This is a genomic window from Bradyrhizobium sp. AZCC 1693 (genome assembly GCF_036924745.1).
Classification (GTDB): Bacteria; Pseudomonadota; Alphaproteobacteria; order Rhizobiales; family Xanthobacteraceae; genus Bradyrhizobium.
Window position 1 is genome coordinate 3,807,683 of the sequence record NZ_JAZHSD010000001.1, and the last position, 111,926, is coordinate 3,919,608.

At 63.4% G+C, this 111,926-nt stretch carries 115 protein-coding genes, 3 pseudogenes and 2 riboswitches (1 of these 120 cut by a window edge); of the genes and pseudogenes, 40 read left to right on the plus strand and 78 right to left on the minus strand.

All coding sequences use genetic code 11. From position 1 onward, the window contains the following. The first annotated feature begins 157 nt into the window (after positions 1-157). Together V1293_RS18120 and V1293_RS18125 are read left to right on the plus strand one after the other, a co-directional pair. Positions 158-1,030 carry a carbohydrate ABC transporter permease gene (locus tag V1293_RS18120; RefSeq protein WP_334511230.1) on the plus strand — a complete coding sequence of 291 codons (873 nt, stop codon included), beginning with the start codon at positions 158-160 and terminating at the stop codon, positions 1,028-1,030. Then, positions 1,027-1,878: a carbohydrate ABC transporter permease gene (locus tag V1293_RS18125; RefSeq protein ID WP_334511231.1), complete on the plus strand. Its 852-nt coding sequence runs from the start codon at positions 1,027-1,029 to the stop codon at positions 1,876-1,878. The genes V1293_RS18120 and V1293_RS18125 overlap by 4 nt, the downstream gene beginning before the upstream one ends. Positions 1,879-1,884: 6 nt before the next feature. Here V1293_RS18125 and V1293_RS18130 read toward each other — a convergent pair whose 3' ends face one another. From V1293_RS18130 to V1293_RS18150, 5 genes are all read right to left on the minus strand, one after another. Next, a complete protein-coding gene (locus tag V1293_RS18130; RefSeq protein WP_334511232.1) occupies positions 1,885-2,313 on the minus strand; it encodes a protease inhibitor I42 family protein in 429 nt (142 codons plus the stop codon). Positions 2,314-2,334: 21 nt separating this feature from the next. Further along, a complete protein-coding gene (locus V1293_RS18135) occupies positions 2,335-3,165 on the minus strand; it encodes a C1 family peptidase (RefSeq protein ID WP_334511233.1) in 831 nt (276 codons plus the stop codon). A 215-nt stretch (positions 3,166-3,380) separates the two neighbouring features. Next, a complete protein-coding gene (locus tag V1293_RS18140; protein ID WP_334511234.1) occupies positions 3,381-4,196 on the minus strand; it encodes an ABC transporter permease in 816 nt (271 codons plus the stop codon). After that, positions 4,196-5,110: an ABC transporter permease gene (locus V1293_RS18145; protein WP_334511235.1), complete on the minus strand. Its 915-nt coding sequence runs from the start codon at positions 5,108-5,110 to the stop codon at positions 4,196-4,198. The genes V1293_RS18140 and V1293_RS18145 overlap by 1 nt, the downstream gene beginning before the upstream one ends. Beyond that, complete coding sequence (locus V1293_RS18150) at positions 5,107-6,300, minus strand: ABC transporter ATP-binding protein (RefSeq protein WP_334511236.1); 1,194 nt, start codon at positions 6,298-6,300, stop codon at positions 5,107-5,109. The genes V1293_RS18145 and V1293_RS18150 overlap by 4 nt, the downstream gene beginning before the upstream one ends. A gap of 175 nt (positions 6,301-6,475) precedes the next feature. Here V1293_RS18150 and V1293_RS18155 point away from each other — a divergent pair, with 175 nt between their 5' ends. Together V1293_RS18155 and V1293_RS18160 are read left to right on the plus strand one after the other, a co-directional pair. Continuing rightward, entirely contained in the window at positions 6,476-6,976 is a 501-nt protein-coding gene (locus V1293_RS18155; protein WP_334511237.1) for a GlcG/HbpS family heme-binding protein, read from the plus strand. A 31-nt stretch (positions 6,977-7,007) separates the two neighbouring features. Continuing rightward, positions 7,008-8,318, plus strand: a complete 1,311-nt coding sequence (locus V1293_RS18160; RefSeq protein WP_334511238.1) for a tetratricopeptide repeat protein — start codon at positions 7,008-7,010, stop codon at positions 8,316-8,318. Between the two features lie 14 nt (positions 8,319-8,332). Here the strand turns inward: V1293_RS18160 and V1293_RS18165 are convergent, their stop codons facing one another. From V1293_RS18165 to V1293_RS18175, 3 genes are all read right to left on the minus strand, one after another. Next, positions 8,333-9,349, minus strand: a complete 1,017-nt coding sequence (locus tag V1293_RS18165) for an adenylate/guanylate cyclase domain-containing protein (RefSeq protein WP_334511239.1) — start codon at positions 9,347-9,349, stop codon at positions 8,333-8,335. A gap of 11 nt (positions 9,350-9,360) precedes the next feature. Beyond that, positions 9,361-10,830 (minus strand): glycerol-3-phosphate dehydrogenase, encoded by a 1,470-nt coding sequence (locus V1293_RS18170; RefSeq protein WP_334511240.1) that lies wholly within the window; start codon positions 10,828-10,830, stop codon positions 9,361-9,363. Between the two features lie 77 nt (positions 10,831-10,907). Continuing rightward, positions 10,908-13,613: a sensor domain-containing protein gene (locus V1293_RS18175; RefSeq protein WP_334511241.1), complete on the minus strand. Its 2,706-nt coding sequence runs from the start codon at positions 13,611-13,613 to the stop codon at positions 10,908-10,910. 258 nt (positions 13,614-13,871) lie between these two features. On the opposite strand from V1293_RS18175, the gene V1293_RS18180 reads away from it, so the two are divergent. Beyond that, entirely contained in the window at positions 13,872-14,975 is a 1,104-nt protein-coding gene (locus V1293_RS18180; protein ID WP_334511242.1) for an NAD(P)/FAD-dependent oxidoreductase, read from the plus strand. A 77-nt stretch (positions 14,976-15,052) separates the two neighbouring features. Here V1293_RS18180 and V1293_RS18185 read toward each other — a convergent pair whose 3' ends face one another. After that, positions 15,053-15,238 (minus strand): YdcH family protein, encoded by a 186-nt coding sequence (locus V1293_RS18185; protein WP_334511243.1) that lies wholly within the window; start codon positions 15,236-15,238, stop codon positions 15,053-15,055. Between the two features lie 345 nt (positions 15,239-15,583). On the opposite strand from V1293_RS18185, the gene V1293_RS18190 reads away from it, so the two are divergent. The 3 genes from V1293_RS18190 to V1293_RS18200 all read left to right on the plus strand — a co-directional run bounded on the left by V1293_RS18190 (position 15,584) and on the right by V1293_RS18200 (position 16,486). Further along, positions 15,584-15,790, plus strand: a complete 207-nt coding sequence (locus V1293_RS18190; RefSeq protein WP_057851906.1) for a YdcH family protein — start codon at positions 15,584-15,586, stop codon at positions 15,788-15,790. A 208-nt stretch (positions 15,791-15,998) separates the two neighbouring features. After that, on the plus strand, positions 15,999-16,211 hold the full coding sequence (locus tag V1293_RS18195) for a hypothetical protein (RefSeq protein ID WP_334511244.1): 213 nt from the start codon (positions 15,999-16,001) through the stop codon (positions 16,209-16,211). A gap of 23 nt (positions 16,212-16,234) precedes the next feature. Further along, entirely contained in the window at positions 16,235-16,486 is a 252-nt protein-coding gene (locus V1293_RS18200) for a hypothetical protein (protein WP_334511245.1), read from the plus strand. A gap of 112 nt (positions 16,487-16,598) precedes the next feature. Here V1293_RS18200 and V1293_RS18205 read toward each other — a convergent pair whose 3' ends face one another. Further along, positions 16,599-17,282, minus strand: a complete 684-nt coding sequence (locus V1293_RS18205) for a GGDEF domain-containing protein (protein ID WP_334511246.1) — start codon at positions 17,280-17,282, stop codon at positions 16,599-16,601. Positions 17,283-17,433: 151 nt separating this feature from the next. Here V1293_RS18205 and purE point away from each other — a divergent pair, with 151 nt between their 5' ends. Together purE and V1293_RS18215 are read left to right on the plus strand one after the other, a co-directional pair. Then, positions 17,434-17,922: a 5-(carboxyamino)imidazole ribonucleotide mutase gene (gene purE, locus V1293_RS18210; RefSeq protein ID WP_334511247.1), complete on the plus strand. Its 489-nt coding sequence runs from the start codon at positions 17,434-17,436 to the stop codon at positions 17,920-17,922. Next, positions 17,919-19,022 (plus strand): 5-(carboxyamino)imidazole ribonucleotide synthase, encoded by a 1,104-nt coding sequence (locus tag V1293_RS18215; RefSeq protein ID WP_334511248.1) that lies wholly within the window; start codon positions 17,919-17,921, stop codon positions 19,020-19,022. Before purE ends, V1293_RS18215 begins: the two co-directional genes overlap by 4 nt. Positions 19,023-19,047: 25 nt before the next feature. On the opposite strand, the gene aqpZ is transcribed toward V1293_RS18215, so the two are convergent. Further along, a complete protein-coding gene (gene aqpZ / locus V1293_RS18220; RefSeq protein WP_334511249.1) occupies positions 19,048-19,770 on the minus strand; it encodes an aquaporin Z in 723 nt (240 codons plus the stop codon). Positions 19,771-20,021: 251 nt separating this feature from the next. Here aqpZ and rpsU point away from each other — a divergent pair, with 251 nt between their 5' ends. Both rpsU and V1293_RS18230 read left to right on the plus strand, forming a co-directional pair. Then, positions 20,022-20,327 carry a 30S ribosomal protein S21 gene (gene rpsU, locus V1293_RS18225; RefSeq protein ID WP_057838472.1) on the plus strand — a complete coding sequence of 102 codons (306 nt, stop codon included), beginning with the start codon at positions 20,022-20,024 and terminating at the stop codon, positions 20,325-20,327. A 222-nt stretch (positions 20,328-20,549) separates the two neighbouring features. Beyond that, positions 20,550-21,188, plus strand: coding sequence for a tetratricopeptide repeat protein (locus V1293_RS18230; RefSeq protein WP_334511250.1), 639 nt, complete (start codon positions 20,550-20,552; stop codon positions 21,186-21,188). A 117-nt stretch (positions 21,189-21,305) separates the two neighbouring features. Here the strand turns inward: V1293_RS18230 and V1293_RS18235 are convergent, their stop codons facing one another. From V1293_RS18235 to V1293_RS18285, 11 genes are all read right to left on the minus strand, one after another. Beyond that, on the minus strand, positions 21,306-22,568 hold the full coding sequence (locus tag V1293_RS18235) for a hypothetical protein (protein ID WP_334511251.1): 1,263 nt from the start codon (positions 22,566-22,568) through the stop codon (positions 21,306-21,308). 185 nt (positions 22,569-22,753) lie between these two features. Continuing rightward, complete coding sequence (locus tag V1293_RS18240) at positions 22,754-23,059, minus strand: cupin domain-containing protein (protein ID WP_334511252.1); 306 nt, start codon at positions 23,057-23,059, stop codon at positions 22,754-22,756. 14 nt (positions 23,060-23,073) lie between these two features. After that, complete coding sequence (locus V1293_RS18245) at positions 23,074-24,171, minus strand: calcium:proton antiporter (protein WP_334511253.1); 1,098 nt, start codon at positions 24,169-24,171, stop codon at positions 23,074-23,076. Positions 24,172-24,226: 55 nt separating this feature from the next. Next, a complete protein-coding gene (locus V1293_RS18250; RefSeq protein ID WP_334511254.1) occupies positions 24,227-25,033 on the minus strand; it encodes an alpha/beta hydrolase in 807 nt (268 codons plus the stop codon). A gap of 18 nt (positions 25,034-25,051) precedes the next feature. Next, positions 25,052-26,449: an NAD(P)(+) transhydrogenase (Re/Si-specific) subunit beta gene (locus V1293_RS18255; RefSeq protein ID WP_334511255.1), complete on the minus strand. Its 1,398-nt coding sequence runs from the start codon at positions 26,447-26,449 to the stop codon at positions 25,052-25,054. Positions 26,450-26,491: 42 nt separating this feature from the next. Continuing rightward, the gene (locus V1293_RS18260; RefSeq protein WP_212419221.1) at positions 26,492-26,809 is read right to left on the minus strand and encodes a proton-translocating transhydrogenase family protein; all 318 of its coding nucleotides are present in this window, start codon (positions 26,807-26,809) and stop codon (positions 26,492-26,494) included. 11 nt (positions 26,810-26,820) lie between these two features. Continuing rightward, complete coding sequence (locus V1293_RS18265; protein WP_334511256.1) at positions 26,821-27,948, minus strand: Re/Si-specific NAD(P)(+) transhydrogenase subunit alpha; 1,128 nt, start codon at positions 27,946-27,948, stop codon at positions 26,821-26,823. Positions 27,949-28,080: 132 nt separating this feature from the next. After that, positions 28,081-28,233, minus strand: coding sequence for an aa3-type cytochrome c oxidase subunit IV (locus V1293_RS18270; protein ID WP_057858656.1), 153 nt, complete (start codon positions 28,231-28,233; stop codon positions 28,081-28,083). Positions 28,234-28,316: 83 nt separating this feature from the next. Further along, positions 28,317-28,703 carry a type II toxin-antitoxin system death-on-curing family toxin gene (locus V1293_RS18275; RefSeq protein WP_334511257.1) on the minus strand — a complete coding sequence of 129 codons (387 nt, stop codon included), beginning with the start codon at positions 28,701-28,703 and terminating at the stop codon, positions 28,317-28,319. After that, positions 28,700-28,960 (minus strand): AbrB/MazE/SpoVT family DNA-binding domain-containing protein, encoded by a 261-nt coding sequence (locus tag V1293_RS18280; protein ID WP_057838483.1) that lies wholly within the window; start codon positions 28,958-28,960, stop codon positions 28,700-28,702. The genes V1293_RS18275 and V1293_RS18280 overlap by 4 nt, the downstream gene beginning before the upstream one ends. Before the next feature lie 101 nt (positions 28,961-29,061). Continuing rightward, positions 29,062-29,787, minus strand: a complete 726-nt coding sequence (locus V1293_RS18285; protein WP_334511258.1) for a TetR/AcrR family transcriptional regulator — start codon at positions 29,785-29,787, stop codon at positions 29,062-29,064. Between the two features lie 85 nt (positions 29,788-29,872). On the opposite strand from V1293_RS18285, the gene V1293_RS18290 reads away from it, so the two are divergent. Beyond that, the gene (locus V1293_RS18290; protein WP_334511259.1) at positions 29,873-30,655 is read left to right on the plus strand and encodes a sterol desaturase family protein; all 783 of its coding nucleotides are present in this window, start codon (positions 29,873-29,875) and stop codon (positions 30,653-30,655) included. 4 nt (positions 30,656-30,659) lie between these two features. Here the strand turns inward: V1293_RS18290 and V1293_RS18295 are convergent, their stop codons facing one another. From V1293_RS18295 to V1293_RS18315, 5 genes are all read right to left on the minus strand, one after another. Beyond that, a complete protein-coding gene (locus V1293_RS18295; RefSeq protein WP_334511260.1) occupies positions 30,660-30,821 on the minus strand; it encodes a hypothetical protein in 162 nt (53 codons plus the stop codon). Next, complete coding sequence (locus V1293_RS18300; protein WP_334511261.1) at positions 30,802-31,248, minus strand: dioxygenase family protein; 447 nt, start codon at positions 31,246-31,248, stop codon at positions 30,802-30,804. The genes V1293_RS18295 and V1293_RS18300 overlap by 20 nt, the downstream gene beginning before the upstream one ends. 108 nt (positions 31,249-31,356) lie before the next feature. Then, positions 31,357-33,219, minus strand: a complete 1,863-nt coding sequence (locus V1293_RS18305; RefSeq protein ID WP_334511262.1) for a M3 family oligoendopeptidase — start codon at positions 33,217-33,219, stop codon at positions 31,357-31,359. Between the two features lie 43 nt (positions 33,220-33,262). Further along, a complete protein-coding gene (locus V1293_RS18310) occupies positions 33,263-33,706 on the minus strand; it encodes a hypothetical protein (protein WP_334511263.1) in 444 nt (147 codons plus the stop codon). After that, positions 33,703-34,035 carry a helix-turn-helix domain-containing protein gene (locus tag V1293_RS18315; RefSeq protein WP_334511264.1) on the minus strand — a complete coding sequence of 111 codons (333 nt, stop codon included), beginning with the start codon at positions 34,033-34,035 and terminating at the stop codon, positions 33,703-33,705. The genes V1293_RS18310 and V1293_RS18315 overlap by 4 nt, the downstream gene beginning before the upstream one ends. A 79-nt stretch (positions 34,036-34,114) precedes the next feature. Here V1293_RS18315 and V1293_RS18320 point away from each other — a divergent pair, with 79 nt between their 5' ends. The 5 genes from V1293_RS18320 to V1293_RS18340 all read left to right on the plus strand — a co-directional run bounded on the left by V1293_RS18320 (position 34,115) and on the right by V1293_RS18340 (position 41,216). Beyond that, positions 34,115-34,456, plus strand: coding sequence for a hypothetical protein (locus V1293_RS18320; RefSeq protein WP_334511265.1), 342 nt, complete (start codon positions 34,115-34,117; stop codon positions 34,454-34,456). Positions 34,457-34,573: 117 nt separating this feature from the next. Further along, on the plus strand, positions 34,574-35,236 hold the full coding sequence (locus tag V1293_RS18325) for a TerC family protein (RefSeq protein WP_334511266.1): 663 nt from the start codon (positions 34,574-34,576) through the stop codon (positions 35,234-35,236). 87 nt (positions 35,237-35,323) lie between these two features. After that, the gene (locus V1293_RS18330; protein ID WP_334511267.1) at positions 35,324-36,814 is read left to right on the plus strand and encodes a sigma-54-dependent transcriptional regulator; all 1,491 of its coding nucleotides are present in this window, start codon (positions 35,324-35,326) and stop codon (positions 36,812-36,814) included. Between the two features lie 364 nt (positions 36,815-37,178). Continuing rightward, positions 37,179-39,323, plus strand: a complete 2,145-nt coding sequence (locus V1293_RS18335) for a L,D-transpeptidase family protein (RefSeq protein WP_334511268.1) — start codon at positions 37,179-37,181, stop codon at positions 39,321-39,323. Between the two features lie 267 nt (positions 39,324-39,590). Further along, positions 39,591-41,216: a DUF882 domain-containing protein gene (locus V1293_RS18340; RefSeq protein WP_334511269.1), complete on the plus strand. Its 1,626-nt coding sequence runs from the start codon at positions 39,591-39,593 to the stop codon at positions 41,214-41,216. Positions 41,217-41,356: 140 nt separating this feature from the next. Here the strand turns inward: V1293_RS18340 and V1293_RS18345 are convergent, their stop codons facing one another. Both V1293_RS18345 and V1293_RS18350 read right to left on the minus strand, forming a co-directional pair. After that, positions 41,357-41,629: a DUF2312 domain-containing protein gene (locus V1293_RS18345; protein ID WP_247518467.1), complete on the minus strand. Its 273-nt coding sequence runs from the start codon at positions 41,627-41,629 to the stop codon at positions 41,357-41,359. Between the two features lie 274 nt (positions 41,630-41,903). Further along, the gene (locus V1293_RS18350) at positions 41,904-42,206 is read right to left on the minus strand and encodes a DUF1244 domain-containing protein (protein WP_334511270.1); all 303 of its coding nucleotides are present in this window, start codon (positions 42,204-42,206) and stop codon (positions 41,904-41,906) included. A gap of 196 nt (positions 42,207-42,402) precedes the next feature. On the opposite strand from V1293_RS18350, the gene V1293_RS18355 reads away from it, so the two are divergent. Beyond that, positions 42,403-42,987, plus strand: a complete 585-nt coding sequence (locus tag V1293_RS18355) for a DUF1036 domain-containing protein (protein WP_442894252.1) — start codon at positions 42,403-42,405, stop codon at positions 42,985-42,987. Then, positions 42,984-44,420, plus strand: coding sequence for a pyruvate kinase (pyk, locus tag V1293_RS18360; RefSeq protein WP_334511271.1), 1,437 nt, complete (start codon positions 42,984-42,986; stop codon positions 44,418-44,420). The genes V1293_RS18355 and pyk overlap by 4 nt, the downstream gene beginning before the upstream one ends. Before the next feature lie 54 nt (positions 44,421-44,474). Here the strand turns inward: pyk and V1293_RS18365 are convergent, their stop codons facing one another. Beyond that, positions 44,475-44,900, minus strand: a complete 426-nt coding sequence (locus V1293_RS18365; RefSeq protein ID WP_334511272.1) for an OsmC family protein — start codon at positions 44,898-44,900, stop codon at positions 44,475-44,477. A 91-nt stretch (positions 44,901-44,991) separates the two neighbouring features. Further along, positions 44,992-45,666: a TetR/AcrR family transcriptional regulator gene (locus tag V1293_RS18370; protein WP_108514149.1), complete on the minus strand. Its 675-nt coding sequence runs from the start codon at positions 45,664-45,666 to the stop codon at positions 44,992-44,994. A gap of 290 nt (positions 45,667-45,956) precedes the next feature. On the opposite strand from V1293_RS18370, the gene V1293_RS18375 reads away from it, so the two are divergent. After that, entirely contained in the window at positions 45,957-46,766 is an 810-nt protein-coding gene (locus tag V1293_RS18375; RefSeq protein WP_334511273.1) for a sialate O-acetylesterase, read from the plus strand. 49 nt (positions 46,767-46,815) lie between these two features. Here the strand turns inward: V1293_RS18375 and V1293_RS18380 are convergent, their stop codons facing one another. From V1293_RS18380 to V1293_RS18395, 4 genes are all read right to left on the minus strand, one after another. Next, the gene (locus V1293_RS18380; RefSeq protein WP_334511274.1) at positions 46,816-48,039 is read right to left on the minus strand and encodes a glycosyltransferase family 87 protein; all 1,224 of its coding nucleotides are present in this window, start codon (positions 48,037-48,039) and stop codon (positions 46,816-46,818) included. Between the two features lie 248 nt (positions 48,040-48,287). Continuing rightward, the gene (locus tag V1293_RS18385; protein WP_334511275.1) at positions 48,288-49,418 is read right to left on the minus strand and encodes a ribonucleotide-diphosphate reductase subunit beta; all 1,131 of its coding nucleotides are present in this window, start codon (positions 49,416-49,418) and stop codon (positions 48,288-48,290) included. Between the two features lie 27 nt (positions 49,419-49,445). Continuing rightward, the gene (locus V1293_RS18390) at positions 49,446-52,364 is read right to left on the minus strand and encodes a ribonucleoside-diphosphate reductase subunit alpha (RefSeq protein WP_334511276.1); all 2,919 of its coding nucleotides are present in this window, start codon (positions 52,362-52,364) and stop codon (positions 49,446-49,448) included. Between the two features lie 116 nt (positions 52,365-52,480). Then, a riboswitch (cobalamin riboswitch) is annotated at positions 52,481-52,697 on the minus strand. A 146-nt stretch (positions 52,698-52,843) separates the two neighbouring features. Continuing rightward, complete coding sequence (locus V1293_RS18395) at positions 52,844-54,265, minus strand: short-chain fatty acyl-CoA regulator family protein (protein WP_334511277.1); 1,422 nt, start codon at positions 54,263-54,265, stop codon at positions 52,844-52,846. 134 nt (positions 54,266-54,399) lie between these two features. Here V1293_RS18395 and V1293_RS18400 point away from each other — a divergent pair, with 134 nt between their 5' ends. The 6 genes from V1293_RS18400 to V1293_RS18425 all read left to right on the plus strand — a co-directional run bounded on the left by V1293_RS18400 (position 54,400) and on the right by V1293_RS18425 (position 61,627). After that, positions 54,400-54,831, plus strand: a complete 432-nt coding sequence (locus tag V1293_RS18400) for an acyl-CoA thioesterase (RefSeq protein ID WP_334511278.1) — start codon at positions 54,400-54,402, stop codon at positions 54,829-54,831. Then, on the plus strand, positions 54,828-56,354 hold the full coding sequence (locus V1293_RS18405) for an MmgE/PrpD family protein (RefSeq protein WP_334511279.1): 1,527 nt from the start codon (positions 54,828-54,830) through the stop codon (positions 56,352-56,354). The genes V1293_RS18400 and V1293_RS18405 overlap by 4 nt, the downstream gene beginning before the upstream one ends. An 11-nt stretch (positions 56,355-56,365) precedes the next feature. Continuing rightward, positions 56,366-57,538: a bifunctional 2-methylcitrate synthase/citrate synthase gene (gene prpC / locus V1293_RS18410; protein ID WP_334511280.1), complete on the plus strand. Its 1,173-nt coding sequence runs from the start codon at positions 56,366-56,368 to the stop codon at positions 57,536-57,538. Between the two features lie 10 nt (positions 57,539-57,548). After that, positions 57,549-58,469 (plus strand): methylisocitrate lyase, encoded by a 921-nt coding sequence (gene prpB / locus V1293_RS18415; RefSeq protein WP_334511281.1) that lies wholly within the window; start codon positions 57,549-57,551, stop codon positions 58,467-58,469. 95 nt (positions 58,470-58,564) lie between these two features. Next, positions 58,565-58,778, plus strand: a riboswitch (cobalamin riboswitch). A 108-nt stretch (positions 58,779-58,886) separates the two neighbouring features. Continuing rightward, complete coding sequence (gene metE / locus V1293_RS18420) at positions 58,887-61,256, plus strand: 5-methyltetrahydropteroyltriglutamate--homocysteine S-methyltransferase (RefSeq protein ID WP_334511282.1); 2,370 nt, start codon at positions 58,887-58,889, stop codon at positions 61,254-61,256. Positions 61,257-61,429: 173 nt separating this feature from the next. After that, positions 61,430-61,627, plus strand: a complete 198-nt coding sequence (locus V1293_RS18425) for a hypothetical protein (RefSeq protein WP_334511283.1) — start codon at positions 61,430-61,432, stop codon at positions 61,625-61,627. A 195-nt stretch (positions 61,628-61,822) separates the two neighbouring features. Here the strand turns inward: V1293_RS18425 and ftsH are convergent, their stop codons facing one another. From ftsH to ybgF, 3 genes are all read right to left on the minus strand, one after another. After that, positions 61,823-63,745 (minus strand): ATP-dependent zinc metalloprotease FtsH, encoded by a 1,923-nt coding sequence (gene ftsH / locus V1293_RS18430; protein ID WP_334511284.1) that lies wholly within the window; start codon positions 63,743-63,745, stop codon positions 61,823-61,825. 267 nt (positions 63,746-64,012) lie between these two features. Further along, positions 64,013-65,059: a tRNA lysidine(34) synthetase TilS gene (tilS, locus tag V1293_RS18435; RefSeq protein WP_334511285.1), complete on the minus strand. Its 1,047-nt coding sequence runs from the start codon at positions 65,057-65,059 to the stop codon at positions 64,013-64,015. A gap of 50 nt (positions 65,060-65,109) precedes the next feature. Then, positions 65,110-66,219 carry a tol-pal system protein YbgF gene (ybgF, locus tag V1293_RS18440; protein WP_334511286.1) on the minus strand — a complete coding sequence of 370 codons (1,110 nt, stop codon included), beginning with the start codon at positions 66,217-66,219 and terminating at the stop codon, positions 65,110-65,112. Between the two features lie 203 nt (positions 66,220-66,422). On the opposite strand from ybgF, the gene V1293_RS18445 reads away from it, so the two are divergent. Then, on the plus strand, positions 66,423-67,274 hold the full coding sequence (locus V1293_RS18445) for an alpha/beta fold hydrolase (protein ID WP_334511287.1): 852 nt from the start codon (positions 66,423-66,425) through the stop codon (positions 67,272-67,274). A 49-nt stretch (positions 67,275-67,323) separates the two neighbouring features. On the opposite strand, the gene pal is transcribed toward V1293_RS18445, so the two are convergent. The 7 genes and pseudogenes from pal to tolQ all read right to left on the minus strand — a co-directional run bounded on the left by pal (position 67,324) and on the right by tolQ (position 75,162). Further along, positions 67,324-67,815 (minus strand): peptidoglycan-associated lipoprotein Pal, encoded by a 492-nt coding sequence (gene pal / locus V1293_RS18450; RefSeq protein WP_334511288.1) that lies wholly within the window; start codon positions 67,813-67,815, stop codon positions 67,324-67,326. A 331-nt stretch (positions 67,816-68,146) separates the two neighbouring features. Then, positions 68,147-68,887, minus strand: coding sequence for an N-acyl amino acid synthase FeeM domain-containing protein (locus V1293_RS18455; RefSeq protein ID WP_334511289.1), 741 nt, complete (start codon positions 68,885-68,887; stop codon positions 68,147-68,149). A 133-nt stretch (positions 68,888-69,020) separates the two neighbouring features. Continuing rightward, positions 69,021-71,357 (minus strand): putative bifunctional diguanylate cyclase/phosphodiesterase, encoded by a 2,337-nt coding sequence (locus tag V1293_RS18460; protein WP_334511290.1) that lies wholly within the window; start codon positions 71,355-71,357, stop codon positions 69,021-69,023. Positions 71,358-71,538: 181 nt separating this feature from the next. After that, positions 71,539-72,876, minus strand: coding sequence for a Tol-Pal system beta propeller repeat protein TolB (gene tolB, locus V1293_RS18465; protein WP_334516785.1), 1,338 nt, complete (start codon positions 72,874-72,876; stop codon positions 71,539-71,541). A gap of 71 nt (positions 72,877-72,947) precedes the next feature. Next, positions 72,948-73,889, minus strand: a complete 942-nt coding sequence (locus V1293_RS18470) for a protein TolA (RefSeq protein ID WP_334511291.1) — start codon at positions 73,887-73,889, stop codon at positions 72,948-72,950. Between the two features lie 44 nt (positions 73,890-73,933). Further along, complete coding sequence (locus V1293_RS18475) at positions 73,934-74,410, minus strand: biopolymer transporter ExbD (RefSeq protein ID WP_334511292.1); 477 nt, start codon at positions 74,408-74,410, stop codon at positions 73,934-73,936. A gap of 37 nt (positions 74,411-74,447) precedes the next feature. Next, positions 74,448-75,162 (minus strand): annotated as a pseudogene (tolQ, locus tag V1293_RS18480) (protein TolQ). A 560-nt stretch (positions 75,163-75,722) separates the two neighbouring features. On the opposite strand from tolQ, the gene V1293_RS18485 reads away from it, so the two are divergent. Together V1293_RS18485 and V1293_RS18490 are read left to right on the plus strand one after the other, a co-directional pair. Continuing rightward, complete coding sequence (locus V1293_RS18485) at positions 75,723-76,829, plus strand: IS110 family transposase (RefSeq protein ID WP_334506549.1); 1,107 nt, start codon at positions 75,723-75,725, stop codon at positions 76,827-76,829. A gap of 1,216 nt (positions 76,830-78,045) precedes the next feature. Continuing rightward, positions 78,046-79,311 carry a serine hydrolase domain-containing protein gene (locus V1293_RS18490; RefSeq protein ID WP_334511293.1) on the plus strand — a complete coding sequence of 422 codons (1,266 nt, stop codon included), beginning with the start codon at positions 78,046-78,048 and terminating at the stop codon, positions 79,309-79,311. Between the two features lie 60 nt (positions 79,312-79,371). On the opposite strand, the gene V1293_RS18495 is transcribed toward V1293_RS18490, so the two are convergent. The 12 genes from V1293_RS18495 to V1293_RS18550 form a co-directional block, all read right to left on the minus strand. Further along, positions 79,372-80,133 carry a serine O-acetyltransferase gene (locus tag V1293_RS18495; RefSeq protein ID WP_334511294.1) on the minus strand — a complete coding sequence of 254 codons (762 nt, stop codon included), beginning with the start codon at positions 80,131-80,133 and terminating at the stop codon, positions 79,372-79,374. 144 nt (positions 80,134-80,277) lie between these two features. Beyond that, positions 80,278-80,739 (minus strand): DUF302 domain-containing protein, encoded by a 462-nt coding sequence (locus tag V1293_RS18500; RefSeq protein ID WP_334511295.1) that lies wholly within the window; start codon positions 80,737-80,739, stop codon positions 80,278-80,280. 65 nt (positions 80,740-80,804) lie between these two features. Continuing rightward, complete coding sequence (locus V1293_RS18505) at positions 80,805-81,527, minus strand: cytochrome c biogenesis CcdA family protein (protein WP_334511296.1); 723 nt, start codon at positions 81,525-81,527, stop codon at positions 80,805-80,807. 168 nt (positions 81,528-81,695) lie between these two features. Further along, positions 81,696-82,088, minus strand: a complete 393-nt coding sequence (locus tag V1293_RS18510) for a thioredoxin family protein (RefSeq protein ID WP_334511297.1) — start codon at positions 82,086-82,088, stop codon at positions 81,696-81,698. Between the two features lie 656 nt (positions 82,089-82,744). After that, entirely contained in the window at positions 82,745-83,230 is a 486-nt protein-coding gene (locus V1293_RS18515; RefSeq protein ID WP_334496300.1) for a DUF2852 domain-containing protein, read from the minus strand. 106 nt (positions 83,231-83,336) lie between these two features. Beyond that, positions 83,337-84,062: a TetR/AcrR family transcriptional regulator gene (locus V1293_RS18520; RefSeq protein ID WP_334511298.1), complete on the minus strand. Its 726-nt coding sequence runs from the start codon at positions 84,060-84,062 to the stop codon at positions 83,337-83,339. A 119-nt stretch (positions 84,063-84,181) separates the two neighbouring features. Next, the gene (locus V1293_RS18525; RefSeq protein WP_334511299.1) at positions 84,182-84,547 is read right to left on the minus strand and encodes a hypothetical protein; all 366 of its coding nucleotides are present in this window, start codon (positions 84,545-84,547) and stop codon (positions 84,182-84,184) included. Between the two features lie 78 nt (positions 84,548-84,625). Beyond that, positions 84,626-85,051, minus strand: a complete 426-nt coding sequence (locus tag V1293_RS18530; protein ID WP_334511300.1) for a YciI family protein — start codon at positions 85,049-85,051, stop codon at positions 84,626-84,628. Positions 85,052-85,178: 127 nt separating this feature from the next. Then, on the minus strand, positions 85,179-85,595 hold the full coding sequence (locus V1293_RS18535) for a YciI family protein (protein WP_334511301.1): 417 nt from the start codon (positions 85,593-85,595) through the stop codon (positions 85,179-85,181). Between the two features lie 312 nt (positions 85,596-85,907). After that, positions 85,908-86,276 (minus strand): nuclear transport factor 2 family protein, encoded by a 369-nt coding sequence (locus V1293_RS18540; protein ID WP_334511302.1) that lies wholly within the window; start codon positions 86,274-86,276, stop codon positions 85,908-85,910. A 17-nt stretch (positions 86,277-86,293) separates the two neighbouring features. Continuing rightward, entirely contained in the window at positions 86,294-86,947 is a 654-nt protein-coding gene (locus tag V1293_RS18545) for a glutathione S-transferase family protein (protein WP_334511303.1), read from the minus strand. Between the two features lie 61 nt (positions 86,948-87,008). Then, positions 87,009-87,560 carry a dihydrofolate reductase family protein gene (locus V1293_RS18550; RefSeq protein ID WP_334511304.1) on the minus strand — a complete coding sequence of 184 codons (552 nt, stop codon included), beginning with the start codon at positions 87,558-87,560 and terminating at the stop codon, positions 87,009-87,011. Positions 87,561-87,672: 112 nt separating this feature from the next. On the opposite strand from V1293_RS18550, the gene V1293_RS18555 reads away from it, so the two are divergent. The 5 genes and pseudogenes from V1293_RS18555 (at position 87,673) to V1293_RS18575 (ending at position 91,405) form a co-directional block, all read left to right on the plus strand. Beyond that, on the plus strand, positions 87,673-88,170 hold the full coding sequence (locus V1293_RS18555; protein WP_334511305.1) for a winged helix-turn-helix transcriptional regulator: 498 nt from the start codon (positions 87,673-87,675) through the stop codon (positions 88,168-88,170). Between the two features lie 104 nt (positions 88,171-88,274). Continuing rightward, positions 88,275-89,744, plus strand: a pseudogene (locus V1293_RS18560) (methyl-accepting chemotaxis protein); the annotation flags it as partial. A 161-nt stretch (positions 89,745-89,905) separates the two neighbouring features. After that, positions 89,906-90,694, plus strand: a complete 789-nt coding sequence (locus V1293_RS18565) for an SDR family NAD(P)-dependent oxidoreductase (protein WP_334511306.1) — start codon at positions 89,906-89,908, stop codon at positions 90,692-90,694. A 60-nt stretch (positions 90,695-90,754) separates the two neighbouring features. After that, a pseudogene (locus V1293_RS18570) lies at positions 90,755-90,901 on the plus strand (nicotinate-nucleotide--dimethylbenzimidazole phosphoribosyltransferase); the annotation flags it as partial. A gap of 66 nt (positions 90,902-90,967) precedes the next feature. Further along, on the plus strand, positions 90,968-91,405 hold the full coding sequence (locus V1293_RS18575) for a hypothetical protein (protein WP_334511307.1): 438 nt from the start codon (positions 90,968-90,970) through the stop codon (positions 91,403-91,405). Between the two features lie 95 nt (positions 91,406-91,500). Here V1293_RS18575 and V1293_RS18580 read toward each other — a convergent pair whose 3' ends face one another. From V1293_RS18580 to V1293_RS18605, 6 genes are all read right to left on the minus strand, one after another. After that, positions 91,501-91,914: a VOC family protein gene (locus V1293_RS18580; protein WP_214489127.1), complete on the minus strand. Its 414-nt coding sequence runs from the start codon at positions 91,912-91,914 to the stop codon at positions 91,501-91,503. Positions 91,915-92,075: 161 nt separating this feature from the next. Beyond that, complete coding sequence (locus tag V1293_RS18585) at positions 92,076-92,612, minus strand: SRPBCC family protein (RefSeq protein WP_334511308.1); 537 nt, start codon at positions 92,610-92,612, stop codon at positions 92,076-92,078. 28 nt (positions 92,613-92,640) lie between these two features. Next, positions 92,641-93,054, minus strand: coding sequence for a DoxX family protein (locus V1293_RS18590; protein ID WP_334511309.1), 414 nt, complete (start codon positions 93,052-93,054; stop codon positions 92,641-92,643). 346 nt (positions 93,055-93,400) lie between these two features. Further along, the gene (locus V1293_RS18595) at positions 93,401-94,672 is read right to left on the minus strand and encodes an RNA polymerase sigma factor (protein WP_334511310.1); all 1,272 of its coding nucleotides are present in this window, start codon (positions 94,670-94,672) and stop codon (positions 93,401-93,403) included. Next, positions 94,669-95,037, minus strand: a complete 369-nt coding sequence (locus tag V1293_RS18600; protein ID WP_334511311.1) for a YciI family protein — start codon at positions 95,035-95,037, stop codon at positions 94,669-94,671. Before V1293_RS18600 ends, V1293_RS18595 begins: the two co-directional genes overlap by 4 nt. A gap of 92 nt (positions 95,038-95,129) precedes the next feature. Further along, the gene (locus V1293_RS18605; RefSeq protein WP_334511312.1) at positions 95,130-95,336 is read right to left on the minus strand and encodes a hypothetical protein; all 207 of its coding nucleotides are present in this window, start codon (positions 95,334-95,336) and stop codon (positions 95,130-95,132) included. A 166-nt stretch (positions 95,337-95,502) separates the two neighbouring features. Between V1293_RS18605 and V1293_RS18610 the strand changes: the two genes are divergently transcribed. Next, positions 95,503-96,465: a 2-hydroxyacid dehydrogenase gene (locus V1293_RS18610; protein WP_334511313.1), complete on the plus strand. Its 963-nt coding sequence runs from the start codon at positions 95,503-95,505 to the stop codon at positions 96,463-96,465. A 94-nt stretch (positions 96,466-96,559) separates the two neighbouring features. After that, positions 96,560-98,557 (plus strand): methyl-accepting chemotaxis protein, encoded by a 1,998-nt coding sequence (locus tag V1293_RS18615; RefSeq protein ID WP_334511314.1) that lies wholly within the window; start codon positions 96,560-96,562, stop codon positions 98,555-98,557. A gap of 159 nt (positions 98,558-98,716) precedes the next feature. Here V1293_RS18615 and V1293_RS18620 read toward each other — a convergent pair whose 3' ends face one another. After that, positions 98,717-99,376: a TetR/AcrR family transcriptional regulator gene (locus V1293_RS18620; protein WP_334511315.1), complete on the minus strand. Its 660-nt coding sequence runs from the start codon at positions 99,374-99,376 to the stop codon at positions 98,717-98,719. Positions 99,377-99,484: 108 nt separating this feature from the next. On the opposite strand from V1293_RS18620, the gene V1293_RS18625 reads away from it, so the two are divergent. Further along, entirely contained in the window at positions 99,485-100,129 is a 645-nt protein-coding gene (locus V1293_RS18625; RefSeq protein ID WP_334511316.1) for a glutathione binding-like protein, read from the plus strand. A 173-nt stretch (positions 100,130-100,302) separates the two neighbouring features. Here V1293_RS18625 and V1293_RS18630 read toward each other — a convergent pair whose 3' ends face one another. The 14 genes from V1293_RS18630 to V1293_RS18695 all read right to left on the minus strand — a co-directional run bounded on the left by V1293_RS18630 (position 100,303) and on the right by V1293_RS18695 (position 108,769). Next, on the minus strand, positions 100,303-100,869 hold the full coding sequence (locus V1293_RS18630; protein ID WP_334511317.1) for a TetR/AcrR family transcriptional regulator: 567 nt from the start codon (positions 100,867-100,869) through the stop codon (positions 100,303-100,305). 4 nt (positions 100,870-100,873) lie between these two features. Next, positions 100,874-101,341, minus strand: a complete 468-nt coding sequence (locus V1293_RS18635) for a nuclear transport factor 2 family protein (RefSeq protein ID WP_334511318.1) — start codon at positions 101,339-101,341, stop codon at positions 100,874-100,876. A gap of 64 nt (positions 101,342-101,405) precedes the next feature. Continuing rightward, positions 101,406-101,864, minus strand: a complete 459-nt coding sequence (ybgC, locus tag V1293_RS18640; RefSeq protein WP_334511319.1) for a tol-pal system-associated acyl-CoA thioesterase — start codon at positions 101,862-101,864, stop codon at positions 101,406-101,408. 88 nt (positions 101,865-101,952) lie between these two features. After that, on the minus strand, positions 101,953-102,231 hold the full coding sequence (locus tag V1293_RS18645; RefSeq protein WP_334511320.1) for a type II toxin-antitoxin system VapC family toxin: 279 nt from the start codon (positions 102,229-102,231) through the stop codon (positions 101,953-101,955). Continuing rightward, entirely contained in the window at positions 102,228-102,419 is a 192-nt protein-coding gene (locus tag V1293_RS18650) for a type II toxin-antitoxin system VapB family antitoxin (protein WP_334516786.1), read from the minus strand. Before V1293_RS18650 ends, V1293_RS18645 begins: the two co-directional genes overlap by 4 nt. Positions 102,420-102,467: 48 nt before the next feature. Further along, positions 102,468-103,400, minus strand: a complete 933-nt coding sequence (locus V1293_RS18655) for a metallophosphoesterase (RefSeq protein WP_334511321.1) — start codon at positions 103,398-103,400, stop codon at positions 102,468-102,470. 94 nt (positions 103,401-103,494) lie between these two features. Next, positions 103,495-103,854 carry a DUF6869 domain-containing protein gene (locus V1293_RS18660; RefSeq protein WP_334511322.1) on the minus strand — a complete coding sequence of 120 codons (360 nt, stop codon included), beginning with the start codon at positions 103,852-103,854 and terminating at the stop codon, positions 103,495-103,497. After that, positions 103,770-104,366: a DUF6869 domain-containing protein gene (locus tag V1293_RS18665; protein WP_334511323.1), complete on the minus strand. Its 597-nt coding sequence runs from the start codon at positions 104,364-104,366 to the stop codon at positions 103,770-103,772. The genes V1293_RS18660 and V1293_RS18665 overlap by 85 nt, the downstream gene beginning before the upstream one ends. 93 nt (positions 104,367-104,459) lie before the next feature. Further along, a complete protein-coding gene (ruvB, locus tag V1293_RS18670; RefSeq protein WP_334511324.1) occupies positions 104,460-105,509 on the minus strand; it encodes a Holliday junction branch migration DNA helicase RuvB in 1,050 nt (349 codons plus the stop codon). Further along, entirely contained in the window at positions 105,506-105,925 is a 420-nt protein-coding gene (locus V1293_RS18675) for a cytidine deaminase (RefSeq protein WP_334511325.1), read from the minus strand. The genes ruvB and V1293_RS18675 overlap by 4 nt, the downstream gene beginning before the upstream one ends. A gap of 173 nt (positions 105,926-106,098) precedes the next feature. Beyond that, a complete protein-coding gene (locus tag V1293_RS18680) occupies positions 106,099-106,545 on the minus strand; it encodes a hypothetical protein (protein WP_334511326.1) in 447 nt (148 codons plus the stop codon). Further along, positions 106,542-107,159, minus strand: coding sequence for a Holliday junction branch migration protein RuvA (gene ruvA / locus V1293_RS18685; protein ID WP_334511327.1), 618 nt, complete (start codon positions 107,157-107,159; stop codon positions 106,542-106,544). The genes V1293_RS18680 and ruvA overlap by 4 nt, the downstream gene beginning before the upstream one ends. A gap of 136 nt (positions 107,160-107,295) precedes the next feature. Beyond that, positions 107,296-107,823 carry a crossover junction endodeoxyribonuclease RuvC gene (ruvC, locus tag V1293_RS18690; RefSeq protein WP_334511328.1) on the minus strand — a complete coding sequence of 176 codons (528 nt, stop codon included), beginning with the start codon at positions 107,821-107,823 and terminating at the stop codon, positions 107,296-107,298. Positions 107,824-108,022: 199 nt separating this feature from the next. After that, positions 108,023-108,769, minus strand: coding sequence for a YebC/PmpR family DNA-binding transcriptional regulator (locus V1293_RS18695; protein ID WP_247783264.1), 747 nt, complete (start codon positions 108,767-108,769; stop codon positions 108,023-108,025). A gap of 202 nt (positions 108,770-108,971) precedes the next feature. Here V1293_RS18695 and V1293_RS18700 point away from each other — a divergent pair, with 202 nt between their 5' ends. Both V1293_RS18700 and V1293_RS18705 read left to right on the plus strand, forming a co-directional pair. Beyond that, positions 108,972-110,741 (plus strand): methyl-accepting chemotaxis protein, encoded by a 1,770-nt coding sequence (locus V1293_RS18700; RefSeq protein WP_334511329.1) that lies wholly within the window; start codon positions 108,972-108,974, stop codon positions 110,739-110,741. A 106-nt stretch (positions 110,742-110,847) separates the two neighbouring features. Then, positions 110,848-111,926, plus strand: partial view of a methyl-accepting chemotaxis protein gene (locus tag V1293_RS18705; protein ID WP_334511330.1) — the 5' portion only. 346 nt of this gene lie beyond the right edge of the window; only the first 1,079 of its 1,425 coding nucleotides appear in the window; the start codon lies at positions 110,848-110,850; its stop codon lies off the right edge, out of view.

Sequence of the window (111,926 nt, forward strand, 5' to 3'; positions counted from 1 at the left end):
GTCCCTGCGAACGCAGGGACCCATACGCTGCGGCGGTCGTTTTGAAAAATGCCGGTCGACGACCTTGCGCAACAACAACAGCCTGTGGTTATGGGTCCCTGCGTTCGCAGGGACGACGGCGTAGCGACGGCCGGCATCTCGTTCTAAGAGTAAACCTATGGCAATCACGCTTTCGGGCGATCACGCAATAGCAAGCCCGCCCCTCTCCGCCCGCCTGACGACGCCGCAAGTCTGGGGCATCGTGCTGCTCGCCCCCTATATCCTCGTGTTCCTGGCCTTCGTGGTCTATCCGGTCGGCTACGGGCTCTGGCTGGCGCGGCAGCCGGCGAGCTATGTCGCGCTCTGGCACGACCCGATCTTCGCGCGCGCCGCGGTCAACACGCTGATCTTCCTCGTGATCGGCATCAATATAAAAATGCTGATCGCGCTGTTCCTGTCCGGCTTCTTCGCGCAGCAGCGCACCTGGATCAAATGGCTGTCGGTGCTGTTCATCCTGCCCTGGGCGGTGCCGTCGATCCCGACCATCCTCTCCGTGCGCTTCATGTTCAATCCGGAATGGGGCGTGATCAACCAGCTGATCTTCAGATTCACCGGCGAGGACGGCCCGAACTGGCTGAACGATCCGGCGGTGGCGCTCAGCATGGCGATCGGCGTGCACATCTGGAAATCGCTGCCGTTCTGGACGCTGATCCTGATGACCGGGCGGCTCGCGATCTCGCATGACCTGTATGAGGCCGCCGAGGTCGACGGCGCGAGCTGGTCGCAGAAATTCCGCTACATCACCTGGCCGTCGATGCAGACGCTCTACATCACCTGCACGCTGCTCTCGATGATCTGGACGCTCGGCGACTTCAACAGCGTCTACCTGCTCACCGGCGGCGGCCCCGCCGACCTCACCCATGTGCTGGCTACCCTTGGCATCCGCTATCTCCGGCTCGACCAGCTCTCGCTTGCGATGGCGTCGATCGTCTGCGCGCTGCCGTTCGTGCTGCCGCTGGTCTATTTTATGATGAAACGGTTGTCGCGATGAAGCTGCCAACACTCCGCGAAGTCGGCACCGAAACGAAGCTGCTGCTGATCGGCATTCCCGTGTTCATCTGGACCATGGTGCCGATCTACCACATGTTCCTGTTCGCGATCTCGCCGAAGGAAGATGCGTTCTCGGGCAAGCTGTGGCCCACGCATCCGACGCTGAACAATTTCAGCATCGTGTTCCACCAGCAGCATTACTTCCTGCGCGATTTCTGGATCCAGTTCTTCAATTCGGTCGTGATCGCGCTGTCGGCGGGCGCGCTGACCTTGATGATCGCGACCGCGGCCGCGTTCTCGATCTCGCGGCTGCGCGTTCCCGGCGGGCGCTGGGTGATGAACCTCGCGCTGTTCACCTATTTCATCCCGGCGGCGTTCCTCGCCGTGCCGATGTACCGGACCATGGGCAATTACGGCCTCCTCAACAATCACTGGTCGCTGATTCTCGCGATGGTGACGATTGCGTCTCCTTACGCGATCTGGGTGCTGAAGCAGGCCTCCGACAAGCTGCCGGTCGAGCTGGATGAAGCCGCCACCATGGACGGCGCGACGACGCTGCAATTGTTCCGCCTGGTCTATGTACCCTTGATGATGCCCTCGCTGGTCGCGATCGGCACCTATGCGATCCTGCTCGCCTGGAACGAATATCTCTACGCCTTCCTGCTGCTCTCCAAGGACACCGAGATCACGCTCCCCGTTGCGCTCGGCAACTTCCTGGCCGCGGACGACTCGCCGTGGGAATTGCTGATGACCACCGGCTTCATTTACGCGCTGCCGCCGGCCGCGATCTACTACGCATTCAAGCGCTACATGGTGGGAGGATTGACCGCAGGCGCCGTGAAGTCGTGAGGCGGCTTATGGCTTGACGTTGAGGCGGAAGCTAAACCGCTTGACGATTGACGCGTCGCCTTCGAAATGACGCCAGTATTTCAGCGCGACCTCGCCGCTGCCGGCCTGCTTGGCCCTGAAGTCGAACGAGACCTGGCCGGCGGAGCCCATGGGACCGCGGGAAGGATGCGCCTCCGATCCGGCTTCCTCCACGACGTCCCGATCGAGACGATCAATCGCCCAGCGGTAGCCGGTGGTCGCGTTTTCCGGCAGCGTAAGGCGAACGCTCTCGCCGACGCGCAAATCTACCGTCCGCTCGTTGTCCGCCTCGGTCAGTGACTGCATGACATGGACCTTCCCGGTCTCGGCGGCGACCGCACCGCTGTCGTGCAATGAAAGGATCGCACCCAACAGCGCGGCAACGCGCATCAGCTCAGCAAGGTTCCATCCGCTCAAGGGGCCGTCAAGCTCCCTGCCTCAGAGCGTCACGCCGTAACTCTCGTTGAAGAATCCGGCATTGATATAGGCCTCGCTGGCATAGGCAAAGCCCTTGTCGCCCCAAGCCGTACCCCAACTGTTGCGGATGATGAAGCGGCGGTCGGCGGTATATCCGACGCAGCAGACGCAATGGCCGCCGCGAACCGTCGCCGGCATGAAGGTGTCGAGCTTGCCCTGGGTCGCGGTCGCGTTGTCCCAGGTATGGTCGACATTGAGCGCCACCAGGATCGGCCCATGGCTCGCCAGCCAGGAACGCCAGCTCGCGAAATTGCGCTGCATGTTGACGTAGGAGACGATCTTCCGCGTCGCCGCCGCGGCGTAGAATACGTTCTCGTCGTCCAGATACATGTTGGTCTTGATATGGAAGGGCAGCACCGCCTCCGGCACCGCGCCGTATCTGCGCAGGATGTCCAGCGCGGCCTTCAGGCTGGTGCCGGCGCCTTCGATCATCGTTTCCGGCCTGGAGGTGAATTCGTCGGTCTCCTTCGACGCCATCCAGGTAAACCGCGGCGACAGTTTCGCGTTCTGGGCGAGCCTGCCCGCCTTGACGAAATGATAGCGGGCAACGCCGTCAGTCGAACCCCAGCCGACGCAGGAGCCGGTCGATTCCTGATTGCCGATATCCCACCAGGGCTGTCGAAGATCGACGCTGGCGGGCGCCGCCAGCGGGGCGGCCACCGCTCCGGCGGCGATGACGTCGGACGGCGCCCAGTCGGTTTCGGTATTGCGCGAGGGCACCACATTGCAAATGCGATGCGTCTCCGGCCTTGTGGAGGATGACTTGTCGAGGACCTTCTTGGACTTGGCCATAATGAATTCTCCTGTTGACATGATGAACCACGCGAAAACCGCGTGAGGCCGACAAGAATTTTCGAAACGACTTCCAAATCAGAACGCCATCATTTCTGCGTTGCAACGAAAGCAAAGGAGTATGAACTGGCGCACGTTTAGATAGAAAATCGTCCGCACGATTTCGTGATGGCGCGCAGTCCGGGCATCGGAGCTTTGCGAAAGTGGCCGGCGGCTTACAGCGGCGCCGCGCTCTCGCCCTGCGAACTCGACAGTTTCGAGGCCAGCGAAGCGATCACGATCACCACCGCGATCAGCGCGATCACCATGGTGCAGATCGCATTGATCTCGGGCTTCACTCCCAAGCGCACCTCGGAATAGATCCGGATCGGCAGCGTCGCCGAGCCCGGACCGGTGGTGAAACTCGCGATCACGACATCGTCGAGCGAGAGCGTGAAGGCGAGCATCCATCCGGCGGCAATCGCCGGAATGATCAGCGGCAAGGTCACCGAGAGAAAGGCATGCACCGCATCGCAGCCGAGATCCATCGCCGCCTCTTCCAGGCTGCGGTCGATCGAGGCGAGGCGCGACTGCACCACCACGGTGACGAAGCATATGGTCAGCGTGGTGTGGGCGATCGTCACCGTCCAGAAGCCGCGCTCGGCGTTCAGCGCCACGAACAGCAGCAGCAGAGAAAGCCCCGAGATCACCTCCGGCATTACCAGCGGCGCATAGAGCATCCCGGAAAACAGCGACCGGCCCCTGAAGCGCTCGCCGCGGACCAGCCCCACGGCTGCCAGCGTGCCGAGCAGCGTTGCGATCGTGGCGGAAACCGCAGCGACACGAAGGCTCATCCATGCCGCATCCAGCATCGCGCGGTCGTTGAAGAATTCGTAATACCAGCGCAGCGACCAGCCGCCCCACACCGTGACCAGCCGCGAGGCGTTGAAGGAATAGATGATCAGGATCACGATCGGCAGGTACAGAAACGCCATCCCGAGCGCGAGCGCGGTGATGTTGAACGGCGACATCTTGCCGACCTTGCGGGCCATCAATTTGCCCCTTCGAGTTGACGGCGTTGCAGCCGGTCGTAGAGCAACAATGGCGGCACCAGCAGCACCAGCAACGCGACCGCAGCGGCGGCGGCGACCGGCCAGTCCTTGTTGGTGAAGAATTCCAGCCACAGCGTCTGGCCAATCATCATCGACCCGGAGCCGGCGAGCAGATCGGGGATCACGAACTCGCCGACGATCGGGATGAAGCACAACAGCGCACCGGCGCCGACCCCCGGCAAGGACAGCGGAAACGTCACCAGCCAGAACGCTCTCCCCGGCGACGCGCCGAGGTCGCTTGCGGCTTCCAGCAGCGAGGGATCCATCTTGGCCAGCGTCGCATAGAGCGGCAGGATCATGAACGGCAGGTAGGAATAGACGATGCCGATATACATCGCGGTGTCGGTCGAGAGCCACACCACCGGCGTCGAGACCAGATGCAACGCGAGCAGAACTTTATTCAGCAGGCCGTCATGCTGCAAAATATTGATCCAGGCGTAGATGCGGATCAGGAACGAGGTCCAGAACGGAATGATTACCAGCATCATCGCAATCGCCTGCCAGCGTTGCGGCAGCCGCGCCATGCCATAGGCGATGGGGTAGCCGATCAGCAGCAGGATCAATGTCGAGGTCACCGCGACGACGAGGCTGCGCAAATAAGAGCTGATGTAGAGGCTGTCCGAGACCAGCAGCCTGAAATTATCCAGCGAGAGCTGCGCGAACGCCGCCTGGATCGCCGCCCACCCTTCCGTGAAATCGAACACCGGCACGTATGGCGGCTGCGCGATCGCGGTCTGCGACAGGCTGATCTTCAGCACGAAGCCGAACGGCACCAGGAAGAACAGCACCATCCACAAATATGGTGCGATGGCGGCATAGCGCGCCGGCTGCGCGAAGATGCGGCGTCCGCTCATCGCTCCAGCACCACGCAATCATCGGGCGTGAACCACGCCACCACGCGCTGACCCACGCTATAGGTATCCCTGTCGAGCCGCACGGTATTGGCCATCGACGAGCGCACCACCGCGCCGGAATCGAGATTGAGCTTGTAGACGGTCGAGCCGCCGAGATAGCCGACATCGGTGACGGCGCCGTCGAGCCGGTTGATCGCCTGCGAATTGACCGCGTCCGACGCCGGGCCGCGGCGCGACAATTTTACCTTCTCGGGGCGGATCGCGACCGTGACGGCGGTCTTGGTGATCGGCTGGCGCGGCTCCGCGACCACGATGGCGCCGCCATCCCGGGTCGCAACCGTCAGGCGATGATGCTCATGCGAGGTGACTTCGCCCTCGAACAGGTTGACGTCGCCGACGAACTCGGCGACCCAGCGCGAAGCCGGCGCCTCATAAAGGTCGCGCGGGGTCGCCACCTGCTCCAGCCGTCCGGCGTCCATCACGCCGATTCTGTTGGCCATCGTCATCGCCTCTTCCTGGTCGTGGGTGACGATGATGAAGGTCATGCCGAGCCGGCGCTGCAGCTCCATCAATTCCAGTTGCGTGCTTTCGCGCAGCTTCTTGTCGAGCGCCGCCAGGGGTTCGTCGAGCAGCAGAACCTTGGGCCGCCGCGCCAGCGAGCGCGCCAGCGCCACGCGCTGCTTCTGGCCGCCGGAAAGCTGATCGGGCTTGCGCTTTTCCATGCCATCAAGCTTGACCAGCGCCACCATCTCGGCCACGCGAGTGTCGATGGCGGCGCGCGACATGCCAGCGCGCTTCAGCCCGAACGCGATATTGTCCCGCACGTTGAGATGCGGAAACAGCGCGTAGTTCTGGAACATCATGTTGACCGGCCGTTCATGCGGCAGGACCGGCGCGATGTCGCGGCCGTCAAGCAGGATGCGGCCCTCGTCCGGCGGCTCGAAGCCGGCAAGCATTCTGAGCAGCGTGGTCTTGCCGCAGCCGCTCGGACCCAATAGCGCAAAGAACTCGCCCGCCCGGATGTCGAGCGAGAGCCGGTCCACCGCAAGGAAACTGCCGAAATTCCTGGAGACTCCCTCGATCCGGAGCAACGGCAAGTCGCCGGCCGCATCGGTCGGCGGTGTGGGCCCCGCCGGCGTCGCAGGCACATCGGTTTTCGGTGCGTCGATTTCCGGCGATTCCTCGGTCATGCCACCTGCCAGCCCCCGTCGTGGCCGCACGCTAGCGGCGGATCGGCTTCCGCTCAACGCCTCGCAACGCGTGAGCCACAATATTATGGATGCCGCCGCTCCCCGCTCTGGTAAGGTTCGAAGCCGCCAGAAAACCCGCCTTTGCGCGCGGTAAGAAAGTTCGGGGAGGAACATGATGATCGTTCGCAATCTGCCGGCCATCACGGCGATCTCTTGCCTGCTCGCCGGCCCGGCCGCCGCCCAGGACGCGCTCGTGACCTACAAGTCGCTGAGCCCTGAACTGGCGCAGGATCTGGCCAAAGCAACACTGGCGGATTGCCGAAAGCGCGGCTTTCAGGTGACGGTCGCCGTCGTCGACCGCTTCGGCGTCACGCAGGTTCTGCTGCGCGACCGATTCGCCGGCCCCCACACGGTGTCGACCGCTTCGGGCAAGGCATGGACCGCGGCCAGTTTTCGCACCAGCACGACCGAACTCAACGCCATCAGCCAGCCCGGCACGATGCAGGCCGGAATTCGCCAACTGCCCGGCGCGGTCATCGTCGGTGGCGGAGTGACGGTTGAAGCGGCAGGCTCGCTGCTCGGCGCCGTCGGCGTGTCCGGAGCTCCCGGCGGCGACGCGGACGAGGCCTGCGCCAAGGCGGGCATCGACGCCGTACGCGACAAGCTCGATTTCTAAACGACGCCATCGCGCCCCAACGACAACAACAATGAACCGCGACAGATATGACCTCCTGCTGACCACCGCCTCGGACCGCGCTGCGGCGCATTACCGCGACGGCGTCGACTGCATGCTGTCGGCGTGGCATGGCGCCGAGGACGCCTTCGACAAGGCGATTGCGGAAGATCCGGGCTTTGCGCTGGCGCATATCGGGCGCGCCCGCCTCCATCAGCTCAACATGGAAGGCGGCAAGGCGCGCGCCATGGCGGCGCAGGCCCGGGAGCTCGCCGCCGGCGCGAGCCAGCGCGAAAAAAGCCATGTCGAGATCATGGCCGCCGTGATCGAGAGCAAGCCGAAAGTCGCCGTGACCGGCGCGGAGGCGCATCTGGACGAATATCCGCGCGACGCGCAGGTGCTGTCGATGCTGCTCGGCGCGTTCGGCCTCTACGCCTTCTCGGGCCGTCCCGACCACGATGCCGCCAAGCTCGCGATCTGCGAACGCCACGCGCACCATTATGGCGAGGACTGGTGGTTTGTCAGTTACCTCGGCTGGTCGCACACCGAGGCGGGTAATCTCTCCACCGGCCGGACACTTTCCGAGCACGCAATGGCGCTGCGTGCGGAAAACGCCAACGCCGCGCATGGCCTCTCGCATGCGATGTTCGAGCAAGGCGACATGGCGGTGGGCCGCAAATTTCTCGCGCAATGGATGCCCTCGCATGATCGCAAGAGCTTCCTGCATGGGCATCTTGCCTGGCACGTCGCGCTGACCAACCTCGACGAAGGCGACCTGGATGGTGCGCTTGCGGTCTACGAACAGCATATCAAGCCGGCAGGCCGTCCCTATCCGCCGCTGAACATCTTTACCGACGGCGCCTCGCTGCTGTGGCGGTTGTCGCTGGCCGGCCAAACGGGGCTGGAGCCGCATTGGCGGGAGATTGCGGCCTATGGCGAGAAATATTTTCCACAAGCCGGAGCGCACTTCGCCGACATGCATTTTGCACTGGCCGCAGCAATGACAGGCGGTGATGCGCTGGACACGCGACTGGCCCAACTCGAGGCGCGCGCGGCCGACGGCAAGCTGGCGCCGGGCGGCAGCGCGATCGAGCTCTGTCGCGGCATCCGCGCGTTTGCGGCAGGTGACAATGACGGCGCGGTACGCCTGCTCGAGCCTGCGATTTCCGAACTGACGCGGATCGGCGGCAGCCACGCCCAGCGCCAGCTTTGGGAAGACACGCTGATCGTCGCCTATATGCGCGCCGGTCACGGCGACAAGGCCGCCCGGCGCATCTCGGCACGGCTCGACCGCAGGCCTTCGGCGCGCGACGAGGCCTGGTCGCGGCAGGCGCAGCGAAACTGAAGTCGTCCGTGGGATCAGCTACGACGCTCGACGGCAAACACCTCGATCGCGGCCGCCCGGCCACGCAAGCGCGCCTCCCCCAGCGGTTCGACCGCGAAAGCCGGCTTGAGCTTCATATGGCGCAACAGGTCGGAAGACACCAGCAAATTCCGGCCGACCTCCTTGCAGTGCTCCTGCAGCCGCGCCGTCACGTTCACGGTATCGCCGAAATAGGCAAGCTGGCGGCGCGAGCTGCCGCACTCGCTGATCACCATGTGACCGGCATGCAGGCCAGCCCGGAAGTTCGGCACCATGCCGAACTCCTGACGGTAAGACTCCGCTCGTTCCGCGATGATGTCGGCAATCGTGAAGAAGCAGTCGATGCAGCGTCCGCCCGCGATCCTGTCGTCGAGCGGCCACGTCACGATGACCTCATCGCCGACATAGGCGTGAACCTCGCCACCGTGCGCGACGATTGCGCCGTCGATGTCGAAGAAGAACCGGGTGAGCAGGCCCTGCACGCGCAATTCTCCCATCGCCTCGGCGAGCGAGGTCGAGCCTGCAAGGTCAAGGAACATCAACACGCGCGCTTCCCGCACCGGGCTTCGGTAGCGCCCGAGCGCTATATTGAACAGCACACGGCTGCCGATCAGCCGTGTCAATTCGAAGGCTGACAGGACGAGCAGGGATGCAAAGAAGCTAAACGCAACGACAATGGGCAACTGTTCGATCAGCCACTTCGTCTCGATCCATTCCCAGTACAGCGTCATCTGCAAGACCAGCGCCGCGCTCGCAACGACGATGGCCATGGTCGCGGAGCGCACCGCCAGATCCGCCAGCAGCGGCCATTTGCTGATCCAATCACTTCGTCGCGACGTGAAGTAGAGATGAACGCCCCAGCAGGCCAGCGTTATGCCCATCCCGTGCAAGCTGCTCCGGAGATAATACGGCAGCGTCCTCTCGATCGGATCATCAATGAAATAGCGATAGACTATTCCCCCGAGCAGACCGAGAATCGCAAAGAAAACAGTTGGCCTGATCGCGCGCCGCATGTCCGATCCATTCACACCGATGCCGCCATAAAGGTTGCCAGCGCCTCGCGATCGGCCGGCTGCATGGTGAGGCCGAGCTTGGTGCGCCGCCACAGGATGTCGTCCGGAAAACGCGCCCATTCCTTACTCATGAGATAGCGTACTTCGGCGCCCGTCAATTCCAGCCCAAAGGCTGGGCCAAGGTCGCCGCGCGCCTTGGCGTCGCCGAGGATAACCTTGGCATTCGAGCCATAGGCGGCGACCAGACGCCGCGCTTGATCCTCGCCGAGAAACCGCCAGCGGTCGCGTATTTCGTCGACTTCGTTATCGAAACTGTCCCACGCAAAATCGCCGCCGGGCAGCGGCGCCTTCGCGGTCCAGCGCGACGACATCGGATAGAACGGCGTCAGCTTCGATACCGCCCGCTCCGCGCGCAGCCGCGAGGTCGTAACGTCGCCGCCGAAAACCGTGACCAATGGCGCCTTGCCGCGCCCATGATCGAGCGTTATCGCTCCGTCGCGCTGATGCCGCCCGCTAGATGGAGCCGGCACCGTGTTGGCCCCGGAAAGCGTGCGCACCACGTCAACCGTCTCGATCCGCTCGCGGAAATAGCGGTTCGCCGCATCGCAGAGATAGGCGACGTCGCCAGCCGCCATCGCGACGATGGCGGGATCGCCCTTGAAGGCATGGCTGGCGGTGCCGATCAGGGTAAAATCGCGCTCATAGGGGCTTGCGAAAATCAGCCGTCCGTCGCTGTTCTGGAACACATAGACGTTGTCGCTGTCGAACAGGCGGCGGACGACGATCTGGTCCATCTGTACGGCGGCCACCTTCGGCGGCGGCACGCGCAACACCGTCTCGGCGACGGACGGCGTCCACGCACCGGTGGCGTTGGCGACCGCCCGTGCCGTGACGATCTGGCGAAAGCCGCGATCGATCGTCACCAGCCGCCATTCCTTGCCACGTTCGGCCCGGGTGCAGCGTGCGCCGGTGCGGATCACCGCGCCGCGCGCCGCGGCATCGACGGCGGTGAGAACCACCAGCCGGGAATCGTCCACGACGCAGTCGGAATACTCAAAGGCGGTACCGAACGGCCGTTTCAGCGCGTTGCCGACGGGATGATGGGTGACGTCGACGGTCGCCGAGGCCGGCAGACCGTTGCGCGAGGCCAGCCGGTCATACAACAGGAGCCATGAGCGCAACTGCCAGACGGGACGTTCGTCCGAATGGGCTGGAATCGCAAACCGCATCGGGCGCACCAGATGCGGCGCAATCCTGAGCCAGACGTCGCGCTCGACAAGCGCCGAACGGACGCGAAGGAAATGCCGGCGCTCCAGCCCGGCGAGATCGCCATGGATCAGCCGCGGCGAGGCCGAGGAGGCGCCCGCGCCGAGATCGCCCTGCTCCAGCAGGATCACGCGCAAGCCGCGTCCGGCGGCGTCGCGCGCGATGCTGACGCCGTTCAATCCGCCGCCAATGATCGCGAGATCGTAGTCCGCCATACGCCAAGGCTACTGGTGAGAATCTGATCTCACTACACTAGGGCATGATGGCCAAAAGTGGATGTCGTTCCCTGAAATCAGGCGCTGGCGAGTTTGCGCGCGGCTTCGACGTTGTTTGCGGCGCTGCGGCCAACCAGCGCGTCGTAGTGCCCGATCGGCTGGGGCTTGCCGAGGAAATAGCCCTGCACCGCGTCGCAGCCCTCGTCCGCGAGGAAGCTGAGCTGTTCCTGGGTCTCCACGCCTTCGGCAACGATCGACATTTCGAGGCCGTGACCGAGATCGATGACGGCGCGGACGATCGCCGCCGACTGCGGGTTGCGGCCGAGATTCATGACGAAGGCGCGGTCGATCTTGATCTTGTCGAACGGGAACGCCTGCAGATAGCTCAGCGAGGAATAGCCGGAACCGAAATCGTCCATCGAGATGCGGACGCCGAGCGCCTTCAGCCGCCGCAGCAGCGCAAGGCCGCGGTCGAAATCCTCGATCAGCACGCCTTCGGTGATTTCAAGCTCGAGCCGGTCGGGCGCCAGCCCCGTTTCGAGCAGGATCGAATGCACCAGGCTGACCACGTCGCCGTGCATGAACTGCGCCGGCGACAGGTTGACGGCGATCTGCATAGGTACCGGCCAGGAGGCGGCCTCCCGGCAGGCTTCGCGCAAGATCCAGACGCCCATTTCGACGATCAGGCCGCTTTCTTCCGCCAATGGGATGAACTCGCCCGGCGACACGAAGCCGCGCACCGGATGCATCCAGCGCGCCAGCGCCTCAAAGCCGATGATCTTGCTGGCTGCGACCGTTGCGCCCGACGCGGCCTGCGGCTGATAGTGCAACGACAATTCGCCGTTCCTGATCGCCATCGAGAGATCCTGATGCAGCACGCGGCGATCACGGATCTGCTGGTCCATCTCCGGCTCGAAGATGCTGATCGAGCCGCGCGACTTCTGTTTGGCGCGGAACAGCGCCGCGCCGGAATTGGCAAGCAGCGAGGCGGCATCGGAACCGTTGTGCGGAAATACCGAGATGCCGGTGGTGACGCCGGTGCGCACCGACTTGCCATCGATCACGAATTCGTCCGACAGCGTTTGCGCGAGTTTTTCGGCGAGCGCCTTGCCCGCCTCCGGCTGCTTGCCGTCGATGATCAGGCCGAACTCGTCGCCCGACAGCCGGGCCACCACGCCGCCACGGGCGCAGGCCTGGATGCGGCCCGCAACCTCGATCAGGAGCTTGTCGCCCATGGCGTGGCCGAACACGTCGTTGATTTCCTTCAGGCCGTCGAGGTCGACGCACAGCACGGCAAATTCCTCGTCGGTGCCGGCGCAGGCCTCGATCATCTGCGCCAGCGCCTGCAGGAAGGCGGCGCGGTTCGGCAGGTCGGTCAGGCCGTCATGATAGGCCATGTGGGCCATCCGCGATTCGGTCTGGCGGCGGTCGGTGACGTCCTCGTGGGTCTTGATCAGATATTGCGGCTCGCCGGCCTCGTCGAGAACAGTCATGCGGCGGGTCAGGAACAGCCGCAGCCCGTCCTTGGTCGAGATCGGATGCTCTTCGGTGAGCAGGCTGCGTTTCTTGATCGCGGCCTCGTCGCGCGCGATGATCAATTTGGCTTCGCGCGGATTGAAGATGTCGGCGGCGGTCAGGCCGGTGGCGTCCTCGCGGCGGCGGTTGAGAATGGTCTCGGCGCTGCGGTTGGCGAGCAGATACCGCCCGTCGCTGACGCGCTCCACGATCAGCGACACCGGGATGTTGTCGACCACCAGTTCGAGGAATTTCTTGGTGTTTTCGAGTTCGCGCGACAGCGACCGCCGATCGGTGACGTCGTCGAACAGCGCGATCAGGAATTCAGGCTTGTTGTTCTCGTTGCGCGCGACCACGCGATTGGAGGACAGAACGCGCTCGTCGTCGCCCCGTTCGACGGAATATTCACTGCGGTGATAGCCTTCCGGCGCCGTTAACGCCGCCTGGTCCGCCGTCTCGATGCTCTTCGCGGTTTCGGGCCGGAAGATTTCGTCGGCGCGCTTGCCGATGATGTGGTCGCGGGAGAAGCGCGAGAATCGCTCGAACGCGCGATTGGCGAAGATATAGCGGCCGTCGTCGATGTTCTTGGCGGCGACGCAGACCGGAACGTTGTCGAGCACCGATTCCAGAAATTTGGTGGTCGATGCCAGTTTGCGCGACAGCTGGCGCTGCTCCGTGCAATCCTCGTGCGTTCCGATCGTCCCGCCATTGGGCAGGTTGAAGATCTTCGAAAGCACCGATCGCCCGCCCGGCAGTTCGGTGACGACGCCTTCCGGGCGGCGGGCAAGCTTGCTGAACTCCTCGACGGTGAGATTGAGCAGGCCCCGTCCGCGGCGCAGTTCGAGCAGTTCGCGGCCGGTCATGGAGCTCGAAATCTCGGCGCGGCTGAGCCCGTACATTTCGAGAAAGCGGTCGTTGCAGAAGACCACGCGGTTTTGCGCGTTGGTCATCATCACGCCCTGGTTGAGCGTATTGAGCGCCGAGCTGATGAATGCGCTGCGCTGCAATTGGGCGCTCTTGGCCCCGCGCAACGCCGTCAGTGCCCAGATCCCGATCGCAACCAGGAAGGAAACGACGGCGATGCCCCCGAGCAGGAGCTCCCACACCAGATTGGGATCCAATTCGCCGATATAGCTCGCCGGGGCAAAGCCCGCGGAAGGCGCGGCAGCCCACGCAAGTCCGCACGGCGCCGCAAGGGCGAGCAGACAGACGAGGGCCTGCGCCGGAATCGAATTCTTCCGTCCTGCCTGCCGGTTCCTGTCAGCCATTACCCACCCGAGGTTTGCGGGCGGAGTGTCTGGCTTGACGGGTTTGGATCGGGTAAATGACTACCCCTGCAATTCTAAAATGCGACCCAAATTACGGCAATTGGCCTGACATGATTAATGCTTCACTAACGGGACTGCGTTCGAGGCGTATTTCGAGCCGAACCAACGGGTTGTTTGACTGCTCCGGCGGACGAAACGACGATTGCCGAGCGTGGCAAGCGCCGATCTCCACGCCGGACTCTCAGGTCCGAAGCTGACATGGACAAAGTCGATTGCGTCATCGTCGGAGCGGGGGTGGTCGGGCTTGCGATCGCGCGACGGCTGGCCCAGGCGGGCCGCGAAGTAATCGTGCTCGAGGCCACTGAGGGCATTGGCACCATCACCTCCTCCCGCAACAGCGAGGTGATCCACGCCGGCATCTATTACCGCGCCGGCAGCCTGATGGCGCAGATGTGCGTGAGCGGCAAGCGTGCGCTTTACCAGTATTGCCGCGACCACGGCATTCCCCATCGCAATTGCGGCAAGTTGATCGTGGCGACGACACCAGGCGAAACCGAAAAACTGCAGTCGATCCGGGCGCATGCCGAAGCCAATGGCGTCGACGATCTGCAGTTGCTGACGGGCGAGGCGGCACGGGCGCTGGAGCCGGCGTTGAACTGCGATGCGGCCCTGCTCTCGCCGTCCACCGGCATCATCGACAGCCACGCCTACATGCTGGCGCTGCGGGGCGATGCGGAGGAAGCGGGCGCAGCTTACGCATTCCATACGCCACTGTTGCACGCCCGGGCCGCCGCCGGCCGGATCGAAATCGAAGCCGGCGGCGAAGCGCCGATGACGCTTGCATGCAACCTGCTCGTCAACGCGGCGGGGTTGGGCGCTCCCGCATTGGCGCGCAGCATCGAAGGCATGCCGATCGGGCTGATTCCCTGCGCCTATCTGGCCAAGGGCAATTATTTCAGCTGCAGCGCGCGGGCCCCATTTTCACACCTGATCTATCCGGTGCCGGAGCCCGGCGGGTTGGGCGTGCACCTGACGCTCGACATGGCGGGACAGGCCCGTTTCGGCCCCGACGTGGAATGGGTCGAGAGCATCGACTATGCGGTGGATCCGGCCCGTGCCGAACGATTCTATCCGGCGATCCGGCGCTACTGGCCGACGCTGCCAGACGGCGCGCTGATGCCGAGCTATTCCGGAATCCGGCCGAAGATCGTGCCGCCGGCCGTCGCTACCCAGGATTTTCTGATTCAGGGCCCAGCCGATCACGGCGTCGCCGGACTGATCAATCTGTTCGGTATCGAATCGCCAGGACTGACGTCATCGCTCGCGATCGCCGATCATGTCGGCGCGCTGGCGGCGAAATAACAAGCCGCGCGCGGACGAATGAGCGCATCGGCGCCCATCCGGTCGCGGAGGGAATTTTCGATACTTTGCTGGACTGATTAGTGGAGAGTTTCTTCGGCGGTCTGCTTCAACCGCTCGATCTCATCCTTGACCATCAACTTGCGGCGCTTCAACTCGACAATTTGCAGGTCGTCTGTGGAAAGGTGCACGAGCGCTTCGTGCAATTCATTCTCGAGGATCTTGTGTTTACGTTCAAGTTCAACAAGATGCGCCTGTAGTGCCATACGAAATCTCCTCGGTGGGTGAACCCAGATTCGATCCGGACGCGGGAGTGTACACCAGACCGCGAATCTGTCGATGGGTATCCAGAATCGCGCCTGTCATATTTTCGGATTTATCTGTAACCAATCGTGAGTATGGGAACCCGATCAGCTTGCGGACCGGCCTCGCAGGGACGATATTCACTGCCAGCCTTGAGCATGATCATGATCCGGAAAAGTGGGTGCCGATTTTCCGGGAAGATCAGGCTCAAATCAAACAGATAGAGCGGGATGACAATTCGAAGAAAAGTCATCACGCTATAGGATAATCCGTTCACAACCTCATCGCGCTTTCAGCTAACGTACACCATGACCGACGATGATGAGCGCGAGCTTGAAAACGAGCTCGCCCGGCTGCAGCAGGAGCATCGTGATCTCGATGCGGCGATCGACGCGCTGCATCAGTCGCCGGCGCCGGACTTGCTTCGGCTGCAGCGGCTGAAGAAACGCAAACTGCAATTGCGCGACCGCATCGCCTTCATCGAAGACCAGATCACGCCCGATATCATCGCCTGATTGTTGCGCTTGCCTGGCTCGGCCATCGGCTCGCGAAAGCGTCCGTTTTCCGGCAGATCTTTTCCCCGACATCCACACAGCCCGGCCTCGCGAAGAATCTTGCCGGGCGGCCGACCGAAAAACCGGTTTCCGGTTGGCGGATGCGACTTGACTCTTCTAGAACAAAAAGAGAACATGCCGTCTTGCCGCCAGCCTCGGGAGTCCCGCCATGTCCGTCACCTCGCCCCTGCCCGACAACAACCGCTACGAGCAGGCCTGCGACCAGGCCATCGCGATGTGCGACGGCAATCTCCGCTCGACCATCAAGGCGCTGATCATGGCGAACGAGTATCTGGAAACCGAACTGGAGGAATTGCAGGCGGCAATCGCCGCCGGCTGTGTGCCGGCGCGAACCTCCCATGCGGAGAGCGACGCTGCCTGATCCATCAAACCCGGAGCGAACCAATGGCCGATGTCACTTATTACGTCGCAATGCCATTCCTGCAGGACGATAGCGGCTCGCCGATGGCGGGAGCCGCGGAAGAATGCCAGAGCCCGACGACGGCGTTACGGCGCGCCGAGATGATGTCGCGAATGGCCGGCAGCATCGGCGCCGTCGCCTTCAGCCGCAGCGGCGATCCGATGATCGGCGAATTCGGCGACGCGAAATTGCTGCGCAAGTTCGGCAATGTGCCGGATGATCTCAGCGGGCTGTAGGCATCGTCGGGATTCGTAAGGTGGGCAAAGCGCAAACGTGCCCACCATCATGCTCGCCAGAGAGACGTTGGGCACGGCGTAAGAACGCCTTTGCCCACAGATCTCCAGCTCTTCACGACGCCTCGTGCCGCCGCAGCGCCTTGCGCACATACATGGCGCTGTCAGCCGCTTCCAGCGCGCGGCCGGCTTCGGAATGGGTATCGAGAACGGAGACGCCCGCGGAGGCGCCTGCGGTAATGGTGCGGCCGTCGAAGTCGAAGATGAGGCGATCGATCGCTTCCTCCAGCGCGGCCGCCTTGGCCCTGGCATCGGTCTCGCTGAGATTCCACAACAGCAGCGCGAACTCGTCGCCGCCGAGCCGGCCGACCACGTCGGAAGCGCGCACCTGCGCGAGCAACGTCGTGACGATGGCCTTGAGCACCTGGTCGCCTGCGGCGTGTCCGAAGGCGTCGTTGATCGGCTTCAAGCGATCGACGTCGAGCACGACCAGGGCGCCGCCGGCGCGATAGCGCTTGATGTAGGCAATCGCACGATTGAGTTCGCGCTCGAAGCCACGCCGGTTCGGAATACCCAGCAGGAAGTCGGTATCGGCAGAGGCCTGAAGTTCCTCGATCTGCGCCTGCGTCCGGGCCAGTTGCGCCTTCAGCCGGCGAATCGTCGTCTTGGTGCCGTTGGACACCGCCGGCGGCCGGGATCCCGGCGCGGAAGACCGCCGCGGCGCGCTTTTTCGCCCGGAAGCCTCGCTTTTGGGGCGTTTTCCGGCCCTGGAGGCGGTCGCCCTGGTTTTCTTGCTCATGGCCTTCCCTGTGCAGGCTTGCTTATGAAGGCTTGCCGGGATTCACCAAGACAGGATAGTCCATTCCTGATCCCTTGCCACGCCTTGGATGAGCCCCGGGCCGACCCTATAATCGGCCTATGTTTCTGGATTCCCGAACAGAATTGACGAGATGACCGCACCCATCGCCATCATCATGGGCAGCCAGTCCGACTGGGAGACCATGCGCCACGCCGCCGAAACGCTGACGGCGCTCGGGATCGACTGCGAAAAGCGCATCGTCTCGGCCCACCGGACCCCGGACCGGTTGTTCGCCTTTGCCAAGGGCGCCAAGGCCCAGGGCTTCAAGGTCATCATCGCCGGCGCCGGTGGCGCTGCTCATCTGCCCGGCATGGCGGCGGCGCTGACGGAACTTCCCGTGTTCGGCGTTCCCGTCGAATCCAAGGCGCTGTCGGGGGTCGATTCGCTGTACTCGATCGTGCAGATGCCGGCCGGCGTTCCCGTCGGCACGCTGGCGATCGGCAAGGCCGGCGCCATCAATGCCGCGCTGCTGGCAGCTGCCGTGCTGGCGCTGAACGACGCCGCACTGGCAACGCGATTGGCGGCCTGGCGCAAGCAGCAGACCGACGCCGTCAAGGAGCGTCCGGAGGGATCAGCGTGACGGCTTCAGGCAGGGTGAAGCTGAAGCCGGGCGACACCATCGGAATTCTCGGCGGCGGACAATTGGGCCGGATGCTTGCCATGGCCGCGGCGCGCCTTGGCCTCAAATGCCAGGTGTTTTCGCCGGACCCGGACTCGCCCGCCTTCGACGTGGTGCTGAACGCGACCTGCGCCGAATATGCCGACGTCGAGGCGCTCGAGCTGTTCGCCAACGATGTCGACGTCATCACCTATGAATTCGAGAACGTGCCAGCCGCCACCGCCATGGTGCTGGCCGCGCGCCGTCCCGTATTGCCCGCGCAGGAGATCCTGGAGACCACGCAGGACCGGCTGATCGAAAAGGACTTCATCAAGCGGCTCGGCATCGGCACCGCCGACTATGCCGACGTGTCGTCGGTGGAAACCCTGCAGAGCGCCATCGCGCGCATCGGCCTTCCCGCCGTGATCAAGACCCGCCGCTTCGGCTATGACGGCAAGGGCCAGGCGATCATCCGCGAGGGCGACGACCCCGCTCAAGTCTGGGAAGACCTCGGCACCAAATCCGCGATCCTCGAAGCCTTCATTCCGTTCGAGCGCGAGATTTCCGTGATCGCCGCGCGCTCGGCGGACGGTGAAGTCGAATGTTACGATGTCACCGAAAACGAGCACCGCGATCACATCCTGAAATTCTCCCGCGTGCCCGCCGCGATATCAGATGTGCTGGCCGCAGACGCGCGTGCCGTCGCCGAGAAGATCGCCAACGCCCTGGACTATGTCGGCGTGCTCGCGGTCGAGTTGTTCGTCGTTGCCGAAAACGGCGGACCGCATGTACTGGTCAACGAGATTGCGCCGCGGGTGCATAATTCCGGGCACTGGACGCTGGACGGCGCCTCGATCTCCCAGTTCGAGCAGCACATCAGGGCGATCGCCGGCTGGCCGCTCGGCAAGCCGGTTCGTCACGGCGAGGTCACCATGACCAACCTGATCGGCGACGATATCCTCGATTACGAGCAATGGCTGACTAGACCGGGCGCCACGGTTCACCTCTACGGCAAGGGCGCGCCGCGGCCTGGCCGCAAAATGGGCCATGTCACCGAAGTGGCCCAGGTCTTCAAGAAATAGCGCGCCCGCCGGGCGTGTTTGCAGATCAGGCCGTCTTCAAGCCTTCCACCACGCCGGCTGGCTCCTCGCTGAGCCAGCGATAGATCACGCCGCCGAGCGCACCGCCGATCAGCGGCGCGACCCAGAACAGCCAGAGCTGCGCCAGCGCCCAGCCGCCGACGAACAGCGCGGGCCCGGTGCTCCGCGCGGGATTCACCGACGTGTTGGTGACGGGAATGCTGACGAGATGAATCATCACCAGCGCCAGGCCGATGGCGAGCGGCGCAAAGCCCGCGGGCGCCTTGCCGTGGGTGGCGCCCATGATGATGAACAGGAACATCATGGTCATCACCACCTCGGTGATGAAACAGACCATCATGTTGTACTGCCCGGGCGAATGCGCGTCATAGCCATTGGAGGCAAAGCCCTTGGCGAGATCGAAGCCGGGCGCGCCGCTTGCGATCACATAGAGCAACGCCGCGGCCGCGATAGCCCCGATCACCTGCGCGATCACGTAAGGAACGATCTGCTGCGCCGGAAACCGTCCGCCGGCCGCGAGGCCGATCGTGACGGCGGGATTGAGATGGCAGCCCGAGATGTGGCCGATGGCATAGGCCATGGTGACGACGCTCAGACCGAACGCCAGGGATACGCCGACCAGGCCAATTCCGACCTGTGGGAAGCCGGCGGCGATGACCGCGCTGCCGCATCCCGCAAAAGTGAGCCAAAACGTGCCGATCGCTTCAGCGGTATATTTTTTGGTGTTCATACTCGCCTCCCGCATGTTTAGGTTGCAGGATGCTAGGGAGCGTCCGTGAAGGGCTCGTTATTTGAAGAAACCGGGGTACGCCGGCCGAATCCGCCGATATTAGTGGGTTTCCTGGGCCGGAAACTGCCTTCCCAGGTGGACAATAGCGGTTTTGTCTGCTACATGCCCGCGCTCAGGGTTGAGGGCCAGGCCTTTTGCCGGCCCTTCACTTTACCAGAATTCCTATCCGATCAATTGAAAGAGGATGCCGCGTGCAGGTTCTCGTCCGCGATAACAATGTCGATCAAGCCCTCAAGGCGCTGAAGAAGAAGATGCAGCGCGAGGGTATCTTCCGCGAGATGAAGCTCCGCGGGCACTACGAAAAGCCCTCCGAGAAGAAGGCCCGTGAAAAGGCCGAAGCCGTGCGCCGCGCGCGCAAGCTGGCCCGCAAGAAGCTGCAGCGCGAAGGCCTGCTGCCGATGAAGCCGAAGCCAGTGTTCGGCGCAGGTCCCGGTGGCGACCGTGGTGGCGCTGGCGGCCGTGGCGGCCCGGGCGCAGGTCCGCGCGGACCGCGCTGAGCATCCACAGAAATTTGAATTGAAAAACGCGGGCTTCTGGCCCGCGTTTTTTTGTTTTCGCCATCGCAGATCCCGCAGGATCGAATAAGCGGCGCTGGGCGCGCATGGCGCAATCGATCGCTCGAATCTCCTTCGCCGGCCGTTGCGGCCATTTTTGACGTATGCATTTTGCAGTCCGTCGGGTTACCTATGCCGTATTCGAACGCGAGAGTATTCCGCTGCATGGCCGGTAACGATTGCAATGCCTTCCCCCGCGCCTCACGCTTCACGGCCGTACCTGTCGCGCTGCTCGCAATCGCGCTCCCGCTCAGCGGCTGTTCGTTCGACCTGGGATCATGGGGGGCGGACAAGGAGAAGCCGCAGGCCGCCGAGCAGAAACCGACCGGCACGATCAGCGGACAAAGCGTCAGCGACGCACAGGGCTACGCTGCGCGCGGCCAGGCGCTTGCCAAATCCGGCAAGACCGAAGAAGCGCTGGCGGAATTCGACCGCGCGCTCGTACTCGATCCCTACAACGTCCCGGCCCTGTACGGCCGCGGCCTGATCTATCAGGCCGACAAGCAGCATGAGCAGGCGATCGCGGATTTCACCGCGGCCAATGGCCTGACGCCGCAACGGGTCGAGCCGCTGCTGGCGCGTGCAACCAGCTACCTCGCCATCGACAAGGCAAAGGAAGCCGCTTCCGATCTCGACGAGGCGGTGCAGGCCGATCCCAACAGTGCGCAAGCCTGGTCGGCTCGCGGCGTCACCTATGAACGTCTGGGCGACAAGTCCAAGGCGTTTACCTCCTACGGCCGTGCGCTCGCGCTCCGCCCCAAGGACGAAGCCGCGCGAAGCGGCCTCGCGCGCACCGGCGGCTAGAGCCTTCCCAGCCTTGATGGAATCGGAGTCTGACCGGAGCTTTGCCTGAGGCGCTTTCTTAGCGCCACGCGAAAGCCCCCCGGATCAAGGCCAAGGGCATGGTTCGCACGAAGACGACTATTTCGGCAGCACCGCGTGGAAGAGCGACTTGGCGGTCGACAACGCGTCCTCGGCAGCCGCCGTGGCGCGCTCGCGCACGGAAGGTTCGGCCATTTCGGCACGCAGATCGAGCGGGCGCGAGACCGGAATATCGGCGGGCGGGGTTGGCCGGTTCGGGTTGCTGGCCTCGGCATAAGGCGGCCGCGCCTGCGACGAAGCCTGACCATAGGGTTCGCCTGCCGGCTGACCCGACACCATGATCGGCGGCGGCAGCGGACGAAGCGCAGGCGCATTCACGGCGGCAGGCGCATTCGCGACCACGGGCGCATTCGCGACCACGGGCGCATTCGCGACCACGGGCGCATTCGCGACCACGGGCGCATTCGCGACCACGGGCGCATTCGCGACCACGGGCGCGTTCGCGACCACGGGCGCGTTCGCGACCACGGGCGCATTCGCAACCCTCGGCGCCTCGGGAGCACGGACCGTCGTCTCGGCGGCGCGCGGAGTAGCTTCACCGTTGACGCGCAGGCGCTCGATCGCGGCGCGCGCCAGATCGTTGGCGTCGCGCCGTTCTTCCGGCGCAACCGCTGTCTCGACCGGGGCGGCCGGCGCAGCAGCCGCCGCAACCGGAGCCGCCGAGGGATTCACGGCTATGGGCGACGGCAGCACGACCCTGATCTTTTCCTTTTCGCGCGGCGCCGCTGCATGGCGGCGCTGGTCGGCCGCCTCGGCCGGGCTTTCCGCCGATTTGACGTCGGACTTGGCATCCGAGGATTTGGTATCGGAGGACTTGGTATCGGAGGACTTGGTATCGGAGGATTTGGCATCAGCAGACTTGGCATCAGCAGACTTGGCATCAGCAGACTTGGCATCAGCGGACTTGGCATCAGCGGACTTGGCATCAGCGGACTTGGTATCGGGTTTGGCGTCAGCCTTCGCTTCGGTTTTCTCCTGAGCCTTTTCGACCACCGCTGGCCGTTCGGTAGCGGTCTTCTCCATGATGGATTTCTCGGAGATTCCCCTCGCCTTGACGCCGGCGGCCGGGAGATTGCTGACACCGGCAGTGGTGTCGGCCGACTTGGTGTCCGTCGCCGACTTGGCATCGGATTTGGCTTCAGCCTTGCCTTCCCCCTTGGGGCTGGCAGCCGACACCGCAGCGGCAGGCGCGTCCGCGCTGGGCTTGGTCACGATGTAGTGGTTGACGATGTACGCCCCGATGACGGTCGCAGCCACCGAGGGAAAGATGTCGACGGCGAATTTCTTCAGGTAATTCAGCATTCCGGCCACTCCCCGCGGTCCTTCAATTGCCGGAACTTTGAGGCACATTGAGGGATCAACTGCGACGGATCAGAGGCAATTCAGCAGTTCCCGTGCAGGCCGGGCGACGCCGGCTTGGATCGGGCTGGAAAATCGGGTTTCGTTTCCGGGAGGTTAATGCCCCGCCCCCCGCTCGGCACCCCGGGCTACGGTTCCACGGCGGACGGTCCGGGCTTCAGTTCGACCTCCAGAAACACGATCTCGGCTGCCGTCTCGTTGAGCACGTCGTGCTGGACGCCGGCTTTCCGGAAATAGGATTTGCCGGCCCCGAGCTGCGCCTTGGTGCGTTCGCCGTTCGGCGCGACGATGGTCATCTCGCCCGAGGTCACCGGCACGATCACGTAGTCCATCTCGTGGGTGTGATGGCCGGTAGCGCTGCCCGGCGCCAGCCGCCACTCGGTGACCCGGACTTCGGTTGTATCGACCTGAACGTCGGATTTGGCGGCAAGCATTCATTCTTCTCCGGTTACGGCACGAACACCATAAACACGAACACGGCAAACACCACCATGTGCACCAGCCCGAACAGGATGTTGGTGCGGCCGGTGCCGAAGGTGAGCATGCTCAGGACGAACGTGAGCAGCAGCAGTACCATGCCCTGACCGTTGAGCCCGAGCACGAGTTCCTTGTCGAGCGCGTAGGTCGCCACGCCGACCGCGGGAATAGTCAGCCCGATGGTTGCCAGCGACGATCCGAGCGCGAGATTTATGCTCTTCTGCAGATCGTTGTTGCGCGCGGCTGCAATGGCGGTGACCCCCTCCGGGAGCAGGATGAGGAGCGCGACCAGCACGCCGGCGAACGCCGGTGGGGCGCCGATCATCGCGGTCACGACATCGACTACGAGCGAAAATTTCTTTGCCAGAAGCACCACGGCAAGCAGGGAGATAAGCAGCAGCGCGATGCTGAGCGCCAGCATCCGGTTCGACAGGGATGAGGTTTCGCTGGCAGCACCGGCGCCTCCCTTGATGAAATAATCACTATGCCGGATCGTCTGGGTATAAAGGAACACGCCGTAGAGCATGAGCGTGACCAGGTCCACAAAGCCAAGCTGCGCCGCCGAATAAATCGGGCCCGGCGCCGTCAGCGTGTAATTGGGCATGATCAGAGTAATGGTCGCCAGCACGAACAGCACGCTGAGATAAAGGTTGGCGCCGGAAACCTGGAAATCCTGCTCGCGGTAGCGCAAGCCGCCAATGAAGATGCAGAGGCCGACAAGGCCGTTGCACACGATCATCACCACCGCAAAAACGGTATCGCGCGCCAACGCCGGCTGCGGCTTGTCGCCGAGCATGATGGTGGCGATCAGCGCGACTTCGATGATGGTGACCGCAAGCGTCAACAGCAGCGTGCCGTAGGGCTCGCCGATTCTCTCGGCAATCACCTCGGCATGATGCACGGCTGCGAACACGGTGCCGAACAGGATCGCCAGCAGCGTGGCCGCGAACAAGAACCCGCCAACTGACGGCGTAAAGGAGAGCCCAAGGCCGGTGGCCGCGGCAAACAGCAGCATTGCCAGCGCCGGGAATATCCAGGCCGATTTCGGCATTGGTCCGTGCACGCTCATGCGGCCAACTCCCCGGTGGGTCATGGACACAAGATGCGTCCATGACGGGCAGCCATCACCCCTTCGCAAGGTTGATGAAATTTCGCGCGATTTCAATCGCGCCGAAATTGTCCAGATCGTTGTGACCGCCGCGGGCAAGGCGGACAAACCGTTTCGGCTCGTTCGCCAGCGCAAACAGCCGTTCGCCAAAGGCAACGGGTATCGTGGGATCGAGCGCGCCATGCATCACGAGCAGCGGAACCTTGACGCGTGCGATGCGTGTGTCGGAACGGAACTGATCCCGCATCATTAGCCGCACCGGCGCGAACCAGAACGCCGACGCCGCGACATCCGCGATCGAGGTATAGGCGCTTTCCAGCACCAGCTTCCCGATCCGCTGATCTGCCGCAAGCGCCACCGCAACGCCGGTGCCGAGCGAAAAGCCCCAGACGACGATGTCGTCCGCGCGATAGCGTGCGATCGTGAAGGCATAGGCTGCCGCTGCGTCCTGCAGCAATCCGTGCTCGCTCGGTCGCCCAGTCGAGCCCGCATAGCCGCGATAGGACAATGCGATGATCCCGGTCCCGTCGGCGATGATGCTGCGAAAGCGACCGAAGAAGCCGGCGAGATAATCGCCATTGCCATGGAAATAGAGGACGACCGGACGGCCCGATCTGGCCGGAACGTGCCAGACGATGACCTTCTCGCCATCAGCCGTAGTCAGGATATGCTCTTCGGCATCCGGAAAGCCCGCCGCTTGTGGCGCCGTGCGCGCACTCGTCGGGACCGGAAACAGAACGCCGCGCTGCGCGAAGAACAGCGCGATAAGTCCGCAGACATAACCGACTGAGACGACGATCAGCAGCCATTTCAGTACGGTCATGAATTTCCTGCGAGCGCTTTACATCCCCTTGACGATGTTCTCGGTGACCTTCTTGGCGTCACCGAGCAGCATCATGGTGTTGTCGCGGTAAAACAGTGGATTATCGATTCCGGCATAGCCCGAGGCCAGCGAGCGCTTGATGAACATCACGGTGCCGGCCTTCCAGACCTGCAGCACCGGCATGCCGTAGATCGGCGAGGTCTTGTCTTCTTCCGCGGCCGGGTTGGTGACGTCATTGGCGCCAATCACGAAGGCGATGTCGGCCTGCGCAAATTCGGAATTGATGTCCTCGAGCTCGAAGACCTCGTCATAGGGCACGTTGGCTTCCGCCAGCAGCACGTTCATGTGACCGGGCATGCGCCCCGCAACCGGGTGGATGGCGTACTTCACCTCGACGCCTTCCTTCTTCAGCAGGTCGCCCATTTCGCGCAGCGCATGCTGGGCCTGCGCCACCGCCATGCCGTAGCCCGGTACGATGATCACCTTCTGCGCGTTCTTCATGATGAAGGCCGCGTCGTCGGCCGAGCCCAGCTTGGCAGGCTTCTGCTCGCCGCCGCCACCGCCGGCCGCGGCGGTCTCGCCGCCGAAGCCGCCGAGGATGACCGAGATGAAGGAACGGTTCATCGCGTGGCACATGATGTAGGACAGGATCGCGCCCGAGGAGCCGACCAGCGCGCCGGTGACGATCAGCGCGGAATTGCCGAGCGTGAAGCCGATGCCGGCGGCGGCCCAGCCGGAATAGGAGTTCAGCATCGAGATCACGACCGGCATGTCGGCGCCGCCGATCGGGATGATCATGAGCACGCCGAGCACCAGCGCGATGATGGTGATCAGCCAGAAGTCGAGCGCGCTGCCGGACCGGACCAGGCCGAAAATGAAGAACACCAGCGCAAGCGCGAGCGCGATGTTGATGATGTGGCGGCCGGGCAGGATGATCGGCGCGCCGCTCATCCGCGCGGAAAGCTTCAGGAACGCGATCACCGAGCCGGTGAAGGTCAGCGCGCCGATGGCGACGCCGAGCGACATCTCGACCAGGCTGGAGGCGTGAATGGCGCCGGGCTTGCCGATATCGAAGGCTTCGGGCGCATAGAAGGCGCCGGCGGCGACCAGCACCGCGGCCATGCCGACCAGCGAGTGGAAGGCCGCGACCAGTTCCGGCATCGAGGTCATCGGCACGCGGCGCGCGATGACGGCGCCAATGCTGCCGCCGATGGCGATGCCGAGGATAACCAGCACCCAAGCGACACCGTCCGCCGGCGGATGACTGGCAAGCGTGGTCCCGACCGCGATCGCCATGCCGATCATGCCGAACAGATTGCCCTGGCGGGACGATGCCGGGCTCGACAGCCCGCGCAGCGACAGGATGAACAGCACACCTGCCACGAGATACAGAATTGCAGCCAGATTGGCGTTCATCTCAGGTCCCCTTTGTCTTCGTCACCCCGAGGTGCACGCCGCTCACTTGGCTTTCTTCTTGTACATCGCCAGCATGCGCTGGGTGACAAGGAAGCCGCCGAAGATGTTCACACAGGCGAAGATCAGCGCGATGAAGCCGAAGCCGCGCGCCCAACCGCTGCCGCTTGAGATCATGGGGACGCCGACCGCGAGCAGCGCGCCGACCACGATGACCGAGGAGATCGCGTTGGTCACCGACATCAGCGGCGTATGCAACGCCGGCGTCACCGACCACACCACGAAATAGCCGACGAAAACCGCGAGGACGAAAATCGACAACCGGAATACGAAGGGATCGACGGCTTGAGCGACATGCTCCATGGCTTCTCTCCTTAAGCTTTCGGCTGGAAGTTCGGGTGGATGACGGCGCCGTCTTTGGTCAGCGCGGTGGCTTTCACCAGTTCGTCGTCCCAATTGACCGCGAGCGCCTTGTTCGGCTTGTCGACCATGGTCTCGATGAAGTTGAATAGATTGCGGGCATAAAGGCTGGAGGCCGACTGCGCGACGCGGCCGGCGACGTTGGTGTAGCCGACGATCTTGATGCCATCGAGGTCGACGACTGCGCCAGGCTTGGCGCCCTCGACATTGCCGCCGCGCTCGACGGCGAGGTCGACCAGCACCGAACCCGGCTTCATCGATTTGACCATCTCGGCGCTGACGAGCATTGGCGCCGGCCGGCCCGGGATCAGGGCCGTGGTGATGACGATATCCTGCTTCTTGACGTGCTCGGCGGTGAGCGTGGCCTGCTTGGCCTGGTACTCTTTCGACATTTCCTTGGCGTAGCCGCCGGCGGTCTGCGCGTTCTTGAATTCCTCGTCCTCGACCGCGAGGAACTTTGCGCCGAGCGACTCGACCTGCTCTTTGGTCGCCGGGCGCACGTCGGTCGCGGTAACCACGGCGCCGAGTCGGCGCGCGGTCGCGATCGCCTGCAGGCCAGCCACGCCGACGCCCATCACGAACACTTTCGCCGCCGGAACGGTCCCGGCCGCGGTCATCATCATCGGGAAGGCGCGGCCAAAGGATTCGGCCGCCTCGATCACCGCGCGATAGCCGGCGAGGTTGGCCTGCGAGGACAGCACGTCCATCACCTGCGCGCGCGTAATACGCGGCATCAATTCCATCGCAAACGCCGCGACACCGGCGTCCGCGATCGACTTCAGCGCCGCTTCGTTGCCGTAGGGGTCCATGATCGCGATGACCAGGGCGCCGCGCTTGTATTGCGAAAGTTCGGAGGCTTCCGGCCGTTTCACCTTGATGATGATGTCGGCGTCCTTCAGCGCGTCCGCGCTGACGGTGGCGCCGACGGCGGTGAATTCGGAATCCGGCAGGCCCGACTTGATGCCCGCACCCGGCTCGATCGCGACTTCGGCGCCGAGGGCCTTGAATTTCTTCACGGTATCAGGGGAAGCGGCAACCCGCGGTTCGGACGGATCGATTTCCTTGGCAACGGCAATCTTCATGGAGCCTCCCGGCGCGGCAGGCGCGCGCAAGCAAACTAGCGTCTTTTTCGCTTAGTTGGATACCGGTTTCGCAACCGGCATGCGTGCAATTTTCTGGCCACCGCCGGGGTGGCGGTGCAGGCAGCGATTACGTCAGGTCAGGAAGTAGCCCATCAGGGCGACAATGATCACCACGGCGGCCGTGCCGTATTTGACCAGCATGATGAACCCTTCATAGGTCTGCTCATGGGCCACATAGTCGTTGCCGTCAGCGGTCGTGTAGGCCACTTCGTTATGGTCTGCCATCGGTATCCCCAGTCAAAATCCGCGTTTCTCGCGTGCAATTACCGCAAAGCGCTTGGCAGGGCAACGGCCCCTCGCCTATCGGGTCATTCGGAAGGCCAATTGTCCCGGATCCAGCGGGTCAGGCTTTCCTCGCTGACCTCGCCTGCGGCGAGGGAGAGGATGATGGCCGTGGCATGCGCCGGGTCGGGCGCAAAGGGTATGTCGTTGCTGCGCAGGAAAACCATCATGGCGTGGAACGCGATACGCTTGTTGCCATCCACAAACGCGTGGTTGCGGGCCAGACCGAAGGCATAGGCTGCGGCGAGCGCAGCCATATCCGTCTTTCCATAATTCCATCGGTTAGCTGACCGCAAAACCGCCAACTCGAGAAGGCCACGATGCTGAATGCCTTCCGGTCCGCCGAATATCGCCAGTTGCTCGGCATGCATGTCGATGACTTCATCGACATCGAGCCAAATTGGCTCACTCATTTTGCAAGCGCGGCAAACGTATCGCGATATTCGTGCATGACTTGGCGCGCGATTTCCATGGTCCGCGCGTGCTTGGGATTGAATGGCGAGAGCCGCAGGCTGCCATCCGGTTGCTCGACCGGATAGAACTTGTCCCCTTCCTTGAGGTTGAGCCGGGCAAGAAGCTCTTTCGGCAGGATCACACCAACCGAATTGCCAATCTTTCGAATTTGAAGGGCAGTGTCCTCAAGCTTGTATTCGCGAGAGGCCTCTTCCATGCCGCGAGGGGCTTTGTTCATGGCACCGGCTCCGTTATACAAAATGTATAACACGCCTCTTCGGCCCGTTCAACAAATGTATTACACCGCCCCTGACCTTATCAGCCCCCCTGTTTCGCCCGCCTGATCCCCTCCAGCAGCATCTCCAGCCCCGTCTCAAACGTCGCCTGAAAGTACGCCGGCTGAAAGTACGGCGCCGCCGCCGCGAGGTGCTTGAAGTCCGCGCCGATCGTCTCGTCGGACACCGGCTCTGCCGCCGACGGTCCCTTGGCGTAGCCGGCGGTTTCATCCAGCGCCGCGCCGGTCAGATAATAGCCGATCTCGCGGAAATACCGCGCGGCGTCGCCGTCGGAAAAGCCCGCCTCGCGCAGGATGCCGATGACGCCATCAATGAAGGCGACGCCAGCGCGGGTGTTGAGGCGGTGCACTGCAAAGAACGGAAAGAATTTCGGGTGCTTCAGCGCCATCGCGCGGAAGCTGTGCGCGGTTCGGCGCAGGCGTTCGGGCCAATCTCCCTCGCCCGCCGCTGCCACGCGCGCCTCGGCCAGCATCAGATCGACCAGCGCGTCCATCAGATGCGCCTTGTTCGGGAAGTGGTGATAGATGCTCATGGCCTCGCAGCCGAGTTCTTCGCCGAGCCGGCGCGTGCTGAGCGCCGGCAGCCCTTCGCGATCGACCAGGGCCAGCGCCGCCGCCGCGATCCGTTCCCGCGACAGTCCCGCCCCCGGCCTCCCTTGTTCCCTGCCCCGCCGCGCACCGGCGGGACGCTTCGGCCTTGTGCCGGGGGGCAGTTTTGGAAGCGCCTTGGGTTTCATCTTCGTGATCAAGCCGTGGCCCTCGAATCTCTTGTCACCTTACACTGGAAGGCTGTATGAGAAAAATAGACTTACACTGTAAGGCAGGAGAGATTTCATGTCGGCCATCGATATTTTCGGCCTGTTGGTGCCGGTGACCTATTTGGCCATGCTCGGGATCGAGGCGCTGTTTCCGGCGCGACAATTTCCGCCGATCCCCTATTGGCGCTTGAAAGGTTTTTGCTTCCTGACGGTGCAGGGCGTGCTCGCGACGCTGACGCCGCTGGTGATCCCCGAGCACTGGCTGGCGGCCCACCGCCTGATCAACCTGGAAGGACTCGGGGTGATCGGCGGCGCCGCGCTGGGTTACGCCGTGGTGTCGCTGGCGAGCTACGCCTGGCATCGCAGCGCCCACACGTTTGCGCCGATGTGGCGGCTATTCCACCAGATCCACCACAGCCCGCAGCGGGTCGACATGTCTGGCGCCGCGCTGTTCCATCCGCTGGAGACGGTGGCGTTTCTCCTGATCGGCGCGCTGGTGACGACGCTGGTGATCGGGCTCGATCCGGTCGCCGCCGCGCTCACCGGCTACATCGCCGCCTTCTACGGATACTTCCAGCACATGAACATCCGCACGCCGCGATGGCTCGGCTTCATCATCCAGCGGCCGGAAGCCCATTGCATCCATCACCAGCGCGACGTGCACGCCTACAATTACGGCGACCTGCCGGTCTGGGACATGCTGTTCGGCACCTTCCGCAATCCGGTGGGTTTCGAAGGCGCAGTGGGATTCGACCAGCCCGCCACCAATCGCCTCGGCGCGATGCTGGGTTTTGTCGACGTCAACGAACCTGCTGCCGGACCTGGCACGCTTGGACGTAATATCGGCCGCGGCAATTAACGCCCTATCCGACCACGAAGTCGAAACGCCCGGCCAGCCAGCCCGCGTTCTTGGCCGTGCGCACCAGCAATTCCTTGCGAAACAGGCTGTCGGAGCGGTTTTTTGACTCGCCGGGGAAATAGAGCTGGGTGGTCAGCACGCTGCCGTCACGCGGCTGCACCTTCACATGGATATGGCGCGTACGGCCGGGATAAATGCCGGGCACGATGCTGCGCAATCGATAACGTCCTTCCGCATCGGAGAACTGGTGGGCCGCGCAGGCGGAAACCGGAATTGTCGTAGCGGCCCTTGTCGTCGGCCTGCCAGAAATCCAGCAAGGCGCCGGCGAGCGGTTTGCAGGCGCGAGTGAGCACGAAGCCGACCAGCTCGATCGGCTGCCCTGCCATGCCCTCTTCGAACAGCTCGGTTCGCTCAGGCGACGACGGCTTGAAATACGGACCTTCGGTTTGCGGCACTGTGGCGTCGTCGCCGTCGTGGCATGCGGGCGTCGGGGCAAGCGGGGCCTGAGCCACGCTGCCATCGACCATGAACAGCGAACCGGCGGCGAAGACTCCCGCTCCAAGTACAACGCGCCGCGTCGGGGTGTCGATCATGGGCACTCCCCTCCTGTCGTCACCGTCATCATGGCGGGCGACGGCGGCTGAAATTGTGTCCGCGCCCATCACAAATCCGTTTCGTGGCCGCGGGGCGCCGGCGCCCCGTCAGCCCATCTCTTCCAATTCGTCGATCATGCCGGCAATCACCGACAACCCGCCGTCCCAGAATTTGGGATCCTTGGCATCCAGCCCGAACGGCTTGAGCAGTTCGGAATAGTGCTTGGTGCCACCGGCTGCGAGCATGGCGAGATAGCGCTCGGCAAAACCCTCCGAGGCATTCTCGTAGACCGCATAGAGCGAATTCACCAGGCAATCGCCAAACGCGTAGGCGTAAACGTAGAACGGCGAATGGATGAAGTGCGGAATGTACATCCAGAAATTTTCGTATCCGGGACGGATGTCGATGGCCGGCCCGAGGCTTTCGCCCTGCACGCTGAGCCAGATTTCGCCGATCCGCGCGGCAGTCAATTCGCCGTTCTTGCGCTCGGTGTGCACGGCGCGCTCGAACGAATAGAACGCGATCTGCCGCACCACGGTGTTGATCATGTCCTCGACCTTGCCGGCGAGCAGCGCCTGGCGCTGCTTGGCGTTCCTGGTCTGCGACAATAGCCGCTTGAAGGTCAGCATTTCACCGAACACGCTGGCCGTCTCGGCGAGCGTCAGCGGCGTCGGCGCCATCAGCGCACCATTTTTGGCCGCCAGCACCTGGTGCACGCCATGGCCGAGCTCATGCGCGAGCGTCATCACGTCGCGCGGCTTGCCCTGGTAGTTCATCAGCACGTAAGGGTGCGCCGACGGCGTGGTCGGGTGCGAGAACGCGCCCGGCGCCTTGCCTGGCCGCACCGGCGCATCGATCCAGCGATCGGTGAAGAAGCGTTCCGCAATCGCCGCCATCTCGGCGGAGAAACCGCGATACGCCGTCAGCACCATCTTCTGCGCCTCGGGCCAGGCGATGGTGCCGGTGGCCGCAAACGGCAGCGGCGCATTGCGGTCCCAATGCGCGAGCTTCTTCTTTTTGAACCAGCCGGCCTTCAGATTGTAATAGCGATGCGAGAGCCGCGGATAGGCCGCACGAACCGAACCGACCAGGGCATCGACGACCTCGCGCTCGACGCGGTTGTTCAGGTGGCGCGAATCCGCGACATCCTGAAAGCCACGCCAACGGTCGGAAATTTCCTTGTCCTTGGCGAGCGTGTTGGTGATGAGCGCGAAGGTCCGCTCATTGTCCTTGAAGGTCTTGGCCAGCGCTTGCCCTGCGGCCTTGCGCTTTTCCGGCGCGCGGTCCTGCAGCAGATTGAGCGTCGGCTCGATCGCGAGTTCCTTGGCCCCGACCTTGAAGCGCAGGCCGGAGATGGTCTGGTCGAACAGCCGGTTCCAGGCGGCATAGCCGCTCTGGGATTTTTCGTGAAACAACTGCTCGACGCGATCTTCGAGCTGGTACGGCTTGTCCTTGCGCAGATCCTCGATCCACGGCCGGTAATGGGCCAAGTCCTGGGTCTGCATCGCACGCTCGATCACGGCGTCGTCGATGCGGTTGAGCTCAAGCCCGAAGAACAGCAAATGTACCGAGGCCGCCGTCAGCCGCTCGGAGACGTCGCCATAGAACTTGGAAATCGCCGGATCGACGCTGTCGCCGGCATGAACGAGGCCGGCATAGGAGCCGAGCCGGCCGGCGAGATCGTCGATCGCCTCGTAGCGCCTGACGGCCTCGGCAAGCCAGCTTCCGCCGTCGTCGCGGGCAACGTTTTCCGCGAGCTTGCCCTTGTAATCCGTTTCGAACGCTGTGCAGTCGGCATCCATCTTCTGCAGATCGCGCGCGATTTCAGACGCGCCGATACCGGAATAAAGATCGGCGAGGTTCCATTCCGGCAGCTTGCCGGTTTTGGATTTGGCGGTGGCCGCCTTGCTGCCCGTGGCTGATTTGCGGGACGTCTTGCCGGCTCGGGAGGTCGCAGATTTCACGCTCATGACACTTTCAAAATTGGGAGGTGATCAGGAAATGGCTTGGAGATCAGGCGAAAGCCGCAAGCTGCGGTACGAACTGGACGAACAGCTCTTCGCCCTCGACCAGCAGCGACTCGACCTTTTCGTGGATCGAACTGCGGACAGCACACCACAACGTGATCGCACGTACCATCAGCCACGACGTCGACGGGACCGCGGCCTTCGCATGCAGCGCCACGAGCTCGAGATTCCGATGCTCGAACAGCAGCCGGCCCGAGCCGTCTTCCAGGATGTAACGTCCGTCGATCCGCGACACGCACAACTCGCAGGCCTGTTCCGGCTGCGGACCCAGCAGATAGAACTGGACGTCGCCCTTCTCCGTCATGCCGGTTTCCCATTCGCGTCCGGTCCCCGGCGCCATCGCTGCGCCGAGCGCCGCGACAAGGGTGTTGAGTTCCTTTTCGCTCCATTCGCCGCTGTCTTGTTTGCGCTCGAACGCAACCACGCTCATTTGCTTTCCGCTCCGAACAGCAACCGGTACATTTCCGGCTCGTAGTACATTAACAGATGCCTGGCGAAGGCGGCCTGTTCAAGGCCCAACTCCCGGGCCCACGCGCCCATAATTTCGGTTGGAACACGGCTGAACCCGTTCTCGACCTGCGAGATGAACGTGTAATATTTCAAGCCGAGGCGCGCCGCGAGATCGGCCTGCGACAATTGGGCATCCGCCCTTCGCTGCTTCAGCCAATCCCCAGCCAGTTTGCGCAATTGTTTGGCGTCCGGCGCGGCCTTGGCCGGCGGCCGTTCAGTGAAAACATCTTGATGTTTTACTCGTTTCATGATTACTAAACTAGCTAAATTGAATTGCTGGATAGGTCATGATCCCTACCACAATTCCAGCTCGCGAATAAGAAATCCGATGGCCTTCCTGGACCGCAGTCACATTGTCCTAACGAGCGACCGAGCCATCGGGGCGCGGGGCAAAGAGCTGTTCGCGGGCATCCTGCTGGTGGCACTGATCGCGACGCTGGGAATCCGGAACGTGGTGCCGACAGACGCGCTGGCGCCCGCTGTTGTCACCCTTCTGTTTGCGGTCGGCGCCGTGGCGGCCGCCTTCGCCCTGGTCTGCCGGCGCGATCGATTCCGCATCGCCTGGCTCGACCTTGCCGGCAGCCTCACTTTCATCGGTGTCGTCCTGTCCGTTTTGATCGAGCCCGATCAACTCATCAGGCTGTGCGGCGTTTCGGATCAATCTGAATAAGGAATCCTCTTCGGCGCAGTTTGACTGCGTCTTCGACTGTGTGCGTCCAAGCCCGGGCCCCTCTGGCAGTTCGAACGAACTGCGATGTCGGATTGGACCTTGAACGGAGTGGCCCGCATGCTGGAATTATTCTCCTCGCAATCCCTCACAGCCCTTTTTCAGGTCGTGATGATCGACCTGGTGCTCGCCGGCGATAACGCGATCGTTATCGGCCTTGCCGCCGCGGGCCTTCCCGAAGAGCAGCGCAAAAAGGCGATATTGGTCGGCATCCTCGCCGCCACGGCGCTCCGCATCGGCTTTGCCAGCATCACGGTCCAACTGCTGCAGATCATAGGACTGCTGCTTGCCGGCGGCATTCTGCTGCTTTGGGTATGCTGGAAGATGTGGCGCGAACTGCAGGCGTCGCACACACAACATCAGGCGAAGTTTCAGAATCTGTCGGCCGCGAGGACCATGGATGCCGCCGGCACCGCCGGTCATCAGAAGACCCGTCATCAGAAGACGCTTGGCCAGGCCGTATGGCAGATCACGATCGCTGACGTCTCGATGTCGCTGGACAATGTGCTGGCGGTCGCGGGTGCCGCGCGTGAGCACCCGGTCATCCTGATATTCGGTCTTGGATTATCCATTGCGCTGATGGGCTTCGCCGCCAGCTTCATTGCGCGGCTTTTGGAAAAGCACCGCTGGATCGCCTATGTCGGCCTCCTGATCATCCTCTATGTGGCATTCGACATGTGCTACCGCGGCGCACTGGAGGTGTGGCGGGACGTCAATGTTTAGCCGAGATCCCAACGTTTAAGAGAACGTTAATCGGCATCGGCGAAATTGCCCCGATTCGATACAATTCAGTAGCGTGCGGGGAAAACCATGGCTGCCACCATTTTGATTGCCGACGACGACGCCGTGCAGCGCCGTTTGGTTGAAAACATGGTGCAGAAATGCGGTTACGAGCCCCTCGTCGTCGATAGCGGCGATGCAGCCGTGGCCCTGCTGACCGCGCCGGATGCGCAGCCGATCGATGCGGTGGTGCTCGACCTCGTGATGCCCGGCCTCGACGGCCTCGGCGTGCTTTCAAAAATGCGTGAAGCAGGCCTGAGCATCCCCGTCATCGTGCAGACCGCCCATGGCGGCATCGACAATGTGGTTTCGGCGATGCGCGCCGGCGCGCAGGATTTCGTGGTCAAGCCGGCGAGCTTCGAACGGTTGCAGGTGTCGCTGCGCAACGCGCTCAACACCTCGGCGCTCAAGGGCGAACTGCAGCGCATCCGCCATAGCCGCGAGGGCCGGCTGACCTTTGCCGACGTCATCACCCGCAGCGAAACCATGGCGGCCGTGCTGCGCACCGCGCAGAAGGCGGCGAGCTCGAGCATTCCGGTGCTGGTCGAGGGCGAGTCCGGCGTCGGCAAGGAATTGTTCGCCCGCGCCATCCACGGTTCCAGCGAACGCAAGTCAAAACCCTTCGTCGCAGTCAATTGCGGCGCTATCCCCGACAATCTCGTGGAATCGATCCTGTTCGGTCACGAGAAGGGCGCCTTCACCGGCGCCACCGAACGCCACATGGGCAAGTTCGTCGAAGCTTCCGGCGGCACGCTGTTTCTCGACGAGGTCGGCGAGTTGCCGCTGGCGGCGCAGGTAAAGCTCTTGCGCGCGCTGCAGGAAGGCACTGTCGAGGCGGTCGGCGGCCGCAAGCCGGTGAAGGTCGACGTCCGCATCATTTCCGCGACCAACCGCAAACTGCTCGACCTCGTGAAGGGCGGCGCGTTCCGCGAGGACCTGTTCTACCGGCTGCACGTGCTGCCGTTGACGATCCCGCCGCTACGCATGCGGCGCGAAGACATCCCGCATCTGCTCCGGCATTTCCTGGCGCGCTTTGCCGCCGAGGAAAACCGCACCATCACCGGCATCAGCGGAGAGGCCGTGGCCCATCTCGCGCAGCTCGACTGGCCCGGTAACATCCGCCAGCTCGAGAACACGGTCTATCGCGCCGTCGTCATGAGCGAGACCGACCTGCTTGGGCTGTCTGATTTCCCGCAAATCCTCGGCCATGCCGCAACCGATGGCCAGCTCGCGCACAGCGAACCGCTGGTCGTTGCGCCGTCAACGGCGCCCGCGATGGTTTCGGGTAGTGATATACCGATTGCTCCGCTCGCCAATGCCGGCAGCCTTGCGATGCTGACCGCCACCGGCGAGGTGCGGCCGCTCGAAGACATGGAAAACGAGATCATCCGTTTTGCGATCTCGCATTATCGCGGTCAGATGTCGGAAGTCGCGCGGCGGCTCAAGATCGGCCGCTCCACGCTCTACCGCAAGCTCGACGAGGCTGCCGCGAACGACCCGGCCGAAGGGGACGCGGACTGAGCGGACGCGGCGGGCGATTATGGCGCCCGCATGGCAAAGATCGTGGCAAACCAACGACATCGGTGGTTCGGAAGCTTTTGAACCGTGGCTTGGCGGTGACAGACAAAAGGCGGGGAGCGTGGCAAAACCATCCAACCCGAATGCAAACGGGTAGTTTGAGGTCAGTTTGTCGTGAGTTGTCCCGCATGGCGCTGGCTGCATGAGAGGGGCATATGTATCGTCTGCTGTATCGTCTGCGTTTGAACCGTGGCGTGCAGGCGTACGACTGAGAAACCGATCGAGCCGGCGCTTCCCGCGCAAGCCGTGACGAGCAATACCTAACGACTGTTCCATGCCGGGGCAGTTCGCCCAAGGGGGTGTGACGATGCGTGACTGTTCGACGAATCGTGCAGGATTTGACCGCGTGCTGATGGCCGTCGCGGCAACCTTCCTCACGGTGTCCGCGACCTCTGCACTGGCGGCCCAGTCGACCACGCCGCGCGCCAGCGCTGCCGAGCTCGCGATCGACGCAGCAGTCCCCCGCCCCGAACCGGCGAACGTTCCGCCTCCCACCGTCGGCGACTTCAAGATGGACACCACCGCCACGGTGCCTGACGCAGCAAAGGCGGTCGCGAAACCGAACGAGCCCGATGCGACCGCAAAGGCAGCCGAGCCCAAAACCGACGCCAAGCCGGCAGAGACCGTCACCGCACCTGCGGCTAACGATGCTGCAACCGCCACGCCTCCGGCTGCGACAGCCACCGCGCCCGCCGCCGAACCCGCCAAGGAGCCGGTGAAGGTGAGCACCGTCGCCCCGGCCGACCAGCCGGTCGCCGACCGCCTGCGCGACATGATCGGCGCCAAATCGCTGCGCTATTTCGACCGCAAGAACGAGCGCGCTGCCGTCGAGAAGTTCTACTCGGCGCGCGACTATGCGCCGCAATGGACGCAAGCCGGCAAATTGACCGATAGCGGCAAGGGCGTGATCGCCCGTTTGAAGGATGCCGCCTCCGAGGGCCTCAACGCGGCCGACTATCCGGTGCCGGATTTTGCCGCCGCCGCTTCGCCGGACCAGCTTGCCGAAGCCGAACTGAAACTGACCGCGAGCATGCTCGACTATGCACGACAGGCCCAGAGCGGCCGGATGCACTGGTCGCAGGTTTCCGCCGACATCCAATATCCCGAACACCCGACCGATCCGGCGGAAGTGCTCGCCAATATCTCGACTGCCAAGGACGCTTCGGCGGCGCTCGACGGCTACAACCCGCCACACAAGCTCTACAAGGAGCTGAAAGCCAAGCTCGCCGAGCTGCGCGGCCAGGGCGACGGACCGATGATCCACATCGCCGAGGGTCCGGCGCTGGCTTACAAGGCTGCGACCAAGAAGCTGGGTGAGGTCGCGCCGGAAGATCCGCGTGTGCCGCAACTGCGCGCCAAGCTCGGCATCGCCGACCATCCCGACAGCACGCATTACGACGCCAAGGTCGCATCCGCCGTGCGCAAATTCCAGGAGGGCGTCGATCTGAAGCCGACCGGCGTGCTCGACGACCGCACGGTGAAGGCGATCAACAGCCCGAAGCGCGACCGGCAGATCGACACCGTCATCGTCAACATGGAGCGCTGGCGCTGGCTGCCGCGCCAGCTCGGCGCAGCCTCGCTCGGCAACGCCTACGTAATCCTCAACATCCCCGACTTCACGCTTAGGGTGATGCAGAACGGCGCCCCGGTCTGGACCACCCGCGTGGTGACCGGAAAACCCGGACAGCACGCCACGCCGCTTCTGACGGAAACGATGAAGTTCATCACCGTCAATCCGACGTGGAACGTGCCGCCCTCGATCATCTACAACGAATATCTGCCGGCCCTGCAGCAGGACCCGACCGTGCTGCAGCGCATGGGACTGAAGCTCGAGCGCAACCGCGACGGCAGCATCCATATTTCGCAACCGCCGGGCGAGGCCAATGCGCTCGGCCGCATCCGCTTCAACTTCCCGAACAAGTTCCTGGTCTATCAGCACGACACCCCGGACAAGCATCTGTTCGCCCGGGACGAGCGCGCCTTCAGCCATGGCTGCATGCGGGTGCAGAATCCGGATCAATACGCCTCGACGCTGCTCAACATCGTGATGCCGAACGAGCGCTACACACCGGAAAAGATCCGCAGCATGTACGGCCGCAGCGAGATCGACCTGAAATTCCCGACGCCGCTGCCGGTCAACATCACCTACCAGACCGCTTTCGTGGACGACGCCGGCAAGCTGCAGATCCGCAAGGACGTCTATGGCCGCGACGCCGTGATGGTCAATTTGCTCAAGAACAGCCGCAGCAAGGACCTGGAAGCCATGGTTGCCCATGCGCAGCCGAACTATTCACGCCCGTCCGGCTCGAGCCTGCCGGCCGGCGTCAACTTCGCCAGCGACAATACCTATTCCTCCGGCCCCTCCTTCTTCGAGCGCCTGTTCGGCGGCCCGTCGACCGTAACGCCGCCGGCTCCGGTCGGCCGGCGTCCGCAGCAGCGGTTCACCAGGTAATCCGGAAGACTACTGCCCGAGGACAAAATTTCTGAACGAAATCAACAATCTCTCCTTCCTGGAGAGATTGTTTACGTTAACCATTATCCCTCTCGAAGCTGACACCCGGCACTTTTTCGCCACAGTCCACGCGTTAGGTTAAAGCCTAGTTGGGGGCGGGATGGTAAACATCGGTTAACCTTCCCGCTTTAAGAAAGCGTTCACCCTCTTTTGCCGGGGTCTGCAGAAGAACACCGTGAACGCTCGTCGATTGGGTGGGCTTTATTCGTGCTGGTTGGTCTCGCGCGCCAATACAATTTGCTTGCTCTGCCAAAGGCCGGATATCGGATCGGCCTGACTTCGCTGTTGCTGCTCGCCGGAGCAGGCTCGGTGCATGACGCGACGGCGCTGAACGAAACCCGCACGCTCTCCTTCCACCACACCCATTCCGACGAAGACCTCACCGTCACCTTCAAGCGCGACGGCCGCTACGACGAAGAGGCACTGAAGAAGATCAATCACTTCCTCCGTGACTGGCGCAGCCAGGACTCCACCACGATGGATCGGCATCTGTTCGACATCATCTGGGAAGTCTACCGCGACGTCGACGGCAAGAAGCCGATCCAGATCATCTCCGCCTACCGCTCCCCCGCCACCAACGCCATGCTGCGCCGCCGTTCTTCCGGCGTGGCGCGCTTCAGCCAGCACATGCTCGGCCACGCGATGGACTTCTACATCCCGGACGTGCCGCTGGAGCAGATCCGCGCCGCGGGGCTCCGCCTGCAGCGCGGCGGCGTCGGCTTCTACCCGACCTCGGGATCGCCCTTCGTCCATCTCGACACCGGCAGCGTCCGCCACTGGCCGCGCATGACCCACGATCAACTCGCCAGGGTGTTCCCGGATGGACGTACCGTCCACCTGCCCTCCAATGGCGGTCCGATGAAGGGCTATGAGCTCGCCCGCGCCGACATCGAGCGCCGCGGAAATGGCAGCGACGCCGCCACCGTCGGCAAGATGCCGAACCTGTTCGCGGCGCTGTTCAAGGGCGGCAAGTCGAACGACGAGGATGACGAGGGCGCCAGCGTTCCCGCCAAGCCCGAGAAACCCGCTCCGGCCAGCGTGACGACTGCGAAATCCGCCGATCCGGTTCCGACGCCGCGCGCAAAGCCGGTCGGCTCGACCATTCAGCTAGCCTCGGCCGACGCACAGATCGTGTCGGCGGCCAAAGCCAAGCCCGAGTCCAGGCCTGAAGCGAACCAGGCTGCGCAGGCTTCCGCCGAGCCGAAGCCGCAGACGCCGGCCGATATCATCAATTCCCGCGGCTTCTGGGACGACATACCGACGGCGGCGAACCAGGCTACCCCAGCCCAGGTCGCAGCGCTGCGCGCACGCCAGGCGCTCGCCGCCGCCACCGATCCGCAGCCGACCGCCAGCGTCACCGAATCGTTCAACAGGGCGATGGCCTACGCGCCGGCCGCCTCCTCGCCGGTCGATCGCGCCAACGTCGTCGCCGCCTCCGCGCCGGTCCCGCCGCGTCCCGCCCGTCCGGCGCGCAATGCCGGCACCGCCGCGACCGAAATCAATACCGTGGTCGCCAAGGGACCGCAGGGTGGCGCGCAGGGTCAGGACAGCGTGGTTGCGACCTCGACCCGTCTCGCCGCCGCCCAAGGCAACAGCATCTGGATGCGGGTGGTAATGCTGGCGCCGAGCGCGAGCAATGCAATGTCGACGACCGTGCTCGGCGACACCGAGATGACCCAGATGCGCAGCCACTTCGTCAAGCCGCAGGCCGCGATCGCCATGACCTTCTCGGACGATCCGATGATGGGCATGACCTGCGATCGCTTCACGGGATCGGCGACCGCGCAACTGCCGACGCAGTCGTTCGTGATGCGCACCGCAGCGCTGCACTAGGCGCTCGTCGTCATTACCCGGCTTGACCCGGCAATCCATCCCCCTCGTATGAGTCTTTCTGAAGTTTGATGGATACGCGGGTCACGTAGCGCGAAAGACGCGCTTCGCGCTTTTGCCCGCGTATGACATCATGAGGCACCTCACAGCATCCCAAGCGCCTGCATGTAGGTCTCCAAAATGGTTTCCTGCTCGGCGCGCTCATTGGCATCCTGCTTACGCATCCGCACGATGGTGCGCAGCGCCTTGACGTCAAAACCGTTGCCCTTGGCTTCGGCATAGACGTCACGGATGTCGTCGGAGATCGTCTTCTTTTCTTCTTCCAGACGCTCGATGCGCTCGATGATGGCCTTGAGCTGGTCTTTGGCGAATTTTGTCGCGGGCTCGTCCTGGACGGCGGCGGCGGAGGTGGCCATCGGGTACTCCTGAATGGAACTGAAGGTGGTGCTGAAAGATCAAGCGCCGCACGCGTTACCGCACGGCGCTTTTTTCAGGATTGACCCTCAAGATCGGGGGCCCTTGCGTCAAGGAAACATCGCGCTCATCCACAGCGCGCCCACAGGAGATGCGTCTCTCCCCTCGTCATGCCCGGGCTTGTCCCGGGCATCCACGTCTTAACGACGTCGCGGCAAGGAAGACGTGGATGGCCGGGTCAAGCCCGGCCATGACGAACAAGGGGCGAGAACGAAATCAATGCCCGCTCTGGGCCTTCTTCATCGCCGCTAACTGCTCGGGCGTGGCAGTACCCTGATGTTTCGCCTTCCACTCCTCATAGGGCATGCCGTAGACCGCCTCGCGGCTCTCGTCCTTGCTGACGGCGACCCCCTTGGCGTCGGCCTCTTCCTTCATCCAGTTGGACAGGCAGTTGCGGCAGAAGCCGGCCAGATTCATCAAATCGATGTTCTGGACGTCGGTCCGGGCGCGCAGGTGGCTGACCAGGCGCCGGAAAACGGCGGCTTCCAGTTCCGTTCTGGTTTTGTCGTCGATTGTCATGGTCTTGGGGTCCTGCGTCATATGGGGCAGAGCACATTCAGGTGGGAATTGTCACAGATTTTGCCATATCTGCGCGCAAAAGTTGGTATCGCACGTGGCGTCCCGGTTTCCCATAGCGCGGGAAAGGCGTGCCCGGCCGTTGACAGGTCCCGCCGGGTCACGCGAAATCGTCAATGATTTGATATAGCTTCGCTGCATGACCGGAAAAGATTCTCGCCGCTTGTCCCCCCTCCCCGCACGCATGACCGCCGGCCTGATGCCGATACTCGCGTTGGCGGCGGCTTGCCTGTGGAACAGTCCGGCGGCGGCCGATTTCCGGCTCTGCAACAACACTTCCAGCCGGGTCGGCATTGCGCTGGGCTACAAGGACGCCGAGGGCTGGACCACCGAAGGCTGGTGGAACGTATCATCGCGCAGTTGCGAGACGCTGCTGCGCGGAACTCTTGTCGCGCGTTACTATTACATCTACGCGCTCGACTATGACCGCGGCGGCGAATGGTCGGGACAGGCCTTCATGTGTTCGCGTGACAAGGAATTCACCATCAAGGGTACCGAGAATTGCCTGGCGCGCGGCTACGACCGCACCGGGTTCTTCGAGGTCGACACAGGCGAACAGCGAGCGTGGACCGTGCAACTGACCGAAGCCAACGAGCAACCCGCGCAGCGCGTGCCGGGAATTCCGGGAACAATGGGACCCGGCGGCCCCGGCGGGGTTCCCGGCCTGTCCAATCCGCCGAGCGGACCGGGTCTGTCGCCGCCAGCCCCGGCGCCCAAGCAATGAGACGGCTCCGTCGCATCAAGATTCTCGCAACCCTCGGCCCGGCATCGTCAGACAGCGCGATGATCCGGAAGCTGTTCGAGGCCGGTGCGGACGTATTCCGCATCAACATGAGCCACACGCCACACGACAAGATGCGCGAACTGGTCTCGACCATCCGCAATGTCGAGAGCAGCTACGGCCGCCCGATCGGCATCCTGGTCGACCTGCAGGGACCGAAGCTGCGGCTCGGCGCCTTCGCCGAAGGCTCGACCCAGCTCAAGAACGGCCAGAGCTTTGTGCTCGATTCCGACAAGACACCGGGCGACAACAACCGCGTGCAGTTGCCGCATCCGGAAATCCTCGCCGCCCTTCGGCCGGGCCATGCGCTGCTGCTCGACGACGGCAAGGTGCGCCTGATCGCCGAGGAAACCTCGCCCGAGCGCGCGGTGACGCGGGTGGTGATCGGCGGCAAGATGTCTGATCGCAAGGGCGTCAGCCTGCCCGATACGGATTTGCCGGTATCGGCGATGACGCCGAAGGATCGCGCCGACCTTGAAGCCGCACTTGTGACCGGGGTCGACTGGATCGCGCTCTCCTTCGTGCAGCGCGCCGAGGACGTCAACGAAGCCAAGCGGATGATTCGCGGCCGCGCCGCCGTGATGGCCAAGATCGAGAAGCCGCAGGCGATCGACCGGCTCGCCGAAATCATCGACGCTTCCGACGCGCTGATGGTGGCGCGCGGCGATCTCGGCGTCGAACTGCCGCTGGAGCGGGTGCCGAGCCTGCAGAAACAAATGACGCGGATGGCGCGCCGTGCCGGCAAGCCGGTGGTGATCGCGACGCAAATGCTTGAATCGATGATCCAGGCGCCGGTGCCGACGCGTGCGGAGGTCTCCGACGTCGCCACCGCCGTCTATGAAGGCGCCGACGCCATCATGCTGTCGGCGGAGTCCGCCGCCGGCAAATTCCCGGTCGAGGCGGTCTCGACCATGAATCGCATCGGCGAGGAAGTGGAGCGCGACCCGACCTATCGCACGGTGCTGACGGCGCAGCGCTCTGAACCGGAAAATACGGTCGGTGATGCGATTGCCGACGCCGCGCGGCAGATCGCCGAGACGCTGGAATTGTCGGCGATCATCTGCTGGACCTCGTCGGGCTCGACCGCGATCCGCGTGGCGCGCGAGCGGCCGAAGCTGCCGGTGGTGGCGATCACGCCTAACCTCGCGACGGGCCGCAAATTGTCCGTCGTCTGGGGCGTGCATTGCGTGGTGGCCGAAGACGCCCACGACCAGGACGACATGGTCGATCGCGCCGGCTCCATTGCTTTTCGTGACGGCTTCGCCAAGGCCGGCCAGCGCGTGATCATCGTCGCCGGCGTGCCGCTCGGCATCCCCGGCACCACCAACATGGTGCGCATCGCCAATGTCGAGCCGGAGGGCGCGGCGGAGAAGTGACGGCGTAGTCGTCATTCCGGGGCGCGGGCGCGACCCCGGAAATGACGACGCCAGTTACTGCAGCGTCGCGTCCAGCGTGATTTTCGTATTCAGCAGTTTCGACACCGGGCAGCCGGCCTTGGCCTTGCCTGCAAGCCCCTCGAACGTCGCCTTGTCCGCGCCCGGGATCTTCGCGTTCAGCGTCAGATGGACCGAGGTGATCGCAAAACCATCGCCCTGCTTTTCCAGCGTGACGTCGGCCTTGGTTTCCATGTGCTCGGCGGTGAGCTTGGCTTCGCCCAAAATCAGCGACAGCGCCATCGTGAAGCAGGCGGCGTGCGCGGCGCCGATCAATTCTTCCGGATTGGAGCCCGCCTTACCCTCGAAGCGGCTGGCGAAGCCGTAAGGATAATCGTTCAGCGCGCCGCTCTTGGTCGAAATCGCGCCCTTGCCGTCCTTGATGCCGCCCTGCCATTTGGCGGATCCTGATGTCGTCGTCATCGCATGCTCCTGATCAGGGTTGAACCCGTCGATAAGCCGCAGCGTGGCAAATGGTTGCGACAAAGGCGTGGCGCAAACAGGAGAGAAATTTCTAAGCCCCGACCAGCGCTTTCGCCGGCAGCACCGCCTGCACGACGAGGCCGCGGGCGCGGGCATCCATCACGCCGACGGCGCGCAGCGCCAACAACGTGACCGTTTGCACGGCGTCGCGCAGCTTCGCGGAATCGTCCAGGTTCTCGGGCGCCAGCGGGCCGACCAGCGATTCATGCAGCGCGCCGAGCAGCGCAGTCGCGGCGAGCGCCGTATCCTGCGCCGGCAGATGGCCTGCGCGCACCGCAGCGTCGATTCTGGCGGCTATCTCGCCGGAGATTTCGCGGCGGCTGGCGAGCCGCGACACGGAGACGTCGACATCGACAGGTTCGGCCAGAATGCCCCAGGCGAGCTTGCGCTGCGACAGCACATGCACGGCAACGGTAGTGACGGCGGCGGCAAGCGCCGAGGACGGCCCTGGAGCTGCATCCGCCGCGCGGCGGATCGCGGCCAGTTCGTCGCGCGACACTTCGGCGATCAGTTCGGAAATCAGCTCAGCCTTGGAGGGGAAGTAACGGTAGACGGTGCCGGCCGCGACATTGGCGCGGACCGCAACCGGGGCGATTTGCACCGCCGCCATGCCGCCCTCGGCCGCAGCGTCCCGCGCCGCCGCCAGGATGGCGCTACGCCGCGCCGCCAGCCGCTTTACGACCTGATGGGTTCGCCGATAGACCATGGCGCGTCTTCCGTCCCCAGCGCGCCCTCGAGCCCCGTGGAGCCTGCCAGAACGCGCACACCTTCAACACTTTGAGCGATAAGCACACTCACCGCTTTGAAGAAGTGAACAACTATTCACGCCTGATGACAAGACGATTTCAAGACTTTCCGAACCGTTAACAGGATCGCAACGGCGATCCGCTAGCTTGCCGAAAGGGCAGCCTCCGATTGTGCGCTCGGCCCTGAATGCGGCCATCGCGGGATGCCGTGCGGCTTCGACGAGAACCGAGCTATCCGGAGACCATTCCATTGCGGCGTAAAGTGGCGTTCCTGCTGGGTGGGGTGCTGATCGGCACGATCGGCTATAAGCTCGTGACCCCCGCCACTCCCCACACCGATTTTTCCGCAATTGAGCCGCCAGCACGAAACGAGCGGCCGTGCGGCCCCATATCCGGCAGGACAGCCATCATCGTCGTGCACGGCCAGAGCAACGCGGCCAACTTCGGAAGCGCGCGACACTCAGCGCGTGAAGCCGTCGACAATTTCGATCCCGCGACCGGCAAATGCTTCGCCGCAGTCGATCCCTTGCTCGGCACCGATGGCATCGGCGGGAGCTTTGCAACGCGTCTCGGCGACATCCTGATCCAGGCCGGACGCTACGATCGCGTGATTCTCGTCCCCCTTGCCAAGGGCGGCGCTTCGCTCTCTTTCCTGAACAACGAGGGAGCGGTTCTGATCACCAATGGCATCTCGAAGCTGAAGGCAGCCGGACTGACGCCGACGCATATTCTGTTTCAGCAGGGGGAAACGGATGCGGTATCGACGACGACTGCCGAAGAATATGCTTCGCTGTTGCATCAGTTGGCGAAGCGATTTCGCGCGGCCGGTTTCGATGCGCCTTTCTATCTGTCACGTAGCACAAAATGCAACTACGTTGGGCTGAACAACACCGCTGCGGTACGTGCCGGTCAACTATCCGCGGTCAATGAAGCCCTGAACATCCGCCCTGGGCCCGACACCGACACGATTGGAAATGAGGGCCGCAGTCCTGACGGCTGCCACATGAACGAGGCCGGCACGCTTGCGAATGCCGCCCTGTGGGCGGCGTTCATCCGATAGCGCGCGGTGATTAAAAGCGCGCGATAGCGCCGCCATCGCCTCGCGCCGTTCACGCCCCTGCCGCGACGAGTTTTGGCGCCGGCTCATGCTGCCACCACGATCCGGCGCGGCGCAGGATCAGCGTGGACAAGACCAGCGTGGCGCCAAGGCCGGTCGGAATACCCGTGAAGATGTAGCAGCCGATGAGAGCGACGACGGCGCCGAGCACCGGAAGCTCGTAGGTGTGAAAACCGGTCTTCAATCCGATGCGAACCAGGAAGGCGATCGGGATCGCCAACACCATCATGTCGTACATGAACAGATAGGGCGTGGTCAGCAGCGCACCGGCGGCGAGCGCTGCGGCCTTCAACGTGTAGGGCACGCGGCTTCGCCACATCAGCGCCAGCACCACCGCCACGGAGGCGGTGAGAACCCACTGGAATGCCCAGCCAAGCGGCTCACTGCCGCCGAAGTAACGCACCAGCGAGAAGATACTTTGCATCTTCCACCATGGGGCCTTGCCTTCGGTCAGGAAGGCTTGCGAGAATTTCGGCATCCAGTGGAAGAACGCCAGCCAGCTCTCGATACCGAAGGCAAGCCAGGAAGCGGTGGCCAGCACCACCGCCGTTACGCCGGCGCTGATGAACACGCGCCAATGCCCGGCTGCGATCAGCATGATGGGAAACAGCAGCCCGTATTGCGGCTTGTACGTCAAAAGCCCGAGACAGATGCCCGCCAGTACCGGCCGCATCGGAATCAGATAGAGCGTGCCGCCGATCAGCGCCGCGGTGAGGAATCCGTTCTGCCCGACCAGCGCATTGATGAACGCCATCGGAATGGCGAGCGCAAGCAGATAGCCGAAGTTGCGGCCGACGATCGCGCGCATCGCGACAAGGAAGGGCAGGAAGCTGACCACGACCCAGCCGATAAACGCGACCTGATAGGGAAGCTGCGCCAGCATGGATGCGACGAACAGGAATGGCGGCGGATAGTGCCAGGCAAAATAGCCGACAAAACCCTGGCCAAGTTTTGCGACCTCGACCTGCTTCTGGATGTCCCAGTCATAGGCCTGAGCCGGGACACCATCGAGCACCAGGCGGCCGGCCGCCCAGACGTTGATGAAATCGGTCGGGATGCCGAGCCCGTTCGGATCGTAAACCCACCAGTGTGAGAAATACGCCGACAGGCAAAGGCTCACGTTCGCAACCGCCAGCACTAAGCAGACCCTGACGAGCCACGCGGGAATTGCGGTTTGCTCCGGTGCGGGCTTGAAGGTGGAGTGAGAGGCGGCCATGCGACATCCTTGCTCGGGCGCCTGTCCCAAAGCGCACGCCCCTAAAGCAATAGACCGGGCCGAATTGAGGAAATCTTAAGTTTTAGCGCAGCAACGGCTGGATTTTATGTCGTCCCTGCGAACCGCAGGGACCCATACCGCGTGATCCATCAATGATGGCACCCAAAGGAGACGCCTACCCTAAATCATCAACAACGGCGGTTATGGGTCCCTGCGTTCGCAGGGACGACATTGTCGAGGGAGCCCCCCTACTCCCAGCTCAGCGCGCCGCCGTTCTGGTACTCGATCACCCGCGTCTCGAAGAAATTCTTCTCCTTCTTCAGGTCCATCGCCTCCGACATCCAGGGAAACGGATTTTCGGTCTCATTGAACAGCCGCGCCAGCCCGAGCTGCGCGCAGCGGCGATTGGCGATGAAGTGCATGTAGCTCTCGCATAGCGCCGCATTCAGGCCGAGGAAGCCGCGCGGCATGGTATCCCGCCCGTAGGCCGCTTCCAGCTCCGCCGCCTCGCGCACCATGGCGCGGACTTCGTCCTGAAACGCCTTGGTCCACAGATGCGGATTCTCGATCTTGATCTGGTTGATGACATCGATGCCGAAGTTCAGGTGAATCGATTCATCGCGCAGGATGTACTGGTACTGCTCGGCGATGCCGACCATCTTGTTGCGGCGGCCGAGCGAGAGGATCTGCGCAAACCCTGTATAGAACCACATGCCCTCGAAGATGACGTAGAAGGCGACGAGATCGCGCAGGAACGCCTGGTCGGCCTCCGGCGTCCCGGTCCTGAAATCGGGATCGTCGAGATGCTGGGTATGCTTCAGCGCCCACGCCGCCTTGTCGGTGATCGACGGCACCTCGCGGTACATGTTGAACAGCTCACCCTCGTCGAGGCCGAGGCTTTCGACGATGTACTGGAAAGTGTGGGTGTGAACGGCCTCCTCGAAGGACTGCCGCAACAGATACTGCCGGCACTCCGGATTGGTCAGGTGGCGGTAGATCGCCAGCACGATGTTGTTGGCGACGAGGCTTTCGGAAGCCGCGAAGAAGCCGAGGTTGCGCTTGATGGCGCGGCGTTCATCCTCTGTAAGGCCGTCGCGCGATTTCCACAGCGCGATGTCGGCCTGCATCGAGACTTCGGTCGGCATCCAGTGATTGTTGCAGCCGGCGAGGTATTTCTCCCATGCCCATTTGTATTTCAGCGGCAGCAGTTGATTGACGTCGGCGCGGCAGTTGATCATGCGCTTGTCGTCCACGGATACCCTGCCGCCGCTGCGGTCGATGGCGCCGAGGCCGGTTTGATCGGCCGCAACAGTGGTTTGCGCCACCAAGGGAGGCGGCATCCGGCGCACGGGCGCAGCGGGTTCTGACCAGTCGAGCATTGTCGGTTTCCTTCTTTTCTTGTCTGCTTACTGGCAGGCTTCGCATTCGGGATTGTCGATGGAGCACGCCACCGCGCCGGACAGGTCAGGCGCCGTGATGGCGGACGGGACGATGATCGGCCCAGCGGCCGACAGCGCGGGCGCGGCCGCAACGGCGTTGAGCTTGCCGTCGGTGCCCCGGAGCGTGGATTTTTCGACATGCGTCGCGCTGCGCGAGCGCAGGTAGTAGGTGGTCTTCAGCCCGCGCGCCCAGGCCAGCCGATAGAGCGCATCGAGCTTCTTGCCGCTGGGATTGGCGATATAGAGGTTGAGCGACTGCGACTGGTCGATCCATTTCTGCCGCCGCGAGGCCGCCTCGATCAGCCAGGCGCTGTCGATCTCAAACGCAGTGGCATAGAGCGCCTTGAGGTCGTCGGGAATGCGATCGATGGCGCCAACGCTGCCGTCGAAATATTTGAGGTCGTTGACCATCACCTCGTCCCACAGCCCACGCGCCTTGAGGTCGCGCACCAGAAACTCGTTCACCACGGTGAAGTCGCCGGACATGTTGGATTTGACGTAGAGGTTCTGGTAGGCGGGCTCGATCGACTGCGCCACGCCGCAGATGTTGGAAATCGTCGCCGTCGGCGCGATCGCCATCACGTTCGAATTGCGCATACCTGATGATTTGACGCGCTCGCGCAAGTGATCCCAGTCGAGCGCCATGCCGCGATCCATCGCGAGACCGCCGCGGGCTTCCGCCAGCAGTTCGATTGAATCGATCGGCAGAATGCCCCGGCTCCACAGCGAGCCATCGAACGACGGATAGCGCCCGCGCTCGGCCGCCAGATCGACCGAGGCCGAGATCGCGTAGTAGGAGATCATCTCCATGCTGGTATCGGCGAAGGCAACCGCCGCATCGGAAGCTATCGCGATCCGCAACGCCTGCAGCGCATCCTGGAAGCCCATCAGCCCAAGACCGACCGGGCGGTGCCGCAGGTTCGAGCGGCGTGCTTCCGGGATGGTGTAGAAATTGATGTCGATGACGTTGTCGAGCATCCGCATCGCAATGGCCACGCTGCGCTGCAGCCGCGGTTCATCCAGCCGCCCGTCCCGCACATGGTTGAGCAGATTGATCGAGCCGAGATTGCACACGGCCGTCTCGTCGTCGGAGGTATTGAGCGTGATTTCCGTGCAGAGGTTCGAGGAATGGATCACGCCGGCATGGCGCTGCGGGGAGCGCAGATTGCAGGGATCCTTGAACGTGATCCAGGGATGCCCGGTCTCGAACAGCATCGTCAGCATCTTGCGCCACAAATCCGTGGCGCGAACCTGCTTGAACACGCGGATCTCGCCGCGAGCCGCCTTTGCCTCATAGGCCGCATAGCGCTCGGCGAAGGGCTGGCCGTAGAGGTCGTGCAGATCGGGCGTCTCGTCCGGCGAGAACAGCGTCCATTCGCCATCGGCCTCGACGCGCTGCATGAACAGGTCAGGCACCCAGTTCGCGGTGTTCATGTCATGGGTACGGCGGCGATCGTCGCCGGTGTTCTTGCGCAGGTCGAGGAATTCCTCGATGTCGATATGCCAGGTCTCGAGATAGGCGCAGACCGCCCCCTTGCGCTTTCCGCCCTGGTTGACCGCGATCGCGGTGTCGTTGGCCACTTTAAGGAACGGCACCACGCCCTGGCTCTCGCCATTGGTGCCCTTGATGTGGGCGCCGAGCCCGCGCACGCGGGTCCAGTCGTTGCCGAGCCCACCGGAATATTTCGCCAGCAGCGCGTTGTCCTTGACCGACTTGAAGATGCCGTCGAGATCGTCGGCAACGGTGGTGAGGAAGCATGACGACAATTGCGGCCGCAGCGTTCCCGAATTGAACAGCGTCGGCGTCGACGCCATGAAGTCGAACGACGACAGCAGATCGTAAAACTCGATGGCGCGCGCCTCGCGGTCGATCTCGCGCAGCGCAAGGCCCATGGCAACGCGCATGAAGAACGCCTGCGGCAGTTCGATGCGGTTGCCGCGCTCATGAAGGAAATAGCGGTCGTAGAGCGTTTGCAGCCCCAAAAACTGAAACGCCAGATCGCGTTCCGGCTTCAGCGCTGCGGCGAGCTTCTTCAGGTCGAACCGCGCCAGATCGGGATCGAGCAATTCGACCTTGATGCCGGTCTTGATGTAGGCCGGGAAGTATTCGCCGTAGTGCACGGCCATGTCGGCCTGCGACGCGCTGGTCGGCGCACCAAGCACGAACGAAAGCACCTCGGTGCGCAGCTTGTCGAGCAATAGCCGCGCGCTGACATAGGCGTAGTCCGGCTCCTGCTCCACCAGCGTACGTGCGGCCATCACCGATGCCAGCGCCAGCTCGCCCTCGCCGATACCGTCGTAGAGATTGCGCTGCGTCTCGGTGAGCACGGCAGCGCCGCTGACGCCGTCGAGACCGGCGCAGGCTTCCTCGATGATAAGCGTCAGGCGCGCGATATCGAGCGGAACCTGAACGCCGCTCGCCAGCGTGACACGCAGCGCAGGCTCCCCCGACAGCTTGGCGGCATTGGCCGCTTCCTGCCCGGCGCGTTGTCGGGTGCGCTCCTCGCGATAAAGCACATAGGCGCGCGCGACCTTATGGTGCTCGCTGCGCATCAAGGCCAGTTCGACCTGGTCCTGCACATCCTCGATATGAAAGGTGCGGCCCTCGCTCATCCGGCGCGACAAGGCGCCTACGACTTCGGCGGTCAGTTGCTCGACGATTTCATGCACACGGCGTGAGGCGGCCGCGCCATGCCCCTCGACCGCGAGAAACGCCTTGGTCATGGCGACCGAAATCTTGCTGGCATCGAATTTCGAAACCGTGCCGTTACGGCGGATCACCTGCATCGACAGCGCACCTTCCGGCGAAGCTGACGATTCGGTACGCAACGCGAGAAAGGGAGCGGCTTTGGCTTCGGGAGAAACGAGTTGAGAAGATTGCGACATCGGCAGACCCCGTAGTGTTGTTGGGACTGGATGTCTTGAGGCGACGCTGCATTAAATTCCCGGCGCAAGGCACCGGCATGATTCTGCGAGCGACCGCCGGGACACCCCGCCCGTGGACGTTTTTTGGTGTCGCGGCAGGTCTCCTGGCTCGCAGGTCAGCGTCGTGCCCGGTCTTCCCAATGCGTGGCCGCATCAGTGACGTGAAATCGGGAACGACTCACTGCTTACAGTTGCGGGGGCAGCGCCGGATTCTCGCGCATTCGCGCGATACACCGGCTTCCCTCTTAGCCACCAGCTGTTGAGGTCTGGCGGACCGTGACATCTACATGTGGTAATATTCGCGAGGGAGTGTCAATGGGCCGTTAAGATCAATGCCCGCTATTCAAGAAAAAATTATCCGGCCGGTGGATGAGAAGCACGGGAACCTGATTCTTGCTTGGCTTGAAAGCCGTTTTCCCCGATATCCCGGCCGCTTCAGCTCATGACGTGGCATAGGGCGCGAATCGGGATCGCGTCTCGTCGATTCGAAGGGCCCGGCCAACCGGTGGAAACGCGCGTTGCGGACAATCCGGCCGTTCGCAAACCTTGCAGCCCATGCCGATCGGCGTCGCCAGCGACGGATCGATCTTGAGGCCCTGCGAATAGACGATTCGCTCCGCATGGCGAACATCGCATCCGAGCGCAACCGCAAACGTCTTGGCGGGCGCGCCGTACCCTCCTCGGCCGTGCGACACCGTCCGGGCAACCCAGAGATAGGTTCGCTCATCTGGCATCCGCGCCAGCTGCGTCAGGATACGCCCCGGGCTGGCGAAGGCCTCATAAACGTTCCACAGCGGACACGTCCCGCCGACCCGCGAAAAATGGAAATCGGTCGCCGACTGGCGTTTTGATATGTTTCCGGCGCGATCGACGCGAATGAAGAAGAACGGCACGCCCCGCGCATTGTGACGCTGCAGGGTGCTCAGCCGGTGACAGATCGTTTCAAAGCCCACGCCGAACCGGTGACTGAGCAGTTCGATGTCGTAACGGCACCGCTCCGCCTCGTCGAGGAAAACGGAGTAAGGCAAGATCAGCGCACCGGCGAAATAGTTTGCGAGTCCGATGCGGGCGAGACCGCGCGCTTCGTCGCTGGTGAACTTTGCCTTGTCGACGATCGACCGTATCGCCTCGTCCAGCTCCAGAATAGCGATCTGCGTCGCGAGCTGAAACGCCTGCTGGCCCGGATCAAGGCTCGGCGACAGCCGCAACGTTCGCGTGCGGCCATCGAACAGGCGCTGCGTTCCCGATCCCAGTTGGTCGATCGCGTCGATCAGGACAGTCACGCCATGCCGGCTTTCGAGATACGACACCAGGCCCGGCGTCATCCGTCCGATCGGCAATTCCATCCGGCCGGCGATCGCTTCCGCGGCATCGTCAAGCTCGGCAATGTGGTTGTGCTGCACGTAGAAGAAGTCGCGGACTTCCTCGAACGGCGTGGACGGCAGCACCGCCGCCGCGGCCTGGCGGTCCTCGCCGAGCCGCGCGGAAATGGCCGCATATTGCTCGGCGGCGTGGCGGTATTTGCGGTTGAGATTGACCAGCGCGCGCCCGACTGCGGGCATGTTCTGCGCGAGTTCGCGAAGCTCGGCGATTGCGATCGACTCTCCCAGTGAAGGGTCCGCCAGCGCTTCGCGCAAGTCCGAGATCAGGCGCGCTTCGTCGCCCTCGGCGAATGACTGCACGTCAAGGCCGAACACCGAATTTAGCGCCAGCAGCACCGGCACGGTGAGCGGACGCTGATTGTTTTCCAGTTGGTTGAGGTAGCTGAGCGAGATCCCGAGTTTGCCGGCAAGCGCCGCCTGCGTCAGCTGCTGCTCCTCACGCAGTCTTTTCAACCGCACGCCCATGAAGGTCTTTTTCATCGCATCACCTTCGCAAACTTTGCAAATCAGCCGGACTTTCTTCGCAAGACTATGCTTTTTCAGCCATTTCGACGATCCACGTTTGTAGATATTGCGAAGTCGTGAGGGAATAACAAGTCGTCCGGAGCAGGAAAATGCATTCAGCGGCGTCGCCAGACCTTCATCCCGACGAAACCCGGTTCGTGGAGATGGTGTTTCCGGAGCAGGCCAATCACTACGGCACGCTGTTCGGCGGCCATGCGCTTAGCCTGATGGGCAAGGCGGCATTCGTCACGGCCACGCGGCACGCGCGCCAGAGCGTTGTCATGGCGACCTCGGACAAGATCGAATTTCACGAGCCGATCCATGTCGGCGAACTCGTCGAACTCGTTGCCCAGGTCGTACGTGTCGGCCGCAGCTCGATGACGGTCGCGGTCGACATGATCCGCGAAGAGCTGATCACCGGCAGGCGGAAATCCGCGGTGCGCGGAACGTTCGAGATGGTCGCGGTGAACGAATTCGGCCGCCCGGTCCCGATCACGCAATCAACCATGACCGATCCAATCCAGAAGGAAGCTGCGTCTTGAAACAGCATCGCGTTCGTACGTTCAAATCGGCCGATCATCTCCCCCGCGCAGGGCAACTGGCCTGGAAGATCGCCGAGGTCGCCGCCGACCCGGTCGCGGTCGAGAGCGATGTGGTGGAGATGCTGGGCAACCGCATCATCGACAACGCCGCCGTTGCCGCAGCCTCGGTGGCGCGGCGTCCCGTTGTCAGCGCGCGAGCGCAAACCGAGGCGCATCCGTTCCAGCCGGGATCAACCGTGTTCGGGCTGACGCGGTCGCAGCGGATTTCGCCGGAATGGGCCGCCTGGGCCAACGGCGTCGCCGTCCGCGAACTCGATTTCCACGACACGTTCCTCGCGGCGGACTATTCACACCCCGGCGACAACATTCCGCCGGTGCTGGCTGTCGCCCAGCACTGCGGGCTGACGGGCGCGGACCTCGTGCGCGGGCTGGCCACGGCTTACGAAATTCAAGTCGACCTCGTAAAAGGCATCTGCCTGCACGAGCACAAGATCGATCATATCGCGCATCTCGGCCCGTCCGCCGCAGCCGGGATCGGCGCGCTGCTCGGATTGCCTGTCGAGATGATCTATCAGGCCGTTCAGCAGGCGCTTCACGTCACCACGACCACGCGGCAATCGCGCAAGGGCGAGATATCGAGCTGGAAGGCCTATGCGCCGGCCTTCGCCGGCAAGATGGCGATCGAGGCCGTCGATCGCGTGATGCGCGGCGAAGGCGCGCCGTCACCCGCCTATGAGGGCGAAGACGGCTTCATCGCCTGGCTGCTCGGCGGCCCGAGCGCGGAGTACACCGTGCCGCTGCCTGACAAGGGCGAACCCAAGCGCGCTATTCTCGACACCTACACCAAGGAGCACTCGGCCGAATATCAGAGCCAGGCCCTGATCGACCTCGCGCGCCGGCTGGGACCGAAAATCGGCGATCTCTCTGACATCGAAAGCATCGTCATCCACACCAGCCATCACACCCACTACGTCATCGGCACCGGCGCCAACGATCCGCAAAAGATGGACCCGAAGGCGAGTCGCGAAACGCTCGATCATTCGATCATGTATATCTTCGCGGTCGCGCTCGAAGACGGCGGCTGGCATCACGAGCGATCCTATGCGCCCGAGCGCGCGGGCCGCGACACCACGGTCGCGCTGTGGCGCAAGATCTCGACGGTCGAAGACCCCGCATGGACCCGCCGCTACCACAGCCACGATCCGAAGGAAAAAGCGTTCGGCGGTCGCGTCGTCGTGAAGCTGAAGGGCGGCTCCGTCATCAGCGACGAGATTGCGCTGGCTGACGCACATCCGCTGGGGGCCCGCCCGTTCAAGCGCCCGGACTACATCCGGAAATTCCGCAACCTGGCGGAAGGCGTGATCGCGGCGACCGAGCAGGATCGCTTCGTCGCAACGGTCGAAAGGCTAGCGTCGCTGAAGGCGGGTGAACTGACCGACCTCACTTTTACAGTCGATCCAAAATTCCTCGGCGCGACATCGACGCACGGAATCTTCGACTGGCGCGACGCCGGTAATCGATAAGGGAGATTGAGATGACGGACATCAAGCCTTCGCCCAAGAAATCGGTCGCGCTTTCCGGCGTGATCGCCGGCGACACCGCGCTGTGCACGGTCGGCCGCACCGGCAACGACCTGCATTATCGCGGCTACGACATTCTCGATGTCGCCGAAAGCTGCGAGTTCGAGGAGATCGCGTATCTCCTGGTTCACGGCAGCCTGCCCACTTTGTCGGAGCTCAGAAACTACAAGGCCAAGCTGAAGGCGCTGCGCGGGTTACCTTCAGCGGTGTTGCAGACGCTGGAATTGTTGCCCGCCGCCGCGCATCCGATGGATGTTCTCAGAAGCGGCGTTTCTGCACTCGGCTGCATCCTGCCGGAGGCCCATGACCACAATCAGCCCGGCGCCCGCGACATTGCCGACCGGCTGATGGCCTCGCTCGGATCGATGCTGCTGTACTGGCACCACTACGCCCACCACGGCCGCCGGATCGACGTCGAAACCGACGACGATTCGATCGGCTCGCATTTCCTGCACCTGCTCCATGGCAGGAAACCGCCGCCATCGCACGAGCGCGCGATGCATACCTCGCTGATCCTCTACGCGGAGCACGAGTACAACGCCTCGACGTTCACCGCGCGCTCGATTGCAGGCACCGGCTCGGATCTCTATTCCGCGATAACAGGCGCGATCGGCGCGCTGCGCGGGCCGAAGCACGGCGGCGCCAACGAGATCGCCTTCGAAGTGCAGAAGCGCTACGGCACTACGGAAGAGGCAGAGGCCGATATCCGCCGCAGAGTGGCGGCCAAGGAGGTCGTGATCGGCTTCGGTCATCCGGTCTACACCATCGCCGATCCACGCAACAAGGTGATCAAGGAAGTCGCGCGCCGCCTCAGCATCGAGGGCGAAAGCACCCGGATGTTCGAAATCGCCGACCGGATCGAGGCCGTCATGGCCGACGCCAAGAAGATGTTCGCCAATCTCGACTGGTTCAGCGCGGTCTCCTACCACGCGATGGGGGTGCCGACCGCGATGTTCACGCCGTTGTTCGTGATATCGAGGACGTCCGGGTGGGCAGCGCATGTGATGGAACAGCGCATCAACAACAAGATCATCCGCCCTGCCGCGAACTATATCGGCCCGGAGAATTTGAAGTTCGTGCCGCTGCATGAGCGTGGCAAAGCCGCCATCGCCCCACGCGCCGCGTAAGGAGGCAACCATGGTGTATCTCCTGGGTAGAGACTTAGCCGACAAGCCGGCCGGGGCTCGCTTCCGCGACCTCCTGGACAGACCGGGCATTCTCCAGATGCCGGGCACGCATAATGGAATGGCCGCGCTGCAGGCCCGCGACGCCGGCTTTTCCGCGCTCTATCTGTCGGGCGCGGCGATGACGGCTTCGATGGGCCTGCCGGATCTCGGCATCATCACCATCGAGGAAGTCGCCTTCTTCATCCGCCAGGTGGCGCGCGCCGGCGGCCTGCCGGTGCTGGTCGATGGCGACACCGGCTATGGCGAGGCGCTCAATGTCATGAACATGGTGCGCACTTTCGAGGATGCCGGTGCTGCGGCCGTTCATATCGAGGACCAGTTGCTTCCGAAAAAATGCGGCCATCTCAACGACAAGAAGCTGGCGGACGCGCACGACATGGCAGCCAAGGTCGCCGCCGCCGCAAAGGCGCGGCGTCATCTCTATCTGATCGCGAGAACCGATGCCGCGGCGAGCGAAGGGATCGACGGCGCAGTAGCGCGCGCAAAGCTTTATCTCGAAGCGGGAGCGGACGCGATCTTCCCGGAAGCGATGATTTCGCGCGAGATGTTCGAGGAGTTCGCCAGGCGCATTCCCGGCGTTCCGCTGCTGGCCAACATGACCGAGTTCGGCAAGACGCCGTTCTTCACCGCATCCGAGTTCGAGGCGATGGGTTATCGCATGGTGATCTGGCCGGTGTCGTCGCTCCGCGTCGCCAACAGGGCCCAGCAGAATCTGTTCGCCACCCTCAAGCGCGACGGCAGCACCTGCAAGATGCTCGACCAGATGCAGACGCGCGCCGAGTTGTACGCAGCGATCGGGCTGCACGATTACGAGGCGCTCGACGCCTCCATCGTCAAAACCATCGTCCCCGCGGGCATGCCCGAGAGGTGAACGGTTCCGCTATCTGGCTGGTCGAAACGGAATTCATTGAAAAGGTGATACGGCGAACGCCACCCGATCCCGTATTGACTGAGATCGCCGTTGACCTTAACTGAATCCGTCGTGGTTCTTCGGGCTCGTTCGGCCCGAAGCTAAGAGGGAAGCCGGTGCGGCCGAAAAGCCAAAGCCGGAGCTGCCCCCGCAACTGTAAGCGGCGAGCCGCTGTCCAACAAAGCCACTGAGACCACAATTGGTCTCGGGAAGGCCGGACAGCAGCACTGACCCGCGAGCCAGGAGACCTGCCTCGACAACATACACGTCCTCGGGCGGGGTGTCCCGGTGGTGCGGTTGCGATTCCGCGCGCGCTGCCGTACGCGGAGTCCAGACGTGTCACTTCGGCCTTTGCCCCCAACTTTTGGGGTTAAGCCAATGACTTCTTCTACATCGTCTACTACGATCTCCACTTCCGCGCTTCCCGTTGCCTCCCTGGGCACGCCGCGTATCGGCCCGCGCCGCGAGCTGAAATTCGCGCTGGAAAGTTTCTGGTCGGGAGCAACCGACGAGAAGGCGCTGATCGAAGCCGGCGCCGGTCTTCGCGCCGCCAACTGGGCGCGCCAGAAAAAACTCGGCGTCAGCGTGATCCCGTCGAACGATTTTTCGTTCTACGACCAGATGCTCGACACGTCAGTGATGGTCGGCGCGATACCGGAAATCTATCGCTGGAACGGCGGGCAGGTCCCGCTCGCGACCTATTTTGCGATGGCTCGCGGCGCGCAAGGCAAAACGCATGAGGCTAGCTGCGGTCATATCGATCACGGGCACGAGGCCGCGCACGGCGTGCCGGCGCAGGAGATGACAAAATGGTTCGACACCAATTACCACTACATGGTGCCCGAACTGACGAAGGATCAGCAGTTCACCCTCGCCTCGCGCAAGCCGATCGAGGAATACGAGGAAGCCAAGGCGCTGGGCTATCAGACCCGTCCCGTGCTGGTCGGCCCGGTTACGTTCCTCAAGCTCGCCAAGAGCAAGGATGCCGGTTTCAATCCGCTGTCGCTGCTCGACCGGTTGCTGCCGGTCTACATCGACGTGCTGCGCGAACTGGCCTATCGGGGCGCCGAATGGGTGCAGATCGACGAGCCATGTCTGGTGCTCGACCTCGATATCGTCGCCCGGCAGGCGCTGCATTATGCCTATAGTGAGATCGCCAACGCGGTGCCGCAGCTCAAGATCATGCTGGCGGCCTATTTCGGCGGGCTGGGCGGCAACAGCGACGCTGCGTTGGCGCTGCCCGTCGCCGGCCTGCATCTCGATCTGGTACGCGCGCCTGATCAGATCGATGGCCTCGCCGATTTTCCAAAAGACCGCGTGCTGTCGCTTGGAATCATCGACGGCCGTAACATCTGGCGCGCGGATTTGAGCCGGATCCTCGACCGGCTCGAACCCGTGATCGCGAAGCTCGGCAAGGACCGCGTGCAGATCGCCCCCTCCTGCTCGCTGCTGCATGTTCCGATCGATCTGGCGCTTGAAACGGAGCTCGATTCCGAAATCAAGAGCTGGCTGGCGTTCTCGGTGCAGAAGCTCGAGGAGCTGACTACGCTCGGGACGGCGCTCGCCGGTGGACGCGATAGCGTCGAAGCCGCCCTGAGTGTCTCGGACCGCGCGGCTGCCGCGCGCAACGCTTCGCCGCGAATTCACGATGCGGAGGTGGCGGCGCGCATCGCCGGCGTCGATGACGCGATGCGTCGCCGCGCCAGCCCATTCGCCGAGCGCGCCGGCGTTCAACACGAGCGTTTCAACCTGCCGGCTTTCCCGACCACGACGATCGGCTCGTTCCCGCAGACGCCCGAAGTCAGGAAAGCCCGCGCCGCGCACGCCAGCGGAACCCTAACGGATGAAGTCTACAAGGTCTATTTGCAGGACCAGACCGCCCGCGCGGTGCAGTGGCAGGAAACCATCGGTCTCGACGTGCTCGTGCACGGCGAGTTCGAGCGCAACGACATGGTGCAGTACTTCGGCGAACAGCTCGCGGGCTTTGCGTTCACCTCAAACGGCTGGGTGCAATCCTACGGATCGCGCTACGTCCGCCCGCCAGTGTTGTTTGGCGACGTCTCGCGCCCGAAGCCGATGACGGTCGAGTGGTGGCAATACGCCCAGTCACTGACGAAAAAGCCGATGAAGGCGATGCTGACCGGTCCGGTCACCATCCTGAACTGGTCGTTCGTCCGCGACGACATTCCGCGCAGCGAGGCCTGCCGCCAGATCGCGCTCGCGATCCGCGACGAGGTGGCCGATCTCGAAGCCGCCGGCGCCGGCATGATCCAGATCGACGAGGCGGCGCTGCGCGAAGGCTTGCCGCTGCGCAAATCCGAATGGAAGACGTATCTGGACTGGGCCGTCGACGCCTTCCGCCTCTGTTCGTCCGGCGTGCGCGACGAGACCCAGATCCACACCCACATGTGCTACTCGGAGTTCAACGACATCATCGGCGCGATCGGTGCGATGGACGCCGACGTGATCTCGATCGAGACCTCGCGCTCGAAGATGGAATTGCTCGACGCATTCAGGGACTACCGTTATCCGAACGAAATCGGCCCCGGCGTCTACGACATCCATTCGCCGCGGGTGCCCGATATCGAAGAGATGACCGCCCTGCTCAGGCTGGCCCGGAAGCGGCTATCCGACGCCCAGATCTGGATCAATCCGGATTGCGGACTGAAGACCCGCAAATGGGAAGAGGTGCGGCCCGCGCTCGTCAACATGGTCGCGGCTGCCCGCGAATTGCGGGCATCCGCCTAGCGCGAACCGCGCCCCGTCTCTAATCTTGCTGCAGCTTCGTAAGGTGGGCAAAGGCGCGCAAGCGCCGTGCCCACCATCTTTCCGAGACCGTCAGCGTGAATGGTGGGCACGCTGCGCTTTGCCCGTCCCACGACTGTCCTTATGATGATTGCGGGAGATCGAAGGAGACCGCGATGCGCTTCTGGATTGAATGCACGAGCTTCGAGACGGGGCAGCCCATCCACATCAACATCGCGCTTGTCGGCAGCATGTCGAGGGACGGTGAGCGCACCGTTCTCACCTTTGTCGGTGGCGACGGGGAGACGATCGAAGTGGTAGAGACGCCGGAGCATATCCTGGCCGTGCATCTCGGCGCTCCGGCGAAGGCATAACTCGCCTCGTGGCGGCAACCACGTCATTGCGGGCGAAGCGAAGCAATCCATTCTGTCCCGTCGCTGTGAGATGGATTGTTTCGCGGAGCCTGTCATCCGGCGGCGCTGCGCGCCGACCGGGTGGCTCGCAATGACGACAGCGCAGACAAAAAAACGCGGCGTTTCCGCCGCGTTTTCTGTTCAGATGCAATCTGCTCACGCCTGCGGCTGCGGCTCCAGGCCGGGGTCCGGATCGGGACGCGGGCGCGGCTTGCCGGCGGGCGGCACGGCGGAGGCGCGCGGCGTGCTCGGCTCCAGCACCGACTCGCGGTTGGGCTTCTTGCCCTTCAAAAGGTCGACGATCTCGTCGCCTGACAGCGTCTCGAATTCGAGCAAGCCCTTGGCCAGCGTCTCGAGGTCCTCGCGCTTCTCGGTAAGGATCTTGGTGGCCTCGTTGTAGCCGTCCTCGACCAGACGCCGGATCTCGGAGTCGATCTTCTGGACGGTCGCTTCCGACGCGTTTTGCGTGCGCGACACCGACATGCCCAAAAATACCTCGTCCTGGTTTTCGCCGTAGGACACGGTGCCGAGCTCTTCGGACAGGCCCCAACGCGTCACCATCATGCGCGCCAGCCGCGTCGCCTGCTCGATGTCGGAGGCGGCGCCCGAGGTGACCTTCTCACGGCCGAAGATCAGTTCTTCGGCAACGCGTCCACCCATCATGATCGCCAGCCGCGAGGTCATCTGTTCGAGCGACATCGACAGCTTGTCGCGCTCGGGCAACTGCATCACCATGCCGAGCGCACGTCCGCGCGGGATGATCGTGGCCTTGTGGATCGGATCGGTCGCGACGACGTTAAGGCCGACGATAGCGTGGCCGCCCTCGTGATAGGCGGTCAGCAGCTTTTCTTCCTCGGTCATGACGAGCGACTTGCGCTCGGCGCCCATCATCACCTTGTCCTTGGCTTCCTCGAACTCGGCCTGCGTCACCATCCGCTTGTTGCGGCGGGCGGCGGTCAGCGCGGCCTCGTTGACGAGGTTCATCAGGTCGGCGCCCGAAAAGCCCGGTGTGCCGCGCGCAATGGTCTTGAGGTTGATATCCGGCGCCAGCGGCACCTTGCGGACGTGAACTTTCAGGATCTGCTCGCGGCCGACGACATCAGGGTTCGGCACCACGACCTGACGGTCGAAGCGGCCGGGACGCAGCAGCGCGGGATCCAGCACGTCGGGACGGTTGGTCGCCGCAATCAGGATCACGCCTTCATTGGCCTCGAAGCCGTCCATCTCGACCAGCAACTGGTTCAGCGTCTGCTCGCGCTCGTCATTGCCGCCGCCGAGACCGGCGCCGCGATGACGGCCGACCGCATCGATTTCGTCGATGAAGATGATGCAGGGCGCGTTCTTCTTGGCCTGCTCGAACATGTCACGGACGCGGGAGGCGCCGACGCCGACGAACATTTCGACGAAGTCAGAGCCGGAAATGGTGAAGAACGGCACGTTGGCTTCGCCCGCGACCGCACGCGCGATCAGCGTCTTGCCGGTGCCGGGAGGGCCGACCAGCAGCACGCCGCGCGGAATCCGTCCGCCGAGGCGCTGGAATTTGCCGGGATCGCGCAGGAATTCGACGATCTCCTGCAGGTCCTGCTTGGCCTCGTCGACACCGGCGACGTCCTCGAAGGTGACGCGGCCATGGGCCTCCGTCAGCATCTTGGCGCGCGACTTGCCGAAGCCCATCGCCTTGCCGGCGCCGCCCTGCATCTGACGCGACAGGAAGATCCACACGCCGATCAGCGCGATGAAGGGCAGCCAGGAAACGAGCAGCGACACGAACCACGGCACGTTGTCGCCGGGCGGCTTCGCGGTGATCGAGACCTTGCCGTCATACAGACGCTTCACCAGCGTCGGGTCGTTCGGTGCATAGGTCTGGAACGAGGAGCCGTTGGTGAAGGTACCGTGAATCTCCGGCCCCTGGATCACGACGTCGCGAACGCGGTTCTGGTCGACCTCGCTCAACAGCTGCGAAAACGAGATGTCCTGCGAAGACGTGCGCTGACCGGGATTCTGGAAAAGCGTGAACAATGCCAACAGCAGCAAGACAATAATGACCCAGAGGGCGAAGTTGCGCAGATTGGCGTTCATTGATCTTCCTTCGTGGTCGCGCGGATCGCGGCCCTATGTCCTTGGCAGTAACCCTTGAGTATTCTTTGGGTAGTGAGGCGAGAATCCCCGGTCCACTGCACCCAATCTAGGTGGCGCCCGGGTCGATGCCAAGGGAACGACGCAGGACTATTTAGCGCATCCTAGCGCAATTCCCGGTCAAAAAATGGCGCAAAATCCGGGGTTTCCACGGGGTGGTTAAGATGCCCTGCCGGATTATTCGGGGATATCGCGATATAGGGCCGCTTCTCACGCCTTCCCACCCCGGCGCTGCGGCGCCGGATCGACGTGAATTCGTCCGCCGCTCAGGCTGATTACCGCCCCGGCAAGGGTCTGCTTCAGCCTCGCCTGCTTCTCACCGTCGGCAATGGCCCGGTCCAAGGCCGACAACAGGGCTTCCAGCTTGCCGAGTTCCGCAGTTCCCTCGTAGCCGGCCCGGTCGATCGCGCGCTTGAGCAACCTCAGGCGGATCTCCTCAGGCAGACCGGCAAAAGCTCCGGCATCGAATCCGAAACGCGAGACATCATGATGGTCCCTCAGGGCAAGGTAGCGCTCGGCCCCATCGACCAGCACTTCGATCGCGGCATTCGCCCGCGCCACCCTCGATGCCAACCGCGCCAGACTTCGACTGTCGCCGCCCTCCTCGGCCAGAACAGGCATCAATGCGCGCAGCCGCGGCCGCGTGAAGCTCATGTCGCGATTGGTGGGATCGTCTGCAAAGGCGATCTTCGCCTTGCCCAGCGTCGCAACGAGTCGCGATTTCGGGACGTCCAGCAACGGCCGCGCCAGCCACACGCCCTCGCGCTCGGTCTCGCGCGCCATCGCCGCGAGACCGGCGATGCCGCTGCCGCGCAACATCCGCATCAACAGCGTCTCGGCCTGGTCGTCGCGGGTATGGGCGGTGAGAATGTGCGTCGCGCCGCTCGCTTGCGCGGCTTTCGCCAGCAGACGATAGCGCGCCATGCGCGCCGCGGCCGGCAATCCGGTTTTCGGCTTGGCCCCGCTCCAGCGCATCGTGCGATGGGGCAGATCGAGGGTGCGTGCGAGACGCTTGACGTCGCGCGCCTCGCGCGCGGCCTCCACCCGCAAGCCGTGGTCGACGGTGACGGCAATCAATCGCGGCCCACGCGAAAGCGCGCGGCGCCAGCGGGCGGCAAGCCACATCAGGGCAAGGGAATCGGGACCGCCGGATACCGCCAGCACGAGCGCAGGCGCGGCCTTCCAATGCGCGAACAGGTCTTTCGCTTGCTGTACCGAGATCGGCGCGCGGTCGTCGTCAGGCTCGTTGTCAGGCATGGCATCGCCAGTCTATTCGAGGCCGATGGCGGCCTCGACCGGCTTCCGCTTTAGCACTTAACCCGCTTCTGCTCACGATCGACGGCGGCTTTGACGCCGGAAGATGCGCGCGGATATTTCCGCGTCACCTCGCCGAGCGCGGCGCAGGCGGCTTCCTTTTCCTTCAGCGCCGCCAGCGACTGGCCGAGCCGCAGCAGGGCGTCGGGCGCCTTGCCCGACTTGTCGAACTTGGTGGTTACGCCGAGGAACGCTTCGGCGGCGTCGCGATATTGCTGGCGCTGGAAGTAACTTTCGCCGAGCCAGTATTGCGAATCCGCGATCAAGGGATCGCTTGGATATTTCTGCGCAAAGTTCTTCATCGTCTCTTCGGCCAGCGCATAGTCCTTGCGCTGCATGTAACCGATGCCGAGATCGAATTCGTCCTTTGACGTGGCCGAAGGCGGCAACGTGGTCAGCGCGGCGCTGGCGCCGGGCCCGGGGCCGCGCGGTGGCGGTGCGGCTGCGCCCGGCGGCGGCAAGGCGCCACCGGGATCGCGCGGGCCGCCGAGATTGAGCGGCTCGCCCGGACCGCGCCCCCCTGGCCCGCCGACCGCCGCTTCGCTCGACATCGGCATCTGGCCACCGCCGAGTGCGCGCGGCGCGCCGGGCGCGTTGGGATTCTGGCTGGGATCGAAGGCATCACCGCGACGGCGGCCACCTGCCTGCGGGGCTGCCGGGTCCTGCACGATCGGCGCGGGCGATGCGATCTGCGGCTGCTGGTCATAGCCCCCTTGGGCTTGCGGATAGCCCTGCGGCTGGCGCGCCCCCTGCGGCGGGCCGGGCTGAACTGGAGGCGGCGCCGCGGCCACGCTGGGCTGCGCACCCGGGGGCTGGCCACCCGGCGGGGGCGGTGCGGCGCCAAGCTGACGGAGCCGGTCCTCTAGCTGGCGGTTACGGTACTGCAACTCCTCGTTCTGGCCGGTCAGTTGCCGGAGCTGATTTTCCAGCCGCTGGATCCGCATCTCCAGGTCGGCGTCGTCGGACTGCGCCTGGACCTGCGGGGATCCTTGCGGAGAACGCTCCCACGGGAACGTGATCTGTGCGGACGAGGTCTGCACAGACAAAGCCAGCATCGCAGCAATCGCCGCGGCGCCGGAAGCATTGAGGAAGCTGGATGACATTTTGCCCTGACGACGAAAATCACGTGTCAAACGAAAGCAGAACACTATTGAGATAGGGAGTACGCCAGAATTGTGACTGGCGTTTCCGATTCGGTTCGCTGAGTTCCGGTATGGTTTAGTATCCGCTTCAAGACAAGCCGCTGGGCCCGGCGGACCGTTCACAAATCGATGGAGATCCGCTCATGCACGTATCCGTGAACGGGGTGCGGCTGTTCTTCGATGTCGAGGGCGCGAAGCTGGTTCCGGACGGCCCGGTGATGCGGGAAAAGCCGGTGCTGCTGATGCTGCACGGCGGGCCCGGCGCCGACCATTCGATCTACCGGCCCGCCTACTCGGCCTTGGCCGATATCGCCCAAATTGTCTATCTCGACCATCGCGGCAACGGCCGCAGCGAAGATGGCCCGAGAGAGGGCTGGACCCTGGCCCAATGGGGCGACGACGTGCGCGCGTTCTGCGACGCGCTCGGCATAACCGATCCGATCGTGCTGGGCGCATCGTTCGGCGGCATGGTCGCGCTGGCCTACGCCACGCGGCACCCGGATCACCCCTCAAAGCTGATCCTGATCAGCACCGAAGCCCGTGGCGGGTCATATCCAGATCGGCGCGTGGAACTGTTCGAGCGCTTTGGCGGCCCGGAAGTGGGCGCGCTGGCGCGCCGTCGCTTCCTGCAATTTCACGGCCATCCGGACCAGGCCTCGCGCGACGCGTGGCGGCAGCTGGCCATGCCGCTTTACTTCCGGACCCCGCGCGATCCGGATATGGCGCGCCGCGCCGTCAACCGGCCGGAGGTGTCGCATTGGTTCACAAGACCGGGCGGCGAATGCGACAACTTCAACATGTTCCCCGATCTCCATCGCATTCAGTGCCCTACCCTTGTGATGGGCGGTGAAGACGATCCGATGCATCCGATCGAGAGCCAGGCGGATATCGCGGCCGCGCTGCCGGCCCATCTGGTGCAGTTCGAACGGTTTGCCAATTGCGGGCATGCCGTGGTGCCCGATGCGCCTGGACGGGCGATGGCGCTGATCCGGGAGTTTATCGGGCGCCCAAAATAAAACCGGCGCCCGAAGGCGCCGGTTTTGAAACTCTGCGAGGCCGAATTCCTCAGGCGCCGGCGTTCAGCACCGTGACGGCGCGGCGGTTCTGCGACCAGCAGGAAATGTCGTTACAGACCGCCACCGGACGCTCCTTGCCGTAGGAGATGGTGCGCATGCGGTTCGGATCGATGCCGCGCGAGGCGAGATAGCTGCGCACCGACTGGGCCCGGCGCGCGCCGAGCGCGATGTTGTATTCGCGGGTGCCGCGCTCGTCGGCATGGCCTTCGATGGTGAAGGAATAGCGGTTGTAGGTCTGCAGCCACTGCGCCTGCTTCTCCAGCGTCGCGATCGCCTGCGGGCTCAGCTCGGTCTGGTCGCTCTCGAAGAACACGCGATCGCCGACATTGACCACGAAATCCTGCTGGCTCCCCGGGGTTGCCGCGCTCGCCATCGCGCCGTCGGCGCCGACGTTGTTCTTGGCGCAGGCGCCCATCGACAGCGCCACCGCGACCACAGCCGCCAGCTTCCATCCCTGGAGGAAACGCATCTGATATTTCATTCCGGAGCCTCCACGCTCACGTTTTTCGACTGTTATCCGGTCTACAGGTCGATGGTTAAGCGAACGTTCCGTCAACCTTGATGGAACCTTGCCAGACCCGATCAAATGCCGACAAACCGTGAAAAGCGACTGCGATAGTTAATGGTTTGTAAATGTGGCGCGAGGGTGAAGGCAAGTGCGCACAGGGCCCAAATCACCAGATTTGGGGCTTTGTCATGGGCATTGGGGCGAAATGCGCCGATCCGGCGAGGCATGACGAGCCTTGCCGGGTTGCCGGGCGTAGGAAGCCGACATGGTCCGGGCAGCTGATTCTGCCCGCAGTCCGTCCGGTTCAGGAACTCGGAACCATCGAGGCACGCGCGTGTGTGGAGATGGCACGGGCTTGCCGCGCGGCTCGCTCGCCAGCGCGCTCGAACAGCATCCGCCGCTCGAATGCGGTCGATCGCATCATCGGATAGCGCTCGAAGACCTTTTCCTTCATCGCCGGAAAATCCGCCGCCATCAGTCCGACCGGCTTGAGCAGGCCGGGGAACATGCGGGGCTCGGCAATGGTCTCGTGCAGGAACACGCGGCGATAGAACGCCTGGTGCTCGGCCCGCACAATCGCCAGCCCGAGATCGGCGTTGAAATACTCGCAAGCCATATAGGCGAGCCGCAGCGTCAGATAGGGCAGTTCCGGGAACCGCTTGACCTTGTCAGGGTCGGCGACGAAACGCGCGGGATCGACGATGACCTCGCCCCGATCTAGCCGGGGATGAAGAATTTCCCCGAAAGCCTCGGCAGAACAAGACTCCCGCCATTCGGACGTCAGCACGCTGATACGCACGGAGCTGTAAAGCTCGCCGTACAGGTAGACGCCAAAGGTCCAGGAATTCGGCAGGTCGTCATACTGATCGGTAACGCGCTGCTCGGGGGATTCCTTCACCGCGCCTTCGCGAAGATAGGCACGATAGCGGAGGTTGTAGATCTCTTCTTTTTCTTCCGGTGTGTTCGCCAGACGATAGTCGACTTGATCCAACAGGTCCGAACTTCGTCCAAAGGCCGTGATAGAAGCATCGGCCGGGGACCGCATGCAGTACTCCTAACGCTTTTCAGGCAACTTCCGCGAGCGCTGAAAGGATTAACCTCTTGTTAAGGAGATTGCAAAGGCTTCAAGAGGTTAAGGTTACTCCGGGAACCCATTCCCCCGTATTTTCACGGGGAATTCAGGCGATGGAGCGCGAGGAGACCGGGATCAACTGACTGTCCGGCGGACGGCGGCCGTGCGAGGCATTGAGCAACTGGCGAACCCGCACCGCGGGCACCGGCGGGCTGAACAGATAGCCCTGCGCCTCGGTTACCGCGCCATCGGCGCTGATCAATTCGAGCTGCTCGTTGGTCTCGATGCCCTCCACCACGACCGACATTCCGAGGTCGGCCGACAGCCGCGCCACGCCGCGCAGCAGCGTCAGCGGACGGTCGCTATCGATCCCTTCGAGGAACGAGCGGTCGATCTTCACTTTCTGCAATGGGAAGTTGTGCAGATAGCTGAGGCTCGAATAGCCGGTGCCGAAATCGTCGAGCGATATCCGCACGCCGAGCGAATGCAATTGCGACAGCACATCGTGCGTGAGCTGTGTGTTGCGCAGCAGCGAGGACTCGGTGATCTCGATTTCGAGGCGGTTCGCCGGCAGGCCGGAGACCTCGATCGCATAACGGACTTCGCTCAGCACGTCGCGCTGATGGAATTGCTGCGGCGAAAAGTTCACCGCGACGCTGACGCCTTCGGGCCATTTCATGCATTCCATGCAGGCCTTGCGGAGAATCCAGCGCCCGAGATCGACGATCAGGCCCATGTCCTCGGCGACCGGAATGATATCGGTCGGCGAAACCGTGCCGCGAACCGGATGATTCCAGCGCAACAACGCCTCGCAGGTGGAGATCCGGCCCGATTTGAGATTGACCAGCGGCTGGAAGAACAGCTCGAACTCCTCGTTGGCCAGCGCCTTGCGCAGGTCGAGTTCGAGGATGCGGCGGGATTCGACGACCTGCGCCATCTCGTCCCGGAAGAAGCAGAAGGTGCCGCGGCCGTCGGCCTTGGCGCGGTACAGCGCCATGTCGGCGTTCTTGAGCAGCGTGTCGGCGCTGACGCCGCGCGAGGTCATGGCGATGCCGACGCTGGCGCCGATCTCGACCAGATGATTGTCGATCTTGTAGCGCTCGCTCAGGCGATCGACGATGCGCCGGGCGAGACCGGCGGCGTCGTCGGGCGAATGAACGTTCTGCTGGAACACCACGAACTCGTCGCCGCCGAACCGCGCCACGAAATCCTCGGGCCGCAGCATCTCGCGCAGCCGTTCGGACACCGCGCACAGCAACTGGTCGCCGCAGGGATGGCCGAGCGTATCGTTGACCTGCTTGAACTGGTCGAGATCGACGAACAGCAGCGCCGACAATTGTTCGGCGCCCTGCTGGACAGCCAGAAGCCGCCCGATCTCGTCCCGGAAATTGACCCGGTTCGGCAGCGCCGTCAGTTCGTCGTAACGCGCCAGATGACTGATCCGGGCTTCGGCATTGCGGCGTTCGGTGATGTCTTCGACCAGCACGACCGCGCCGCCGCCCTCCATCGCCTGGAACGTCCACGACAGCGACCGGCCCCGCGCGACGTCGGGATCGGTGGTAATCATGTCGCGGGCCTGCGTGTTCACGATCTCCGACAGGATCATCTTGCCGCTCGCCGCCGAAATCGAGTTCGAGGCGATGCAGGCCGCGACGATGTCGTTGGCGCTGGCGCTGCGCTGGATGAGATCCTCGGAGAGGTTCATCATTTCGCTGAAGCGGTGATTCATCACCGCGAGCCGGCCATCGGCGCGAAACATGCAGAGCCCATGCGGCATGTTGTTCAACGCCGTATCGAACTGGCCGGCCAGCGCGGCTTCGCGGAAGCTCGACGTCAGCGCCTTGACGAAGATCGCGTGCAGGCTGAGGTTGATGCCCTTGAGGCCCATGAAAAACAGCGCCAGCAACGCGGCGAGGCTGATGTAGAAAAAGTCGGCATGCGTCGCCAGCGCCAGCGACATCGGGCCGCAAGCGAGCAGGATGTGATACTGGATCAGCTTGGGCCGGCCGTAATTGCGGGCGGCGCCGCCGGCGGTGTAGCCGACCGTCGCCGCGACGCAGATCATGTGCGCGATAGCGTCGTCGTTGCCGAAAATCGTGAGGAAGCACCAGACACCCAGTACGCTGGCGTAGACCATGGCCCCGATCGCATAGCGCGGCTCCCAGTGCTTGGCCTGCTCGAACGTCAGCACCTGGGTGCGCCGTTCGTATTTGCGCATCTGGAAGGCACGTAGCGTGCCGATGCCGATGATCAACGCCGCACACGGCCACAACAGCACGTTGCCGGTCTTGAGCGCCGTCAATACCGCGGCGACGGCGGTGGAGACCGAGCCGATGAACATTGGCCAGAAATTCTGGCACATGGAATCGACCAGCGCCGCGTAGAGCGCCGGCTCCGGCTCTTCCCGGCGGCTACCTCGTTTTTTCGGGTCGACCAACTGCATCGGCAGGGCACGTGTCCTGTTAGGGTAGGTAGTTCTACCCTTCCCAGATGAAGTCTTTCTGAGGGAACATCGTTACCGAGAGGTTGCTTTTTGCTTCGCACAGCAAAAATTTGCTCGGAAAATCAGCGGGCTAGGCAATGTTTACCTATTAACAAATGCGCTCGCGCCCGACCGGGTTCCATCAGGACAGCAGCGGCGACCAAGCCGGGTCGGAGGCAAAACCGGGCGTTGGCACCCGCAATTCGTTACGACCTGAAATATCGACCGTGTAGAGCGACGGTCCGCCGCTGCCGCCGGGATCGCGGAAGAACATCACGACCCGGCCGTTCGGCGCGAAGGTCGGCCCTTCATTGTGGAAGCCCGAGGTGAGGATGCGCTCGCCCGAACCGTCGGTCTTCATGATGCCGATCGCGAACGCCCCGCCGCCCTGCTTGGTGAAGGCGATGTAGTCGCCGCGCGGCGACCACACCGGCGTCGAATAGCTGCCCTCGCCGAACGAGATGCGCTGCGCACCGCCGCCGGTGGCCGCCATCACGTAGATCTGCGGCTTGCCGCCGCGGTCGGATTCGAAACAGATCCGGCTGCCGTCCGGCGAATAGGACGGCGAGGTGTCGATCGCCGGCGTGTCGGTCAGCCGCGTCGTCGATTTCGAACGCAGATCCATCACGAACAGGTTCGAGTTGCCGCCCTGCTGCAGGCTCATGATGATGCGCTGGCCGTCCGGCGAGAACCGTGGCGAGAACGACATGCCGGGGAAATTGCCGACGATCTCGCGCTGCCCGGTCTCGACGTTGAACAGATAGACGCGCGGATCGCCCTGGCCGAACTCCATGTAGGTGATCTCTTGCGTCGACGGCGAGAACCGCGGCGTCAGCACCAGATCGCTTCCCTTGGTCAGATATCTGACATTGGCGCCGTCCTGATCCATCAGCGCCAGCCGCTTGACGCGGCGTTCCTTGGACCCGGTCTCGTCGACGAAGACGACGCGGCTGTCGAAATAGCCCTTCTCGCTGGTCGCGCGTTCGTAGATCTGGTCGGAGATGATGTGGGCAATCCGCCGCCAATATTCCGGCGAGGTCTGGTATTGCTGGCCGGACATCTGCTGCTGGGTGTTCACGTCCCAGAGGCGGAATTCGGCTTTCAGACGGCCGTCGCCCTGCCGGGTCATCCGGCCGGTCACCAAATACAGCGCGCCGATCTGCTTCCAACTCTGGAACTGCGGCGGGCTGTCGGGATTGGTGATGCGCTCGATGAACGCAGCCGGATCGATCGGCGCGAACAGGCCGCTGCGCTTGAGATTGTTGGTGATCACCTGCGCCACACCGACACCGACTTCGGCGTCGCCGGGCGTGCCGGCTACGAAATTCGGGATCGCGATCGGCTGAGGCGTAAACTCACCTTCGGGAATGGGGATCCGCTTCGGCGCTTGCGCAAATGCGCTGCGAACCGGCGCGGCCGTGACCGTACCAAGCGCGGCCATTCCAGAAATGATCTGCCTGCGGCTCAGGTGGAACGACATAGCAGGCAACCCATCTTTGTCAGTCATCGCTTCAATCTTGCTCATGTGGGATCGCCAATCGGCGAGCGCAATCAGACTTTTTCCTTGAACACCGGCGCGAAATATTTCCATTCCTCGTAAAAAGCCGCCGGCAATTTGTACGGCTGGCATTCGATGATCGCGCGTAACGCGCTCTCCTGGTAGACGCGCAGGAACGGCGTCGCCGGAACGCCTTCCGGGACCGGCGAGCCTTCAAGGGTGCCGTCGCGCTTCAGACGAATGGCAAACGCAACCTCAGGCTTCTGCGATTCGATGCCGCCATAGGGCTTCTTCCAGCATCGCTCGACCTGCCGCTGGAACATCGAGCCCCAGGTTGCGGAATTGTCTGCCGCCGTGCCCTTCGAAAGGCCGAGCGCGGCGTTGGAATTCAGCGTGTCGTTCGCGACCGCCTGACGCGTCGGGTCGCGCTTGTCGAGCAGGGCTGCGATCTGGCTCTGATCGAAGTGCCGTTCGACGATTTTCGGCTTCTGCGGCTCTGGCGGCTTGGCGGCCTGCACCGGCTTCGGCGGCGGCTTCTTCTCTTCCTTCTTGATCGCCTCGGCGATCGGGTCGGGCTTGACCGGCTCGGGTTTTTTCTCGACCGGCTTCGGCTCTTGCTTCGGCTCTTCCTTTGGCTTCTCGACGACCTTCGGCGGGTCGGGTTTCTTCTCGACCGGCTTCTCCTCGACCTTCGGCTGCGGCGGCGGCGCGGTCTCGGTTACGACCGGCGCCTTCTCGGTGATCTTGCCGACGGCATCGTCCACGGGCTTGGCTTCGGCGACTTTCTCGGCCAGCGGCTTCGGGTTTTCTTTCTTGCCGGTCTTCGTGCCGGCCATGACCTTGGCAAGCTGGTCAGGCGAAATCACATCGACCGGCACCGAATCTTCCGGCTGTATTTCCAGGGCCTTGGTCGAGAACGACAGCATCACCCACCCCAGCACGAGCACGTGCAGGGCAACCGACGCCAAAACCGTTTTGTCGACCTTGACCTTCACTCGAGCTTTCCCGCTCCCCCGTCAGCCGTCGCGCGCCGCATGGCTCAGGAACCCTGATCCGGCACGATGACGATATTCGCCTTGAATCCCGCCGTCCGAATATACCCCAATAGTTTCATCATATCCGTGTAACAGACGTCCTTGTCGCCGCGCAGGTATACCACGCTCTCTGCCTCCGACCGGGTCTCCCGGATCGCCTTGATCTTGGGCAGCAGGTCGTTGGTCGAAATCAGCGTATCCCCGAGATAGAGTTCGACATTCGAATTGCAGGCTCCGCCGGTGCGCTTGACGGAGAGCGTCAACGGCGGCGCGTTGGCCTGGATCTGCTTGCCGCCGGAGGCGACCGGCAAGTCGATATCGATGCTCGAGGTCATCAGCGGCGCCGCCACCATGAAGATGATCAGCAGCACCAGCATCACGTCGACCATCGGCGTGACGTTGATCTCCGCCATCACGGCGGCGCGACGCCGGCCGCGGCGTCCACCGCCGCCGCCCGTCGAACCTGCCATGTTCATCGCCATGATCTGGATCTCACGATGCGCTCGTCATTGGCCGTCCTCACGCCCGCTCGTCGATCTGGCGGGACAGAATGGCGGAAAACTCGTCGGCAAAACCTTCCAGCCGCTGCGCCTGCCGGTTCACCTCGGAGGTGAACTTATTGTAGAAAATGGTCGCGGGGATGGCGGCGATAAGACCGATAGCGGTCGCAAACAGTGCCTCGGCAATGCCGGGCGCCACCACCGCGAGCGACGTATTTTTCGAGGCCGCAATCGACTGGAAGCTCGACATGATGCCCCAGACGGTTCCGAACAGGCCCACGAACGGCCCGGCCGAGCCGACAGTCGCCAGCACCAGCAGCCGCCGTTCCAGCCGCTCGACCTCGCGCGCGATGGAGACGTTCATCACCTTCTCGATCCGCATCTGCAGGCCGGCAAAGGAGCGCGTCTGGCTCTCGAACGAGCGCTTCCACTCGCGCATGGCCGCGACAAAGCACGCCGCCATCGACTGCGTCGGTTTTGGCTGACAGCGCGCGATAGAGTTCTTCGATCGACTGCCCCGACCAGAACGCCTGCTCGAAGCGATCCATGGCGCGCTTGGTGCGGCCATAGAGGAAAATCTTGTCGATCGCGATCGCCCAGACCCAGACCGAGCAGGCCAACAGCCCCAGCATGACGGTTTTCACGACCCAATGGGCCTGCAGGAACAGGGCAATCAGCGACACGTCGGCGGAGACCAACGGCAGGGCTGCCGGAGCCACGTCGGCGGGATTCATGGGCGGTATCCTCTCAACGCAAGTGTCCCTATTTCCTCCGGGAGCAAACGGCTGCCGGTACCACAGCCGCGCGTCGGGCGCGGCGATTTGCGCCAGCGCGAGAGCCGCTCTTGGTGTCGCATGGGGGGCCCGCCGAAAGCCGGGACTTGCTTCCCCTGCCAACATGTCAAAACGAGGGCTGTCAGCGCGTCATTCCGTCCCTAACCAGACGCTAAGCTTGGTTAACACTAGGTTACTAAAGGGAAATGTGGCTGCCGTAAATCCAGGCGGGCCGGGCGGTTACGGGGCTCGCGGTCCGGGTTCCATACCGGGGAAGGTGGTACCCGGCTGGTCGCCTCGCCCTTCGGGACGGCGGCACGGCGGGGTTGCGGAAACAAGTAGTTACCGTCGTCCCTGCGAACGCAGGGACCCATACTCCGCGGCCGTCATTGCTGGAAAAGACAGACAACAACGACCTCACAAAACAACTTCGGCCGGTGGCTATGTTGGGGTGGACGGCCCCCGACGGCATCGATGTGCCAGAATGAGGTCGGTAAAGATCTCAAACAAGGGAGCCGTCCATGAGCGATATTATCCGAATTGGTGTGGACACGTCCAAGAGTGTTTTCCAGCTGCATGGGGTGGATGCGGCCGAGCGGCCGGTGCTGCGCAAGAAGCTGCGCCGACGCGACTTCCTGAGCTTTTTCGCGCAGCTGCCGCCGACCAAGGTGGGCCTGGAAGCTTGCGGCGGGTCGCACCACTGGGCACGCGAGCTGACGGCGCTGGGGCACGAGCCGAAGCTGCTGCCAGCGCAGCACGTAAGGCCGTACGTGCAGCGCAACAAGAACGACCAGAGAGATTCCGATGCGGTCTGCGAGGCAATGAGCCGGCCGCGCATGAGCTTCGTGAGGATCAAGAGTGCGGAAGAGCAAGCGGCGCAAATGTTGATGACGACGCGCCAGCGGCTGATCGACTATCGCACGCAGCTCATCAACACCATCCGCGGCCACGCGGCCGAGTTCGGGCTGACGGCCGCCAAAGGGCCTGCCCATGTCGGGCCGCTGCTGGCGCGTATTGCCGAAGACGGAACAGTGCCCGCGCTTGCCAAAGAGCTGTTCGCCATCCACGGCGACGAGTACGGCCGGCTGAAGCTCGAGCTGCGTGAGATCGAGGCGAAGCTGAAGGTCTGGCACCGGGAGAACGAGATGAGCCGGCGCCTTGCCGAGGTCGATGCCATCGGCCCGATCGGCGGCTGCTTGCTGGCGGTCAAAGCACCCGACCCGCATGCCTTCGGCTGCGGTCGCGACTTCGCGGCCTGGATGGGGTTGACCCCGAAGGATCATTCCACCGCCGGCAAGATGCGGCTCGGCGTCATTACCCGCGCCGGCGACGAGGCCTTGCGCCGCACCCTGGTGGTGGGCGCCACCTCGGTCATCCAGCAGGTCAACAAGGGCAAGGCGCATCCCTCGCCCTGGCTGCGCGATCTGGTGGCGCGCAAGCCACCGAAACTTGCCGCCGTGGCGCTCGCCAACAAGCTCGCGCGCATCGCCTGGAAACTGATGGTCAGCGGTGAACGCTACGACCCGGCGCGCGCCGGCATCGTCTCCCCGAGGCCAAGGGTAGCGCCGTGCTCGCGACGTCAAGGCCGCTGCGCGCCGCCTACGGCGGTGGCCTCCGGCCAGCCTTGACGACGCTTGCGCGCGGCGCTCGAAAGCTAGCCGCCATCGGTGAAACGAAGCACTCCGGGCCTCGCCCACAACACAACCAAGGTAATCACATGACCCGATATCCGACCCGCAGATCATCAACTTCGGCATGAGGCCCAAAGCCTCACGCCGCAGCCAAAGCTTGCTCGAGAACGGAAGATGGAACCTGATCGATCGATCACAGTCACGAGGCAAAACTCCGTGGGACCGTTGGTGCAAAGACGCCGCGGCCATGTTTGGAGCTCGTGCTGTGGACCCCATCTTGGCAGCGGTCATGTGCGACCGCATCATCAGACCGGACATATGGCCGCAATCGCTTCGATCAAAAACCAGTTCCGCCTCTTGCCAGCAGGGGCCGTCCACATATGGGTCCCTGCGTTCGCAGGGACGACGTGGGACGGATTTTCGGATTCAACTGTCAAACAGCGTGAGGATGCGAGTTTGCGATCTCGCGGTACGATGTACCCGAGGTTTGCATCTTCGTTTGCCCTCCTCTTGAATAGAGGGCGCAGGGAAGACCGGGTGCTTGCTGCACCCGCGGTCTCGCGTGCGATTTGCGCAAACAAAAGTGCACACGAGCATACAGGGCAGCGGGAGCATTCCGGCCTTCCCTGCGCAATGGCTTTACGGTTTACTTCGTGCTCTTCCCGGAGAACGGCTTTCTTGCCTCCGTCGCCCCCGAGAAGCTTTCGCTTCTCTTGGACTTAACGCCAGCACCGCGGCGCCCGAACCACACGACTTCGCCGTACGCTTCCGGCGCGCAACGTCTATCGCGCCATCTGCGTCCATCGCATCTCACCGCACGTTCGTGACGATCGCGAGCGCCCCTCATCTGCCGTGAGACGGGCGAAGTTATGCGGCTGATTTGGGTGAGAACGAAAGCGGAATATTTTTGATTCCCGGGCTTGACACGATTTCTGAAAATCCGAATTGAAGCAAATCACCTCGCAGGCGCAAATGAATTGTAGCGAGACGCACTGCCCCGGGGTCGCTTCCGCCTACGCTCGTTGAGCTTCGGCGGACAAGTCGCTCGCCCGGGCTACGGTTGCCGGCACAAACTCTTGTTCGGAACATTTTTTTGCGGCGGCATGACGAACGCCCTGCTCGCGTCGCCTTGTCGCTCGTACAGGCCAGATCTAACATGATGCCCCAACCATAATAATCGTGCGGGCCTGACCCGCATTCGAGGGAGAAGACAATGAAGGCATTCATGATGGCTGCGGCGGTTGTTGCCGGCATTGCTGCCAATGCGGCGAATGCTGCGCCGCTGCCTGAGGCAAAGCCGGATGACGTTGGATTTTCGCAGCAAGGACTGGCCCGCCTGGACGATTTTTTCGCCCGCGAGATCGCCGCCAAACGTGTGCCCGGCGCCGTGGTTGCGATAGCTCGCGACGGAAAGCTCGTTCAGTACAAGGCGTACGGCCAGCTTGATCCGACCAAAGGCACGCCGATGCCGCTGGATGCCGTGTTTGCGCTTGCCTCCATGACCAAGCCGATGGCCGCTGTCGCGGGCCTGACACTTATGGAACAGGGCCGCCTGGCTCTTCAGGCAAAGCTTGCCGACTATTATCCCGCGTTCGCCGATATGAAGGTCGGCGTCCCGCAGGCGGATGGTTCGCTGCAGCTCGAAGCGCAGGTTTCACCGATCTACATTCACGACCTTTACCGACACACGTCCGGCCTGATGTATGGGGGACGCCCGGACAGTTCGAGCCCGGTAGCGCGTCAATACCCGGAGGGGACGGCGCCGGCGATCGAGGGCGATACGCAGGCGTTCATCGAACGCATCACAAAACTGCCGCTGGCGCACCAACCGGCGACGGTTTTCGAGTACGGCTTCTCGATCGATGTGCTCGGCGCGGTTGTCGAAAAGGTGAGCGAGCAGCGGCTTGGCGATTACCTGGCCGGCAATGTGTGGCGACCGCTCGGCATGAAGGACGCCACGTTCCAACCCACGGAGGCGCAGCGCGCGCGTCTTGCCCGGCCATTTCCCAATGACCCGCTGACGGGCAAGCCGCAGGCGATCAAGCTTCTCGATACACCAACCAAGTTCGACTGCGGCGGCGCCTGCGCGTTTGCCACGGTGGGCGACTACATACGCTTCGGACAGATGCTGCTCAATGGCGGCGAGCTCGACGGTCAGCGCATTCTCGGGCCCAAGACCGTGCACCACATGATCGCCAACCACCTTGGGCCTGACATCAAGAACAACGTGGCCAACGTGGAGCCGCATCGCGGTGGCTTTGGCTTCGGCCTTGGGGTGGCCGTGCGCACGAGCGAGGGTCTGTCCTCGGTCCCCGGCAACCCCGGCGAGTTCACCTGGAATGGCGCCTATGGCACGCAGTTCTTCTGCGACCCGAAGGAGCGTCTTGTCGTCGTCGTGGGAACGGCGGCGCCCGGCGAGCTTCGAAAGTACTATCGCGAGCAGGTCCAGGACATCGTCTACGGCGCCATCGTGCGGTAAGCCTTCTTCGCAGACGATGGAGTCTTTTCGATAAAGCTCTTGGGTGTGCACGGCCCGGCGTCAGGCTGGGATCCCTGCTTCGGGGCAATTGGTCAACCGCGCGGGAACGCCGACCGCGGTGCAGCCGCGCGGCACGTCATGCTCGACCAGCGCGCCGGCGCCGATCTTGGCTAAGTCGCCGATGCTGACGCCGCCGATGATGGTCGATCCGGCGCTGAGATAAACGCCCCTGCCGATCTTCGGGGCGCGGTCAGCTTCCGAATGTTTGCGGCCGATGGTAACGTTCTGCAGGATCGTCACCTCGTCGCCGATCACGGCGAAGGCGCCGATGATGATGCCGGTGGCGTGATCGAGAAATACCGACGTTCCGATCGTGGCGGACGGATGAATGCTGACCTGAAGCTGATCGGACGACAGGCTCTGCAGCAGCAGCGCGAGATCGTTGCGCCTCTCGCGCCAGAGCCAGTTGGAGACGCGCCAGGCCTGCAGCGCGACGTAGCCCTTGAAGTTCAGGAGCGGCGGCAGCAGCGTCGTCGTCGCGGGATCGTGAACGGCGATGCTCTGCAGATCGCGGCTGGCGGCCTCGATCAGATCGGGCGCGCAAGCGAAGGCGTCACGGGCAAGCTGCGCGAAGCGTTCGCGATCCGCCGGGGTCTTGCCGAGCCGCTCCCCGATCTGGTGGGCCAGCGCGTGAGCGAAGTCGGTATGATCGAGAACGGCAGACGCCAGCGCCGCGCCGAATACTGAATCGCGCGCCAGGGCGCTTTCCGCTTCACGCCGAATCATTCGCCAGAGCTGATCGACAGATAGCATTCCATTCATGACAGTCGCCCCGGATTGCGCGCCTCCCCGCAATATAGACCGATTGCGAAGCAACGCCATCAGGCCTGGCCCCAAGAAGCAAACCGGACGCTTCGTCGGCCCCGAGGAGTTCAGTTGGTCGAGCTCCGGATACGCCCAGCGCCTCTACCTGGTTGCCTCGTCGGTTATGTCGCTCAAAGTCTTCGCGAACGCCGCGTAGTTGGGCGGAGCCTCCAATCCATGCCGTGGGTAAATTGTCTTATACAGATAGTCGGCTGAATTATAAGACAGCCATACCTTGCCCTGATCATCCTCCCAAACAAGAGCCTTCGGAGGATTGTCGATCGCCAGCAATGGCGTCTTTGCCATTACCGGCGTGCCCAGTTTCGGATTGCCAAAGATGACCACCGTGCGAGGGCGCATGTCGATGCCGAATTTCTTTCCCGCGACAGCGTGGTCGATTTCGGTGAACACAATGAAGCCGGCACCCTCTCTTGATTTTACGGCCGCCTCAAAGCGCGAAATCGTTTCCTTTACAGAAAAGTTGCTGGGCTTGGTAATGATGCCGTCGCTTGCGCAAGCCGGTGCTGCGATGACGAGTGCCAAGAAAACGAACATGAACTTCATGGGAACTTCTCCGTAGATTTCAAAGTCCTCAAGCATTTCGTCCGGTGGGCCCTGCACGTGAGCCTTTAGAAGCGCGTGGTCAGATTAGTCAGCCATTCCGGAGAAACGTCGACCAGGAAGGTTTCAAGCGCCTTGTCCGCTCCAGAAACAATGAGGATGCCGATGACAAGAAGCAAAAGGCCGAGCACGGATTTCATTCCGCTGCCCGCGACTAGTAATCGGCCGCGCCAGCGCGCCATCGTTTCCCGGGAAAGCCATCCCAATCCCAACAATGGGAGCGCCGCGCCAACACCGAACGCAAGCATCGTCAGCGCTACCTGACCAAGATCTTTGCCTTGGGCGGCAAGCAGAGACGCGGTTCCAAGGGTCGGCCCGACGCACGGGCTCCATACGGCTCCCAGGAGCGCGCCGATCCAAAACTGTCCGGCAACGCCGTTGGTGCGACTCGTCGCCAGCCTGCTATCGGCCCAATTTCCGATCGGGCCCGCCGCAACTGCGATTTGCGCCTGTAACCGCGGAACGACAAGCACGACGCCGACGAGCATCATCAGCGTCGCCGCAAGGTAGCGAAACCGGTCCGCATCCAATCCTATCGAGTGGCCTGCCGTCGCCACAAACAGTCCAATGCCGACAAACGAAAGGGACAGCCCGGCAGCGAGTGCCAAAGGTCCCTGGCGATGATTCGATGCCGCGCTACCCAGCACGATCGGGAGGATAGGGAGCACGCAGGGTGAAAGGATCGAAAGGATTCCCGCGAGGAATGCCAGCAACATACTGCCGATCGTCATCGCCGGTTTCCCATCTCCAAATAGCCTTTGCTGGCGCGCTCAAACGTTCCGCAGATACTCAACCCCCGCCGCAGGCTCGGTCCAATCCGCTGCGCCAGGCATGTCGCCGACGATCCGGCCGGAACTTGCAATCAGGCAAGTGATCGGCATTCCGTAAAGGGCGAACGGTCAGATCGCTTTCCCGACCATGGCAAAGATCGAGTCCCGCTTGGTATCGCCGACCGACCGCGCCTCTTCCTTTTCGCCCTTGAAGGCAATCAGGGTCGATTGCGAGCGGACGCCGAATCGATTGAGCAGATCCTTCTGGCTGTCGAAATCGATAACGAAATAGACGAGATCCTTAAACCGCGGATCGGCCCTTAGATCGCTCAGGATCGGCGCCTGCGCCTTGCAGGTCGGACACCACGGGGCGTGGACCGCGATCAGAATCGGCTTGCCGGCTTTCTGAGCTGCGGCGAACGCCTTGGCATCGAACGCAGGGCCATTTTCCGCCAGCGCCGGCGAAGTGGCAAGAATTCCGAGAACGAGCGTGGCGCCGAGAATGGAGCGGCGGGTCAGCATGATATTCTCCTTGTTGGTCTAGATGTACTTCGTTTCGAAGGCCGCAAATGTTACGCGCCCACACCAGCAGCGGTATGGCCTTCGCAATGTTCACGACTGGAGGTTCGCGGCGCCGCGGCGAAGGTTAGCGGTCTCGCCGAAAATCCTTTTTCTGTCGTCGTCGATATATCCAAACAGGGCATCAGGTCAGGACTAGCGAGCAGTCGGATGCCGGGTTGCAGCAGGGAGCCCCCCTACCGTGATACTCCCAGGCTGACGCTGGTTCGTACGCCCGCGCCGCCGGTCACCAGCCGGATGGAACCTCGGCATGGCAGCCTTGAGCGGCCAGTGCGCTCGGCCGGCCATAGCTGGCGCGGGTTGCCGCCCACGTGATGCCGCTGCTCCCGCCGCAGCTATCAAGGCCGCAATGAACTTTTTTACAAACTCGCTATGTCAACCGAGGCCGCTGCATGTTGGCGAAGTGTTCGATGCCAGGGAGGGATGGCCCCGGTATCAAGCGAGTCGCACAAAACAAACCGCCCACCTGCTCTCGCAGATGGGCGGCTGTATCGCCATCAGGCATCATGGGGGCATCACGCCTGCGGCTGAACTCTACTTACTGACGCGTTTTCTTCGCGCGAACCGGTATCCACTTCGCTTGAAAACGCTATGCGCGCTCAGCCCTGCTGCGGCTGGTCGTTCGGCGGGGTCGGACGCGTCTTGTGCTGCGCCATGAACTGGTCGAACTCTTCCTTGTCCTTGGCGTGGCGCAGGCGGTCGAGGAAATTCTTGAACTCGACTTGCTCTTCCTCGAGCCGACGCAGGGTTTCCATGCGGTACTCGTCGAAGGCGCGGTTGCCGCTGGTCGGCGGGCCGAAGCCAAAGCCGCCAAAGCCGCGGCTCTCCATGCGGTTACGCATCCGGTCCATCTTGTACTGCATCCGCTCCATCTTGTTCTGCCAGCGGTCTCCGTGACTCCAGCAACCCATTTTTCTGCTCCCTAGTGTGAAAAAGAGGAGGGCAAGGCCGATCGGCCACCAGATGATGAAGCCAAGGATGGTCACGGCGATCCAGCCGGGGTGCCAGGGGCTCTCAAGCATATGCGGGCGATAGTTCTCTTCCGTCGGGCCGCGCCATCGATTGACATCTGCGGTGTAGGCCATTTCCCTCTCCATGACGGCGATCACGCCGTTGTGAATGTAAATAACATTTACATACCTAAACCATCCCGCGTTTTTGTCAAGCGCGCGGCTCGCCGCACCCTGAAAATTATTTGGGGGTTCCCCAAGGACCAGATGGCGCACCAGATGGCGGCACCGGCGGCGGGCCTGACGGTTTCTGGTCCGGTGGCCGGCGGTCGGTCGGGAAACCGAGGCCGCGCAGGTAGATCAGCACTTCGGCTTCCAGGAGTTCTTCCGGCGACATCGGCAGCTTGCGCCGCGCGGCGTCGCCGCGGCCGAACAGCGAGGCCACGCCATGCGACATCGACCAGATGTGCAGCGCCATCATCATCGCCGGCGGCCGCGGCATGCCGGGCGGCGCCAGCGCCGCAAGCCGCTCGGCGGCGGCGCGGATGATGGCGAAAGCGCGCTCGCTCGCAGCCATCAATGTCGGGTTTGCATCGACGGGAAGGCCGGATTCGAACATCGCCGAATAGAACGCGGGCTCATTGCGGGCGAAGGCCAGATAGGCCTTCCCTACCCGCTCGAACGCCGTCACCGTGTCCGGCCGGCCGTCGTCCCAGGCCTGCGTCAGCAGCGCCTCGAACTGCTCAAAACCGCGCTGGGCGATCGAGGACAGCAATTCATCGCGATCGCGGAAATGGCGATAGGGTGCGGCAGGGCTGACGCCGGCCATTCGCGCGGCATCGGCAAAAGTGAAGCCGGCCGCGCCTTTCTCGGCGATCAGGCCGAGCGCGGCCTGCAGCAACGCCTCTTTCAGATTGCCGTGGTGGTAGCCGCGCTCGCTGCGGCCTTGGTCCTTTCGCCAGCTCATGTGAAAGGCTTTTACATGAGCCGGCTGAAAAGGTCACTTATTTTGAGGCCGTTAACTGGCGTTCATCATGATTAACGGCGTTGAGGGGCGGCGCAATTCCGGACGGTTCCAACCGGGTCCTAACCGCCCGGGATCGGGAGGACCGGCATGATCTCCACGCGCTCGCCGGGAAAGATCGCAAAATGCGGGTGGTTCTCGAACAGTTTCGCGGCGGCCTCATGCGAGCCGGCGCGCACCACGGTGAAGGCGCCCATCTCGTTGGCGATGTCGGCAATGCCGCTTGAATCGACCTTCTTGGTCTTGCCGAGCGGGCCACCCATGGCGAGGATCGCCGCCTGGTGCTTTTCGACCCAGGCTTTCCATGCCGCTATACCCTGCTGCTCCCTGGCGCGCCGCTCTGCCTCAGGCAGCGCATTCCAGGCCACCATTTTCGCACTGGCCTTGCTGCCGAGAAAGACGGCGAGGAACGTATCGTTGGTGCTCATGTGGCTTCTCCTCTCTTGCGGTTGACGGATTGCGATAGACGCTCGACTTAACGGCGTGCGGAGCCCTGTTGCAGAGACTCACCGCGCCTTGTGCGCATTTCCCTTCTGCAACTCGTCGAAGCCTTTGGCCGCCTGCTGCACTTCTTCCGAGAAATCGGCCATCTCCTGGACCTGGCGGATTTCGATGATCTCGTTCTCCGAGGCCGGGCACTTCTTCGCCCAGGCGATCGCCTCCTCGCGCGACTTCACATTGATCATCCAGTAGCCGCCGAGCACTTCCTTGGCCTCGGTGAAGGGGCCGTCGGTGACGACAGGCTTGCCAGTGGCAAAGGAAATCCGCGCGCCCATCGACGGCGGATGCAGCCCGTCGAGCGCGATCAGCACGCCGGCGTCTTTGAGCGCCTCGTTGTATTTCATCATCGCCTTGACCCGTTCAGGGTCGAGCGGGACGTCCGGCGGCGCGGTCTCATAGCCCAGGGGGATCATCAGCATCATGAATCGCATGGTGGCGTCCTTCGTTTCAAGTTGCCGTCATTCCGGGGCATCGCGCAGCGATGAACCCGGAATCTCGAGGTTGTGGTGCGAGATTCCGGGTTCGATGCTTCGCATCGCCCCGGAATGACGGGAAGAGTCACTTCTTCCCCGCCTGGGACCGCAGCCGCTCTTCCTGCTCGCGCAGCTCGGGGGTGAGCGCTTCGCCGAAATCCTCCGCGGCAAACACCTGGCGGATTTCAATCTCGTCGCCCTCGAGGAATGGCGCGCGCTGCATCCATTCGATCGCTTCATCCAGCGACTTGGTGTTGATCAGCCAGAAGCCGGCGACGAGATCGCCGGAGAGAGCGAACGGCCCGCGGCTGACGCCGCCCTGCCCGCTGCCATACTTGATCCGTGCGCCCTTCGCGGTCGGATGCAGGCCCTCGCCCGCCTCCATCACGCCGGCCTTGGCCATCTCTTCGTTGAACTTGCCCATTGCGGTCAGCAGTTCCGTGCTCGGCATCACACCGGCTTCCGTATCCTTGCTGGCCTTCACAATCACCATGAATCGCATCGTTATTCTCCGGTTTGATCTTGTTGGGCCGGCTGCTGTCGCGCCGGCCTTCATCAACAAGACGAGCGGGCTTTTGCGCCGCCGACATGTCAGTGGAAAATATTTTGCAGATATATGTCGGGCCGCTACGCTGATTCTCATCCCGCGAGCCTGCCTCAGAAAGGTAGCAGTAAATCGCGCTCCTAGAGGGGGTCGTCGTGCCCGGGCCTGTCCCGGGCATCCACGTTCTTACTTCCCTCAAGTGAGAAAGACGTGGATGGCCGGCACAAGCCCGGCCATGACGAAAAGGGAAAGGGACTCGCTTTCAAACAGCTACCCCGGCTGTTTGACGAAGGCGCCATTGTCGTAAGTCGCGCCGAAATAGACGTCGATGCGCTTCACCTTGCCGCCCCCGAAGACGAAGAACTCGGTATTGCGAAACGTCCTGCCGCCTTTGGCGACGCAGCGGTAGGTGATGAGGGCTTCGTCGCCTTCGACGAAAATCCGCTCCAGCTCGTGCCGCTCGATCCAATCGCTGTTCTTCCAGCAGCGTTCGAAATAAGTCGCCTTGTCGATATTGTCGTCGTAGGGACTGGTGAAGCGGAAATCGTCGCTGAACGCGTTCTCGACCAACTGGCGATCGTTGGCGAGATAGGCTGCAAAGATCTGGCGGATCGTATCCGCCCTGTTTGCTCCGGCCATTCAACGCTCCTCCCTGGCTAGGACTCTTTGGGCACCATCTGGAAATACGGCTCGGCCTCCTTCAACACGCGCGCGAACGAGGGCCGCGCCTTCAGACGCTCGAAATAGGCGGCAAGATTCTTCTGCGTTTGCTCGAACGGCACCACCATGCTGCCGTAGAACAGCGGCGGCGCGGCGGCGCAATCGGCGAGGCTGAAATTCTCGCCCATCGCCCAGCCGCCGTTTGCCGTCTGCTGCTCGATCATGGCGTATGAGGTTTGCAGTTGCGCGCGGGCTTCCTCGACGCCTTGCGGATCCTTTTTGTCCGCAGGCCGCAGCCGGTCCAACATGATCTTCTGCATCGGCAGATGCACATAGAGATCGTAGAAGCGGTCGCGCAGCCGGGTCTGCAATGCGCGGGCGGGATCGTCCGGGATGAAGCGGGTGCGTCCGCGGTAATGCGAATCGAGATATTCGACGACAATGCTCGATTCAGGGACGGTCTCGTTCCGCGCATCGTCGCGCAGCACCGGAAACTTGCCGACCCCCCACAGCTTCACGAGCGCGGCGCGCTCAGCGAGATTGCCGAGATCGACCAGGTTCGGCGTGAACGGCGTGTCGTTCTCGTACAGCGCGATCAGCGCCTTCCAGCAGTACGAGGCGAGAGGGTGGAAATGCAGCGTGAGCGACATGGAAAACTCCCGGTGTAACAAGACAGCCCGCACTCACGCGCGCCGACATTTGGGCCAAAGATTATTTGGCCACCGCCAGCACGTAGCGCAGGATCACGATGCCGGTCGACAATGGCCGGCTGTCGATCAGCTTCAGCTTGCGTTTCTCGCCCGGCTTGAACAGCGGCGTCCCGCCGCCGAGAATGATCGGGTTCACCGCGATGCGGAACTCGTCGATCAATCCGTGCGGGATCAGGCTATCAGCGAGATCGGCGCTGCCGAACAGAAAAATATCCTTGGTGCTGTCACGCTTCAGCCGGGCGACAGTCTCGGACACGTCCGTGCTGAACATCTGCGTGTTGTTCCAACCGGGGTTCTTCACCGTGCGGGAGAAGACGTATTTCGGCGCCGCGTTCATGAAATCGGCGACTTCGCCGGTCGCGCTCGGCCAGTGATTGGCCATCAGTTCGTAGGTGACACGGCCGAACAGCAATCCGCCGGCGGCGTTCAACTGCTCGATCGACAATTGCTCCAGCTCCTCGCCCCAGACGTCTAAATGCCAGGAGATGTCGCGGTTCGGGCCTTCGACGAAGCCATCCAGCGTCATCAGGTTCCACATGATCAACTTCGCCATCGCAGCACCCTCTTAACCGATTGCAGTTTGCAACTGGTTGTATCCTGAGCCAACCGGTGCAATATTGCAAGCAGTTTTTTAGGGTCCGCCGACCGCCCGTCTGGAACCGAACATGACCAACCTCAGCCGCTCCGGCTGCCCGATCAATCTCTCGCTGGAAGTGCTCGGCGATAAATGGAGCCTCTTGATCATCCGCGACATGATGTTCGGCAACCGGCGGCATTTTCGCGAGCTGCTGACGAAATCCGAGGAAGGCATCTCCTCCAACATTCTCGCCGACCGGCTGAAGACCCTGCTCGACGAAAAGATCATCACCCGCGAGGACGATCCCACGCACAAGCAGAAGGGAATCTATTCGCTGACGGAACAGGGCATCGAGCTGCTGCCGGTTCTCGCGCAGATGGCGGCCTGGGGTTACAAATATCTTCCCGTCAGCAAGGAACTCGGCATCCGCGCGCGGCTGCTCAGCGAGGGCGGACCGAAGATGTGGGCCGAATTCATGGATGAATTGCGCGAGAGCCATCGCGGCGTGAAGCGGCGCAGGCGAACCGGCCCGTCAGTCGGCGAACGACTGCAGGCGGCTTACGAAAGCGTCGTGAACGGAAAGTAGCCCCCGATCGCGCGCCCGCCGTGCTCGCGCCGCGGGCGGGATACACAAATGTATCCTTAAGGTTCGCGTTATTTTGCGGTGCTACCCGTCATATTACGGAGAACAGCGTTAACGCATTCTTTTTTTCCTTTGGTCAAACCTGGCGGACCGGCAACGAGGCTCGAAAACGCTCGGTGACAGCCTCATTATTTCACCTCGATCTGGATGGGGCTTTCGTGTTTCAGTTTCTCAAGCCTTGCAGGGTCGTGAAGTTTGCGACAGACATTACCGCGCGCAAGATCAAGAGCATGGAGGACGCCGGCCAGATCGCGGCGATCGGCCGGGCGCAGGCGGTGATTGCGTTCGAAATGAACGGCACCATCCTCACCGCCAATGAAAACTTCCTGAAGACGCTTGGCTATACGCTCGCCGAAATCCAGGGCAAGCATCACAGCATGTTCGTGGACTCCCAGGAGCGCGACTGCGCGGCCTATCACGAGTTCTGGGCAAAGCTCAACCGCGGCGAAAACCAGTCGGCCGAATACAAGCGGATCGGCAAGGGGGCTAAGGAAGTCTGGATCCTCGCCTCCTACAACCCGGTGCTGGACGAGAAGGGCAGGCCGTTCCGGGTGGTGAAATTCGCCACCGACGTCACCAGCCAGAAGCTTTCGACCACCGACCTCGCCGGCCAGATCGCAGCGATCCGCAAATCGCAGGCCGTGATCGAATTCAACATGGACGGCACCATCATCGGCGCCAACCAGAACTTCCTCAAAACGCTCGGCTACTCCCTGGACGAGATCCGCGGCCGGCACCACAGCATGTTCGTCGATCCGTCCGAGCGCGACAGCGCGGCCTACCGCGACTTCTGGGTGGCGCTCAACCGCGGCCAATATCAGGCCGCCGAGTACAAGCGGATCGGCAGGGGAGGCAAAGAGGTCTGGATCCAGGCGTCATACAATCCGATCCTCGATCTCAACGGCAAGCCGTTCAAGGTCGTCAAATACGCCACCGACACCACCGCGCAGGTGCTGGTGCGCATGGGCAACGAGCGCGTGCGCGGCATGATGGAAACGGTTGCCGCCGGCGCCGAGGAACTGAACGCCTCGGTTCGGGAAATCTCCGAAGCCATGACCAAGTCGCGCGAGACGGCATCGACCGCGGTCGGGCGGGTCGAGGCGGCCGACGCCCAGGCCAAGCGCCTGAACGAAGCGGCGCAGGCCATGAGCGGCATCGTCGAACTGATCGGCAACATCACCGGGCAGATCAACCTCTTGGCGCTGAACGCGACGATCGAATCGGCGCGTGCCGGCGAGGCCGGGCGCGGCTTTGCCGTGGTGGCGTCCGAGGTCAAAAACCTCGCTACGCAAGCCAAGCAGGCGACCGACAAGATCGGGCAGGAGATCAGCAATCTCAACGGCATCTCCGGCGACGTCGTAAGCGCGCTCGACAGCATCAAGCAGGCGATCCAGGGCGTCAGCGAATACGTCACGGCGACCGCGGCCGCGGTCGAGGAACAAAGCACCGTCACCGGCGAGATGTCGTCGAGCATGCAGCGCGCCGCCGCGGAAGCGAAGGCGATCGCGCAGCGCTGACTGCTCGCCATCGGCCGGCGCATCGACCCGATACGGGCATACTCCCGTATCGCATCGGGCCTGCCCGAATCTGCATTGAATTCACCGCACCGCAGCCGGGACACGGAACGGGGCATGGGTTATAGGAGCGGGAAATTCACCGCTCGCAGACGGACCCGCTCATGCTCTCCTCCCCGCAAAAAACTGCTCTCGTCACCGGCGCCGCGCGTGGCATCGGGCTTGCGACAGCCAAACGGTTTCTCGCTGACGGCTGGCAGGTGGCGCTGCTCGACATCGAGGGCGAATTGCTGCGCGGCGCGGTCGCCGGCCTCGCCGACCCCGACAACACGCTGGCGCTGCATTGCGACGTCTCCGATGCCAAGGCGGTGGCAAACGCCATGGCGGCGGTGAGCGCGCGCTTCGGCCGGCTCGACGCGCTGATCAACAATGCGGGCGTTGCGGTGTTCGCACCGATCCTCGAAACGTCCGATGAAGACTGGAGCCGCATCCTGCAGGTCAACCTCACCGGCCCGTTCCTGTGCACCAAGGCGGCGGCGCCCCTGATGCGCGAACAGGGCGGCGGCGCGATCGTCAACATCACCTCGATCTCGGCGGTGCGCGCCTCCACGCTGCGCTCGGCCTACGGCACCAGCAAAGCAGGGCTCGCGCATCTGACCAAACAGCTCGCGGTCGAACTGGCTTCGCTCGGCATTCGCGTCAACGCCGTGGCGCCCGGCCCGGTCGAGACCGCGATGGCGAAGCAGGTCCACACGCCGGAAATCCGCGCCGACTATCACGACGCCATTCCGCTCAATCGTTACGGCCTCGAGGAGGAGCTGGCGGAAGCGATCTTCTTCCTGTGCAGCGATCGTTCGAGCTACATCACCGGGCAGGTCCTTGCCGTCGACGGCGGTTTTGATGCCGCCGGCATCGGCCTGCCGACGCTGCGCGGCCAGCGGCGGAACGGGTAGACGTGGGCTCACAAGCGCGTGGTCAGATGCGGATAGCGGACGAACGCGCGGTCTGACGATCTAGATGCAGGCGCGCTCGATCATTGCCGGGCCGGGCACGTCTCGGCCGAATCCGGCCACCGCGACCTGCTGGCGCGCGCCGCGCTGGCCTGCCACGTCGGGATGGCGACTTTCACCGATGCCGGTGTCTCCGGCGCGGAGCATTGACGAAACCTTGCCACATATGTCTGCGTAACTGCCCCAGGGCAGACAAGGCTGACGAAGGAGCCGCGCATGCGAATAGCGGTCGTCAAGGTAGTTGTTGTCGCTGCCGCGTTGTTCGCGGCGATCGCCCCTGCACGGGCCGAGGTTCGCATTCTTGCGAGCCCCGGCGGACAGGTCGGTCCGTTTATCACGCTGTACGATCGCGTGAACGCCTCCGGCGAGCGGGTGGTGATCGACGGGCCCTGCCTGTCGGCCTGCACGCTGGTGCTGATGATGGTGCCGACTGAGCGCATCTGCGTGACGCGCCGCGCGGTGCTCGGATTTCACGCCGCGCGGTCGATCGATCGCCGCGGCCGGATCTATGCCGAACCGGAAGCCTCGCGGGATGTGGAGGCAGCCTATCCGGCGGCGGTACGGGACTGGATCGGCCGCCGCGGCGGACTGACGTCGCGGCTGCTGCTGTTGCGCGGACGCGAACTCGCCGCGATCTATCCGCGGTGCAAGTAGGATTCGTAGGATGGGCGGAGCGCAGCGATACCCGTCAATACCGTTCGCGATGCCGATGGGTACCGCTTCGCTCCATCCATCCTACGAACCTGTGACTACATATCTTCCTTGGGGCAGTTGACCATCCAGGGAATGCCGAACTTGTCGACGCACATGCCAAAACCGTTGGAGAAGAAGGTCTTGCCGAACGGCATCCGCACCGTACCGCCCTCGGCGAGCGCGTTGAAGCGGCGCTCGGCATCCGCGGGATCCTCGACCGCGAGCGCAACGGAAAAGCCCTGCGGCTGATGGTAGTCGCCGGGCGTGGCGTCGGATGCCATCAGCACCTCGCCATCGATGGTGATACGGGCATGCATGAGCTTGGTCTTCCAGTCCGCCGGGACCGGCATGTCGGCGGGCCCGTCGCCATACGGCATCATCGCCTCGATCTGCGCACCGAGCGCCTTTTGATAGTACTTCAGCGCTTCCTCGCAATTGCCGTTGTAGAACAGATAGGGATTGACTTGCATCGCTGACTCCTTAGGTAAAGTTTAATCAGTCACGGCGTTCCCCGGATGCAGCGCAGCACAAAGTGATGCGCTGCTGTTCCGGGGTCCATCGATGGGTCCCGGCTCTGCGTCGCATCACTGCCGTGCTGCGCCGCGTCCGGGAAATGATAGAGTGGTAACGCTCATTTCTCGATTAGCTTCTTCAAATTAGCGAGACCGGCTTCGAAATCCCGGCCGATCATGTTGTCCAGATTCATGAACACCTGGATCAGCCTGGTCAAGAAGCGTGCGGGACCATGCATCAGCCATGTGACATGGGTGCCATTGCCCTGCGGCAGCATTGTGAACTCGGCGGTGTTGTGGCCTTCGAACGGCGTGAAGAAATCGAGCTTGATGACGATCTTTTGCGGCGCGGAAGCTTCGAGAATCTCCATGCGGCCGGAACCGACATTCTTGTCGCCGTCCCAGGCATAAACCGCGCCCTTGCCGCGCTCCGCACCGCTATAGGTGCGCTTCATCGCCGGATCCTTCTGCTCGTAGGCCGACCAGGTCACCCACTGTTGAAAGTCGGAGATCAGCGGAAAGATCCGTTCCGCCGGCGCCTTGATGCTGACCGAGCGCTGCACGCGCAGCGTATCTGGCTTGGCCGCGGCGAGAATGAGGACCGCGGCGATGGCAATCGCCAGGATGACGGCGATGGTGACAATGACTTCAAACATGACTGGCTCCATAAAGTTTTGCCGCCGATCAGCGGCGAAACGGGATCAAGGTTTGCAAACTCCGGTCGCGCAGCCACAGCCCGCCCCACACCATCAGGCCGAGATAAAGCCCGAACAGGGTGTGCGTGAATAGAGGGCTGCCGATCCGCACATGCGAGGCCATGGCGCCGCCGAGATAGCCGGTGAGCAGGATCGCGCCGAGGATCGAGGTCGGCGGCACCGAATAGAGCACGGTGCAGACGATGGTGATGACGCCCAGACTCCGCGCCAGCGTTTCGCTCGAACCATAGCCCATCCTGTCCATGGTTTCGGTGACGATCGGCCACGGCACCAGCTTGATGGCGCCGTCGATCATCAGGAACACGATGACGAGGCCGGAGAGGATGCGGCCGGTCCAGCGTGCCGGCCTGGAGGCCGGAAGGGTCTCGGTGACGATGGTCATGATGCTCTCCGTGTCGTCTTGAATGGCTGCTCGGATTCAAGACGAACGAGGCAGGCGGAAACCGACAGGGGGCAGCGAAAAATTCGATGGGTATTCCGTCATGCCCGGGCTTGTCCCGGGCATCCACGTCTTTAACGGACGACTGCAACAAAGACGTGGATGGCCGGGACAAGCCCGGCCATGACAATGGAGGCTCCTTCCCTTCTCCCCTTGTGGGAGAAGGTGGATCGCTGGCGCGAAGCGTCGGCGAGACGGATGAGGGGTCTGTCTCCGCGGCGAGAACCCCTCATCCGGCGCGGATTGCATCCGCGCCACCTTCTCCCACGAGGGGAGAAGGAAGAAGGGCCTACTTCCCCGCCTTTTTGCCGCGGGGCTGGCTGTCGCGCTGCAGGCGGTCGAGGTGCATGCGGATGTGGGCGGCTTCGGCCGAGGTGTTCGCCAGCGCGATGGCGCGATCGAAGGCCGTGCGGGCTTCGTCATTGCGGCCGAGCTGCATCAGGAAGGCGCCGCGCACGCCGAAGAAATGAAAATAGTTCGACAGCCGTTGTGCCAGCGGCTCGATCATGTCGAGCCCGGCCTGCGGTCCCTTCACCTTGGACACCGCAACGGCGCGGTTCAGCGTCACCACCGGCGACGGTTGCATGATCTCGAGCGCGCCGTAGAGCAGGTCGATCTGGGTCCAGTCGGTATCTTCAGGCTTTTCGGCGCGGGCATGCAGCGCTGCGATTGCGGCCTGCACCTGGTAGGGTCCGCTGCGGCGATGGCGCATCGCCTTGTCGATCAGCGCCAGCCCCTCGGCGATGAGAGACTTGTTCCATAGCGAGCGGTCCTGATCGTCGAGCAGGATCACCGCGCCATCGGCGTCGAACCGCGCCGCGGCGCGCGCGTGCTGGATCAAGAGCAACGCGGTCAGCCCCATGATCTCGGGCTCGCTCTGGAACAGCCGCAGCAACAGCCGCGCCAGCCGAATCGCCTCCTCGCATAACGGCGCGCGAATCTCGGCGGTATCGCCTGAAGCCGAATAACCCTCGTTAAAGATCAGGTAGATCATGGCGGCGACGGAGGTGAGGCGTTCTGAGCGCTCCACCGCGCCGGGCGTTTCGAACGGCACGTCGGCATCCGCCACGCGGGCCTTCGCCCGCGTGATGCGCTGCTCCATCGCGGCTTCCGAGACCAGGAAGGCGCGCGCGATCTGCTTGACCGTCAGGCCTGAGACGATGCGGAGCGCAAGCGCGATCTGCTGGGTCGCCGGCAGGTCCGGATGGCAGCAGATGAACAAAAGCCGCAAAATGTCGTCGCGGTAGTGCGAGCCGTCGAGCCGCTCGGCAATCTGTTCCTCGGCGTCATCGAGATCGGAAATCGCCTCGTCCTCGGGCAGCGCCTCCTGCTTTTTGCTGCGTCTGATGTCGTCGATCGCGACATTGCGCCCGACCATGATCAGCCACGCCGCGGGATCGCGCGGCGGGCCGTTCTGTGGCCAGCTCTTCAGCGCACGGAGGCAGGCGTTCTGAAACGCCTCCTCTGCAGTGTCGAGATTGCGAAAATAGCGCAGCAACGCGCCGACCGCCTGGGGGCGAGCCGAGGTCAGCGCGGCATCGATCCAGGCGGCGTCGGTCACGGCTGCACACTCCCCGGCGCAAACTGGCCGACAGGACGGATCTCGTAGGCGCCGCCGGGATTGGCCGCGCCGAGGTCGCGGGCGACGTCGAGCGCCTCGTCGAGGTTCTTGCAGTCGACGAGATAGAAGCCGAGCAACTGCTCCTTGGTTTCGGCATAGGGGCCGTCGAGCACCAATGGCGGGTCGTCCTTGCGGAGCGTGGCCGCCGCCGTCGTCGGCAGCAGCCGCGCGACCGGGCCAAGGCGGCCCTGCTTGGCGAGCTTGTCCTGCACGACGGCAAGTTTCTTCATGACCGCGGCGTCCTGTTCCCTGGTCCAGGAGCCGACGGTGTCTTCGTCGTGATAGCAAAGGATGGCGTAAAGCATGAGGGCTGGCATCTCCGTTGTCATAATGACGAACGATTATGCCCGGAGCCGACAGGGGCGTCGAAGAAATTTTGAAGATGTTCCGTCGCCGGTCAGGGACCGATGATCGGAGGCGGTGGCGGATTGAAGTGCCCGTAGGTGTAGACGATCGCCTTGGAACAAAGGCCGCACACGGCGAGGACCAGAAGGATGACCTTCATCCTTGTCCTGAAGGCATCGATCCTGGAATCGCCGTGACGGCTGCGCCAGCAAAGCGCCAGCGAGACCGCCGCCACCGCGCTGATGACCGCGTGTATCACCAGGAGATGCCGTACTTGGCGGCGATCCGGCGCGCCTTTTGCTCGTCGGTCTCGATCAATTTGCGCACGTGAAGGGTCTCCCTTGTTGGATGAAAGGAGGTTAGAGAAGCGGTTCGATCGTCAATGTGCGGCGGGTCACGCCAAATGGCCTGCGAAAGGAATGGCAATGAACAAAGGTGCGCTCGCCCTGCTGGTGCATGGCGGGACCGAAAACTGGTCGCCGCAGCGCTGGAAGGCCCGGTTCGACGAGGTCTGCCCCGACCGGTCCGTGCTGCTGCCGAATGCCGCGTTCGATCCCGCGGAGGTGCATTACGCGGCGGTGTGGAAGCCCAATCCGGGCGAACTCGCCGCCTTCCCCAACCTGCGCGTCATCTTCAATCTCGGCGCCGGCGTCGATGCGCTGATGGCCGACCGCTCATTGCCCGACGCGCCGCTGGTGCGCGTCGCCGTCACCGACCTCACCGCGCGGATGACCGAATATGTCGTGCTGCATGTGCTGATGCACCACCGGCAGGAACTCTACTTGCGGGAATCCCAGCGCGAGAGGCGCTGGGCGCCGAAAATGCAATGGGCGGCGGGCGCGATCTCCGTCGGCATCATGGGGCTGGGCACGCTTGGCGCTGACGCGGCCGACGCGCTCAAGCGCCTCGGCTTTCGCGTCGCGGGCTGGAGCCGCAGCCCCAGGGCGATCGACGGCATCGATTGCTTTCACGGCGACGCGCAGTTCGAGCCGTTCCTGCGGCGGACCGACATCCTGGTCTGCCTGCTGCCGCTAACGCCGGAGACGCGGCACATTCTCAACCGCGCGCTGTTTGAGAAACTGAACCGCAAAAGCCCGCTCGGCGCGCCGGTGCTGATCAATGCCGGCCGCGGCGCCTTGCAGAACGAAGCCGACATCCTGCAATGCCTCGACGACGGTACGCTCGGTGGCGCCTCGCTCGACGTCTACGCCACCGAGCCGCTGCCCGCAGACAGCCGGTTCTGGACCCATCCAAAAGTGGTGCTGACGCCGCACAACGCCGCCGACACCGATCCCGACGAAATATCGAAATATGTCGCGCAGCAGATCGCGCGCTTCGAGGCCGGCGGCGCGCTGGAAAATGTGGTGGATCGCAACCGGGGGTATTGACCGACATGCTAGGGTTGTGCGGGCGGCGGCCTCGCCAGGTTGCACGGCCGGCGCCATTCATCCAAAATTAGCGGCGGTTTGTTATCCATGCCGGATGACCAGCACAGCACGAAACGGCTTCTCCCGGCACATCAACCTGGGGATCAGGACACGGATCACCGCGGCTCTCGCGCTCGCCTCGGCGGGAACGGCGGTCTTCGTCCTGCTCGGCGCGATGTGGATCATCTCAGGCATCGTCGATCGCGCCGATGAGCGCGAATTGCGCAGCCACTACGACGCGCTGCAGTCGAGGCTCGGCCAGGAGGCCCGCCGGGCCGCCGCGATGAGCGCCGTCGTCGCGACCATCCCCGCGGTTCAGGAGGCGATGGCGCGCGACGACCGCGACGCCTTGATGGGATTGTTCGGCGCCGGATTTGCAGCCCTGAAATCCGACTATGGCGTCGACCAGTTCCAGTTTCACACGCCGCCGGCGATATCCTATCTGCGCGTCCATCAGCCGAAGAAATTCGGCGACGACCTCTCGGGTTTCCGCAAGACGGTTGTCGCGGCCAATCAGGCGCGCAAGCCGATCGTTGGTCTCGAAGGCGGCGTCGCCGGGCTCGGTATCCGCGGCGTCGTTCCGGTCGCGCTGACCGGCAAGCATCTCGGCTCCGTGGAGTTCGGGCTAACCTTCGGCCAGCCGTTCTTTGACGAGTTCAAGCGCACCCGCGGCACCGATGTCGCGTTCCACCTTTCGGCCGACAGCGATTTCAAGCTGTTCGGCGGGACGCTGGACGGCCGAAGCTTCTTCGATCCGGCCGACTATCGCAGCGCCCGCGACGGCGGCTTCGTCATCCACCAGGGCAAGCTTGGCACGACGCCGGTTGCCGCGTTGCTCGCTCCGATCAAGGATTTTTCCGGCAACTCCATCGGCGCCGTCGAAATCGTGATGGACAACAGCGAATATGTGACCTCGCTCGATCGCGCGCGCCAGCTCGCCATCGGCATGGCGTTGCTCGGGATCTCCATCGCGGCCGCCGCCGGATTGCTGATCGCCCGCGGCATTTCACGCCCGATTCTTTCGATCACGGCGGCGATGCGCGACCTCGCACATGGCAAGCTGGAATTCGAATTGCCCGCCCATCAGCACCAAGGCGAGGTTGGCGAAATGGCGCGGGCGGTGGCTGTGTTCAAGGACAATGCCGTCCGCATGCAACGAATGCAGGCGGACCAGGCGGAAGCCAAGGCCCAATCCGAGCAGGAAAAGCGCCGCGCCTTCACGGCGCTGGCCGACAGCTTTGAGGCGAGCGTGCGCGGCGTGGTCGAGCGCGTGTCGGCGGCGGCAACCGAAATGCAGGCGACGGCGCAGTCGATGTCCGCCATCGTCGAGCAATCGCGGCAACAGACGCTCACGGTTTCCACCGCATCCGCGCAGGCTTCCGACAACGTCCAGACCGTCGCTGCAGCGGCCGAAGAATTGTCGTCGTCGATGGGCGAAATCGGCCGGCGGCTGACGCATGCCTCCAGCGTGGTCGGCAAGGCCGCGAATGACGGCCAGCAGTCGAACAACCGTGTGCAAAGCCTCGCCGCCGCCGCGCAGAAAATTGGAGAGGTGGTGTCACTGATTAACCAGATCGCCAGCCAGACCAACCTGCTGGCGCTGAATGCGACCATCGAGGCCGCGCGCGCCGGCGAAGCCGGCCGCGGCTTCGCGGTGGTTGCAAGCGAAGTGAAAACACTGGCGACGCAGACCGCCAGGGCGACCGAGGAAATCCGCGCCCAGATCGCGGCGGTCCAGGGCGAAACCACCGCCGCCGTCGACGGCATCCAGTCGATCTGCACCACGATTCGGGAGGTCGACGAAATTTCTGCGGCGATTGCCGCGGCCGTCGAACAGCAGGGCTCGGCGACGCAGGAAATCGCGCGCAACGTGCAGCAGGCCGCCGCCCGCACCGGCGAGGTCTCGCGCAACATTTCCGGCGTGACGACCGGCATCGGCGCCACCGGCGATGCCGCGCAGGAAGTGCTCAGCTCCGCGGGCGAACTGGCGGAGCAATCGAGCAAGCTGCGCAGCGAGGTCGACCGTTTTCTCGCCCACATCAGGGCGGCGTGAGGCTGGGGCGCGTCGCTAGGTAACGTGCTCTATCGTCGTCCCTGCGAACGCAGGGACCCATAACCACCAGCGTTTGTTGTTACGAAGGCAACTGGCCCCGGCGCCAAATCGAGAGGCCGCGGCGTATGGGTCCCTGCGTTCGCAGGGACGACGTTGAGCTTATTTCGCCGCCCCGACCATCACATCGAGTGCGCCCTTGACGATCGCCTCCAATTCCGCGCGCGGCGTCCGGGCGCGGGCGCGGATGGCGAGGGTGTGGATGGTGGCGGAGGCGAGCTGGGCCAGCACGGCCGGATCGGCGCTTTCGGGCAACTCACCGTTCGCCTTGGCCAGCCGGAAACAGGCCGCAAAGGCCTTGTCGAGTTCGGTGAAGCCTTCCATCACCATGGCGCGGATATCAGGGTCATGTACCGCCTCGGAGGCTGCGGTCATCACCGTGAAGCAGCCGCGCGGACCGGATTCGCCGGACAGATAGATGTCGAGCGCCACCGCATAGATCCGCTCCAGCCGCTTTCGGATCGGCAGCTCGCCGCGGAAGATGTCGCCCATCGCCGCCCGGGCGTCGTCGCGATAGCGGCGGTAGCTCTTGATGAACAGCTCGCGCTTGTCGCCGAACGCGCCGTAAAGGCTTGGCCGGTTCATGCCGGTGGCGGCAGAGAGATCGTCCAGCGAGGTCGCGGCGAAACCATCCTTGCGAAACAGATCGAGCGCCTTGCCGAGCGCGACGTCCGGCTGATAGGCGCGCGGCCGGCCGCGGCGCTTGGGCGCCACGGGATCGTCGATCCTCGCCACAGGCGGCTTTTTATTTTTTTGTACCATTTCGCAATAAATTCCTTGACCGCATTTATATTATGCGGAACAGTATAAAAATCAACCCCGCCCGCCCCAAGTGCCGGCCCGGTTGATCAACCGCCAAGGAGGCAAACCATGGATCTTTATTTCTCGCCGCTCGCCTGCTCGCTGGCGACACGGATTGCGCTGTATGAAGCCGGCGCCGAGGCCAACTATCTCGAGGTCGATCCCAAGACCAAGGTCGTGCAGAAGGACGGCTCGGATTTCCGCAGCGTCAATCCGCTGGGGCTGGTGCCGACGCTGCGCACCGACGACGGGACGGTACTGACGGAAAACGCGGCGATCCTGCAATATGTCGCCGATCGTTTTCCGGGCGCCGGCATTTCGGCTGCATCTGCGGAGGAGCGCAGCCGCCTGCATCAATGGCTCTGCTTCATCGGCACCGAATTGCACAAGGCGCTGTTTGTGCCGCTGCTCGACAAGACGGCGCCGCAGGATGCCAAGTCCTATGCGTTGACCAAGAACCTGTCGCGGCTCGACTATCTCGAAAACTACCTGAAGGGCCGCGAATTCCTGCTCGATCATTTCAGCGTCGCCGATGCCTATCTCGTCACCATCATCAACTGGACGATGGCGACGCCGCCGATCGAACTGGTGAAATGGCCAAACGTGAAGGTCTATTACGAGCGGCTGCGCGCGCGGCCGAGCATCGCGAAGGCGGTCGCCGAGGAGTTCGAGATGTACAAGGCCGAACTCGCCCGGCACAAGGCAGCGGCGTAAGGCGTTAATCTCTCACCACGTCGTCCGCGCCTTGTGCGCAATTGCGCACTTGGCGCGGGGACCCATAACCACCAGCGTTTCACTGGGGCAATCGTCGCTCACCGTGAACAACTCGAAAGGCCACGGCGTATGGGTCCCTGCTTTCGCAGGGACGACGTCGATCTCACCGAGCGTCACTCCGGCGGCGCGAGCAACCGCGCCGTCAGACCGCTCAATGCCCGGCGAAAGATTCCGGCGTCGTTGCGTCCCCGCGCCAGCACCAAGGCGCCCTGAATGGTCAACAGCGCATCCTCCGCTCGCCGCTGCGCCTGGCCCTTGCTCAATCCGGATCGCCGCAGCAGTGATGCCAGCGCGGCCTGCCAGCGCGCAAAATAATCGTCGACGCTTGTGGCAAACGTGTCGCGCGCCGCGCCGATCGCGACCATGCCGACCAGACAGACGCGATCGCCGGAATGAAAATACCGGTCGACGCCCGCGATCATCGCGGCGATCGCGCGCTCGGGATCGGAGGCCTCGCGCAATGGCGCATAGATGTTGAGCTCGAACCAGGCGTCGATGTCGGCCAGCACCTCGGCGGCCATTTGCTCCTTGCCGCCGGGGAATAGGTGATAGAGGCTGCCCTTGCCGAGCCCGGTGGCCTCGGTGATCAGCGTCAGCGAAGCCCCCTCATAGCCATGCGCGCGAAACACCTCGCCGAGCGCGCGCAACACTTGCCTGCGCTCGACGCCCTTCTTCAGCATGGCGTCACAGCGGGTTCTCGCTTAAGCCCGCGACATCGGCCGGGCGCGGCCCCGGCGCCGGCCAGTGGAAGCGCCGCTCGCTCTCCTTGATGGCGATATCGTTGATGCTGGCCTCGCGCCGCCGCATCAGGCCGTGCTCGTCGAACTCCCACTGCTCGTTGCCGTAGGAGCGATGCCACTGCCCGGCATCGTCGTGCCATTCATACTGAAAGCGCACGGCGATGCGGTTCTGATCGAACGCCCAGAGATCCTTGATCAGGCGATAGTCGTTCTCCTTCGCCCATTTGCGGGTGAGGAATTCGACGATCGCATCGCGTCCTTCAAGGAATTCGGAGCGGTTGCGCCAGCGGCTGTCCTCGGTATAGGCGAGCGACACCTTGACCGGATCGCGCGAATTCCAGGCGTCTTCCGCCATGCGCGCCTTCTGGGCGGCGGTTTCGCGGGTGAAGGGCGGCAGCGGCGGACGCGACATGAGGTTTCTCCGGATTGGCGACCCGGACATTGTACCGATCGGTACAGAGAGTCAAGCCGGCGGATCAATCCGGGGCCAGATCGGCCTTCATCAATAGCCGCAGCGATTTCGGGATCGGCTTTGCCCGGCCCCCGCTGATGAAGGCGACGCGCACGGCGGCCTTGACCAGCACCTCGTCACCTCGCCGCACTTCCTGCGCCAGCGTGATCGAGGCGCCCTTCACTGCGACCGGCCACGTCACCACATCGAGCACGTCGTCCATGCGCGCGGGGCGCAGAAAATCGAGCTCCATCGAGCGCACCACGAAGGCAAAGCCGGGCGATTCCTCTTGCGCCTGCTCAAACAGCGCGTGCTGCGACGCGCCCATCAGGCGCAGATGGTTGGTGCGCCCGCGTTCCATGAAGCGCAGGTAATTGGCATGATAGACGATGCCGGAGAAATCGGTGTCCTCGTAGTAGACGCGGACCTGCATGTGATGGCGGCCGTCGCGGATCTCGCCGTCGAGATTCGCTGTCGGGCTCATGGCGTCAAAACCATCGGAATAGACAGAAATTCTGCAACCGCATTAAGGCGTTTATCCTTCGACCACAGCAAGGTTTCGGGTGTCAAACTTACCGCTGCAAGGAGGTGGATGTCGATGTATCCAATCCACGTCCGGCCAGCGAGAAATTGGAGATGAAGCGTAACGCCTCGTCGTGAGACGCTACCGCGGTGACCGGCAATGAGTTCAGCATCAGCAATATTTCATCGCGATTTCGAAGATTGCCGACGGCAAGTTCACCCGCAACGAATGGATGCATGTAGACCTTGCGCGCGTCGAGAAGCTCTGCCAGACGGGCATCCTGCCGGCGGAAGTGATCGACCCAGATCGAGGTATCGACCAGAATCAACGAGGACGCCGGCGCGGAATCGGGCGCAATTGCGGCTCGGTGCCGCCAAGCCGTGCCAATCGGCGAGCAGCTTCGCGCTCAATCAGCGCCTTCAGCGCTTCCCGAACAAGGGCAGATTTTTCATGTACGTCGGTCAACTGCTCAGCCTTGGCAAGCAATTCGTCGTCGATCGCAATCGTTGTTCGCATCGAAGCCATCTCCTCTGCATCAAATATAGCATCAATTGATGCAGATTTCTATGCCGCAGACGGAGCAACCTGCGCGATAGCTGGCCGGTTTGCCTCCAGCGTTACCAGCACGATTTCCGGCGGCACCCCGAGACGGAACGGCACGATGCTGCAGCCGAGGCCGCCGGAGACGACGACGTCGCAGTTCATCTTGATGTGGCCATAGGCGAGCTGCTGCCCGGACGGCGAGATCGGCGACCAGCCCAGCATCCGCACCTGGCCGCCATGGGTATGCCCGGAGAGTTGCAGCGCGACGCGCGAGGGCACGCGCCGGGCGATGTCCGGCTCATGCGCCATCAGAACGACGGGGGCATCGTCGGTGATCTTCGCCAGCGTGGCGCCGAGATCGTCGACGCCGATGCGCTTGAGCGGCCTGAAGCGGCGCGCCGGGATGTAGGCGAGCTGGTCGCCGAGGCCGGCCAGCCAGAACGAATGGCCGTTCTTGCTGAGTTTCCTGGCGTCGTTTTCGTACACCGGGATGCCGGCGGCTTCCAGCGCGCGGCCGGCGGACGGCAATCCCTGCCCTTCCCGCTGCACGGTCTTGTCTTCCCACCAGTCGTGATTGCCAAGCACCGCATGCACGCCGAGCGGCGCCTTCAATCCGGCGAGCACCGCCGCCCATTCGGCGTCGGGAATGAGCCGCGTCACCTTGCGATGTCCGGCCACATAGTCGCCGAGCATGACGACGATGTCAGGCTTGAGCGCGTTGGTGCGTTCGACGATCTCCTGGATATGTTCGAGCGACATCCAGGGATCGCAGGCATGGAGGTCGGCGATGGCGGCGATCCTGAGCTTGAGACCTGCCGGCCATTGCGGCGGAGAAAGGTGGTAGCGCGCGACGCGAAGCCGGACGACCGGGGCGCTGAATCCGTAAGCGGTGGTCGAGACGCCCAGCGCGCCCACTCCACCCATGGCTCTCAGAAAATGACGGCGTGTTAACATGTGATCCAATCGTGATGCAGCGCAAACATGGTGGCGGATTGAGCCTGAATTGCGGTGGGTTTGTGCAGATCGTCAGCAGAGCTCCAGCAGCTTCTCACCAGCGGTTCTGCCCTACCAGCGCATCCAGCCGCGCCTTCAGTTCATCGGGCGCACGATAATACCAGACGCCGCCGAGGAGATCATGGAAACGCTTGTCGGCGGCCGCTTCGCGCTCGATGCGGTCGATGGTCTCCATGCTGATGACGTCCTCGAGCGGACCGGCAGCGAGCAGCGACAGCATCACCGGGTTGGTCTCGATCTTCAATATCTCGACGATGAGGTCGATCGCCTTGTCGGGATCCTCCTCGCGCAGCTCGCGCTCGCAATCCATCATCGCGAAGAAATTGTCGTCGCGGTCGCGCTCGGATTTCGAGTATTGCTCGACCCAGGCGCGCGCCAGTTCCGCCACCGACATGGCCGCGCAATCAAGCGGGTGTTTTGGCGTCCGGCGCGCGAGATCGTCGGCCCGCGCCAGCCCCTGCTGTCGGCAATCGCCTCGATGCGCCGCTTGAATGGCTCATCGGGTCCGAAGTGCATCCCGCCCAGCAGCCAGCGCAGCCCGGCGTTCTGCTTCGCCTCAGTTTCGATCCGGCCGATCACGGCGGCGCCGTGCGCAAAGAGCAGCGACAGCATGAACTTGTCGTTGAGCTGCATCACCGTCGGCTTGTCGGGCTCAGAGCGCAACACCTCCAGCGCAAGATCGAGCGCGCGGTCCGGCCGCTTGTGCGGCAGATGATCGAAATAAAGGAATGCCGACCAGGTAGCGCTCGTCCGGTCGCGCCGGCTCAGGCGCTGCACCGCGCCCCATATCGAGGCGAGTTCTGATATCGGCATGGCGTCGAGCAAGACTTCAGTATCGTCGGGCGTCGCCAGTTCCGGCGCCGCCGCGATGAGGGCGAGCATGTCAGCGTCTTCGGTCGAACCCATATTTATTGCACTCCACGGCAAGCAGACCCGGCGCAGAAGCGCGCCTGGCATTTGCCCCTTAGTGCATCGCCGCCAGGATCGGGTTCGAAGCGATCAATCGTCGCTGTCGCCGTTGCCGAACAATCCGAACTGCGCCGGATCGCGCGCGGGTTCGGCGAGGCCGAGATGGCGGAAGGCGTGCGAGGTCAGAAGCCGGCCGCGCGGCGTGCGCTGCAAATAGCCGCACTGGATCAGGAATGGTTCGATGATGTCCTCGATGGCGTCGCGCGGCTCCGACAGCGCCGCCGCCATGGTCTCGACGCCGACCGGGCCGCCGCCGTAGTTCAGCGCGATCGTCGTCAGATAGCGCCGGTCCATGGCATCGAGGCCTGCGGCATCGACCTCCAGCGCGCTCAGCGCGTGGTCGGCGATGGCGCGGTCGACGGAGCTTGCGCCCGCCGCGGATGCAAAGTCGCGCACCCGGCGCAACAGGCGGCCGGCGATACGCGGCGTGCCGCGGGCGCGGCGCGCGATCTCGTTGGCGCCGTCGGGCGTCATGCCGATGTTAAGCACGCGGGCGCCGCGGGTGACGATCTTCTCCAGCTCTTCCTCGGTGTAGAAATTCAAGCGCACCGGAATGCCAAAACGGTCGCGCAGCGGATTGGTCAAGAGGCCTGCGCGCGTGGTGGCGCCGACCAGCGTGAATTTTGCGAGATCGATCTTGACCGAACGCGCCGCTGGACCCTCGCCGATGATCAGGTCGAGCTGAAAGTCCTCCATCGCGGGATAGAGCACTTCCTCGACCGCGGGGCTGAGGCGATGAATTTCGTCGATGAAAAGCACATCGCGTTCTTCGAGATTGGTCAGCAGCGCCGCAAGGTCGCCGGCCTTCGCGATGACGGGCCCGGAAGTGGCGCGAAAGCCGACGCCGAGTTCGCGCGCGACAATCTGCGCCAGCGTGGTCTTGCCGAGGCCGGGAGGGCCTACGAACAGCACGTGATCCAGCGCTTCGTTACGCTTGCGCGCCGCCTCGATGAAGATCGAGAGATTCTTGCGCGCCTGCGCCTGCCCGACGAACTCGGACAGCAATTGCGGACGCAGCGCGGTGTCGCCGACATCGTCGGAACGGCGCTCGGGGGTAACGACGCGGGAGGGCGGGTTCACTCGCTGCCCCGCTTGTACTTGTTGGGCAGGAGTTCGCCGATGCTCACGACTTTCGGCGCACGGCCGTTGTCGGGGACGATGACCCGCGCGTTGGCGTCATAGTCGTGGATCAGTTCGCGGCAGATGCCGCAGGGCGAGACCACCGCGATCTTGCCGGGCTCACCGGGCTTGGGGTGACGCACGGCGACGATGGTTTCGATGCCGTGGTCGCCGTTTTCGGTGATAGCGCGGCCGATGGCGATCGCTTCGGCGCAGACCGCGATCCGACCGATATAGGCGTCGATGTTCACGCCGGTGACGATACGGCCGTCGCGGGTGCGCATGGCGGCGCCGACCTCCTGCCAGTCGTCGCGATAGCGCCGGCTGATGGCTTCGGTGGCGACGGCGATCAGCTCCTCGTCCTTGTTGTTCAGCATGGTGGGGAATGCGTTCCTTCGTCAGTCAGGGGCCAGCCAACGGCAGTCTATTTCGACAATTCCTTCAGGCCTAGCCGGATCAGTTGCGCGTTCTCGGTATTCTCGCCGGCTCAGCGCTGTGTCGCCGACATCGTCGGAACGGCGCTCGGGGCCAACGATGCGGGAGGGCGGGTTCATGACGTCCTCGCGAGCTGCCGCGTTAAACACCAGCAAATGATCGATGCAATCAGCGACGCGAAAAGCAGGAGTTCAAGACTGCTCATGGTCTTATCTGCGAGCTCCCGCAAGAAGAAAGGATTCACAATGACCATTTCGATCAGGACTGCAGCAAGCGCAGCTGCCGCGATGGGCACCAATATTGAATAGTGACGAAAGCTCAGGGCTGCGACTGCATGCATAATTCCCGCCAGCAGTGCTGACGGCACGCACAACAAATAAGCGTAAATCACCGCCGCGGCGAGCCAGCCAAGCATCGCCGGTCCGCTGTCAAACTTGACCCACCACACTACGATGCCACAAATCGGCGGCCAAATGAGCAAGAAGATCGCAACAATAAAAACAAAGCGCCAAAGCGCTGACAGCGAGCCATCTTTGCCGAGAAAGAACGCCGTTCCGCTCACTTTGCGAGCTCCTTCAGCCCTAACCGAATAAGCTGCGCCGTTTCTGCATTCTCACCGGCGCTGCGCGAAGCCGCGGCGATGGCAGCCGCCGCCTGCGGCTGGCCGTAGCCCAGATTGACCAGCGCGGAGATGGCATCACTAACCGGGCGCGGCGCGCGGTGGTCGTCGATGGCGCCGGCGAGATGCACCACCGCTGGATCGACATTGGCAAACGCCGGCGCCTTGTCCTTCAATTCAGAGACGATGCGTTCGGCGACTTTCGGGCCGACGCCGGGCGTGCGCGATACCGCCGCCTTGTCGCGCAGCGCAATCGCATTGGCAAGCTCGGCCGGCTGCAGCGTCGAAAGCACGGCGAGCGCGACTTTCGCGCCGACGCCCTGCACGGTCTGCAGCAGGCGAAACCATTCGCGCTCGGTATCGGTGCGGAAGCCGAACAGCTTTATTTGATCCTCGCGCACGTAAGTCTCGATCGACAGCACCGCGGCCTCACCGGGCGACGGCAGCGCCTGCAGCGTGCGCGAGGAGCAATGCACCTGATAGCCGACGCCGCCGACGTCGAGGATCACGTAGTCCTCGCCGTAGGAATCGATCAGACCTTTGAGCTTGCCGATCATGATGGTGACCCGCAGACGGTAGAGATCTCGTCATGGCCGGGCTTGTCCCGGCCATCCACGTCTTCGGCACCGACGAGAAAAGACGTGGATGCCCGGCACAAGGCCGGGCATGACGGCTTGGATTGGTATCGATCGATCATAGGCTCGCTACCCTTAGCCGCAGCGCGGCGCCCTGGCGGTGATGGGCATGCGTGATGGCAATCGCCAGCGCGTCGGCGGCGTCGGCGGATTTCGGCTCGGCCTTCGGCAGCAATATTTTCAGCATCACCGCGATCTGGTTCTTGTCGGCATGTCCCGCGCCGACCACGGTCTTCTTGACCTGGTTGGGCGCATATTCCGCAACCGATATGCCGAACATCGCGGGCGCCAGCATGGCGACGCCGCGCGCCTGGCCGAGTTTCAGCGTGGCGACGCCGTCCTTGTTGACAAAGGTCTGTTCGACCGCGGCTTCCGCCGGCCTGAGATCGCCGAGCACTGAGGCGAGCCCCTCATGGATCGCGAGCAGGCGGCCGGCCAGCGGCAGATCGTCGGGCGGCTCCACCGAGCCGCAGCCGATGAAGACGAGCCGGTTGCCCTCGGTCTCGATCACGCCCCAGCCGGTGCGGCGCAGGCCGGGGTCGATGCCGATGATCCGGACGGGTTGGCGAATCGGTGGGAGTGTCATGGCGTACTGATAACGCCAGAGCCGGGTGAACGAAACATAAAGAGAACGGAAATCCCCTGCCTCGAGGTCTTCACCCTGCTCGCTCGTCATCCCCGCGAAGGCGGGGATCCAGTACGCCGAGGCCTCTCGGACCAAGCGCAGGTCTGTGGAATACTGGATCGCCCGGTCAAGCCGTGCGACGACAGCGGAGTATGGGGCCCTACCCGCCCATCTTGGCGACCAGCGCGTCGGAAATCTCGAAATTGGCGTAGACGTTCTGGACGTCGTCGTGCTCGTTCAACAGGTCCATCAGCTTCAACAGCTTCTCGCCGGTCTCGTCGTCGACCGCGATCGTGTTCTGCGGCTTCCAGGTCAGCGCCGCCTTGCGGGCTTCGCCGAATTTCGCTTCCAGCGCCTTCGCAACCTCGCGAAAGGTTTCCTGCGAGGCGTAGATCTCGTGGCCGCTTTCGCTTGATACCACGTCGTCGGCGCCGGCCTCGATCGCCGCATCCAGCATCGCGTCGTCGGAGGCTTTGCTGGCGTCATATTCGATGATGCCGGTGCGGTCGAACATGAAGGCGACGGAGCCGGTTTCGCCGAGATTGCCGCCGGACTTGGCGAAGAAGGAGCGGATGTCGGAGGCGGCGCGGTTGCGGTTGTCCGTCAGCGCCTCGACGATCACGGCGACGCCGCCGGGGCCATAACCCTCGTAGCGGATTTCGTCGTAGCTCTCGCTGTCGCCGCCGGTCGCCTTCTTGATGGCACGCTCGATATTGTCCTTCGGCATGTTCTCCTGGCGCGCAGCGATCACGGCCGCGCGCAGCCGCGGATTCATGGCCGGGTCCGGGGTCCCCAATTTGGCCGCCACCGTGATTTCCCGCGCCAGCTTGCCGAACAGTTTCGACTTCTGGGCATCCTGCTTGCCCTTGCGGTGCATGATGTTCTTGAACTGGGAATGGCCGGCCATGCAGGGTCTCTTGGATTCGTCCGGGAGGGATGCGGGGTGAAAGCGCGGCCTTATAGGCCGGCAATCGGGCAAAATCAAAGATTTGCGGCCGATTCGGCTACTAAAGTAGCGCCCGCCTCCGGGAAAAACAGGCAGTTGTTAACCATGACTTCATGCTCGGATGAGAGGATTTCGCCCGCGTCCTCAACTTTTAAGAGACTCTATGGCCTTCGGTTTGTTCAAAAAGCGGGTGCCGGAACCTGCCTTGCCTGCCGTCCAGCCCAAGGTTCAGGCGGTCGCCGCCGCGGCTGAGGCCGTTTCCAGCGACGGCGATTCGGCCAAGGCGATCCTGGAGCTTCTGGAACTCGAACTTGGCGCGATGATCCGCCAGCTCGAGCGCGCGGCCAATTCGGTCGCCGGCGGCGCCGAGGCGACCGCCGCGACGCTCTCCACCATCCGCCAGCGCACCAATGCCCTGACCGGCCGCACCAGCGAAGCCCAGGGCACGGCGGCGACCTTTTCGCAGGCCGCCGACAAGTTCACCCAATCGGCGCAGGGCATCGGTTCCCAGGTGCGCGACGCCGGCAAGCTTGCCGACCAGGCCAGCGACGCCGCCCGCGAGGCCAGCACCAATGTCGACCGCCTGCGGGAATCATCGGCGGCGATCGGCAATGTCGTCAATTTGATCGCGCAGATCGCGCGGCAGACCACGCTGCTGGCGCTCAATTCCACCATCGAGGCCGCACGCGCCGGCGAGGCCGGGCGCGGTTTCGCCGTGGTCGCCACCGAGGTGAAGGCGCTCGCGGTGCAGACCCAGAACGCGACTGAAGAGATCACCAAGAAGATCGAGGCGCTGCAGCGCGACGCCGCGGGCTCGGTCGACGCCGTGCATCGCATCTCGCAGGCGATCGAAGCGATCCGCCCGGTATTCGAGAACGTCAATGGCGCGGTTGCCGAACAGAACGCGACGACCGGCGAAATGGCTGACAACGCGGCTTCCGCTTCCAGCTTCATCGGCTCGGTCGGCGATAGCGCAACCGAGATCGACAGCGCGACCAAGGAAGCCGAGGCGCACGGCGAAAGCGTCGCCAAGGCTGGACGCGCCGTCACGACGTTTGCGCAGAAGCTCAAGTCGCGTTGCGCCGTGCTGCTGAGGCAGGGAGAGAAAGAAGGCGACCGCCAGGACCGCCGCAAGGACGAAAGGCTACCCTGCAGCCTCAAGATCGAAATTGCCGCCCCGCGCGGGGTGATATCGGCACCCGTCTACGAAATTTCCATGGGTGGCATTCTGGTCAGCGGGGCAGACGCGGAAGCGCTGGCGCAGGGCCAGAGCTTCAACGCGACGCTGCAGGATATCGGCGCCTGCCGGATTCGCATCGTCCAGCGGTCGAAGGCCGGCACGCACGCGCAGTTCGAAAGGCCGGATACGGCGCTGATCGAGAAGATCGAAGACAAAATATGGTCGATCCAGGACGACAATACCGAAGCGATCACCCGCGCGATGGAAGCTGCCGCGGCGCTGAAGAAGATCTTCGAGAATGGCATCGACAGCGGCGCCATCACGATCGAGGACATGTTCGAGACCAACTATATAGAGATCGCGGGCAGCAATCCGGTGCAGTACCGCACCAAAATCCTGGACTGGGCCGACCGCGCGCTGCCGCCGTTCCAGGAAGCGTTCCTCGCCAAGGACAAGCGGATGGCGTTCTGCGCCATGATCGACACCAACGGCTATCTGCCTGTTCATAACAAGATCTATTCGCACCCGCAGCGGCCGGGCGACGTCACCTGGAACACCGCCAACAGCCGCAACCGCCGCATCTTCAACGATGCGGCCGGCCTTGCCGCCGGGCGCAACCAGCGCGCCTATCTGATCCAGAGCTACGCCCGCGACATGGGCAACGGCAACACCGTGATGATGCGCGAGATCGACGTGCCGATCCGCGTCAAAGGCCGACACTGGGGCGGGTTCCGTACGGCCTACCGGCTCTAGTGCGCTCTCAGGCAAGACGCCAAGGCGCGAATCACGCTCTAGACTTGGAATTGGAATGCGATTCGCCGCGGTGAGCCGATCGGCTCAGACTGGAGAAAGCTCGAACATGTCCGTTGTGCAGCGTGCAGTCCTGGACACTCAATCCAACCAGACACTGGCCGAACGACTCATTGACCAGCTTGCCAACCGCATCGGCGGGCTCGGCGTCGAGCTTGCCGATATCGCCGGCAACGTCCAGGAGGTCGCGAGCCGCGTCGCGAACCAGTCGGAGCGGTTCCACCACTTACAGAAGACGGCCGAAACGATGGTCTCGGCCAACCGCGACATCGCCAATGCATCGCAGGCGGTGCAATCGACCACGTCCGCAGCCGTCGTAGAGATCGTTCAGTCGCGCAGCGCGGTGGATACGGCCGTCAAGCACATCGCCGAACTCGTCGAAGCGGTCGGCCGCATCGAGGCAAGGCTCAGCGCCGTCGGCTCGGCCCTGTCGCAGGTTGCAAAAGTTTCCGGCTCGATCGAGGCGATTGCGAAGCAGACCAACCTGCTGGCGCTCAATGCCACGATCGAGGCGGCGCGCGCCGGAACCGCCGGCCGCGGCTTTGCCGTCGTCGCGAGCGAAGTGAAGAGCCTGGCGGAGGGGACTCGCCAGGCCACCCAGCAGATTTCCGATACCATGCGCGATCTCGACGGCCAGATCGGCAGCCTGATCGGCGAGAGCAGCGACGCCTCACTCCGCGCCAAGAGCGCCGGTGAAGGCGCACAGCAGATCAGCGGCATCATCGCGCGCGTGCACCAGGGCGTCGCGTCCGTAGGCCAGGAGATCGACGGCGTCGCCAGGGCCGCGACGTCCAATCTCGGCCATTGCGACACTGTTATCACCGAGCTCAGCGAACTCGCCAAGGGCGTCGACCTCTCCTCGCGCGATCTCAAGCACGCGGACGACCGGGTGACAAAGCTGCTCGAGACATCCGAAGACCTGATCGCGCTGATCGCCGACAGCGGCGTCGAGACCTTGGACGCACCGCTGATCCGCGTCGTCGTCGACACCGCGAAGCACATCTCGGCCGAGTTCGAGGCCGCGATCGACCGCGGCGAGATCACGCTCGACCAGCTCATGGACGAGAAGTATCGGGAAATCCCCGGCACCGATCCCAAGCAGTATCTCACCAATTACGTCGCCTTCAC

Coding starts and splice junctions, on each gene's coding strand:
- V1293_RS18135 (WP_334511233.1), bottom strand. CDS start 3,165: ATGGCCAAGTCCAAGAAGGTCCTCGACAAGTCATCCTCCACAAGGCCG.
- V1293_RS18610 (WP_334511313.1), top strand. CDS start 95,503: ATGAACAAAGGTGCGCTCGCCCTGCTGGTGCATGGCGGGACCGAAAAC.
- V1293_RS18590 (WP_334511309.1), bottom strand. CDS start 93,054: ATGACCATCGTCACCGAGACCCTTCCGGCCTCCAGGCCGGCACGCTGG.
- ftsH (WP_334511284.1), bottom strand. CDS start 63,745: ATGAACGCCAATCTGCGCAACTTCGCCCTCTGGGTCATTATTGTCTTG.
- V1293_RS18365 (WP_334511272.1), bottom strand. CDS start 44,900: ATGACGACGACATCAGGATCCGCCAAATGGCAGGGCGGCATCAAGGAC.
- V1293_RS18520 (WP_334511298.1), bottom strand. CDS start 84,062: ATGAGCTGGCGAAAGGACCAAGGCCGCAGCGAGCGCGGCTACCACCAC.
- ybgC (WP_334511319.1), bottom strand. CDS start 101,864: ATGAGCCCGACAGCGAATCTCGACGGCGAGATCCGCGACGGCCGCCAT.
- V1293_RS18230 (WP_334511250.1), top strand. CDS start 20,550: ATGGCCGGTAACGATTGCAATGCCTTCCCCCGCGCCTCACGCTTCACG.
- V1293_RS18575 (WP_334511307.1), top strand. CDS start 90,968: ATGCGAATAGCGGTCGTCAAGGTAGTTGTTGTCGCTGCCGCGTTGTTC.
- V1293_RS18665 (WP_334511323.1), bottom strand. CDS start 104,366: ATGGGTTCGACCGAAGACGCTGACATGCTCGCCCTCATCGCGGCGGCG.
- V1293_RS18120 (WP_334511230.1), top strand. CDS start 158: ATGGCAATCACGCTTTCGGGCGATCACGCAATAGCAAGCCCGCCCCTC.
- V1293_RS18170 (WP_334511240.1), bottom strand. CDS start 10,830: ATGGCGGACTACGATCTCGCGATCATTGGCGGCGGATTGAACGGCGTC.
- V1293_RS18160 (WP_334511238.1), top strand. CDS start 7,008: ATGAACCGCGACAGATATGACCTCCTGCTGACCACCGCCTCGGACCGC.
- V1293_RS18510 (WP_334511297.1), bottom strand. CDS start 82,088: ATGCTGACCCGCCGCTCCATTCTCGGCGCCACGCTCGTTCTCGGAATT.
- V1293_RS18530 (WP_334511300.1), bottom strand. CDS start 85,051: ATGCGATTCATGATGCTGATGATCCCCCTGGGCTATGAGACCGCGCCG.
- V1293_RS18370 (WP_108514149.1), bottom strand. CDS start 45,666: ATGGTCTATCGGCGAACCCATCAGGTCGTAAAGCGGCTGGCGGCGCGG.
- V1293_RS18585 (WP_334511308.1), bottom strand. CDS start 92,612: ATGTTTGAAGTCATTGTCACCATCGCCGTCATCCTGGCGATTGCCATC.
- V1293_RS18500 (WP_334511295.1), bottom strand. CDS start 80,739: ATGAAGTTCATGTTCGTTTTCTTGGCACTCGTCATCGCAGCACCGGCT.
- V1293_RS18355 (WP_442894252.1), top strand. CDS start 42,403: ATGACCGGAAAAGATTCTCGCCGCTTGTCCCCCCTCCCCGCACGCATG.
- V1293_RS18235 (WP_334511251.1), bottom strand. CDS start 22,568: ATGCTGAATTACCTGAAGAAATTCGCCGTCGACATCTTTCCCTCGGTG.
- V1293_RS18620 (WP_334511315.1), bottom strand. CDS start 99,376: ATGGTACAAAAAAATAAAAAGCCGCCTGTGGCGAGGATCGACGATCCC.
- V1293_RS18325 (WP_334511266.1), top strand. CDS start 34,574: ATGCTGGAATTATTCTCCTCGCAATCCCTCACAGCCCTTTTTCAGGTC.
- V1293_RS18205 (WP_334511246.1), bottom strand. CDS start 17,282: ATGAGCAAGAAAACCAGGGCGACCGCCTCCAGGGCCGGAAAACGCCCC.
- pal (WP_334511288.1), bottom strand. CDS start 67,815: ATGAAATATCAGATGCGTTTCCTCCAGGGATGGAAGCTGGCGGCTGTG.
- V1293_RS18330 (WP_334511267.1), top strand. CDS start 35,324: ATGGCTGCCACCATTTTGATTGCCGACGACGACGCCGTGCAGCGCCGT.
- V1293_RS18335 (WP_334511268.1), top strand. CDS start 37,179: ATGCGTGACTGTTCGACGAATCGTGCAGGATTTGACCGCGTGCTGATG.
- V1293_RS18240 (WP_334511252.1), bottom strand. CDS start 23,059: ATGCTTGCCGCCAAATCCGACGTTCAGGTCGATACAACCGAAGTCCGG.
- tolB (WP_334516785.1), bottom strand. CDS start 72,876: ATGTCGTTCCACCTGAGCCGCAGGCAGATCATTTCTGGAATGGCCGCG.
- V1293_RS18200 (WP_334511245.1), top strand. CDS start 16,235: ATGGCCGATGTCACTTATTACGTCGCAATGCCATTCCTGCAGGACGAT.
- V1293_RS18275 (WP_334511257.1), bottom strand. CDS start 28,703: ATGAGTGAGCCAATTTGGCTCGATGTCGATGAAGTCATCGACATGCAT.
- V1293_RS18165 (WP_334511239.1), bottom strand. CDS start 9,349: ATGCGGCGCGCGATCAGGCCAACTGTTTTCTTTGCGATTCTCGGTCTG.
- V1293_RS18515 (WP_334496300.1), bottom strand. CDS start 83,230: ATGGCCTACACCGCAGATGTCAATCGATGGCGCGGCCCGACGGAAGAG.
- V1293_RS18675 (WP_334511325.1), bottom strand. CDS start 105,925: ATGCTGAACAACAAGGACGAGGAGCTGATCGCCGTCGCCACCGAAGCC.
- V1293_RS18625 (WP_334511316.1), top strand. CDS start 99,485: ATGGATCTTTATTTCTCGCCGCTCGCCTGCTCGCTGGCGACACGGATT.
- V1293_RS18140 (WP_334511234.1), bottom strand. CDS start 4,196: ATGGCCCGCAAGGTCGGCAAGATGTCGCCGTTCAACATCACCGCGCTC.
- V1293_RS18280 (WP_057838483.1), bottom strand. CDS start 28,960: ATGGAAGAGGCCTCTCGCGAATACAAGCTTGAGGACACTGCCCTTCAA.
- V1293_RS18305 (WP_334511262.1), bottom strand. CDS start 33,219: ATGAGCGTGAAATCTGCGACCTCCCGAGCCGGCAAGACGTCCCGCAAA.
- prpC (WP_334511280.1), top strand. CDS start 56,366: ATGACGGACATCAAGCCTTCGCCCAAGAAATCGGTCGCGCTTTCCGGC.
- V1293_RS18535 (WP_334511301.1), bottom strand. CDS start 85,595: ATGCGATTCATGGTGATTGTGAAGGCCAGCAAGGATACGGAAGCCGGT.
- V1293_RS18290 (WP_334511259.1), top strand. CDS start 29,873: ATGTCGGCCATCGATATTTTCGGCCTGTTGGTGCCGGTGACCTATTTG.
- V1293_RS18540 (WP_334511302.1), bottom strand. CDS start 86,276: ATGGCCGGAGCAAACAGGGCGGATACGATCCGCCAGATCTTTGCAGCC.
- ruvC (WP_334511328.1), bottom strand. CDS start 107,823: ATGACACTCCCACCGATTCGCCAACCCGTCCGGATCATCGGCATCGAC.
- metE (WP_334511282.1), top strand. CDS start 58,887: ATGACTTCTTCTACATCGTCTACTACGATCTCCACTTCCGCGCTTCCC.
- V1293_RS18195 (WP_334511244.1), top strand. CDS start 15,999: ATGTCCGTCACCTCGCCCCTGCCCGACAACAACCGCTACGAGCAGGCC.
- V1293_RS18660 (WP_334511322.1), bottom strand. CDS start 103,854: ATGTCGGTGGCGGAACTGGCGCGCGCCTGGGTCGAGCAATACTCGAAA.
- V1293_RS18385 (WP_334511275.1), bottom strand. CDS start 49,418: ATGCTCGACTGGTCAGAACCCGCTGCGCCCGTGCGCCGGATGCCGCCT.
- ruvA (WP_334511327.1), bottom strand. CDS start 107,159: ATGATCGGCAAGCTCAAAGGTCTGATCGATTCCTACGGCGAGGACTAC.
- purE (WP_334511247.1), top strand. CDS start 17,434: ATGACCGCACCCATCGCCATCATCATGGGCAGCCAGTCCGACTGGGAG.
- V1293_RS18265 (WP_334511256.1), bottom strand. CDS start 27,948: ATGAAGATTGCCGTTGCCAAGGAAATCGATCCGTCCGAACCGCGGGTT.
- ybgF (WP_334511286.1), bottom strand. CDS start 66,219: ATGTCATCCAGCTTCCTCAATGCTTCCGGCGCCGCGGCGATTGCTGCG.
- V1293_RS18600 (WP_334511311.1), bottom strand. CDS start 95,037: ATGCTTTACGCCATCCTTTGCTATCACGACGAAGACACCGTCGGCTCC.
- V1293_RS18490 (WP_334511293.1), top strand. CDS start 78,046: ATGAAGGCATTCATGATGGCTGCGGCGGTTGTTGCCGGCATTGCTGCC.
- V1293_RS18185 (WP_334511243.1), bottom strand. CDS start 15,238: ATGGCACTACAGGCGCATCTTGTTGAACTTGAACGTAAACACAAGATC.
- V1293_RS18315 (WP_334511264.1), bottom strand. CDS start 34,035: ATGAAACGAGTAAAACATCAAGATGTTTTCACTGAACGGCCGCCGGCC.
- V1293_RS18485 (WP_334506549.1), top strand. CDS start 75,723: ATGAGCGATATTATCCGAATTGGTGTGGACACGTCCAAGAGTGTTTTC.
- V1293_RS18155 (WP_334511237.1), top strand. CDS start 6,476: ATGATCGTTCGCAATCTGCCGGCCATCACGGCGATCTCTTGCCTGCTC.
- V1293_RS18350 (WP_334511270.1), bottom strand. CDS start 42,206: ATGACAATCGACGACAAAACCAGAACGGAACTGGAAGCCGCCGTTTTC.
- V1293_RS18260 (WP_212419221.1), bottom strand. CDS start 26,809: ATGGAGCATGTCGCTCAAGCCGTCGATCCCTTCGTATTCCGGTTGTCG.
- V1293_RS18310 (WP_334511263.1), bottom strand. CDS start 33,706: ATGAGCGTGGTTGCGTTCGAGCGCAAACAAGACAGCGGCGAATGGAGC.
- V1293_RS18180 (WP_334511242.1), top strand. CDS start 13,872: ATGGACAAAGTCGATTGCGTCATCGTCGGAGCGGGGGTGGTCGGGCTT.
- V1293_RS18150 (WP_334511236.1), bottom strand. CDS start 6,300: ATGACCGAGGAATCGCCGGAAATCGACGCACCGAAAACCGATGTGCCT.
- V1293_RS18565 (WP_334511306.1), top strand. CDS start 89,906: ATGCTCTCCTCCCCGCAAAAAACTGCTCTCGTCACCGGCGCCGCGCGT.
- V1293_RS18245 (WP_334511253.1), bottom strand. CDS start 24,171: ATGAGCGTGCACGGACCAATGCCGAAATCGGCCTGGATATTCCCGGCG.
- V1293_RS18175 (WP_334511241.1), bottom strand. CDS start 13,613: ATGGCTGACAGGAACCGGCAGGCAGGACGGAAGAATTCGATTCCGGCG.
- V1293_RS18395 (WP_334511277.1), bottom strand. CDS start 54,265: ATGAAAAAGACCTTCATGGGCGTGCGGTTGAAAAGACTGCGTGAGGAG.
- V1293_RS18615 (WP_334511314.1), top strand. CDS start 96,560: ATGACCAGCACAGCACGAAACGGCTTCTCCCGGCACATCAACCTGGGG.
- V1293_RS18320 (WP_334511265.1), top strand. CDS start 34,115: ATGGCCTTCCTGGACCGCAGTCACATTGTCCTAACGAGCGACCGAGCC.
- V1293_RS18695 (WP_247783264.1), bottom strand. CDS start 108,769: ATGGCCGGCCATTCCCAGTTCAAGAACATCATGCACCGCAAGGGCAAG.
- V1293_RS18555 (WP_334511305.1), top strand. CDS start 87,673: ATGACCAACCTCAGCCGCTCCGGCTGCCCGATCAATCTCTCGCTGGAA.
- V1293_RS18270 (WP_057858656.1), bottom strand. CDS start 28,233: ATGGCAGACCATAACGAAGTGGCCTACACGACCGCTGACGGCAACGAC.
- aqpZ (WP_334511249.1), bottom strand. CDS start 19,770: ATGAACACCAAAAAATATACCGCTGAAGCGATCGGCACGTTTTGGCTC.
- V1293_RS18345 (WP_247518467.1), bottom strand. CDS start 41,629: ATGGCCACCTCCGCCGCCGCCGTCCAGGACGAGCCCGCGACAAAATTC.
- V1293_RS18125 (WP_334511231.1), top strand. CDS start 1,027: ATGAAGCTGCCAACACTCCGCGAAGTCGGCACCGAAACGAAGCTGCTG.
- prpB (WP_334511281.1), top strand. CDS start 57,549: ATGGTGTATCTCCTGGGTAGAGACTTAGCCGACAAGCCGGCCGGGGCT.
- V1293_RS18495 (WP_334511294.1), bottom strand. CDS start 80,133: ATGAATGGAATGCTATCTGTCGATCAGCTCTGGCGAATGATTCGGCGT.
- V1293_RS18635 (WP_334511318.1), bottom strand. CDS start 101,341: ATGTCGCGTCCGCCGCTGCCGCCCTTCACCCGCGAAACCGCCGCCCAG.
- V1293_RS18700 (WP_334511329.1), top strand. CDS start 108,972: ATGGCCTTCGGTTTGTTCAAAAAGCGGGTGCCGGAACCTGCCTTGCCT.
- V1293_RS18630 (WP_334511317.1), bottom strand. CDS start 100,869: ATGCTGAAGAAGGGCGTCGAGCGCAGGCAAGTGTTGCGCGCGCTCGGC.
- V1293_RS18145 (WP_334511235.1), bottom strand. CDS start 5,110: ATGAGCGGACGCCGCATCTTCGCGCAGCCGGCGCGCTATGCCGCCATC.
- V1293_RS18425 (WP_334511283.1), top strand. CDS start 61,430: ATGCGCTTCTGGATTGAATGCACGAGCTTCGAGACGGGGCAGCCCATC.
- V1293_RS18655 (WP_334511321.1), bottom strand. CDS start 103,400: ATGTTAACACGCCGTCATTTTCTGAGAGCCATGGGTGGAGTGGGCGCG.
- V1293_RS18455 (WP_334511289.1), bottom strand. CDS start 68,887: ATGCGGTCCCCGGCCGATGCTTCTATCACGGCCTTTGGACGAAGTTCG.
- V1293_RS18390 (WP_334511276.1), bottom strand. CDS start 52,364: ATGTCGCAATCTTCTCAACTCGTTTCTCCCGAAGCCAAAGCCGCTCCC.
- V1293_RS18255 (WP_334511255.1), bottom strand. CDS start 26,449: ATGAACGCCAATCTGGCTGCAATTCTGTATCTCGTGGCAGGTGTGCTG.
- V1293_RS18460 (WP_334511290.1), bottom strand. CDS start 71,357: ATGCAGTTGGTCGACCCGAAAAAACGAGGTAGCCGCCGGGAAGAGCCG.
- V1293_RS18650 (WP_334516786.1), bottom strand. CDS start 102,419: ATGCGAACAACGATTGCGATCGACGACGAATTGCTTGCCAAGGCTGAG.
- V1293_RS18250 (WP_334511254.1), bottom strand. CDS start 25,033: ATGACCGTACTGAAATGGCTGCTGATCGTCGTCTCAGTCGGTTATGTC.
- V1293_RS18525 (WP_334511299.1), bottom strand. CDS start 84,547: ATGAGCACCAACGATACGTTCCTCGCCGTCTTTCTCGGCAGCAAGGCC.
- V1293_RS18475 (WP_334511292.1), bottom strand. CDS start 74,410: ATGGCGATGAACATGGCAGGTTCGACGGGCGGCGGCGGTGGACGCCGC.
- pyk (WP_334511271.1), top strand. CDS start 42,984: ATGAGACGGCTCCGTCGCATCAAGATTCTCGCAACCCTCGGCCCGGCA.
- V1293_RS18545 (WP_334511303.1), bottom strand. CDS start 86,947: ATGTCGCTCACGCTGCATTTCCACCCTCTCGCCTCGTACTGCTGGAAG.
- V1293_RS18190 (WP_057851906.1), top strand. CDS start 15,584: ATGACCGACGATGATGAGCGCGAGCTTGAAAACGAGCTCGCCCGGCTG.
- V1293_RS18300 (WP_334511261.1), bottom strand. CDS start 31,248: ATGATCGACACCCCGACGCGGCGCGTTGTACTTGGAGCGGGAGTCTTC.
- V1293_RS18380 (WP_334511274.1), bottom strand. CDS start 48,039: ATGGCCGCCTCTCACTCCACCTTCAAGCCCGCACCGGAGCAAACCGCA.
- tilS (WP_334511285.1), bottom strand. CDS start 65,059: ATGCCTGACAACGAGCCTGACGACGACCGCGCGCCGATCTCGGTACAG.
- V1293_RS18400 (WP_334511278.1), top strand. CDS start 54,400: ATGCATTCAGCGGCGTCGCCAGACCTTCATCCCGACGAAACCCGGTTC.
- V1293_RS18505 (WP_334511296.1), bottom strand. CDS start 81,527: ATGACGATCGGCAGTATGTTGCTGGCATTCCTCGCGGGAATCCTTTCG.
- V1293_RS18580 (WP_214489127.1), bottom strand. CDS start 91,914: ATGCAAGTCAATCCCTATCTGTTCTACAACGGCAATTGCGAGGAAGCG.
- V1293_RS18550 (WP_334511304.1), bottom strand. CDS start 87,560: ATGGCGAAGTTGATCATGTGGAACCTGATGACGCTGGATGGCTTCGTC.